The organism is Pseudomonas sp. GXZC (genome assembly GCF_026967615.1).
GTDB classification, from domain to species: domain Bacteria; phylum Pseudomonadota; class Gammaproteobacteria; order Pseudomonadales; family Pseudomonadaceae; genus Aquipseudomonas; species Aquipseudomonas azotoformans_A.
The window spans coordinates 3,715,046-3,824,489 of the sequence record NZ_CP114115.1 but is presented as its reverse complement, the minus strand read 5'-3'; the positions used below and the strand labels follow the sequence as shown (position 1 = coordinate 3,824,489).

The following is a 109,444-nucleotide window of genomic DNA, read 5'->3' as shown; positions in this document are numbered from 1 at the left end:
AGTGTGGTCATGAAGTTGAGTTATCTAACCAAGGCAGCGATGGTTGTGGCGCTGTTGTCGACCCTGTCGGGCTGCTGGATGTTCATGCCACCGGGAGGTGGTGGTGGCGGTGGTCACGGTGGCGGACACGGCCAGGGCGGTGGGCCAGGCGGCGGCCCGCGCTAACGGGCAGATGTGAGAGGCAAGCCATGCGCAATGGCTTGCCTCTTTTTTTGCCGGGAGAATTCCCAGGCAAAGAAAAGCCCGCGTGGGGAGCGCGGGCTAAAAAGGATGTTCATTAGGAGCTGGAGTCACCCTAGGCGCCCGCCTGTGAAAGCTTTGTGAAAACCGTGGCAAAAAAGTGTATGCCTCAATCGCACCTTGGCTGTACGGGGCGAGGCGGCGCATTACCCTCTACTGTCGCTGGCATACCTCTGCGTTTGGATGCTGCATCATGTTCATGTCTACCAGCCTGTTATCAGCCTTCGTGCTGTTCGCTTTCGTGTCCTCGATCACGCCAGGACCCAATAACACCATGTTGCTCGCTTCGGGCGTGAACTTCGGGTTCCGCCGGTCGATGCCCCATGCGCTGGGGATCAGCATCGGCTTCATGCTGCTGGTGATTGCGGTCGGCCTGGGGCTGGGCGAGGTGTTCAAGGTGTTTCCGTGGGCCTATACGGTGCTGCGCTACGTGGGCGCGGCCTATCTGCTGTACCTGGCGTGGAAGATTGCAACGGCGGGCGGCATGTCCGACAACCCTGATGAGCAGGGCAAGCCGATGACCTTCCTCGGCGCGGCGGCGTTCCAGTGGGTGAACCCCAAGGCCTGGATCATGGCGCTGGGGGCGATCACTACCTATACGCCGGCCGAAGGTTATGTCACCAATGTGCTGGTGATTGCGCTGGTGTTTGCCGTGGTCAACCTGCCGAGCGTCTGTGTGTGGGTCGGATGCGGCAGCGGCTTGCGCAATGTGTTGCGTGAGCCGCGCTGGTTGCGGCTGTTCAACGGGTCGATGGCGGCGTTGCTGGTGCTGTCGTTGTACCCGATGCTGTTCGCCGGCTGACTGTCAGACCGGCGAGATGGTCGCCAGCAGGCCGATGCCGATGGTCAACACCAAAAAGCCGAACAGGAAAAGTGCCATCTTGGTCATAAGGCCTCCAGAGGGAAGGGAGTAGGGATGGCGCTATTGTCCGCCCAGGCGGCGTTTCGATACAGACGCAGATAGCAAAGAAAAAACCGTATCAGATGCGACTGGCCCTGTTTAGCCGGGGGCTTTGCTCGCTTGTGGTTTTTTCAAGATCAGGGCTTGAGACAGCCAACGCATTTGCCCCTAAGATGACGCCCATTGCATCAACAATAAGAGTGGGCAAACCCTCGATGGAAAGACGTCAATTCAGCGACGGCATGAAAGGCAAGAACCTGCGCTACCTCAACGAAACCTCGCAGCCGGCGGCGGTCACCCGCGTCGGCTTCCTGTTGCTCGAACACTTCTCACTGCCGGCCTTCACCCAGACCCTCGACACGTTCGTCACCGCCAACCTGCTGCGTCCCGATCTGTTTTCCGCGCGTACGTTCGGCTGTGACGATGGCGAAGTCATCAGCGACCTTGGCCTGGTGATCCGCCCGGATGCACGCCTGGACGTGGCAGCGCTGCAAGACCTGGAACTGCTGGTGATCTGCGGCGGTTTTCGCACGGAACTCAAGGCCAGCGAAGACTTCATCCACCTGCTGCGCACCGCCGCCGAACAGGGCACCACCCTCGCGGGGCTATGGAACGGCGCCTGGTTCCTCGGCCGTGCCGGTCTGTTGCAAGGCTATCGTTGTGCCATCCACCCGGAACATCGTCCGGCACTGGCAGAAGTGTCCAAGGCCACCCACGTCACCAGCGAACCCTACGTGATCGACCGCGACCGCCTGACGGCCTCAAGTCCGTCCGGTGCCTTCCACATGGCGCTGGACTGGATCAAGGGCCTGCATGACAAGGCACTGGTCGAAGGGATCGAAGACATCCTGGCCTTTGAAGAATCCCGCTATCGGCGCATCAAACCCACCGAAAACGTCAGCGTCAGCGCGCCCCTGCGTGAAGTGGTGAAGCTGATGGACGCCAACCTGGAAGAGCCCCTGGAGCTGGACCAACTCGCCGTCTACGCTGGCCGGTCCCGGCGCCAGTTGGAGCGCTTGTTCAAGGAACAGCTGGGCACCACGCCGCAGCGCTACTACATGGAACTGCGCGTGACCGAAGCGCGGCGGCTGTTGCAGCACACCGAGCTTTCACAGGTGGAGGTGCTGGTGGCGTGTGGGTTTGTGTCGCCAAGTCATTTCAGCAAGTGTTACAGCTCGTATTTCGGCTATCGGCCCTCGAAAGAGAAGCGGTTGGTCAAGTGAGGTGTGGCTGACTCATCAACTGGGGAGCATGCATCTACCTGTGGTGAGCAGGCTTGCCCTGCGCCGGGCGGCGAAGCGGCCCCACTGCAGGCACCGCAGTTCTTCAGTCGGAAATCGGCCGTCTGGGTTTAAGGCTGCTTCGCAGCCCAGCGCAGGGCAAGCCTGCTCACTACAGAGCGCTCAGAATCGGTCCAGGCGATAGGGTGCCACTGATGGCGCTTGCCCCCCACGCGCTAACTCACCAACCCATTCCGCCGTCACCGCCGCCTGCGTCAACCCCAAATGCTGATGCCCAAACGCGAGCATCACCTTCCCATCACACACCCGGTCAATCACGGGCAGTGAATCCGGCAACGACGGCCGAAACCCCATCCACGGCGTTGCACCTTCTGCACTCAGGTCCTCGCGAAACAACCCCTGGCTCAACCGATGCAACTGCCAGGCACGTTGCATATTCGCCGGGCGATCGAGGCCGGCGAATTCCACCGTGCCGGCCAGGCGCAGGCCGTCGGTCATGGGGGTCATGATGAATTTGCGTTCCAGGGACGTGACGGCAAACGGCAGACGATGGTGTTCATGGGGCAGCATCAGGTGGTAGCCGCGCTCTGTGTCCAGCGGGACTTTTTTGCCGGTCAGGGCCGCGGTCAGTTTGGCCGAGTGGGCGCCGCAGGCAATCAGCACCTGGCGCGTGGTCAGCGGCCCCTGGTCAGTGGTGAGTGAAACGCCCTGTGCGTCGACGCGGCCATCCAGCACGTGGCGTTTAAGAAACTGCACGCCGCTTGCCTTGGCCGCACGTACCAGTTCGCAGACCACGTGGTAGGGATCCAGGAAGTGCCCGGTGCCGGGAAAAAACAGCCCGCCCTGAATGTTGTCGCTCAACTGCGGTGCAGCCTGGCGTATGGCATCGCCGGACCAGAACGCCACCGGCACCTGCTGCTGTTGCATGCGCTGCTGCAAGGCATTGAGCGCTTCCCGTGATTCCGTACGCTCAAATACCAGCAGCGAACCATCCTCACGCAACAACTCCGGCTGCCCGATGCTGTGCAGCAGGCGCTGCCACGCACCCAGGCTACCTTCATTGAGCGTACGGATACCCGCGACCGTGCGCTGATAACGCGCCGGGCGCAGGTTCAGCAGCAAGCGCACGAACCAGGGCAGGGCGTGCGGCAGGTATTTCCAATCCAGGCGCAGCGGGCCCATGGGGTCCAGCAGCATACCGGGCAAGCGCTTGAGGATCGACAGGTCGGCAATGGGGAACACCTGTTCGGTCGCCAAGTGTCCGGCGTTGCCATAGGACGCGCCCATGCCGGGTTCCTGCGGGTCGACTACCCGCACTTGCTGGCCCTGACGCGCCAGTTGCAACGCACAGGCGACGCCAATGATGCCAGCGCCGACCACGACGATATCCGCATCGGACATGGCCTACGCCTCCCTCTGGCCATCGAGCAGGCGCCGCAGCAGCAACGGGTTGCCGTGCTGGAGTGCAGCAGGCAACAACGCATCGGGGAAGTCCTGATAACACACCGGTCGCAAAAACCGTTGGATCGCCGCCGTGCCCACCGAGGTGCTGCGCGAGTCTGACGTGGCGGGGAAGGGGCCGCCATGCACCATGGCATCACAGACCTCGACACCTGTCGGCCAACCGTTGACTAGCAGGCGACCGGCCTTGCGTTCTAGCACCGGCAGCAGGGCCTTGGCGCTTGGCAGATCGTCGTCATCCATCTGCAGGGTAGCGGTCAGTTGGCCTTCCAAGTGTTCGGAAACCTGATGCATCTCTTCGTTATTGGCGCATACGACGATCAATGAGGCTGCGCCGAAAACTTCGGCTTGCAGGTGTTCATTGGCTAAAAAATCCTTGGCCTGAGTCACGAACAGGTGGGCTTGGCCTCTGTTGGGGCCTTCTGCTGGCAACCCTTTTGCCGCCACCTTGACGTGTTCTGTCAGTGCGGCCACGCCTGCATCGAAGGCGCTGAAAATGCCGGGGGTCAGCATGGTCTGCGCTGCACAGTCGGGCAGCATTTCACTGGCCGTGCCGATAAAACGATCCAGCGCGGGCCCTTGTACGGCGATCACCAAACCTGGGTTGGTGCAAAACTGCCCGGCCCCTTGGGTCAGCGACGCCACAAAGCCTTTCGCCAACGCTTCACCGCGTGTGGTGAGTGCGGCTGGGAACAGGTACACCGGATTGATCGAACTCATCTCCGCATACACCGGAATCGGCTCGGGCCGGGCCTGCGCCGCTTGGACCAATGCCACGCCACCGCTGCGCGAGCCGGTAAAACCAACCGCCTTGATGCGCGGATCGGTGACCAACGCAATCCCCACCTCGCGTCCCGAACCGTACAACAGCGAAAACACGCCTTCGGGCAAGCCACAAGCCTTGACTGCCTGCGCCACCGCCCGGCCCACCAGTTCACTGGTGCCAGGATGCGCGCCGTGGGCCTTCACCACCACCGGGCAACCGGCGGCCAGCGCGGAGGCGGTGTCGCCACCGGCTACGGAAAAGGCCAGAGGGAAATTGCTCGCACCGAACACGGCCACCGGGCCCAGCGCGATATGGCGCTGGCGCAGGTCTGGACGAGGCAGTGGCTGACGCTGCGGCTGTGCAGGGTCCACCCGCACATCCAGCCATTCCCCGGCGCGTACGGTGCGGGCGAAGGTGCGCAGTTGGCCGCAGGTGCGCCCGCGTTCGCCTTGGATGCGCGCGTGGGGCAGGCCGGTTTCGGCAACGGCGCGTTCGATCAGCTCATCACCCAGGGCTTCGATCTGCGTGGCGATGGTCTCAAGGAAGGTGGCACGCGCCTCCAGCGAGGTTTCGCGGTATCCATCAAACGCAGCCCACGCCAAGGCACACGCCTGGGCCACCTGTTCGCCGTCGCCGCCTGGATAGGCCGGTTCCATGGGGGTATCGGTGGCGGGATTGATCGCCCGGATCGCCTCTCGGTTTCCGGAAATAAGTTGCTGACCGATCAGCAGTTTGCCCGTCAGAGTCATGGGATTGTCCTGGTGGAAAAGGGGTTGGCCGCTGCGAGAACCGCAGCGGCGCAAGGGCGTCAGGCGACGTTCTGTTCCGCCGACCAGTTGGCATACCACTGACGGAACAGTGCGTACTGGTTCTCGGCATAACGGCGCTGGGCGTCGCTGAGCACATCCGTTTCATTGAAGTGCAGGGCGTAGCCTGTATCACCGTTGAGCACCATCAAGTGCTTGTAATACAGCACCAGGTCGCAGCCTTCATCGAAGGACGACAGCACCGCCAGCGCGGCTTCCAGCTCACGGGCCTGGCGACGGGCCTTGGCATCGCCCTTGGCGGCTTTTTTGCTCAAGGCCACCAGTTGCAGCACTTCCCGAGGCAGCGCGTTGCCGATGCCGGTGATGGCGCCGGTGGCGTTGCAGTTGACGAAGCCGTGCACCACCTGGGTGTCCACGCCGACCATCAAGGTCACGTTATCGTCCTGGGAGGTGATGTGTTCGGCGGCGTAGCGCAGGTCCGCACCGCCGCCGAACTCCTTGAAGCCGATCAGGTTCGGGTGTTCGCGGCGCAGTTCGAAGAACAGGTCTGCGCGGGTGGCGAAGCCGTAGTAGGGGCTGTTGTAGATCACCGCCGGCAGGTTTGGCGCGGCCTTGAGGATGGCCGAGAAATGCGCCTTTTGCGCGGTGGCGGAGGCGCCACGGGACAGCACGCGCGGAATCACCATCAGGCCATGGGCGCCGACCTTGGCGGCGTGGGCGGCATGGGCCACGGCTTCACGGCTGTTGACCGCACCGGTGCCGACGATGGTCGGTACACCGGCGGCCACCAGGCGTGCGACGCCTTCCTGGCGTTCGGCCTCGGTGAGCAACGGCCAGTCGCCCATGGAGCCGCAGTACACCACGGCGCTCATGCCGATATCGATCAACTCGCGGCCCTTGGCGACCAGGGCGTCGAAGTCCGGCTTGCGCTCGGCGGTGCACGGGGTCATCAGGGCGGGGATGCAGCCGGTGAAGATGTTGTCGCTCATTGTTCTAACTCCTTGGAACGTTCAGTACAAACAGGGAAGGGCTTAGATGCCCCAGGCAAACGGGTCGCGCTCGTCGATCAGCAAGGTGCTGTCGGCGGTCATGTAGGCGCTGCCGGTGATGAAGGGCCGCACGCGCTCGCCGTCCCATTCATAGCGGCCTTCGAATTGGCTGCCGGTGATGCTGGCTTGGGTCCAGATTTCACCGGGCTTGAGTTTTTCATCGGCGGCCAGGCAGGCCAGCTTGGCGCTGGTGCCGGTGCCGCAGGGTGAGCGGTCGTAGGCCTTGCCGGGGCACATCACGAAGTTGCGGCTGTCGGCAAGGTCGTCATCGGCGAACAGTTCGATGTGGTCGATCAGCGCGCCATCCGCACCGTGAATGCCTTGATCCTCCAGGGCCTTGAGCATCGCCCAGGTGTAATCGGTAAGCGCATCCACGTTGTCCATCTGCAAGCGTTGGCCATGGTCCGACACCAGGAAAAACCAGTTGCCGCCCCAGGCGATATCGCCGTAGACCGCGCCATGCCCTGGCACCTCCACTGGCACCTGTTTGCGCAGGCGGTAGGCGGGCACATTGCACAGCGTCACGCTGCCGTCTGTGTGCAGCGTGGCCTCCACTGGACCGACAGGGGTGTCGATGGCGTGCACGCCGGGCTGGATGCGCCCCAAGTGGTGCAGCGACGCGACCAGGCCGATGGTGCCGTGGCCGCACATGCCGAGGTAACCGGCGTTGTTGAAGAAGATCACGCCGCAGATCGCGCCTGGCGTGACGGGCTCGCAATACAGTGCGCCGACCAGTACGTCATTGCCGCGTGGCTCCAGCAGGCAGGCACGGCGCCAGTGATCATGCTCGGTGCGCAGGTTGTGCAATTGATCGGCAATCGTGGCGCCGCTCAGCGCCGGGAAACCGCTCATGACCAGGCGCGTCGGTTCGCCGCCGGTGTGGGAGTCGATCACATGCAGTCGCTTCATAAAAGGCTCCTGAATCAGTAGGTCGCGGGTGTCAGCGGCGGGTGAGGTTCGTCGACCGCTTCGCTTTCATCGGCTTCATGTTCCAGCCGTACCAGATGAGCCGGCACGCCAGTGGCGGCGCCCCAGTAGTAAATGCCGAGTGCGCAAGCGGCGACGACAATCGTGTCGAGCGGGTGGCTGATCACGCCGATGCCACCAAAACTGCCGAGCTTGGACAGCAGGATGGTCACCGCGTAAAAGCCAATCAGCCAGGCAGACGAGCGCACTTGTTGTTTGATATTGAGGTGCGCAGTCGGCACCCAGCGTGCGCACAGCAGGTACACCACAAACATCAGGATCTGCAGGCCGAGCAGCCAGGACACCGTGCCCCAGCCAGACCAGTACACGATCAGCGCGGCGATGATGAACGACAACGGACCCAGCACCGCCATGCCCTTGACCCGGAACGGCCGCGCCATCTGCGGGGCATTGCGACGTAGCGCGGCAACAGTCACTGGGGCCACGGCGTAGCTGAGGATCAGCGCCGCAGACACCACATTGATCAGTGCTTCCCAGGACGGAAACGGCAGGGTCCAGAACACCGACAAACCAAAGGTCAGCCACAGCGCCGGACGTGGAATGCCGGACTTCTCATCGATACGCGTAAAAATCTTGAAGAACGTGCCGGTCTGCGCCCAGCCATACACCACGCGAGGGGTGGCGTTCATGTAGATATTGCCGCAGCCACTGGGTGAGATCACGGCGTCGGCCACCACCAGGTAGGCCAACCAACCCACGCCCAGCGCCAGGGCGATATCCCGATAAGGCAGCGCCAGCTCCTTGCTGATCCCGGCCCAGCCATTGGCGAGCATTTCCGTGGGCACACCACCGAGGAAGGCGGTTTGCAGCAGCACGTAGATGGCGGTCGACAACAGCACCGAAAGGATCAAGGCAATTGGAATCGTGCGTTGCGGGTTCTTCACTTCACTGGCCACCGAGATGATAGGCGTCAGGCCCAGGTAGGCAAAAATCACCCCACCGGCCGACACCGCCATCTCGATGCCCGACAGCCCGAACGGCGCGAAACCCTGCACCTGGAAGTTCGCCGGTTTGAAGAAGGTGAACAGCACACCGATCACCAGCAACGGCACGATGAACTTGAATACGCTGACCAGGTTATTGGCGATGGCGAAGGTCTTCACGCTGCGGTAATTGAGCACGAAGAACAGGCACAGCAGGGCGAATTGCACCAGCCAGCCGAGGGTGGTCGGGTCACTGGAACCGGCCTTGGTCAGCTCCGGAAACCATGCCGCCGCATACTGCCGCGAGGCGACCACTTCAATGGCCACCAGGCTGGAAAACGCGATCAGCGTGATGAAACCCATCAGGTAGCCCAACAGCGGGCCGTGGGAATAAACCGGGTAGCGCACCACGCCGCCAGCGCGGGGCAATGCGGCGCCGAGTTCGCAGTACACAATGCCCAGCAGCAGCACCGCGAAACCGCCGATGAGCCAGGAAATAATGCCCGCTGGGCCAGCGATTGCAGATACGTGACTGGCTGCGAACAACCAGCCCGAACCAAAGATGGCGCCCAACCCGATAAAGGTCAGGTCCATCAGGGAAAGCTGTTTCTTGAACTTGCCTTGAGCTGACATAGCGTCGCCTTCTTGTGAGTTATTGGATAGGCATGCAGTGGCCATACAGTGAACTCATGAAGGGCGGCGCGATTGATGTTTTTTGCCGGCATCGATGACGAAATCAGCACAGTTTTAGTGGCTCGACAGGGCGCTGGGCATCGGGCAATCTGCTAGCCGTCCAGGCAAACAACGGGGATCAACCGTCATGCTGCAGAACGCGTTTGCGACCCTTTGCCAAGGGAGCAACCCCCAAGACATCGAACAGTTATTGGGCAGTGTCGCGCAGCTATTGCCGATGCTGGACGTGATCCCCAATGCCGCGATTTTCATCAAGGACACCCAGGCCCGCTATGTGCTCGCCAACCGCACCCTGGTGCAGCGCTGCGGCCTCAAGCAACTGCAACCGCTGCTGGGCAAGACCAGTGCCGAAGTCTTCCCCGCGCAGTTGGGGCCGGGCTACACCGAACAGGACCGGCGCGTGCTGGAGCAGGGTTTTGTGCTGGAAGATCAGCTGGAACTGCACTTGTACGGCACCCGCGAACCCGGCTGGTGCCTGACCCACAAATGGCCGCTGTACAACCACACAGGCGCGATCATCGGCCTGGCCGGTATCTCGGTCGACCTGCAAACCGCAAGCGAAAGCCACCCGGCGTACCAGCGCCTGGCGGCCGTGGACGCCCATATCCGCGCACACTTCAACCGCCGCGTGACCCTGGGTGAACTGACCCGGATCGCCGGCATTTCAGTGGCGCAATTGGAGCGCTACTGCAAGCGGGTGTTCCACCTCACGCCACGGCAGATGATCCAGAAGGTACGGCTGGAGCAGGCGCACCGGCTGTTGCACACCGACCTGCCGATCACCGAAGTGGCGCTGCAATGCGGGTACACCGACCACAGTGCGTTTACCCGCCAGTTCAAGGCGTCGACGGGGTTTACGCCGAGGCAGTATCGGCAGTTGGAGTAGTCGCCCACATCGCAATGCAACGAATGGCCTCGGTTGTGGCTCCTATGCTTACGAGCAACCTTTGGACGACAACAGGGATCAGGCATATGACGGCGGCTGAAAACAACCATGTGAACTGGCTGGTGGAACAATCGATGCTGCACGCGGCACGCCAGCGCGCCAAGCTCTATTCGGGCCAGGGCCGGTTGTGGCAGCAGCCGTACGCGCAGACGCGGCCCCGTGATGCTTCGGCTCTGTCGTCCGTGTGGTTTACCGCCTACCCGGCCTCGATTGTGACCCGTGAGGGCGGCACGGTGTTGGAGGCGTTGGGGGATGAGGCGCTGTGGCAGGCGTTGTCGAAGATCGGCATCCAGGGCATCCACAATGGCCCACTGAAGAAGTCCGGCGGCCTGAAGGGCACGCAGCACACACCGACCATCGACGGCAATTTCGACCGCATCAGCTTCGAGATCGACCCGGAGTTGGGCACCGAGGCGCAGTTACAGGCGTTGACGCGCATGGCGGCGGCGCACAATGCGGTGATCATCGACGATGTGATCCCGTCCCACACCGGCAAGGGCGCGGATTTCCGCCTGGCCGAGATGGCCTACGAGGACTATCCCGGCCTGTACCACATGGTCGAAATCCGCGAGGAGGACTGGGCGCTGCTGCCCGACGTCGCTGAGGGCCGTGACGCGCAAAACCTCAGCCCCGTCCAGGTCGATGCGTTGCGTGACAAACACTACATCGTCGGCCAGTTGCAGCGGGTGATCTTCTTCGAGCCCGGCGTCAAGGAAACCGACTGGAGCGCGACAGACGTGGTGCTCGGTGTGGATGGCAAACCGCGTCGCTGGGTGTACCTGCATTATTTCAAGGAAGGCCAGCCATCGCTGAACTGGCTGGACCCGACCTTTGCCGCACAGCAAATGATCATCGGTGACGCACTGCACGCCATCGACGTGATGGGCGCGAAGATCCTGCGCCTGGACGCCAACGGTTTTCTGGGTGTGGAGCGCAAGCTCGACGGCACGGCCTGGTCCGAGAGCCATCCGCTGTCGATCACCGGCAACCAGTTGCTCGGCGGCGCGATTCGCAAGGCCGGCGGTTTCAGTTTCCAGGAGTTGAACCTCACCGTGGATGACATCGCTTCCATGTCCCATGGTGGCGCCGACCTGTCCTATGACTTCATCACGCGCCCGGCGTACCAGCATGCACTGCTGATGGGCGATGCCGAGTTCCTGCGCCTGATGTTGCGTGAGATGCACCGCCAGGGTATTGATCCGGGTTCGCTGATCCATGCGTTGCAGAACCACGATGAGCTGACCCTGGAACTGGTGCACTTCTGGACCTTGCACGCCCATGACACCTTCCTGTACCAGGGCCAGACCTTTCCCGGCAATATCCTGCGCGAGCACATTCGCGAGCAGATGTACGAGCGCCTGGCCGGTGAGCATGCGCCGTATAACCTCAAGTTTGTGACCAATGGCGTGTCGTGCACCACGGCCAGCATCATCACGGCGGCGCTGGGCATTCGTGATCTGGAGGCGATCACCGAAGCTGACATCCGGCAGATCCGCCAGATCCATTTGCTGCTGGTGATGTACAACGCCATGCAGCCTGGGGTGTTTGCCTTGTCGGGTTGGGACTTGGTGGGCGCGCTGCCGCTGGCGGCCGAAGAGGTCGGGCACTTGATGCAGGATGGCGACACCCGTTGGATTCATCGCGGCGCGTATGATCTGGTGGATTTGAACCCGGACGCAGCGCTTTCGGCTGGCCACATGCCACGCTCGAAAAGCCTTTACGGCAGCTTGAACAGCCAGTTGCAGGACCCCGAATCCTTTGCTTCGCAACTGCAGAAAATCCTCGCGGTGCGCCGCGCCTATGACATCGCCGCCAGCCGCCAGATTCTGGTGCCGGAGGTTGAAAACTCGGCGCTTCTGGTAATGGTGCATGAATTGCCGGCCGGCAAAGGCACGCAAATCACTGCACTGAATTTTGGTGCGACGCCGATCACTGAAACCCTGCATCTCTCGGATATTGCTGCCGGGATGGTAGTGGACATCATCAATGAGCGTGTGGAAGGCGACCTGACGGCGGAGGGGGAATTCACCATTACCCTGGATGCGTATGAGGGGTTGGCGTTGCGTGTGGTAAGTAGTTCACCACAGTAACTTTACCCACCATAAAGATCGCAACTTGTTTCGGAGTTTCCTTACGTTGCCTGCATAAAGTCGCATGTTAGTGTCCTGCTCACTACTTGCCTCTTACGCGTATGGCGACTCAAAGGAACAGGAATGCGATCTCCGTCGGTATCCAGTGAAGAACATTCAACTGCACAACTTCCGCGTGCAGGGTTAGTGGTCAGTCTCGCCACTCGGCAAGAAGAAATACGTGAGGTGCAACGCCTGCGTTATCGTGTCTTTACTGAAACTTTTAAATTGTCTGAACTTGCAAACCCTGAGGCGTTGAATACTGACGAGTTTGACGACTACTGCGACCACTTACTGGTCCGCGACGCCAAGACTTCAGCCGTGGTGGGCACCTACCGCCTGATGGGCCCGGCCGCTGCACAGCGCATGGGGCACTACTACTCGGAGAGGGAGTTTGATCTCAGTGGGCTGGCGTCGTTGCGCGCCAGGACCGTTGAAGCCGGGCATGCCTGTGTCCACCCCGAATACCGCAGCGGCAGTGTGATCATGCTGTTGTGGTCAGGCCTTGCGAGGTACATGGAGAGCCAGGGCTGCGACCATTTGATGGGCTGCGCGAGCGTGAGCCTGTCCGATGGTGGCCATGATGCGGCGGCGTTGTATCGAGGTTTTACCGCAGAAAATCGAGCGCCCGCCGACTATCGCGTAACGCCCCATATCCCTTTTCCCCTGGAAGCGTTCGAGCCCGGACATGTGCCGCGCGTACCCCCCTTGCTCAAAGGTTATTTGCGCAGTGGTGGCTGGGTCTGTGGTGCACCGGCCTGGGATAAGGAATTCAATGTCGCGGACTTTTTTATGTTATTGCCGCTGTCGAAGTTGGACAGTCGTTATGCGCGACATTACTTGAAGCCTAAACAGTCATAAGGGTTTGTTTATTATGTTTCTAAGTGAAGAAAGAGATACCGCTTTAGCCTATATTCCTGAGCTGGTGCCTGTTCTTGAAACGGCCTCACTGATTGAACTAGAACGTGGCGAGTCCAAACAACTGGCCACATTGTTTAAAACAGTTGGCGCGCCAGGGCTTTCCATCTCCAAGGCACTTGGAGGTGGAGGGATCAGCGCAGTCAACCTGGCCCAGGTACACACCTGGGTTGGCGCCCATTGCCCTTCATTGGCCGTGATGATGACCATGCACCATCACACGGTGGCCGGCATGATGGCGGCGAGTCGCTTCTTTCCCGATATCCAGGGAATGCTCGGCGTGGTCGCTCGCGACAACCTGTTGGTCGCCTCGGGTTTTGCCGAGGGGCGGGCGCACGCCAATATCCTGGAGTCCACGCTGTCCGTAGAAAAAACAGCCGATGGTTATCGAGTGAGCGGCAGCAAAAAGCCCTGCACGATGACCCATCACTTTGACGCGATCACCTTTGGCGTCAACTACGTCGACCCGCAAGGGCAGACCCATATCGGCATTGGCCTGGGGTTGGCGGGTGACCCGAATATCCAGCGGAAAAAGTTCTGGTCGGTGCCGCATTTACAAGCAGCCGACAGCCATGAAGTGATCTTCGACAAGCTGTTGGTGCCAGAGGCGATGATGTATTTCAGCAAGGCCGTGGATAACCAGTTGGACGATGTGCACCAGGGCACGGGTGAGCACTTGTTTGCGATCTGGTTCCAGTTGCTTGCGTCGGCGTCCTACCTGGGCATGGCGTCTGCGTTGGCGTCGAGGGCATTGGCGTGCAAAAAAGGCTCGCAGGATGATCGCGCAATGCTGCTGATTGATCTGCAGGGCGCCACGATGGCGATACGCGGCCTGGCGGTTGCAATCGACCAGAACCGGTTCCTGCGCGCAGACCTGGCACGCGCGCAAGCCACGCGGTTTGCCGTGCAAGAGGCGATCAACCGCATCAGTACCCGCGCCTTCGAAATCCTCGGTGGCATGGCGTTCATGTCCTCCGAGGAAGTCGCTTACCTGTTGGTGGCCACGCGGGTACTGGCGTTTCACCCCACTTCACGGCTCGCCAGTGTGCCGTTCCTGTGTGAGCAGCTCAGTTAATAGAGTTGCGGCACGATGAGTTCCGGTGGCGTCGGGCTACGGGAGTAGTCCTCCTGCCGCACGCGCTGCGGCAGTTCGATCACCGGCAGCTCGACTTCTTCATATGGCATCTGCCCGAGCAGGTGGTGGATGCAGTTGAGCCGGGCTTTTTTCTTGTCATCCGCCTGCACCACCCACCACGGCGCTTCGGCGATGTGGGTGCGTTCGAGCATGATTTCCTTGGCCTTGGTATAGGCCTCCCAGCGCCGACGCGACTCCAGGTCCATGGGGCTGAGCTTCCATTGCTTGAGCGGGTCGTGAATACGGCTAAGAAAGCGCAGGTGCTGTTCCTGGTCGGAAATGGAAAACCAATACTTGATCAACTGAATGCCGGAACGGGCGAGCATGCGCTCGAACTCCGGCACGGTGCGGAAGAACTCTTCGTACTGGTCCGCGTTGCAGAACCCCATGACCTGCTCGACGCCAGCGCGGTTGTACCAGCTGCGGTCGAACAGCACGATTTCGCCGGCGGCCGGCAGGTGTGAAACGTAGCGCTGGAAGTACCATTGAGTCTGTTCACGGTCATTCGGCGCGGGCAGGGCGGCCACTCGGCAGACCCTCGGGTTCAAGCGCTGGGTGATGCGTTTGATCACACCGCCTTTGCCGGCAGCATCGCGGCCTTCGAACAGGATCACCACCTTGTGACCGGTCTTGACCACCCAACTCTGCAATTTCACCAGTTCGCCCTGCAGGCGGAACAGTTCGCTGAAGTAGATCCTGCGCGCGGCTTTTTCGGCGCTTTCACCGACGTGCTCGTCAAACAGCGCGTTGAGGTCGTGCCCATCTTCGGATAATTCCAGTTCCAGCTCTTCGTCACTGTGATCCGGCAATTCACGATGGATGCGCTGCATCAAGGCATCTTCTATTGAGGACATGGGCGGAACTCGCGTGGTGGGGGATGGCAAAGTCTTAGTCGCATTTTGTTACTAACCAATGACATCAAATACCGTGATTGCGGTGGGAGAGGGGGACAACCAGGCGTTTTGCCACTCCACGTTCATAAAACCGTAACAAGAATGTTGCAGAGTTCCCGAGCCCGTAATTCACAAGGATTTTCCTGAATGAAACGTCTGATGAAGTCTGCTGCACTCGCCGTTGCGGTTTCTCTCAGTGCCACCTCGGTGTTTGCTGCCGAGAGCATCCGCCTCACCGGTTCCGGTGCGAGTTTCCCAGCCCCGATCTACCTCACCTGGTTCAAGGATTTCAGCAAGAAAACCGAGGGTGTCACCGTTGATTACCAATCCAAAGGTAGCGGTGCGGGTGTACAGGACTTCCTGAACAAAACCGTCGACTTCGCCGCCAGCGACTCGGCCATGAAAGACGAAGACATCGCCAAGGTGGCTGAAGGCGCGCAACTGCTGCCGATGACCGCGGGTGAAATCGTGTTGGCGTTCAACCTGCCGGGCAATCCTAAAGAACTCAAATTGCCACGCGATGTGTACTCCAACATCTTCCTGGGCAAGATCACCAAGTGGAACGATCCCAAGATCGCCGCCGCCAACCCAGGCCTGAAACTGCCTGACATGCCGATCACTGTTGTCGTGCGTGCAGACTCCAGCGGCACCACCGCGGTGTTCACCAAGCACTTGGCCGCGATCAACCCTGAGTTCCAGAAAGACCTGGGCGAAGGCAACACCGTCAACTGGCCAGCCAGCGACAAGTTCATCAAATCGCCGAAAAACGACGGTGTGACCGCCACTGTGCGTCAGACCCCAGGCGCGATTGGCTACATCGAATACGGCTTCGCCAAACTGGCCAAGGTTGACTTTGCCCAGCTGCAGAACAAGGCCGGCAAATACGTTGTACCTAACGCCGAAAGCGGCGCCGAAGCCCTGGCGGCGGTGAAAATGCCGGAAAGCCTGGTGGCCTGGCTGCCGGATCCGGATGGTGCCAAGTCCTACCCGATCACTTCCTACACCTGGATGATCTTCCGCAAGGACAACGGCAACCCAGCCAAAGCCAAGGCCATGCGTGAAATGGTCGAGTACAGCCTGACCGAAGGTCAGAAAATCGCCGACTCGATGGGCTACATCCCACTGCCTCCATCGGTTGTCGATCAAGTTCGCAAAGCTTCCGCCAACATCCAGTAAGGCCGCCAGGCCGCTCTCGGTATGGGTTATCAGCCATGCCGGGAGCGTTTCCCCCTTGTTCCGGAAATAGCCAATGAACACACCTTTTGTCGTACCGGTTAACCCGGATTCTGCGTGCCAGCCACCTTCTACGAAGGATTTCCTGGTTGACCGCACCTTCCGTGCACTTGCACGCATAGGCGTAGTGCTGGTGCTGGCGCTGGTTTTCGCGCTGGTCTTCGAAGTAGGGCGCAAGGCACTTCCCGGCATGGAAAAGCACGGTTTTGATGTGCTGTTCGGCAGTGTCTGGGACGTTAACCAAGGCAAGTACGGCATTCTGCCAGCTATTTGGGGCACGCTTTACAGCGCCCTTATCGCGTTGCTGATCGCAGGCTTTTTCGGCGTCAGCATGGCGATTTTTCTCACCCAGGATTTCCTGCCGGCAAAACTCGCGGCGGTGTTTCGCACCATCGTTGAATTGCTCGCCGCCATCCCCAGCGTGGTCTACGGCCTCTGGGGCATTTATGTAGTGATTCCGGCCATCCGCCCGCTGACCGCGTGGCTGAACACTGAACTGGGCTGGATTCCGTTTTTCGGCACGTCCCTCAGCGGGCCGGGCCTGCTGCCAGCGGCGCTGGTGCTGGCAATCATGATTTTGCCAACCATTGCCGCCGTGTCTCAGGACGCCCTCACCGGTGTGCCGATGAAAACCAAGCAAGCCGCCTATGGCATGGGCACCACTCACTGGGAAGCGATTCTCAAAGTGATGGTGCCCTCTGCCGCGACCGGCATCTTCGGTTCGCTGGTACTCGGCCTGGGTCGCGCCTTGGGTGAAACCATGGCCCTGGCCATGTTGGTGGGTAACGCGAACAACATCTCGCTTTCGTTGTTTGCACCGGCCAACACCCTGGCCGCCTTGTTGGCGCTGAACTTCCCCGAAGCCGGCCCGAACGAGATCGAAGTGTTGATGTACGCCGCACTGGTCCTGATGTTTATCACCCTGCTGGTGAACATCATCGGTTCGATGATCATGGTCTACGCCCAGCGGGGTACCAAGTAATGACTGATCTCTCTACGCCCATCACCGCCATGCCGAGCCTGCAGCGCCGGTTCGAAGGCCGTGCCTTGCGCAGCCTGGTGCTGACCACCCTGGTGTGGTTCGGCGCGTTGTTGGCCAGCGTGCCGCTGATTTCCGTGCTCTACATGCTGATCACCCGCGGTGGCGCACGCCTGAGCCTGGAAGTGTTCACTGAACTGCCGCCCACCGGTTTCGAGACCGGCGGTGGCTTCGGTAACGCCATGGCCGGTACGTTCGTGATGGTCGGTATCGCGGCCGCCATCGCCGTGCCGGTCGGCATCCTGGCTGCGGTTTTCCTTGCTGAACTGGGTCCGGACAGCAAATTGGCCAACGCTTCGCGCTTTGCCGCCAAGATGCTCACCGGTTTGCCATCGATCCTGGCGGGTGTGTTTGCCTACGCCCTGGTGGTGATGACGACCGGGACTTACTCGGCTCCAGCAGGTGGCGTGGCGTTGGCCGTACTGATGCTGCCGATCGTGGTGCTGACGGCTGAAGAGTCGATGAAGATGGTGCCCAAGATCATGAAGGACGCGGCCTACGGCATGGGCTGCACCCGTTCGCAGGTGATCTGGAAAATCGTCTTGCCTACCGGCATGCCCGCGATCCTGACCGGCGTGATGCTCGCAGTCGCACGTGCTGCCGGCGAAACCGCACCGCTGTTGTTCACCGCGCTGTTCAGTAACTACTGGATCTACCACGACGGCAGCCTGGCGGTCATGAATCCGACGGCGTCCCTGGCCGTGTTGATTTACAACTTCTCCGGCATGCCTTTCGACAACCAGCTTGAGCTCGCCTGGGCGGCCTCGTTGGTGCTGGTAATGATCGTGCTGGTCGTGAATATCGTGAGCCGTATTTTCGGCAAGCCCAAGTACTAAGAACGGGAGCACCTGAATTTTGAACGTCTCAACTGCGCAAAAAGCCGCTCCGTTTGTCACCCAGGCGCCTGTGGTCATGGACTGCAAGCTGGACAAGATTTTTTACGGCAACTTCATGGCGGTGCGTGATAGCCATGTGCCAATCGAGAAAAACAAGATTACCGGCTTCATCGGCCCGTCCGGCTGCGGCAAATCGACTGTGCTGCGTAGCCTCAACCGCATGAACGACCTGGTGAAAGGCTTCCGCTTCGAAGGCCACGTGCATTTCCTCGGCCAGGACGTGTACGGCAAGGGCGTTGATCCCGTCGTCGTACGCCGTTACATCGGCATGGTGTTCCAGCAGCCGAACCCGTTTTCGATGAGCATCTTTGACAACGTGGCCTTTGGCCTGCGCCTGAATCGCTACAAAGGCGACTTGGGTGATCGCGTCAAGCACGCCCTGCAAGGCGCCGCGTTGTGGGATGAGGTCAAGGACAAGCTCAAGGTCAGCGGCCTGTCGCTCTCCGGCGGTCAGCAACAACGTCTGTGTATCGCCCGCGCCATTGCCACCGAGCCGGAAGTGCTGTTGTTGGACGAACCTTGCTCGGCGCTCGACCCCATCGCCACCCGTCGTGTCGAAGAGCTGATGGTCGAGTTGAAAAAGGATTACACCATCGCGCTGGTCACCCACAACATGCAGCAGGCGATCCGTGTGGCCGATACCACCGCGTTTTTCTCGGTAGATATCTCCCAGGGCACCCGCACCGGTTATCTGGTGGAAATGGGCGCCACCGCGCAGATCTTCGAAAACCCGCGTGAGCAAATGACCGGGGACTACATCAGCGGCAAATTCAGCTGACCCATGCATCGTTTTTCAGGATTGCCAATGACTGCAACACGTCGTCTTGATCTGGCCGCGATTGAACGCGCCCTGCGCAAGGTACAGGGCCGTTTTGCCCAGCTTAGCCAGGACTTTACCGAGCCACGCGACCCGCTGACAGACGAAGTGCTGCAGAATGTGCTTGAAGGTTATGCCCTGATTGACGACTATGTTGCGCGCGGTGTCGACCTGTTCGACCTCCAGCAACTGAACCTGATGCTGGAGATCAATGCCACGGTGCTCTGTGGCAAAGACCCGGTGCGCCGGCAGGAATACGCGCAACACCTGGCGGCGACCGAAGTGCACTTTTTCAACAATGTCGAAGGTGGCATCAAGGATTTGTATAACTGGTATTGCAAGCACCATAACGAATCCGTATGGAAGCGAGCAGCCGGTGTCTACGTGCGGGTCCTGAGCAAGCCGCAGTTGTTCATTGAAGGCAATCACCGCAGTGGGTCGCTGATCGTCAGCTATCTGCTGATGCGTGAGGGGTTGCCACCGTTTGTGCTGACGCTGGACAACGCCGAGGGCTATTTCAACCCGTCCTCGGTGATACGCAACTCCGCGAAGCATGGCGTAATGGCGTTGTACGAATTGCCCAAGATCAAGAAAAAATACGCAGCGTTCCTGGAAGATAACGCTCCAGATCCAACCGAGTTTTTCCTGAGCGACACACCAGCGCCCGCCCACCAGGGGGGCCAATGATGGGAAGGTACCCAGTGCTCGACACGATCAAGCGTGTGTTCATCAAGCGTCAGCGAGTCCGTATTTCGTTCGACATCGACGACACACTGGCCTGTCAGCTGCACCACAGTGCAACCGAGCACAGCCGCTTGCCGGCGTGCGTGCACCGTTGGTTGGGTGAACCGCTGCGTAGGGGCACCCGCTCCCTGACCCGTGAACTGCGTCGCCAGGGCTGCAGCGTCTGGGTCTACACCTCCTCAGGCCGCACGCCATCCTACATCCGCCGTTGGTTGTTGCTGTATGGCATCCATGTCGATGGCGTGGTCAACAGTGTGCGACATAGCCAGGCCCTGACCGACCGTGGGCTGACGAGCACCCCGTCAAAATTCCCACCGGCTTTCGATATCGACTTGCATGTCGATGATTCCGAAGGCGTGCAGCTTGAAGGTTTCGACCACGGGTTTCGCGTGGTGGTGGTTGACCCGGAAGACGAGCAATGGGCGCAACGTGTGCTGGAGGCTGTGGCACAGGTTCAGGTACAACTGGCGCGGCAACAACCGCAGCGGCACAAGCTGCCCGTTCGGACTTATCCAGGGTTGACGTTGAACGGATGAAACAAAAGGGGCGACTGATTGATCAGTCGCCCCTTTTGTTTATTGGGTGGTCAACGCCCCAAGAAACTCGGTATGCCGCAACACCTTCGAAAACATCGACAGCGTGAAGTTTTCAGCCGCTTTTTGCTGTTCGTCGGTGAACGTCGCCGTGCAGTCGGCAAGCGTCACCACGTTATAACCCTTCTCGTAACCTGATCGAACGGTGCCTTCGACGCAGCAGTTGGTCAGAAATCCCGCCACTACCAGGTTCTGAATGCCGTTATTGCGCAGTACCAGGTCCAGGCCGGTGGTGGCAAAGCCATCCAGTCCGCGCTTGCCTTCCACGAGGATATCGCCGGTTTCACGGCTGATGGCCTCGGTAATCTCGGCGCCCCAGCTGCCGGAAAGAAAAGCAGCGCCGTCGGCAACGCCCTTCAAGATTCCATAATCACGCGTCGTCAGTTCCGGGTAGCCCTCAGCAAACTGGATCGGCAGGTGAATGATCTTCACGCCCAGCGCGCGTGCCTGTTGCACGGTCGTTGCGGTATTGGGCAGCATGTCGGATTGGTGCATGACGTCTTTGACGGCGTCATGAAACACGCCACCGGCGGTGGTGAAATCGTTCTGGAACTCGATCAGGACAAGAGCGGTGGCGTTTGGATTCATGATGAGGCTCCGAGAGGTGTCACTGGATTGATCCTTCAGAGTATATTCACTGAATTAACCCCCACAAGGACAGTGCAATGACCCGCTATTTCAAACATCCAGAGAGTGACCAGGTCGAAGAAGTCGATGCGTTCCAGGTGTTGGCTGTATTGTTTCTCGGCCCGCTCTACCTGCTCTTCGCAGGCCTTTGGCGTCATTTGCTGATCTGGGCTGCGGCATTAGGGCTGGGTTTTTTTGCAAGCCCGCCCTGGGCGGCGATTCCCATTGCCGGGCTGCCCATCATCTACTGCTTCCTGATCCGTAAAATCGTCGCCGCTGAATATGTGAAGAAGGGCTGGGTTGAAGTGCCCGACCCGGCGCTGGCGCTCAAGAAACCAGCGCCAGCGGCAGAAACTGTCGTCGAGTAGTTACCGGGAGGCAGGTTTCACCGGCCGACATCGCCCAAATCGCTATTCAAAGTGGCAATGGCCTGGGCCAATTGCATGTCAGACATCAGCGGCGCGCTATAACTTGACCGGTAGAAGCGCGACGCCTGCTCAAACTGCGCGCCACGGATCTCACCCTCTGAGCCGATAAACGCAAGCGCATCACTTTTGGATGACTTGAACAGGTCGGGAATGGCAGAGGTTAAGGCGGTGGCGCCTGAGACAAGCACAAAGGGCGCAACCGAAGTGATCATGAGCGCGGCTTGAAAGGGGTTGTTGTTTTCAGCGGCGGCGACTGGATTGCCGAGCAATGCCAGTGCGGCGATTGCCACTCTTCTCCATGAGTCCATTCTGCGGTGCATCCATTGCGTTGGGAGTGCGCCACGATAACAGAGTAGGGGGCTCATCGCGTTGGATGAGTTTGCGGGCTTTCCTTCAGATGCTTGCCTAGCTCACTGATCTAGCAAGCTTTTTTGGCGGCTTCCTGAGGTAAGAAAGCCGCCCTTCGACCTTGCATCAAAGCGACTGGATCTATATATTCCCAACCCTGCAACACGCGCTGCCGCCCGAATGGCGAAACTGGTAGACGCATGGGACTTAAAATCCCCCGCTCGTAAGGGCGTCCCGGTTCGATTCCGGGTTCGGGCACCATCATTTGGTTTCACGACATCCCAGGAGGTCGCTGAAGCCCGCAAAGAACCTGCCTTGTGCAGGTTTTTTTGTGGCCGGCTTTTTTACCCGGAATTACGTCTGCCCCCTCGCAGACCAAGCCGATACGGCGACAATGTCTTTTTGAACAGGTGCTTAGCGGTGACTTCAAGAAGTGGCCGAGGCCTGTACGAAAAAGCACTCAAGAAATCAGGACGCTTCAGACGCTGACTTTGCTTCCAAATGACCTCTGCCGAGTTGTTAAATCTTGGGCTCCAGATAGGTAAATGAGGGTGCTGCTCATGAGTGAAGATCTGCTCAAATCATTCTCTAAAGAGGTCATGCAAAACGGGCCGGAGTCGACCCTGCCTTGTAACTTGAGCGACCAGTGGCTGGAGGTGTTATCCGCGCAGATGGAGGATTTTTTCGAAAATGATTCAGATGAGTGCCTGTCACTCCCCTTGATGGCCGTACTTCACATCCTGTTCGCGAAAAATGAAGGGGAGGCGATTTCTGAAACTCACGACAGGCTTTTTGATCATCTTTGCAACTATCGGATAGAGCTGGGGTTGGAAGAGATCAGGCGCAAAACCCATGTGAGTGTAGAGCCCGCCAATTTGGAAAGCATATTAACCAATCGCAGCGTGGCCTTTAAGCAATCGGCAAACTGATTACACTGAAGTACAAATGAAGTGCCTGCCCCTGTATTTATTCATCCGGTACAACCTCCTAGAGTTCTTCCCATTCGCCGCTCTGTCATCCCGGCAGGGCGCGAATTGGAGAATTACTGATGCCCTTGTTCAATACCATCGAATGGCGCAATAACCTGTTGGAGTCCCTATCGTGACTCGCCCTGTCAGCATCGACTTCGTGTCGGATGTGATGTGCCCTTGGTGTGCGCTCGGCGCTGTAGCGCTGCAACAGGCCATCGCGAACCTGGCGGGCGAAGTTGCCGTGGAGCTGACCTTCAAACCCTTCGAGCTGAACCCGGACATGCCGCCTGAGGGCGAAAACGCTGTCGAACACATGATGCGTAAATATGGCCGCACCTTGGCCGAAGTCGCCGCGCGTAATGTCATGGTGATCGACCGCGGTAACGCCTTGGGCTTCACGTTCGACTTGGCGAAGCGTACGCACTTCTACAACTCCTTTGACGCCCACCGTCTGTTGTATTGGTCGGTGGCGCAGGGTCGCCAAGTTGCACTGAAGCACATTCTGTTCAAGGCGCATTTCAGTGATGGGGAGAATATCAGCAGCCACGACACCTTAGTGCGTCTTGCCGGTGAAGCGGGGCTCTCCACGGCACGCGCTCAAGGGGTGCTGGACAGTGGGGAGTTCGCCGTTGAAGTCCGTGAGCTTGAAGATTTTTACCGCAGGCGCGGGATCAACGCTGTCCCGGCCATGGTGCTGAATGGGCGTCACCTGGTGGCTGGCTCACAGTCCGTCGAGGAATACGAACAAGCCATCAGGCAAGTAGCGGTTGCGCCGTGATTACACGAACGGCTGACCGCTGAACCCGCGTGGCAAACGCTGCAAACCAGGCAAGTCGGTAAGACGCTGCGTCCACGCGCTGCGCCAGTCAACGTGGGTCTGAGTCTTGGCTTTTCGATTGGCGCGGCGGGCGGCGTTGCGCTGGGTGCGGCGCGCCTCTTTATAGGCATCGGTATTGCGACAGGTACGGCATTTGACCCGGTTCAGCTCGGTGCTGGAGGGGAGGTTGGTGCCGTGGTGGCCACAGGCCAAGTGACCTGCAACCTTGAAGTGAATGACCATGTCAGCGTCTCCTTCTTGGGGGTACGCACATCGGTAGACTCACAATGCGCGCGGGGAGGGCGGGGCTGTAAAACCTCGACACCTAGGGTTACGACCCCAACGCTGAGACAGCGTTCGGTTTTCGCCCAGGGCCTGTTCAAGCCTGGCACCTGAAGCTAACCTGCCAGGCCACCCATCAAGAATAAGGAAGCAATGATGAGCGTCGAGACCCTGCCATACGAGGGCAGTTGCCGTTGTGAGCGTGTGCGCTTCAGCGTGAGTGCCGCCCCGGTGATCACCATGGCCTGCCATTGCACCGGCTGCCAGAAGATGTCTTCGAGTGCGTTCTCCCTGAGCGCATTGATTCCCGCCAGCGGTTTCACGGTCATCCAGGGCTGCCCGGTGATCGGCGGTATGCAGGGCGTGGATCGCCACTATTTCTGCCCCCATTGCATGAGCTGGCTGTTCACCCGGCCCCACGGCATCGATGAGTTCGTCAACGTGCGCGCCGCCTTGCTGGATAACGCCAGCGGTTACGTGCCTTTCATGGAGACCTGGACTCGCGAGAAGCTGCCTTGGGCCTCCACTCCGGCGGTGGAAAGCTTTGCGCAGCTGCCCGAGCCTCAGGAATTTCCACGCTTGATGCAGGCCTACGCCGAGTTCAGTCGATCAGCGCCAGCAAGTCCGTAGTGCCCACATCCAAGCCTGCCTGGGTCAGCAAGGTCGTGGCCTGGCCCCGGTGGTGGGTTTGGTGATTGAAGAAGTGTACGAGCAAGCTGAAGAAGTCCTTATCGGCCGTGACGCCGCGCATGTTGCTGTAATGCAGGCGATGGTCCAGATCGGTCTCCTGCACAGTGTGGCTCCAGTCGACGATCAACTGATCCAGCCAGGTGCGATGGGCTGCCAGCTGGCGTATATCCGCGAAGGCCAGATGCTTGAGATCAGCAGGCGTAGCAACAGCCTGCATCGGAACCAGTGCTGAAAAGCCTGCTGGATGCTGCGCAAAACGCTTGAGCCAGACGGTATCGCCCAGCACCAGGTGGTTCAGGGTGCCGAGGATCGAGCCGAAAAACGCCTGTCGGTCCATCGCCAATTCCGCGTCCGTCAATGTCAGGGCAGCGTCATAGAGCTTGCGGTTCATCCACTGGTTGTAATTCGCCATCAGTGCGATGTGCTCAGTCCGGTTCACTTGGGTTTTCTCTCGAAGTCGCGATAGCGTCATGATAGGCCGGGACCGCCCGGCGGTCATGGTGTTCCGGCAAGGCCGGGCTATGGTTGATAGACGCCAACACTGCGCCCTCGGAGGGTGACACCATGAACACCAGCGATTTACTCGAACAACTCCTGCGCGCCGGGCAAGGCGGCAGTGCGTCATCCGGCGGACTGGGCGGACTGGGTGGACTGCTGGGTGGGTTACTGAAGGGCACCGGCACAGGCAATGCATCAGCCGGTGGCGGTCTGGGTGGTTTATTGGGAGGGCTGGGTGGCATGTTGGGTGGCGCCACGGGCACTCGTCCCGCTCAAGGGCGTTCCGGCGGGATGAACTACGCTGCGTTGGCCTCACTCGGTATGGCGGCATTCCAGGCCTACCAAGCCTGGCAACGCGAGCAGGCCACTGCGCCGCAGCAAGCCTTCCAGACAGTAGACCAGCTCGACGGCCCCGCAGCCGAAGCCCACAGCCATGCGGTACTGCGTGCCTTGATTGCCGCCGCGAAAGCCGATGGCCGCATTGATGACAAAGAAAAGGAGCTGATTTCCAGTGAGTTGGGCCGCCATACCGACGACCCGCAACTGCAACAGTGGCTCGACGCCGAAGTCGCCAAGCCCCTGGATGCCGCGGATTTCGCCGAGTTCGCCAGTGATCCGGCCATGGCGGCCGAGGTATACCTGGCCAGTGTGATGTTGGTGGACGATCAGCAGGACGCCGAACGTAATTACCTGGATGACCTGGCGGGGCAGTTGCACATCGACCCGCAATTGCAACTGCACCTGGAACAACAAGCCAAGGCCTAGAATCGCAGCGTGGCACCGGTGGTGAGCCATTGCGCGCGCTCACCGATCAGGCTGCGCCCGACCACCAGGTCCACGTCGACAAACTCGCCGAAATGAAGCCTCGGCCCGGCCTGCCATGCCTGATCGCCGCCATCCTGGCCGTAACGCTCGGCGACCAGCGTCAGTGAGTGTGCCACTTGGTACTCAAGGCCGGTGCCCCAGGTCAGGCGGTGTTTTTGGTCGCCGTCGTTGTAGATGTGGGACCAACCGGCATTCACGCTCATGCGCAGTGGCTCCAGTGGCTGCCATGTCAACGGGATATTGAAGTCGGTGCCATCAAAGCCGTGCCGACGACCGTGTGCAAAGTGCGCACCGGCTGACACGGCCATTTCCAGCCCCAGATCTTCCCGCGACCATACTTGCGCCTTGAGCTGTGGGTTCACTTGGGTTTCGCCCTTGTCTGCGCTGGTAGCGCGGGACAGGGCTGCGCCCCATTGCACCGAAGGCAGCGCGGCGAAGGTGCAGGCAGGCGACAGCGTTTCAGTGTGAGTGCTGCCATCGTGGCGGTTGGCGGTGTGCCAGGCGTCCACATTGCATTCGCCCGGCGCATTGATCGCGCCGTCATCGACCACGTACGAACCACCGGCCGCATTGGCCTTGGACAGCAAGGCAATCGCCAACAGGATGCCCAGGGTCAGCCCGATAAAGATCAGGTTACGTTGCAACGCGCGACGCTTGGCCGGTGGCAGCAGCAATAGAGTATGACGCGCACCTCGGTAGTGACGCGCACGGTATTTGGCGAACCCGTCCTGGCGTTGAGGGGTGTGTTTTTTGTGCATGATGCACCTCGCATGAATTCAGCTTTCTACGGTCAGCACCGAAATGCCGCTGGCTTTGGCCTGGCAGACCAGCTCAGAGGTGTCGTCCCCGCCGGGCAGGGCGATGACTACATCTGGGCGGCTGTCGGTCAGCATGAAATGGTTGCGCTGGCGTTCCGCCTGCTTGCCGTGGCGTTGCCAGTTGGGCGGGTAGCGCACCACGTCGATGCCCAGTTCCCGTGCCCACTCCTCGACGTCGCTGCCGAGGAATTGGTTGCCGCCGTGGATCAATACCTGCACCGGGCGCAGGCGGTGGTAAGCGTCCAGCACTTGGCGGGACATTTTGGTGTCGGCGTAATGACGACCTGCACAGATCAAGACGCGCATAAGGTTATTCCTTGTGTTGCACGGTGGCGGCCGGGCGACCGCCACCGTTTAAACGGCGGGGGAGATCAGTACCACTGCTTGAAGCGGCGGATGTAGATCGTCTTCATCAGTTGGGCCACGCAGCAGTAGCTGAGCAGGGTGCCCACCAGCCATGGGAAGTACGCCAGTGGCAGTGGTTGCAGGCCGACCAGGGTGCCCAGTGGCGAGAACGGCACGTAGATCCCCAGCACGATCACCACACAGGTCATCATCAACACCGGCCAGGCGGCGGTGCTCTGGAAGAACGGGATCTTACGGGTCCGTAGCATGTGCACGACCAGGGTTTGCGAGAGCAGCCCCTCGATGAACCAGCCGGACTGGAACAGGGTCTGCACTTCCACACTGTTGGCCGCGAACACGAACCACATCAGCGCAAAGGTGGTGATGTCGAAGATCGACGAGGTCGGCCCGATCCAGATCATGAACCGGCCGATGTTCTTCGCATCCCACTTACGCGGCTTGGCCAGGTACTCCTTGTCCATCTTGTCCCACGGCAAAGCCAGCTGGGAGATGTCGTACATCAGGTTCTGCAGCAACAGGTGAATCGACAGCATCGGCAGGAACGGAATGAACGCACTGGCCACCAGCACCGAGAACACGTTGCCGAAGTTGGAGCTGGCGGTCATGTTCAGGTATTTCATGATATTGCCGAAGGTTTCGCGGCCCTTGAGCACGCCTTCTTCCAGCACCATCAGGCTCTTTTCCAGCAGGATGATGTCGGCCGATTCCTTGGCGATATCGGTGGCCGTGTCGACCGAGATACCCACGTCGGCGTCGCGCAGTGCCGGTGCATCGTTGATCCCATCACCCAGGAAACCCACAGTGTGGCCGTTGGCTTGCAGCGCCTTGAGCACGCGTGACTTCTGCAGCGGTGTCAGCTTGGCGAACACGGTGCGTTCTTCCACACGGCGCAGCAGCGTGGCGTCGTCCATGGCTTCGATTTCAGCCCCCAGCAGCGGCTGGCCTGGATCGAGACCGACCTGGCGGCAGATCTTGCTGGTGACCACGGCGTTGTCGCCGGTCAGTACCTTGATCGCCACGCCGATCTGTTGCAGTGCCGCAATCGCAGGGCCGGCAGTTTCCTTCGGTGGATCAAGGAAGGTCAGGAAGCCCTGGATCACCAGGTTGCGCTCATCGGCAGTGGTGTACTGCTGACGTGCCATGGATTTAGGAATGTGGCGGGTGGCGACCACCAGCACACGGAACCCGTCTTCGTTGTAGTCGTTGGCAATCGCCAGCAGTTCTTCACGGCGACGATCATCCAGCGGCACGGCGGCGCCGGCCTCCATGACGTGAGTGGAAATGCTCAGCATCTCTTCCACAGCGCCTTTACACACCAGCAATTGGTCGTCGGCGGCATCCTTGACCACGATCGACAGGCGACGGCGCACGAAGTCGAATGGCAATTCATCGACCTTGCTGTAGGCGAACGGTTTCTTGAACTTCGGGTTCTGCTCCGAGAACTCCACCACCGCCTGGTCCATCAGGTTCTTCATGCCGCTCTGGTGATGGCTGTTGAGCCAGGCCAGGGACAGCACCGCATCATCACGCTGGCCAAAGGCGTTGACGTGATGTTCGAGGATGATCTTGTCCTGGGTCAGGGTGCCGGTCTTGTCGGTGCACAGTACGTCCATCGAACCAAAGTTCTGGATTGCGTTGAGGCGCTTGACCACCACTTTGCGCTTGGCCATGGCAGTGGCGCCCTTGGCCAGGTTGGCGCTGACGATCATCGGCAGCATTTCCGGGGTGAGGCCGACGGCCACCGCCAGGGCAAACAGGAAGGCATCGCCCCAGTCACCCTTGGAGAAGCCGTTGAGCAGGAACACAATCGGCACCATCACCAGCATGAAACGGATCAGCAACCAGCTGACGCTGTTTACCCCACGGTCGAACGCGGTTTGCACCCGCGAACCAACAATTGCCTTGGCCAGGGAGCCAAAGTAGGTGCGCGGCCCGGTGGCGACTACCACCGCTTTGGCGCGACCACTGACCACGTTAGTGCCCATGAAGCAGATGTTTGGCAGGTCCAGCAGGTTGCCCTGGTCGGCCACCACCGGTCCGGCGGATTTCTGCGTGACATTACCCAGGGTGTCGTACTTTTCCACCGGCAAGGCTTCGCCGGTGAGCACCGCCTGGCTGATGAACAGGTCGCGGGATTCGATCAGGCGGATGTCCGCCGGGATCATGTCGCCGGCCGACAGCTGCACGATATCGCCGGCTACCAGTTCGCGCATCGGCACTTCGCGCAGGGTCGGTTGCGAACCGACTTGCTCACGGCGCAACACGGTGGCCGTGGTGCGTACCATGGCTTTCAGGGCTTCGGCAGATTTGGCCGAACGGTGTTCCTGCCAGAAACGCAGCAGGCTGCTGAGCAGCACCATGGTCATGATGATGATGACTTTGGTCGGATCGGCGTCTTCGCCTTCCTGCATCGGCAGCCAGCAGTCGGTGAAGAGGCTGATGCCGCCCAGGGTCAACAACACATAAATGAACGGGTTGTTCAGTGCGTGCAGGAACTGGACGATGGCGTGAGGCGGTTTGTCGTGGGCGACTTCGTTGTAGCCTTCGCGTTGCAGGCGAGCGGAGGCGTCCAGTTCGGTCAAGCCGTCCTGGGTGGCACGTACGTTCGCCAGGGTGGCCGACAGGCCGTTGTGGGCTTCGCGGGCGGCACGCATCGACAGTTTGGTGTCGGCGTCGGTGCCATTCTTTTTGTGCAGAGGCGGGTTTTTTACGGCGCTCATTGTCTGTACTCCTGTCGCCAATTTTCGACAAAACATACCCGGTACTTACCTGAAGACAGGCGAGCGAAAGCATGCCGAGTCGCTAACTTCGCGATCGGTTTAAATAAGGTATTCACATAACTTCTATATCGCCCGCTTACAGCGCGTTAGTTAACTAGCGCGCAGCGGGCTACTACTGGACGTATTCATAAAGAACTCCAGAACATGGATCAGGAAGTTGCTGTTTCCAGCCGGGTCAGGCGGCGCGAGCGCTCACATAAAGACCGAGCATCAAGCTGGCCTGTGCCAGGCTGGAAACCTTGGGTCTCTGCGGGTCTTGAGGGTCGGCGTGATCCCAGTGCTGCACCAGTTGGCCGCTTTCCGGGCAGATACGCCAATGCGCCAGCGGGTAGGCCGGGCGCACTTGAGGGGAGGGTGCAGCAAACGCTGAGCGGGTAGGGGAAAAGCCTACGGGCTCGCGGCACAGTTTGGCGCGCAGGGCGGCCGCTAGTGTGCGTACATCAGGCAAAACAAGGGCTTGGAAGGTCATAACACACCTCGGGACCGGACAGGCGACCGGCGAGGCAGTTACGGTGGAGCATCGAGCTCTAGCGCAGCTTACCGGACCGGGGAGGCGAGTCCTGTCATATTCTGGGTTTGGCGCCCGATGCCCGCGTAAGCGGTGCTCGGACAGCGACTAGATACTGTGTCCATTGGCTTCTTTTGTGAGGTTTAAAAAAGGCCCCAGTTGCAGGCACGGGCAATCTACTCACGACGCCGCAGGATGTCAACGCTTAATGTATTAATTCATTACAAGTTCAGAGTTTGTTCAGACAGAAGGCCTGTTTCAGTTCTTTCGGTACTTACACTTACTCAGAGTTTCGAGTGTGAGGGTATCTATTCTCCGCGAAGGAGATGAGCGGGCTTGCCTGTATCCCCCTGGGGGGGATACGATCAGTGCGCCGAAGAAGGAGCCTCTCAATGAGCGAACATGCCCACCAAACCCACGAAGCTATCGTCAAACGCCTCAAGCGTGCCGAAGGTCATTTGCGCAGCATCACCAGCATGATCGAGGCCCAACGCCCCTGTGTGGATATCGCCCAACAATTGCACGCGGTGGAGAAAGCCATCTGCCAGGCCAAGCGCACGCTGATCCAGGATCACATCGATCATTGCCTGGAAGGCAGCGTGACCCTTGATGGCCAGGCCTCGTTGGCTGAACTCAAGCAACTGACCAAATACCTGTAGGCCACGAGGGGAGATTCCCATGTTCGATGTGCTCAGCAACAAGACGTACCGGCGCCTGTTCTTCGCCCAGATTATTGCGTTGATTGGCACCGGCTTGACGACAGTGGCCCTCGGGCTGTTGGCGTTCGACCTGGCAGGTGACCAGGCCGGCACCGTGCTGGGCACGGCGCTGGCGATCAAGATGGCGGCCTATATCGGCGTGGCGCCGGTCGCGGCGGCGTTTGCCGAACGGCTACCGCGTCGGGCGATGCTGGTGAGCCTGGACCTGATCCGCGCGCTGGTCGCCCTGGCGTTGCCGTTTGTCACGGAGGTCTGGCAGATCTATCTGCTGATTTTTGTCCTGCAGTCAGCCTCGGCGGCCTTTACGCCGACTTTTCAAGCGACCATTCCCGAGATCCTCCCCGACGAGGCGCAGTACACCAAGGCGCTGTCCCTCGCGCGCCTGGCGTACGACATGGAAAGCATGATCAGCCCGATACTCGCGGCGATGTTACTGAGCATCATCAGTTTCCACAGCTTGTTTGCCGGGACGTCAGTGGGCTTTTTGATCTCGGCGCTGCTGGTGTCTTCGGTGCTTTTGCCACAGGCCAGGGCGGCGGTGCGGCGGGGTATTTATGATCGCACCACCCGTGGCCTGCGGATTTTCCTGGCGACTCCGCGGCTGCGCGGTTTGCTCGCGCTCAACCTGGCGGTGGCGGCCGCGAGTGCGATGGTCATCGTCAACAGTGTGGTGCTGGTGCAATCGGGGTTTGGCTTGCCGCAACGCTTTACGGCGTTTGCACTGGCCGCGTTTGGGGCGGGTTCGATAATGGCGGCGCTGGTGTTGCCGAGGGTGCTGGCGCGGCTCAGTGATCGCACCGCGATGATTTCAGGCGGCGGCGTGCTGATCATGGGGCTCAGCGTGGGTGTCTACTTGTCGGATTACCGGCAAATGCTGTTGCTCTGGTGGGTACTGGGCCTGGGTTATTCCCTGGTGCAGACCCCGGGCGGACGCCTGTTGCGTCGCTCCGCCCATGCCGAAGACCGGCCGGCGTTGTTTGCCGCGCAATTTGCGTTGTCGCATATCTGCTGGCTGCTGACTTACCCGTTGGCCGGTTGGCTCAGTGCCAACTTCGGCATGTCGCAGACATTTGCCAGCCTGGCGTTTGTGGCGACCTTGGCACTGATCGCCTGCGCCAGCCTCTGGCGGCCAGACCATGAGCAACCCGCCGTGGTCCATGAACACCCTGAGCTGCCCGCCGGCCATCCGCATTTGGCGCACCCTAAGGCGGGAGTGCACGGGCATGCCTATGTCATCGATGACCTGCACCGTCGCTGGCCGGCTTGATCAAATGCCTTGCGCGGCCAATATCGCCAGATAGATCAGCACCAGCCCACAGGCGGCATAACTGATGCGCTGCCAGGTGGGCGAGGCGTTCTGGCGCAACAGGTTGACCAGCCCCGCGAGCAGAAAGCACGACAACACCGACGCGAGCATGAAGCCGGCAAAGAACATTAGCGTCTGCCCGTGGCTGGGCGTGGTGCCGACGATGCCCGACAACGCGCTGCCCAGCGCGCCCCAGTAGACAATGTTCTTCGGGTTGGCCAGGGAGATCGCTGCTCCGGTGGCCAGTGCATTTTGTCGAGTGCTGGCCGGTGCGTCATCTGACTGCGGCAGGTGCCAGGCGTCGATCAGGCTGCGAATGCCGAGCCAGGCCAGGTACACCGCACAGACCACCGTCAGCGGCACGCGCACGGCATCATGTTGGATCAGCAAAGCGATGCCGGTCAGGCCGATCACTGCCCACACCGCGTCGCCCACCAGTGAGCCAAACTGCACCAGCAGGGCCGGTGTGAAACCATGCAGCAAGCCACGGCGCAGGGTTTCCGCCAGCACCGCGCCGGGCGAGAGGCAGAACACAAAACCGAATACCAGTGCATAAAAGAAGATGGTCAGCATGCCCGCGTCCTTTCAGGAAAGTGCGTGAGCATACGCTGGCAGACGGGCTCAAATCGACCGTTGATTGACGCGCTGCGAGAGTTCGTCGGCGCTTTCCTTGCGCTCCGAATAGCGGTCCACCAGGTCCGGGCGTTCGCGTAGTAGCAAGGTGAACTTCACCAGTTCCTCCATTACATCGACCACGCGGTCGTACAAGGCAGAAGGCTTCATGCGGTCCTGATCGTCGAACTCCATGAAGGCCTTGGGCACCGAGGACTGATTGGGGATGGTGAACATGCGCATCCAGCGCCCCAGCACGCGCAACTGATTAACCGTGTTGAACGACTGGGAGCCGCCGGACACCTGCATCACCGCCAGGGTTTTACCTTGGGTCGGGCGCACCGCGCCAAGGGCCAGCGGCACCCAGTCGAGCTGTGCCTTGAACACCGCTGACATTGAACCGTGGCGCTCGGGCGAGCACCACACCTGGCCTTCGGACCACTGCATCAGTTCCAGCAGCTCTTGTACCTTGGGGTGATCGCTGGGGGCGTCATCCGGCAGTGGTAAACCGCTGGGGTTGAAGATGCGCGTTTGCGCGCCGAAGTGCTGCAACAGGCGCGCGGCTTCTTCCACCAGCAAGCGGCTGAACGAGCGCTCCCGGGTCGATCCGTAGAGCAGCAGGATGCGCGGCGGTTGAGCCGCGCCGTGCGCGTTTGACGGGAACAGCGACAGGTCCAGGTTGGGCAGGGTGGTCATGGGGCCTCCGATTACAGCTCGGCAATTCGAGCGAGTTCTGCCTTGAGTTCAGTTGGGCTGAGTTCGGCAAACGGCAGGATAAAAAACGCCCGGCAGCGAGTGGCAATGGTCTTCAGCGTGGCGTCGAATGCCGCCTGCACGTTCGCGTCGTCACCCTGCACATCCGAAGGGTCTTCCAACCCCCAGTGCGCCTTCACCGCCGGCCCGAAATACACCGGGCACGCTTCGCCGGCCGCCTTGTCGCACACGGTAATCACCACGTCCGGCGGGCTGTCTTCGAACGCGTCGTTGCCCTTGCTGTACAAGCCGTCGGTGCTGATGCCGGCGGCCTGCAAGGTGCTCAGGCTGCGCGGCAGGACCTGGCCCTTGGGAAAGCTGCCGGAGCTGATCGCCTCGAAACCTTCCGGCGCCAGGTGATTGAACATCGCTTCGGACAAGATGCTGCGGCAGCTGTTGGCGGTACACATGAACAGGACTTTCATCGTTAGATACTCAGTCGCAAGGCAAGGGCGGCGAGGGTGATCAACAGCACCGGCAAGGTCAGCACAATGCCGACCTTGAAGTAGTAGCCCCAGGTGATGGTGATGCCTTTGCGCGCCAGGATGTGCAGCCACAGCAAGGTAGCGAGGCTGCCGATAGGGGTGATTTTCGGGCCCAGGTCGCTGCCGATCACGTTGGCGTAGATCATCGCGTCCTTGACCACGCCCGCGGCATGGCTGGACTCGATGGACAGCGCGCCGATCAACACCGTCGGCAGGTTGTTCATCACCGATGACAGCAGTGCCGTCAGCACGCCGGTGCCCATGGCCGCGCCCCACACGCCGTAAGTGGCGAAGGTGTCGAGCCAGGTGGCCAGGTAGGTGGTGAGGCCGGCGTTACGCAAACCGTAGACCACCAGGTACATGCCGAGGGAAAAGATCACGATCTGCCACGGTGCTTCTTTGAGCACTTTACGCGTGGAGATCTTGTGGCCCTTGGCGGCGATCACCAGCAGGAGCACTGCACACACGGCGGAAATCGCGCTGATCGGAATGCCCAGTGGTTCCAGGGCAAAGCAGCCTACCAGCAGGATGCCGAGCACCCACCAGCCGGCGCGGAAAGTCGCGCGGTCGTGGATGGCACTGGCAGGGTCTGCGAGGTCGGCGGGGTCGTAGGTCTGCGGGATATCACGGCGGAAGAACCACAGCAGCACCGCCAGCGTGGCCGCAACGCTGACGAAGTTCACTGGGACCATCACGGCGGCGTATTCGTTGAAGCCGATCTTGAAGTAATCCGCCGAGACGATATTCACCAGGTTCGACACCACCAGCGGCAGGCTCGCCGTGTCGGCGATAAAACCTGCGCCCATGACGAACGCCAGGGTGGCCGCCGGAGAAAAGCGCAGCGCCAGCAGCATCGACATTACGATGGGCGTGAGGATCAGTGCCGCGCCGTCGTTGGCGAACAGCGCCGAGACCAAGGCGCCGAGCAGCACCATATAGGCAAACAAGCGTCGGCCACGTCCACGTCCCCAGCGTGCGACGTGGAGTGCGGTCCAGGCGAAGAAGCCGGCTTCGTCAAGCAACAGGCTGATGATGATCAGCGCGACAAAGGTCCCCGTGGCATTCCAGATGATGTGCCACACCACCGGAATGTCAGCCAGGCTGATCACGCCGCAGGCCAGGGCCAGGATCGCGCCCATCGTGGCGCTCCAGCCAACGCCCAAACCCTTGGGTTGCCAGATGACCAGGACGATGGTGAAGATAAAAATGGTAATTGCGACAAGCATGAATAAAGGCTCCGATGGCTCAGCAGCAGGTGCTGGCCCGTTGTGGTCTGTCGCCCATTGCATCCAGACGCTGTGCGTCGCTGTGCAACCATGGCTGGTTGGCTTGTAGGGTGGTGTGCAGCACCTGCGTTACCCACTCGGGCAACGCGGGGTTGATGCGGTAGTAGATCCATTGACCCTGACGACGGTCCTGCAGCAACCCGCAACTGCGCAGTTGCGCCAGGTGCCGGGAGATTTTCGGCTGGCTGTCGTCCAAGGCATGGATCAGTTCGCACACGCAAAGTTCGCCTTCACGCAGGATCAGTAACGTCAGGCGTGCGCGGGTGGCATCGGCCAGGCATTTGAAGAGGGTGGGCGGGGAGAGGGAGTCCGACATGGCCAAGGCCTTTGTATATATGGTTATCCGAATATACGTATTTCCATATGTATCCGTCAAACCCTGTTTCAATTGATATGGATCAAATGCCTTGAAATCCGCCACAAGTGTTTGAAATTAAAATGAAACACGAATGTCCTAAAGTGCCTGCCCATTGCTGATGAAGGAAGACCCCGCGTGACCCGTGCCACTCGCAACCTGCGCAAGACCCTCGATTCCGTCGCGGAAAATAACGAAACCGCTGCGTTCGACCTGATGCGCGCCGTCGAAAAACTCGGCGATGAAGTGCTGCGCCAGCGTCTGCTCAATACCATTCACAGGCTCAACCAGGATGCCTATGAGTTGCGCGAAGCGCGTGATTCGGTGGAGCAGGTGTCGGTCAGGCTCGCCTGAGCAAGATCGTTCAAGACAAGCTCGTTGTTGCGCTGGCATGCTTGTCGACTGTCTGTCGATGAGCCGTTTCCATGCCTACTGCCTTACCTCATTACGCCTTCGCTCGTGGCGCCATTGCCGTTATTCCCTTGTCCCTGGCCTGCGCGCCTTGGGGCCTGCTGGCCGGTTCCATGGCCATCGATGCGCAATTCAGCCCGTTGGAAGCCCAGGGCTTATCCGCCATCGTGTTTGCCGGTGCGGCGCAACTGGTTGCCATTGGGATGGTCAAGAGTGGCGCCAGCCTGATTTCCATCGTGCTGACCACCTTGCTGCTGACCTCCCAGCATCTGCTGTATGGCATGCACCTGCGGCCAATCCTTTCTCCCCTCAAGACCCGCTGGCGTATCAGCCTGGGCTTTCTGTTGACTGACGAATTCTTCGCACTGGTCAACCACTACGACCGCGAGACCTTTAACCGTTGGTATGCGCTGGGCGTCGGGCTGACGTTCTACATCGCCTGGAACCTGTTCACCCTGGCGGGCATTGTGCTCGGCAAAAGCATCCCCGGCCTTGATCAACTGGGGCTGGAGTTTTCCATTGCCGCCACCTTCATCGCGTTGATCACGCCGGTGGTGCGGGATATTCCCACGGTGGTCTGCGTGGCGGTTTCACTGCTGTTTTCGGTGTGGTTGAGCTTCCTGCACTGGGAATCGGCGGTGGTGGTGTCCGGCCTGTTGGGCATGAGCGCGGGTTACGCCTGCAAGCGATTGGGAGTAGGGCAGCCATGATCTTCCTGATGATTGTGATAATGGGCCTGGCGGTCTTTCTCAACCGTTACCTGTTTATCGAGCCGCGCCTGCCGGTGCGCCTCAACCGTGGCGCGCGGGAGTTTCTTGGGTTTGCCGTGCCCGGCATGCTCACGGCGATTTGCGGGCCGATCATTTTCCTGGCGGACCATCATCTGAATCTCAATCCGGCCAACCCCTACCTGTTGGCGGGTATCAGCGCAGTGGCGTTGATGTTCTGGACGCGAAATGTGCTGGTCACGGTGTTGCTGAGCATGGCGTTGTTTTATCTGTTCCGCTGGTTGCTCTAAAACCCAGGCGAAAAAAAGCCCGCGGGAGAGCGGGCCGAAGGGAGACTTCTAAAAATGAGCGTCGCCACTATAGGCGGCGCCTGCTCTCTTTACAGTGAAACAAAGTTCATACAGCCGTCAGTAGAGCCTGTGGCAATGGTACAGTCGCGTTTTTTTCCAACGGAGCAATGGCATGCACAAGGTGGTAATTGGCGCACTGGTATTGGCGGCCCTGGCCGGTTGCGCGGGCTCGAAGATGAAAGAAGCGCGCGCAGGCACGCCCTACAAGACCCTGGCTTCGGACAAGGCCACCCTGGTTGTTGCCGAATGCGTGCAGTTCGGCTGGCAGGACGAAAGCGTGTTCGGCGTTGATGCCGGCGGCTTCAAGGAACCGATCGCGGCGGGCGGCTACACCGTCTACACCACCGCTGGCGATTACTTCGTCGACGTGCAAAGCGCGGGTGCCGGCTCCTCCATCAAGTACTACGCCGCAGAAGACAATATGCCCGCCAAGCGTCGTTTGGCTGCACTCGCGACCTGCCTGTAATCCATTGCCTTAGTCGATTTAGGAAATGCCTGGCACGACAGCCGCGAAGCATTAGCTTATTATTCACCCGCTCGCCCGACATGATGGCTCTTTACCAGTACACGGACGTCGAGGCCTAAACGTCGGGCGAGCATCCCTCTTTTTCTTCAACGCGGCATGTAACCCAGGTGCCAGCGACGGGGAATCTTCAGTGACACCAACCCCAACAACCCCGCCAGCACGCCGCTGACCATCAGCGCCTTCAAGCCCATCTGCTGCTCCAGCAATGCGCCAATCACCGCGCCCACGAACATGCCGGTCCATGGGATCAACTGCACGCGCCAGCCCGTGCGTCGTTCTCCGAGCAACCAGCGTCCCAGCCCACGACCAAAGCGTGACAGCGCGCCAGTGACGTAGGTCAGCCCTACGGGGAGTCCGTTGACCTCTTCCACAGTCGCATTGAGCATGCCCATCGCAATGATTGCCGCCAGCAGCGCGGGCAGCGTGTCAGCGAAAGGCAGCCATGCCGCCCCGCACAACAAGGCCGCAATACACAACAGCAACGGCAAGGCGTGGCGGCGGCTCATTCGACTGACCACCACGCCCAAGGTATTGCCAACCACAAATGTTGCTACTAGCAACAACAGCCGCCCGGTCAGCCCAAGATCACCCGCGCTGATCGCCACCGCCAGGCGCGTGGTGTTGCCGCTCATGAATGAAACGAAGTCGCCGCTCGCCATGAAGCCGATGGCATCGGTCATCCCCGCCAGTACTGAAAGACTGGCCACCAGCATCAGCCCGACCCGGCCACGCCAACGCTGTCGGTGGGCGAGTGCAGCATTGGCGTAAGGCTTGCGAGGCGATGGCAGCATAGGGTCGGGTTCCTCGGTGAGATTATCCGGCCACTACCGTATGACGCTTTATGCGCGCGTGCAATGACCTCAGACAGGCTCCAGCGACCAACCTGTGTCGTGCCAATCCAGGAAATGGGTGGGCTTGATCGATTGGAGGAACGTCGCGTCATGGGACACCACCAGCATTGCCCCGTTGAAACCTTGCAGCGCTTGCTCGAAAGCCATCACCGACTCCAGGTCCAAATGGTTGGTCGGTTCGTCCAGTAACAGCAGTTGCGCCGGCACTTCGCGCCACAAGGCGATCGCCATCGCGGCTTTCAAGCGTTCGCCGCCGCTGAGTTGCCCGGTGGGTTGGGTCACACGCAAGGCATCCAGTTGCAGCAACGCCAGGCGCGTGCGCAATTCGGCTGCGGCTAGGGGCGTGTCGAGCAGGTTGAGCTGTTCAACGATGGAGCGTTGATCGTCCAGCAACGCAAGGTGTTGATCGATGTAGGCGCAGGGAAGAGGCAGGCTGCATTCGCCCGCGACGACCTGCCATTGACCGGCCAGTACCTTCAGCAACGTGGACTTGCCGCAGCCGTTGGGCCCACGCACCGCGACGCGCACCGGACCTGCAAGATGCACATTCAGACAGGTCGACGGCAGCCACGGTAACTGTGCGTCCACCAACGACAGCACCTGTCGCCCGTTGGGCACCGCTGAGGCGGGCAATGCCAACAAGGTCGGCGTTTCATCTTCGACCCGTTCATAAGCCTGGCGCACCTGGGCATCCAGTTCGTGTTTATGTTGCCAATGCGCGCTACGCACGGTGCTGACGATCTCGGTGGCGGCACCTTTCCAGCGCGCCTTGGTGAAGCGGTCGACGTTGGCGGTTTCTGCATGCTTGCGTGAGCGCGCGGCGTTGCGCTGCAGGCTGTCGTGGTCTTTTTGCAGCCGCCGCCGTTCGCGACTGCGCTCCAGGCGTGCATGGTCGAGCGCGGCGCTGGCGGCCTGTTGTTCGGCATCACGCTGCAGCCGATAGGCATCGTAGTTGCCGCCATAGACGTTTACGCCGAGGGGCGACAGTTCAATGATGCGCGCCATGGCGTTGAGCAATTGCCGATCATGGCTGACCACCACCAGGCCACCCCGCCAAGCGTCGAGCACACGCAGCAGCCAGGCGCGACCATCGCTGTCGAGGTGGTTGGTGGGCTCATCGAGCACCAGTAACGACGGCGCGGCCAGCAGCGCACCGATGATCGCGACCCTGGCCAACTGGCCGCCGCTGAGTTGGTCGGCAGGGGTATCAAAGGATAGCTGCGCCAGCCCCGCGCCATCCAGGGCGCTGCGCAAACGCTCGGCCAGGTCCCAACGGTCGTCGATCAATTCCAGGTCTTCGATCCGTGCGGCGCCTCGAACCATGCGTTCAAGGGCGGCCAATATCACGGCGGTGCCGGTGAGATCGGCGACCGTCTCCCCTGGCGCAACCGTGATGCTCTGTGCCACGTAGATCACTCGGCCAGGACCATTCAGCGATCCGGAGGAGGGTGGCAGCAGCCCCGCGATCAACCGGGCGAGAATGCTTTTGCCCCGACCATTGCGCCCCACAATACCGGTGGGTGTGTGATCGATGGACAGGGTCAGGTCATCCAGCAAGGTCTCGCCATTGGCGAACTGGAAACTCAGGTGTTGCAGGGAAACAAGGACGGGCAGCCGGTTGACGTCAGTCATCAGCACCTCCAAAAAAATGTCGGACAGGCCAACAAGCGCGCCAGGCGGCTCGTTGCAGATACATTTTGGAAGGCTTAGTGGTTCACGTCGGCGGTCGTCCTGCGGATCAGAAGGGAGGCAAAGCCTAACCCGTCTTGGCTTTTTTCGGCAAGTGCGCCGCCAGTTGCTCAAGAAACATCGCCAAGGCCACTTCTTCGGCCTTGAGCCCTTTGCGGATGCGCGGCTTGGGCAGCTTGGAGAGTTCGCCGAGGCTGAAATGCTCCAGCACGGCAGGGTGGATGTAGCACTTGCGGCACACCGCCGGGGTGTTGCCAAGCTGTTTGGCGACATCCTTGACCATCGACACAACATGTCTTTTGGCATCGGACTCAGGCTGCCACTCCAACTCCCGCAACACGGCCAGCGCCATGGCAGTGCCGGCCCAGGTGCGGTAGTCCTTGGCGGTGAAATCGGCGCCGGTGAGGCTGTGCAGGTAGTCATTCACGTCGTGGGAGCTGACGGTGTGCCGCTCGCCGTCTTCATCGAGGTACTGGAACAGGTTCTGGCCCGGCAATTCCAGGCAGCGTTTGACCACGGTTGCCAGTCGCCGGTCTTTAACGCTGATTTGGTGCTCGACGCCGCTCTTGCCGCGAAACTGGAACTTGATTTCGCTGCCTTTGACATCCACGTGGCGGGTGCGCAGGGTGGTCAATCCATAGGACTTGTTGTCGCGGGCGTACTGGGTATTACCGACGCGGATCAGCGTAGCGTCGAGCAGCGTTACCACGGTGGCCAGCACCTTTTCGCGGGTAAATCCGGGTTCGGCGATTTGCGCTTCCAGCTGCTTGCGCAGCTTGGGAAGAGCATTGCCGAATTCTTGCAGCCGCGAATACTTGTCGGTGTCCCGCACTTCGCGCCAGCGCGGGTGATAACGGTATTGCTTGCGTCCACGGGCGTCGCGGCCGGTGGCCTGCAGGTGGCCGCGCGGGTCGGCGCAGATCCACACGTCAGTGTAAGCCGGCGGGACGGCGAGGGCGTTCAGGCGCTTGATCTCGTCGGCGTCGTGGATGCGCTCACCCTTGGGGTCGAAATACTGGAACTTGCCCCGCAGCGTCTTGCGGCGGATGCCGGGCTGGGTGTCGTCAACGTAATGCAGGTCGCGGGGTAGCGCAGAGTCGGACATGAGGCGGGTTCCTTGGCAACAAATCAGGCCGGTATGTCTGATGGACCGCAGCGGTGTGCGGTCGTGCCAAAAGGTTGCTTACGCCAACACCGCAACGGCCTTGATCTGCGCCCAGAGACTCTGGCCGGGGTGCAGTTGCAGTTGGTCGCGGGAGAACCGCGTGATGCGCGCCAGCAACGGCGTCCCACCCGCGTCCAGTCGCACCAGCACGTGGGCGTTATTGTCCGCCGAAATCTCCTGGGTAACCGTCACCGGCAAGCGGTTGAGGATGCTGCTGTGCTCCTCCGCTTGCAGGCTGAGGCTCACATCCCGCGCTTGCACCTTGATACGCAACGCTTTGCCCACGGCCAGCGGTGCATGGGCCACACGCATGTGTAAGGCGCTGGCAGGCAGTTGCAGGGTGAGCAACTGATAGTGATCGTCGTAGGCGCTGACCGCGCCGTTGATCACCACCCCGGCATCGTCTCCCAGCGCCAGGGGCAGGTCGAGCCGCGCCAGGGTTTCGCCGATGGGGCCGCTGGCCAGGGCCTTGCCGTCGCTGAGCAAGACGATGTGGTCGGCCAGGCGCGCCACTTCATCCTGGGCATGGCTGACGTACAGCACCGGGATATCCAGTTCATCGTGCAGGCGTTCGAGGTACGGCAGGATCTCGCTTTTGCGCTGGCTGTCGAGGGCTGCCAGGGGTTCGTCCATCAACAACAGACTGGGGCTGGTCAGCAAGGCGCGGGCGATGCCGATGCGCTGGCGCTCACCGCCGGAAAGGTGCTGGGGATGGCGATCAAGCAGGTGGCCGATGCCCAGCAACTCGGTGGCATGGGCCATATCCACACGGCGCTGCTGACGGGGAATACGCTTGAGGCCGAACTCCAGGTTGGCCCGCACCGACAGATGAGGGAACAGGCTGGCCTCCTGAAACACGTAGCCCAGCGCGCGTTTATGCGGCGGTACGAACAACCCGTTGCGACTGTCTTGCCAGACTTCATCATTGATCTGGATAAAACCGTCTTCGGCGCGCTCCAGCCCGGCGATGCAACGCAGGCACGTGGTCTTGCCGGAACCGGAATGCCCATACAGCGCCGTCACACCGCGACCGGGCAAATGCAAGTCCACATCCAGGGCAAAGCCCGAGTACTCAAGTTTCAGGCGTACATCAATCATCGACATCAACTCCAGCCCACCTTGGTTTTACGGCTGGAATACAGCGCCAGCAACACCAGGAACGCGAACACCACCATCGAGCCGGCCAGCCAATGGGCCTGAGCATATTCCATGGCTTCCACATGGTCGTAGATCTGCACGGACACCACGCGGGTCTTGTCCGGGATGTTGCCGCCGATCATCAGCACCACGCCGAATTCACCGACGGTGTGCGCAAAACCCAGGATAGAGGCGGTGATAAACCCTGGTCGCGCCAGGGGTAAAATGACCGTGAAGAACGTGTCCCAAGGATTGGCCCGCAAGGTCGCGGCCACTTCCAGCGGGCGTGTGCCGATGGCGGAGAAGGCGTTTTGCAACGGCTGCACCACAAACGGCATGGAATAGATCACCGAGCCAATGACCAGCCCGGCGAAGCTGAAGGTGAGGGTGCCCAGGCCGAGCCATTGGGTGAACTGGCCGAAGTAGCCATTGGGGCCCATGGTCAACAGCAGGTAGAAACCGATCACCGTCGGTGGCAACACCAACGGCAGAGCGACGATGGCGCCAATGGGGCCGCGCCACCAGGAGCGGGTGCGCGACAACCACAGGGCAATCGGAGTGCCGATGACCAGCAGGATCACGGTAGTCAGTGACGCCAGTTTAATGGTCAACCAGATAGCGGAAAAATCGGCACTCGATAACGGCATTTACTTGGCCAGCTCGTAACCATAGGACTTGATGACAGCAGCGGCTTTAGGTCCCTTGAGGTAGTCAACCAGTGCCTTGGCAGCAGCACTGTCCTTGCCCTTGTTGAGGATCACTGCGTCTTGTTTGATCGGGTCGTGCATGGCCGCGGGAACGATCCACGCTGAACCGCTGGTGACTTTGCCGTCTTTGTAGATCTGCGACAAGGCCACAAAGCCCAGCTCGGCGTTGCCGGTGGACACGAACTGGTAGGCCTGGGTGATGTTCTGGCCTTCGACGATCTTGTCTTTGACCTTCTCGGTCAGCCCTTCCTTGGCCAGTACTTGGGTAGCGGCGAGGCCGTATGGCGCGGCTTTCGGGTTGGCGATCGACAGGTGCTTGAACTCGTTTTTCTTCAACACTTCACCTTTGGCGTCGACGTAACCTTCCTTGGCCGACCACAGCGCCAGGGTGCCGACGGCGTAGGTGAAGCGCGAGCCTTTGACGGTGTCGCCTTCGGTTTCGAGCTTTTGCGGGGTGGTGTCGTCGGCGCTCAGGAACACTTCGAACGGCGCGCCATTCTTGATCTGGGTGTAGAACTGGCCGGTGGCACCGTAGGCTGCGACCAGTTTGTGGCCGGTGTCTTTTTCGAAGTCGGCGGCAATCGCCTGGATCGGTGCGGTGAAGTTGGCGGCGACGGCCACCTGGACTTCATCGGCGTGGGCTGAACCGAAGGCGAGGGCAGCGACCAGGATGGCCAGGCGTGAGGCGTGAATCGTCATGAAGCAGCTCCTTTGAGGGTGTACGGCTTGTTATAGGTAGAAGGGTTAACCGCTATGTATGGGAATATATAGCGGTTGGCCATTGCCGGTACAGTGCAAAGTTGCCACAGGTTCTATGGGTTGAGTTTGGCCAGCGCCTGCTGCGCCAGCTCACGCGTCAACTCATAGGTGGTGGTGTCTTTGCCCAGGCGCAGTGCCTGGCCAGACCACAGGTTACTGAAACCTGCTTCATCCTTGGCCTTGAGCGGTATCAACGCGCCGCCGGAGGTGGGGAAGGCCGGAGCTGCTGGGTTGATTGCGCCCAACTCACGCATCACACGGTTGACGATGCCCCGTGCCGGGCGACCGGTAAACAGGTTGGTCAGTGCGGTTTCGCTGGCCTGGGCATGGCGCAGTGCGTGGTGGTGCGAAGGGGTGACATTGGCTTCAGGCGTAAACAGGTAAGCCGTACCGATTTGCACCGCCGAGGCGCCCAGGGCAAAGGCCGCGACAATTCCGCGTGCGTCACCGATGCCCCCGGCGGCAATCACCGGCACGCTGACGGCGTCGACCACTTGCGGCAGCAGGGCGAACAGGCCGATCTGGGTATTGAGGTCGTCGGTGAGAAACAAGCCACGATGGCCGCCCGCTTCACTGCCCATGGCGATAATTGCGTCGCAGCCGTGCTGCTCCAGCCAGATCGCTTCCTCCACGGTGGTGGCCGAGGAAAACACCTTCGCACCTGTGGCTTTTACCCGGTCCAGCAGGGCTTTTTCCGGCAGGCCGAAGTGAAAGCTGACGACTTCGGGACAGCATTCCTCGATGACTTGGCAAGCCGCTTCGTTAAACGGTTCGCGGTTGGACACAGGCGTCGGCGCTTCAAAATCGGCACCCAATTCGCGGTAGTAGGGTTCCAGCAAATCCTTCCAGCGCCGATCACGCGCAGCGTCGGGGGCTGGCGGTTGGTGGCAGAAGAAGTTGACGTTGATCGGGCGCGGGCTGGCCTTACGGATGGCGGCCAGGGCTTCGCGCAATTGCGCGAGGCTCAGTGCAGCCGCCGGCAATGAGCCCAGCGCCCCGGCTTTACTGGCCTCGATGACCATGGCCGTGGTCGTACCCACGGCCATGGGCGCCTGGATGATGGGCAGTTCGATCCCCAGCAGGTCGATAATGCGGGTGTCTGGCCAGGTGCTCATGGGATGTCTCTCCAGCGTTAGTGAGGCTTTACGCTGTTTTAACAGGGCCCATGTGCCCCGGCCACTCTGTTTTATTCACTGGACGAACGGCACGTTTCGTGGTGTGCCATCAGTTGATGGCGTCGCCCAGTACCGCGTGTATCCGTTCGGCGATTTGGGCTGCGTGGGTTTCCAGGGCGAAGTGCCCGGTGTCGAGCAGTTCCACCACGGCGTTTGGGTTGTCGGTTTTATAAGCGTGAGCACCCGGCGGGATGAAGAACGGATCGTTCCGGCCCCAGATCACCAGTGTCGGCACGTGTTTGGCCCTGAAGAAGGCCTGGAACGCCGGGTACAGCGTCAGGTTGTTGCGGTAGTCGAGGAACAGGTCCAACTGGATCTCGTCATTGCCGGGGCGCTGCATGAGCAGTACGTCGAGCATGTAGGACTCCGGCGCAACCCGTTCGGGCTGATGGACACCGTGCAGGTATTGGTAGCGCGTGCCTTCCAGGCTGATGACCGCGTTGCGGATCACCTCGCGGTTGGCCTGGCTGGGTTCGGCCCAATAGGCGCGAATCGGTGCCCAGGCGTCCCCCAGGCCTTCGAGGTAGGCGTTACCGTTTTGCGAAACCAGCGCGCTGACCCGTTCAGGGTGTGCCACTGCCAGGCGCAGACCTACGGGTGCGCCGTAGTCGAAGACGTACAACGCGTAACGCGTCAATTCCAGCGCGTCGACAAAATGCCCGACGGTGATCGCCAGGTTATCGAAGCTGTAGTGGTAGTCGCGTTCGGCCGGTACCTCGGTAAAACCGAATCCCGGCAAATCCGGAGCGATTACCCGAAAGCGCGTGGCGAGCAACGGGATCAGGTCACGGTACATATGCGACGAACTGGGGAAGCCATGCAGCAGCAACATGACCGGCGCCGAGGGGTCGCCGGCTTCGCGGTAGAACATGCTTACGCCGTCGGCATCGACATGGCGGTAGTGAACGACGGAGTTTGGAGTGGTCATGATGAAGGCGCCTTTGTAACTTGATTGGATGGATATACGGGTTACCTTTTTCAAAATCTGCGCTCAAACAAGTAACCTGTCAAACTATTTATAGGGGTTTCAATTTTATCGTGTGTAACTATCCGTGCGCTTAGATAGCGGTTACTATGTCGACGCCTATAAGAGGAATGACCATGACTATCCCAGCCCCCCTTGAGCCTTATGTCCTCGCCGATGACCCGGTGCTGGACATGCTCAACACGCGCGCCAATGTGGACGCGCAACCCCACGACTTCTGGCAGTCCGATGCCGATGTCGAGCGTTGGCTGGTGCGCCTGGAGTGGGTGAAGGAAGGGCAGGTGCCTGCGTTTGAACCGGGCGCATTGCTCCGGGTGGGCCGGGAACTGCGCGAGGTAATCCGTGTATTGCTGAAGTCGCGCAAGGAGGGAACGCGGGGCGATCCCGCCGCGCTGAATGGCTTTTTGCGCAAGGCCGTCAGCCATCCGCAGTTGGCTTGGCCGGCGTCGGGTGAGTTACGCGTTGAGCGTCAGCGCAAGCTGCAAACCCCGGAGCAATTTTTCTCGATGATTGCTGAAGCCGCAGCGCGTTTGCTGGTGGACGGGGATTTCAACCTGATCCGCACCTGCGAACATCCCGAATGCGTGTTGTGGTTCTACGACCGCACCAAGGCCCATAAACGTCGTTGGTGCAGCATGGCGCTGTGTGGCAACCGTCATAAGGTCGCCGAGTTTCGCAAGCGCAAGCTGGGTTAAGCCTTGTTTTCCCGCTCCAGCAACTGCTGTTTGCGTTCCACACCCCAGCGGTAGCCTGAAAGCTCGCCATTACTGCGCACCACCCGGTGACAGGGGATCGCCACCGCGATGCTGTTCGCGCCACAGGCCTGAGCCACCGCACGGAATGACTTCGGCGCGCCGATTCGCTCGGCAATCTGCGCGTAGCTAGCCGTGCTTCCCGCTGGAATTTCGCGCAAGGCTTGCCACACCCGCTCCTGAAATGCGGTGCCGCGCAAGTCCAACGGCAGGTCCAGGCCGAGCGCAGGCGCTTCGATAAAGCCCACGACCTGCGCGACCAACTGCTCGAAGCGCTGGTCGGCGCCTACCAGTTCCGCCTTGGGAAATTGATCCTGAAGATCGCGTACCAGCTTGTCAGGGTCGTCCCCCAACAGAATCGCGCACACGCCACGCGCACTTTGTGCCACCAGAATCGCCCCCAGCGAGCACTGCCCGACGGCAAACAGGATCGCCGAGTTAGTCCCTCCGGCTTTGTAGTCGCTGGGTTTCATGCCAAGCAGTTGGTCAGCCGACTCATAAAAGCGGCTGTTGGAGTTGAAGCCTGCGTCATATAAGGCATCGGTCACCGAGTGCGAGCCTTTGAGCCCATCGCGTACCTTGCGCGAACGGTGCGCAGTGGCATAGCCCTTGGGGGTCAGGCCGGTGACGGCTTTGAACACACGATGAAAATGAAACGGACTCAGGTTGGCTTGCGTGGCCAGCGCATGCAGGCTGGGCGCAGTGTCGGCCTGTTCGATATGCCGGCACGCGTCCGCCACCAGTTGCGCGTGGTGCGCAACCAACTGGGTCTGGTCTGCGCTCACGCGTTTGCTGGGGCGATACCCGGCGGCCTCGGCCTGCGCGGGGGTGTCGAAGAACTCGATGTTTTCAGGGCGTGGCAAGCGTGAAACGCTGCTGGCGCGGCAGTACACACCGGTGGTTTTAACACCGTAGACGAACAACGTGTCGGCCTTGGGGTCTCGGGCGAGGATGGCCGCCCAGCGGGGGTCTTGTTCGTTGGTCATGCTCGGTACTCTTGACGGATTCCATTCAGACTAATCGCGCCATGCACACCTGGCACTCTGAAGCTTGCGGTCAAATCAGCCGGCGGTGCGAAACGTGAGGTTGATGCGTTGTGGGCCCATGACCGGGTGCACGCCTTCCTTGATCGGCATCACCCCATGGAAACGCAGGCGATCCACGCCGCCCCACACCACCACGTCGCCATGGAACAGCGAGACTTTGCGGGTTTTGTCACTGCGCTCATGTCCGCCAAACAGGAAAATCGCCGGCAAGCCGAGTGACACGGATACAACCGGTTCGCTATAGCGACGTTCGTTTTTGTCCTGGTGCAGGGACATTTTGGCACCGGGTACATAGCGGTTGATCAGGCAGGCGTCGGGGGCAAAGTCGGGAAAGCCGGCCTCTGCCGCCGCCTGCACCGCCAATTGACGCAAAACGTCTGGCATCTGCGGCCATGGCTGTTGGCTACGTGGGTCAAGCGGTGAGTAGCGGTAGCCGGAGGTGTCGGTGGTCCAGCCCAGGTCGCCGCAACTGCTCAATGCCGCCGACATGGTAAAGCCGCCGGGTGTGACCATTTGCCGGAACGGTGATTGAGCCAGTACCCGTCGCAGTTCTGGCAGAACGTGCTCAATCCAAGGTAGGGCATAGCCCCGTAATACGTAGGACTGCTCGCCAATTTGCTCGCGCCCTGGGGGTTGCTGCAGGGCGTCGTCGGCAAACAGGTCAGCGGTGGGGCCGGGCATCGGCTTACAGCGCCTTGCTCACATTGATGTCGGTGATTTCATCACTGGCATCGTGAATTTTCGCCAGGGCTTGTTTAGCTTCTTCCACGCTGTTGGTCTGCAGTTGGGCGAACTCAAAACGGCGTTCGCCGTTGAGCTTGTACTTGATCACGTATTTTGTGGTGGTGTTCACGGCTATTTCCTGTGAAATGAGCGGATCAGCTCAGCTTGGTGCTGGTACGACGCACGATGCGGATCTTGTGGGACAGCGCGGGTTTGCGGGTCACGCTGATGGCGCGGCGCGTGACGACGTCCAGGGTGATGTTCCAGAACCCGGTGCTCGGTGCGGTGATTTTGGCGGGGAACTTATCGAAGGCACCGCCGTGATAGGTATGACGGCCGCCATTCTTGAAACTACGAAAATTCGCGTCGCTCATCAGACGAATATTACAAGTCTGCGAGCATTCGATGACGACAATGTCGCCCTCGTTGAGGTGCTCACGCTGGTGGATGAATTTCATGGGTGGGGGCTCCAGAAGGGCTTTTTCTGAAAAATCAGAACGATACGTAGGTTAAGATGGAGTTTATCAGCCCCAGCGCGTTTATTATCGGCCCGTCTTCAATGACGTCGACAATTTAAAACAGTTATTTACCGAGTTATCAGGGATAAATCCTACGTGGGCGGGAGAAAATTACCATCCCCGCTGTCGTAGGGTCTTTATCGGAGGTTTTTGTATGAAGTGGAGTGTGTTGGTTCTGGCCCTGGCGATTGGTGGGTGTGCTTCGGTTGCAGATATCAAGCAGACCCCTCCGACCTTGGCCGTCATTTCCGGGAAGAAGCCCCAGGAATACGCTGCGTGTGTGGTGAGAAAACTGTCGACTACACGCCGGCCGCCGCAGATAGAGCCGCATAAGGATGGCGGTGTGCAGGTGATTGTGCCGCAGAAGTTTTCCGCCGACCCTTCAGCGATCTTCGAGATCGATGAGCGCTCCAGCGGTAGCAGCATCAAGCTCTACGAGAGCATGTCCAATGTGCCGATCCGTCCGGGTGATGTGAAGAAGGCGGGCGAGGACTGCATTTCCGGCTGATCTGGCCTCTTCAACCCAGCGACTTCCCATCCGATAAAAAAGCCTGGCCGCGTAAGCGTAATGCCGGGTTTTTTTACGCTGTGTTTTTGGAGTTGTCGCGACGGGGTCATTCCCCTACCATTTGTAGGCTTATGCCGTAAGCGTCTAAGCATATAACTATAAAATGGAGCCGTGATGATGTCTCTGGAACGAGTACTGATGGGCAGTGCGCTGATGCTGTTATTGGGCAATGCCCACGCGCTGGAGGGGAGAAACATCTTTGCCGAGGGCGGTTCGCAGCCGGGCGCCATGCCCTGTGTCGCCTGTCATGGTGCCGATGGCGCGGGGATGGCCGCAGCTGGCTTTCCCCGATTAGCGGGATTGCCCGCGACGTATGTGCGCAAACAGCTGGAAGACTTTAAAAGTGGCAGTCGTTCCAATCCCGTGATGCAACCGTTGGCGAATGCGCTCACGAACGCTGAAATCGAGGCGGTCAGCCAGGCGCTGGCGGCAATGCTGGGGCCTGTCCCCAAGGCGGTCTATCGCAGCGAAATGCCGCTCAATGCTGCCCAAAAGCTCGCACAACAGGGCGCCTGGGAGCGGCAGATTCCGGCGTGCGCCAGTTGCCATGGCCCAGCAGGGACAGGCGTCGGCGACGCGTTCCCACCCCTGGCCGGTCAACCCGCCGCTTACCTGGCCGCGCAGTTGACGGCTTGGCAAAACGGCACCCGCCACAATGATCCGAATGACTTGATGGGGCACATCGCCAAGTCCCTTACGGCAGAAGAAGTGCAGGGCGTGGCCCAGTATTTCGCCTCGCTGAAACTGGAGGCCAAGCCATGAACCCGTTGATATTGGCCTTGGGCCTACTGGGTCTACCCTCGGCCCACGCCGCCACGATCGCCATGGAAGACCAGTCGCAGTTGCAACCTGCCAGCCACGCTGCTGCCAGCCCATTCCAGCCTCCTCAAGAAAGCGAACTGCCTGACAATGCCTACGGCAAGCTGGTGAAAGAGGGTTACGCGCTGTTCGTGGATACCAAACGTCTGGCGCCGAACTATGTCGGTAACGGACTCAACTGCAGCAACTGCCACCTGGACCAGGGCCGCCTCGCCAACTCGGCGCCCTTGTGGGCTGCCTACCCGATGTACCCGGCCTATCGGAAGAAAAACGACAAGGTCAACACCTTTGCCGAGCGATTGCAGGGCTGTTTCCAGTTCAGCATGAATGGCGGCACGCCTCCGGCCGCAGATAGTCCCGAGATCACCGCGCTCTCGGTTTACGCTTATTGGTTGGCGAGCAAGGCGCCACTGGGTGTTGAATTGCCGGGGCGCGGCTATCCGGACGTTGCGCAACCGGCCAAGGGTTACGACTTGAGGCAGGGCGCCCAGGTTTATGAAGGGCAATGCGCTGTCTGCCATGGCGCCGAAGGGCAGGGCCAAAAGGTCGGCGACAGCTATGTGATGCCGCCGTTGTGGGGTGAGGACTCCTACAATTGGGGCGCCGGCATGCACCGCATCAATACGGCGGCGTCCTTCATCAAGCACAACATGCCGCTGGGCAAGGGCGGTAGTTTGAGTGACCAGCAGGCCTGGGACGTGGCCGCCTATGTCAACAGTCATGAACGGCCGCAGGATCCGCGCCTGGTTGACGGTTCCGTGGAGAAAACCCGGCTCAAGTTCCACGCCAATGACGGCGTCAATCTCTACGGCCAAACCGTAGAAGGCGTGCTGATCGGGCAGGGCATCCGTTAAACTGTTACCCGATCAATGCAAAAATGCCGCGCAAACCCTCGGTTTGTGCGGCATTTGTCTTTTTGGGAAGTTATTCATGAAGCGTGAACACGTCAGGGCTCGCCAGGCCGAAGGCCAGATATCGGCGACGCACATCATCCAGAATCCGGCCGACTTGGGCGAGTGGATCGTATTTTTCAAGAAAAGCGGCGGCCGCAGTTTTTTCCTGGTGGACGATCAGGACGAAGTCGAGTCGTTCCAGCGGCTGGATGACTTGGTGGAGACCATCCGGGGGCTGGGTATCAAGTTTGCCGATATTCAGCTGTAAGCCTGAGGCTTACTTGCACACGACGACCACACTGCGGCTTTTGAAGTTGCCCACGTCCTTGCCCAGGGTCTTGTCACTTTCCTGGAGCGACGGCGTGCCTTCGGTGCCGACGATGCGGTAGCCGGTGCCGGCACATGAGGCGTCGGCCTTTTCGTAGCAACTGGCCCAGGAATTGGCCTCGCCGGAACAGTCGATGGTCAGGCCTTGCTCACCGTTTTTCAGGTAGACGTCAGACGTGGTGGTGCACCCGGCGAGCGCCAGGACTGCAGTCAGTGCCAGAAACTTGTTCATAGGGGTTCATCGTCGAGGGTGTGGGAGGGGACGCTGACACGGTCGTGGGGCGTTGGCGCAGGATTATAGCGAAATGCCACCTGGTGCGCAGTCACAGAAATACACTTCGCAACTGCGCGCTCTTGCCCTCAGCGGTTTTTCTGTGTCACGGAACTCCCATCACGAGTACGCCGCTCCCAGTCACAGGCCCCGCGGCAGGCAGCGAGCCCGGTCGCTGAACCAGGGAAAACGTCACGTCATCCCCTCCGACACTGTTGGTGATCTGGGTCAGGAACCTGCCGTTCACAGCCACCGCAGACCCCGCCCGGACCATCGCTGTGCCGACATTCGGGTTGGTCATCAGCAGCAGGCGGTTGTCGAACGACGTCGCGATGCCTTTATAGGTAATGGTGATCGGTGTGGTGATCCCCGCATTCGGGCAGGAGTAGGTGAGCCTGCGGTCGCTGCGGATAGGCGTTGTCAGCGGGTCTGTACCGATTTGTCGTTGGTGGACGTTGCCAAAGTTGACCTCAATGGGGTTGTTATTGTTGATCGTGCAGGTTGAGGGAGAGATGGAGAAATTGTTGGCGGCCCTGTATACGAGCGAAAGACCTGCCCTACCTGAGTCATAATTGTTTGTCTGGCTCAAGCGCAACGTGCCAAGGATGTCATTTATGACGACGTTGATCGGGTTCGCCGGATCGTTGCGATTCAGGATGTAAGGCGTCACGTTGACGGCAACACCGATGGCGTTATTGGGCATGGTTGCAATTCGAATGTTAGTCGGTACCGGGGTGTTGTAGTACCCCCCGTTTATTCTTAAACCCGTACCCTGGTTGACAAACTTAGGGCCGGGTGTCCAGGCTGGCCCGGCGAGGACCGATGTTGACCAGTAGTCTTCGTAATGGGATGGCCAACCCGGATAAGGCGTGAATCGGCACTCCAATCTCACACCTTCTAGCAGGATACGGCTTGTGTCCGAGCCGAGCTGGACGGTTACGGGAACCTCTAGGGGCAGCGTGCCGCCAGTGTCCACTTGTTGCCACGGGCCGCCATTGACCCGGCACTGGGCAGCGTTCACATTTGTTGTAATACCCACCAAGGCAAGCAGCACCATGGCGCCATAAAGTCGTTTCATGTTGATCTCTCGTTGCCTCTCTACTGGAATTACCCAGGAGAGATTTGAGGTTTGTCTGGGACTGTTACGGATAGTCCAGCGTGAAAGTCGAGGTCACCGTGTACCGGCCGTGTCCAATGGTTTGATCCCTGATCGCATCCGGTTCGCCCTGCACATAGGCTTTGAGCTCAATGACGTTGCTGCCAGTGCTTAACACCTGTTTGTCGCTGACGGTATTCACGGGGAAAGGCTTGTTGTCCGGTGTCTCTATGCCAAGGCCGATTCCCGTTGCGCCGCTGCCACCGTCCAGTGCGAACAACCCCGGCAGCTTCACGTTTTCCGTGCCACCGAGCAGGATGGTGACCGTGTCGCCAATCGTGGTGTCGCAGTTCTCCAGGTGCACCTTGAAAGTCTTCGCTCGAGTGCGGGTATTGATGTAGAGGTGCTTGCTGGTGACGTCCCAGAGTTCTAGGGTGATTGCGTCGTCGCCCGGGCGGATCGTGCAGGCCTCTTCAACCAGGTTGCCCTTGAAGCGAAGGTTGTCCGCAGCATCCGCGTTGGGCGTCAGTCCGAAGCTCAGCAGTAACGCCAGCCAGGCGCATGCCCCTCGTTTATGATCCATTTCATGTCGCATCGACGTGGCTCCTACTCGTATTCAGCCAACAGCGTGGCCACTGCTGAAAACGGTGCGGGGGGCAGGGTTGCGCCCGGTTGTTTGATGGGCACCACTTCCAATCTCGGCGGAGACGAGAGGACGATGTCCATTGGCGTATTGAGTGGAAACGGCACGTTGTTCTGGAAGAGCCGAATCCCCAGCGCCGATACGTTGGTTTGCACCGCCGCGCCATCAAATGCCGTCGGCGTGCCGTTGACACTCAACTTCAGCGCCCAGGGCAGGGTGGCTGCGCCACAGTTGATGGTGTAAGGCACCACTTTGCGGTACTTCACGCCGTCTACGCGCTTTACGCCCACATCGCCAAAGTCGACTTCAATCGTGTTGCCTGCATCAATGGTGCAAGGCGGTGGTTCATTCAGAGTTCCGCTGAACGTCAGGTTCGCCATCGCGCCACCGCAAAGGCCCAGGGAGCACAAGGCGAGCAACGCTCGCTGCTGCCAACCAGTCATTGATTATTCCTCTTCATTGATAATCGACCACCAGGGTGGCGGCCGCATCAAAGGCCCCTCCGGTCAAGGTGCTGCCCGCGCGTTTGACCGGCACCGCCTGTACCACCGGAAAGTTCGGGTGGGTAAAGTTCACGGGGGTATTGAGTGGCCAGTCAGCGCCATTCACGAACAGCTTTACCCCCAGGTCCGGTTTGCGCGTCATCAGCACACGATTGTCAAACGCAGCGGCCGTGCCCTTGAGTTCCAGCTTCATCGCGTTGCTGACAGGTGAATTGCAGGTGACGGTGTAAGGCACCCCCCGACGATAATTGACGCCGTCAACCCGTGAGGTTTGAAGGTCATTGCCAAAAGGCACATCAAGCGTGCTGCCACCGTTAATCACACAGGGTGGCGGCGCGATTATCACCGCACGGATAGTCAGGCTGGTCTCGGCCTGCACACCCTGGCTGACGGCCCAAAGCAGGCCACCACTGATAAGAACGGCCCATGGGCCGGTTGGCTTAGCCATTGTCACGCCCTTACTCATAGTTGAGCTTGAAATCCACCACGGCCCGGAACGCCCCGCTGGTCAGCGGTGCGGCGGTGCGTGTGGGCTGAACGGTCCACGTCTGGGTGTTACTGCCCAGTGGCAAAAACAGCGGTTCGCCTCTTGATCCCAGCTGTACATCGCGTCCCAGGGTGTCGGCCAGGCGCAGGCCCATTCCTGTTATGCCCTGCACTTTGACGAGCCTTGGGTCATCGGCATCGGCGGGGGCAACAAACATGACCGACAGCACTGGTTGAAAGGCGCTCCACGTCAGGTTGCCCGTTCGTTCGCTGCGGATGCTTCCTGCGGTGCGCTGGCAATCGGCAAAACGCAATTGGAATGCCACAGGCCTTGCTTGATCGCCGGGGCGTTGCAGCTGGCTGGCGGATACGGCGCCAAGGTCGATGGTTTGATGCAGTGAGTTCATCTCCAGCGCGCAGGGAATTTCATGCATGCTCCCGGAAATGTTCAGCATCCCGTTCATGCCCTCGACGTCCTCGGCCTGCGCGACCCATGGCGCGACCAATAACAGCCCGCCCAAGCCCTTCACAATGTGCCACTTCATGGTGTTCTCCAGCGGCTGGTGCTACTGATTGGATGGGGAGGCTTGTGCATTCACCGTGCAGGTGTTGCCACTGCAGGTGAAGGCCATGAGTGGGCGTCCGCCGTAATCATTCACGTAGGCCAGATGCGGGGTGGTGCCGAGCGCCTTGGCGGTGACGCCCAGGGTCAACTTGCCTTTTGGTGGGACCATCAGTGGCTCGAAGCCCGACACGGTCTTGCCGTCCTTGGTGCTGCGCGCATCCACCAGCGTCACGTAGTAAGGCGTCGGGTTATTCACCTGATAACGCTCGCCATCGCGCGTGAGGGTGAGCTTTTCCTGCCAGGGGGTGGACAAGTCCTGCTGGCTGGGCGCAATGGCTTGCGGCCGGTAGAACAGTTTGATCCGGGTCTGCAGGGCAATTTGCAGAGTGTTGGCTTTATCGCTGCGTGGCGGGATTTCCCGCAAATTGAAGTAGTAGACCGTCTCTCGGTCCTGGGGCAACGCCTTGGCCGCCGGCAACGCCTGAACCTTCACCTGGCTTTGTTTGCCGGGCTCCACGCGCTGAACCGGTGGCAGCACGATCAAGGGGCTGGAGATTTTTTCGCCAGCTTCGTCTTCGATCCAGCCTTGGGCCAGATACGGCAACTGGGTGTTGTTATTGGTGATGCTTACGCTGGTGGCGTCTTTGCCACCATCAAAAATCACTCGGGTACGATCCAGGCCAATCGCGGCGTTGGTGCTCTGGCTCAAGCCAAGAACCAGTAGCGCGCAGGTCTGGATAAGGCGCGTATTCAGCTTCATGAGGATGTTTTCTCCGTATTGGTACGCTTCCCGGTCAACGTTTCTTGCTCGGGCAGGGATTGATCATGAGCTACCATTCGGCAACCCAGTTGCAGGGCATCAGTCAAGGCATCAGCGGGTAACACGACAGGGAGCGTGAGCGTGCATCGCTCTGCACCTCCCCAACTGACGGTCATCTGAGCGCCAGGCTGGATGCCGCTCAGGTAGACGTTGCCGCCGTCATTCACAATGCCGGTGTCTTGCTGTTTGAGGTTCTTCACCGTCGCACCGAACGGCGGTGCACTGCCGTCCGGCAGACGCAGCACCGCCATGGCTTTTTCGCCGGCAATCACAGGCAAGGATCGATAGCCGATGGCGCCTTCGGTCAGTGTGAGTTGCGTGACGGATTGGGTGGCTTCGACATTGCTGGGCAAACTTTCCAGGTCGACACTGGCCGCCATCCGCTGATAGCTGCCAATGTCGGAAATGACCGCTTTGCCAAAGGCGTTACTGCGTGTCGGTGCGCCGTAACCGCGCACCGGCACATCGGCTACGCCGCCGGTGTCGACCATCAGCCGAGTGCCACCCATGCTGTTGGCCCGATGCAGGGCTGCCCCTTGGGGAGTAAGCGTAGCGCCGCCACGCGCAGACACACTCAGGGTGCTGTAGCCGTCCCTTTGCTGACTGGCCGCAAGATCGATGTCCGCCTGGTCACCGATATGATTCAGGTAACCACTGACAGATTTGTCACTGGCACTGAGTTGGTAGCCGTTACGTTCATCCAGGCGATCGCTGTAGCGCGTTGAAAAACCGTTATCGCCACGGGTCCTATCGGCATCCATCGACAACGTACCGGTCCGCCCCAACGGTAGGCTGACGGTCAACGCAACGCCGTTATCTTTGTAGTTGTAGTCCAGGGTCCGGTGTATGTTCAGGGACAGGCTCATGTTTTTGACTGTCCCAAGATTAAAGTAACGCGATACCGCCAAGTTCCAACGTTGCGTGGCCGCGCGTTCCCAATAAGTCTGTTTGTTGTAACTCAAGTAAACGGTGGTGCCCAAATCGCGGAATTGCTTATTGATCGTCGCGGTATACAAGGCTTTACTGCCACCAATAGGCTTCCAACTTTCTGTGTATTCGTCGTACCTGTAGCGCCCGGCGAGTTCACCGTTCCTGCCGTAATGACGCGCATCGAGGTATTCGCTCATGCTCAAGTAGTTCTGTTCAGAAAACCGATAGCCAGCAAAGGTTATTTGGCTGTCGTACTGCTCGAAGTGCTTCGAATATTGCAGGCGGTAGGATTTGCCCGACAGTGTGTCATTCCAGACATTGGCCTGGGCCTGGGTTGCATCCAGCGAGAGGGCGCCGAATGACAACAAGTCACGACCTACCCCAACCGACAACGCGCGGTAGTTGTTATCGGTAATTGCGCCGCCAAACAGCGACCAACCATTGCTGACGCCCCATGAGAACTCCCCGGTAGTGAAGAAGTCGCCATCCGCGCCATATTGAAGATTGGACGGTCGTCCCGCCGCGACCTTGTAACGCATGTGACCAGGGCGAGTCAGGTAAGGTACGCCTGCGGTATTGACCTCTGAGGTATGGACCGAGCCATCCTGTTCTTCTACCCGCACGTCGAGCTTGCCGCTCACCGCGTCATTCAGGTCCTGGATACGAAAAGGTCCTGCGGCCACCAAGGTTTCGTACAGCACACGGCCCTGCTGGCTGATGATGACCCTTGCATTGGTCTTGGCGACGCCAACCACTTCAGGTGCATAACCGCGCAGATTCGGCGGCAGCTGACTTTGATCGGAGTTGAGCGCGGCGCCGGTAAAACGGAAGCTGTCGAACAGGTCCGAATACAGGTAGTTTTCTCCCAGTACCAGACGTGCCTTCAGCGATGGAATAGCGCGATACGCATAGTAACGACTCCATTCCAGCCGCGAACGCCTAGCCGACGCCTCGCGGTCCTGGTCGACCCGGCCCTGCCAATCCGCCCTCAGGCGCCAAGCGCCGGCGTTGGCTCCCAACGTGCCGTTACCGCTGACGTCGTTGCGGGTGCGGTCATTCCTCTGGTGGCTGGTTTGTGCCGTCATGTTGTAGTCGAGCAGCAGCCCAGGGATCCCTTCATCCCAACGCGAAGGCGGGTCCCAGTTGATCGCGCTGTACTCAAGGTAAGCCTGAGGGAGGTTGATGTTCAGCGTGCCGGTGGCCAGGTCACCCCTTACTTCCATACCGGGCAGCGCCCGGATATCCAGGCAGTCCCCGCCTTTCCACCAAGTCAACTCAGTGGCGCCGGATTCCTTCAGGCCCAATTGCTCCACGATAGCGGGAGATAAGCAGGCTTCACTGCCTTTTGGATCGTCATCGGGAGGGTAAAACGCGACTGATTGTTCGGGCAGCGGCTGGTTGTTTAGTTGCACCACCATTGAATAAGTGCCGGGCAGAATAAAACCGCTGCGGGCAAATTGGGACAAGTCGATATTAGTGCGATCATTCAGGTCCAGAACATCAGTATTAAACTCAATATCCCCGGCACCCAAGGCCGAGCCTGCTACGGATATCAATCCACCGAACAGTGTAGGGCGGAGCGTATGTTTGATCTTCGACGCATTCAACATGAAAGCAACCCATCAATGTTCAGAAGTATTCCAACTTGAACCGTACGGCGGCACGGTGATCCCCAGGCATCAGTTGCAATCCGTTACCGACCAGGCGGACCGTGTAGTGAAGGGTCATGTCGCCTTCATTCAGGGGTACCAGCGGCATCGGCTCACCTGGAACACTCTCCTGGCCAAGCGAATCCCAGATATGAAATGCGACCCCCTGGGAAAGCCCAGCGGCGGCGAATGAGCGGCCTTGACGGTCGCTGGCCCCGTCAAACGTCACGCGCAGATGCTCTCAGTCGGGCAGCGTTAACCCAGGGCGCAGAGGGTCCGGACGAGTCAATGAACAATTGACCAGGCGCAGTTGGAAGGGATGCGGCTCGCCGATCGTGTTGCGCAAAAGCCGGCCAATAGGTTCGGGTGGCATTTCGATGGACTGGTCGGCACTCGCCAACTCCAGCCCGCACGCCGAGTCAATGACCTCTCCACCCAGCGTGACTACTCCATCGCCCTGACCAGATGTCTTCGCGACAACGCCGAGGCTGACGACCGCCAACGAAGAGGTAATTGCGAGGCTTATTAATGTTTTCACCGTTATCTCCCATCAGTTCCCCCGCCACGTTGGTGGCGGGGGGGAAATGCTTACTGATAAGCCAGGGTGAAATTGGTGGTCGCACTGAAATCGCCAGGCACGACGTTGCCCGTCGCTGCACCTTGAACGTAGGCCCCGAACTCCAACGTGTTATCACCAGCGACGATGGCCTGAGGGTTGGTAGGTACACCCAATTCAACGAGTTTGCTGCCGTGGGTCATCATGATGCCGATGTTGCCCGCGCCACCCACGGTGCCGATTGCACCCGGAACAACGGACGATGGCGCAGCCGTGAAGGTGGTGGTTACGGTGTTGTCGGTCAGGCCGGTGAGATCGCAACCTTCCAGCTCGATCAATACGCGGCGCGCTTCGGACTTACCTCCCGTTTGCAATTGATGCTTTGCGATTGCGCCCAGGTGAACGGACTGATCGACAGAGTCTGGCTTGATAGAACAAGCACCTGAGTGGACCGATCCTAAGAAGGTGATAGTGCCATCCGCGGCTTGCGCGACGGACATCGACCCCATCAGCAGCCCGATAGACAACAGTGCAGTTTTGATTTCAGTTTTCATCAGCTAAGACCCATCTATATTAATGAACGTCATAAAGAAACCCCGCAGGCAGGTGTGCACCTACCGTTCATTACTGATATGTAAAGCACGCAGGGAACTTGGTTCGACGCCGACCAAGTTGCAGTGAGGAGGAATTTGAATTTTCCAACTATTTGCATTGCAGGTTTTAGCGGCGTTCGAACTCAGGCAATTATTGGGCTTGCAGGGACAAAAGTAAGTCGCCTGATTCGGCTAGTTGCGTAGCCCGGTTATGTCGGGATGTGTAAGAGGGATATGGCATTTTGCCAAAAATCAATAATTAGCTGTAAGAGATGGACTACTTTTATTAAAGGGAAGGGTGTTTTGATCGTTATGATTTCTGTAAGAATAGAATTACAGAGATTAATGATGCAAACATCGATAGATGTCGCCGTGTAACGGCCACGGCGCGGTTTCAGCGGGGCGCCGCCCACAAAAAAGCCCCGGTGAACGGGGCTTGATGGCAGCGCAGCGGAACTTACTTGGTTTTCGGTCGTTTGCTCGACGCGTGGCCTGCTTCGTCCACAAACACTTCGGCCACGGCGATCGCCTGGCTCTCGGTGGGGAAGACCCCGGCGACGCTGTCACCGTGGAAGTTGATCAGGTGCCAACCGTCCGCTCGCTTCGTGATCAAGTAGCCGTTTACGCCTTTTGGTTCTGACATCTAGCAATCTCGTGGTGTGATTCAAGGGCGTAATGATAGCGCCAAATGCGGCAGGTGCGCGCAGGTTATTCTAGGTCAGTGTCCTGGGTGCAAAAGCGTGCTAAAAAGGGTGCAGCCCTTTGAAATCCTGAGGTGCAGGCAGTTTTTGCCGTGCCGGTGTGGAGGCTCTTCGCGAGACCAGCGGAACTTACGCCGACATTTTTTCTCTATGATGACATCGCAACGCCAGCAGGACCCATTGTAAGGTGGCTGCGGCCTGATTAGACTGCGCCGAATTCCGTACGCACAGCCCTTTGTAAGGACCCATATGATCAAGAAATGCTTGTTCCCAGCAGCCGGTTACGGCACTCGCTTCTTGCCAGCGACCAAGGCCATGCCCAAAGAGATGCTGCCGGTGGTGAACAAGCCACTGATTCAGTACGGCGTCGAAGAGGCACTGGATGCCGGTCTGAACGAAATCTCCATCGTGACCGGCCGTGGTAAGCGCGCGCTGGAAGACCACTTTGACATCAGCTATGAGCTGGAAAACCAGATCAAGGGCACCGACAAGGAAAAATACCTGGTCGGCATCCGCAAGCTGCTGGACGAGTGCTCGTTCTCCTACACTCGCCAGACCCAGATGAAAGGCCTCGGCCACGCGATCCTGACTGGCCGCCCGCTGATCGGTGACGAACCGTTCGCCGTGGTGCTGGCGGATGACCTGTGCGTCAACCTGGAAGGCAAGGGTGTTCTGGAGCAGATGGTTGATCTGTACAAGAAATACCGTTGCACCATCGTGGCAGTCCAGGAAGTGGACCCACAGGAAACCAACAAATACGGCGTAATCGCGGGCGACGAAATCGGCGATGGTCTGATCCGCGTACGTGACATGGTTGAAAAGCCAGCACCGGAAGATGCCCCGTCGAACCTGGCGATCATCGGCCGTTACATCCTGACCCCGGACATCTTCAAGCTGATCGAAGAAACCGAGCCAGGCAAGGGCGGCGAAATCCAGATCACCGACGCGCTGTTGAAGCAAGCCAAAGATGGTTGCGTCATTGCCTACAAGTTCAAGGGCCAGCGTTTCGACTGCGGTGGCGCTGAAGGCTACATCGAAGCGACCAACTTCTGCTATGAGCACTTCTACAAGACTGGCAAGGCTTACTGATTAACGCTGTAAGCAGCCTGTTCCAAAAAAGCCACCTTCGGGTGGCTTTTTCGTTTTTCAGCCCCATGTAAATCGGTATGCTGGTTGCCTGCCGAGGAGAGTGAAATGGCTTACGATTTTGACCTGTATGTGATTGGCGCCGGTTCCGGCGGTGTTCGTGCGGCGCGTTTTGCCGCAGGCTTTGGTGCCAAAGTGGCCGTGGCGGAAAGCCGCTACCTGGGTGGCACCTGCGTCAACGTCGGCTGCGTGCCGAAAAAGCTGTTGGTGTATGGCGCACACTTTGCCGAGGATTTTGAGCAGGCCAGCGGGTTTGGTTGGTCTCTGGGCGAGGCGAATTTTGATTGGGCCACCCTGATCGCCAATAAAGATCGCGAGATCAATCGCCTCAATGGCATCTACCGCAACCTGCTGGTCAATAGTGGTGTGACCCTGCATGAAGGGCATGCGCGCCTGGTGGATGCGCATCAAGTCGAGATCAATGGCGAGCGCTTTAGCGCCAAGCACATCCTCATCGCGACGGGGGGCTGGCCGCAGATTCCGGAGATTCCAGGGCGTGAACATGCCATTGGCTCCAATGAGGCGTTCTTCCTCAAGGAATTACCAAAGCGTGTACTGGTGGTCGGTGGTGGCTATATTGCCGTCGAGTTCGCAGGGATTTTCCATGGCTTGGGCGCACAGGCAACCCTGCTGTATCGCGGTGACCTGTTCCTGCGTGGCTTCGACGGTTCGGTGCGTACACATCTGAAAGAAGAGCTGACCAAGCGTGGCCTCGACCTGCAATTCAATGCCGATATCGAGCGTATCGACAAGCAAGCCGATGGCAGCCTCAAAGCCACGCTAAAAGACGGTCGCGTGCTGGACGCGGACTGTGTGTTCTACGCCACGGGTCGCCGCCCGATGCTGGACAACCTTGGGTTGGAAAACACCGGCGTGAAGCTCGATAAGCGTGGTTTCGTCGAAGTGGACGATCTGTACCAGACCGCCGAATCGTCAATCCTGGCCATCGGCGACGTGATCGGGCGCGTTCAACTGACACCTGTTGCGTTGGCCGAAGGCATGGCCGTGGCGCGTCGGCTGTTCAAGCCTGAGCAATATCGTCCGGTGGATTACGCCATGATCCCGACGGCGGTGTTCAGCCTGCCCAACATCGGCACGGTTGGCCTGACTGAAGAAGAGGCGAAAGAGAAGGGCCATAAAGTGCAGATCTTCGAAAGCCGTTTCCGGCCAATGAAGCTGACCCTGACCGAGTGCCAGGAAAAAACCCTGATGAAGCTGGTGGTCGACGCCGACACCGACCAGGTGCTGGGTTGCCACATGGTCGGGCCGGATGCCGGCGAGATCGTCCAGGGCCTGGCGATCGCGCTCAAGGCGGGCGCGACCAAGCAGCATTTCGACGACACCGTCGGCGTGCACCCTACGGCGGCGGAAGAGTTCGTCACCATGCGCACGCCTGTGGCGGGCTGATCAGCGCTCGGGCGTTGCCTCTGGCGCCGTCGCAACGGCGGCCGCCAGGCGCAATGCCTCGATACTGGCCTGGGCTTTGACCAGTTCCAACTCCAGGGTTTTGTTGGAGTGCTGGTGTTCGGTCAACGCTTCCTGGCGTGACTGACTTTCCAGCAGGGCAACGCGCAGGCGCTCCTGAAGCAGGGTGCGCTCGCTGTCAATCAGGCTCACCTGTTCGCTCTGCTTGAGCTGCTGGGCCTGGTCTTTGCGGGATTGTTCCTGCAGCGCCGTCAACTCTTTCGATGTCACCCGATGTTCGATCAGCAGTCGCTCGTTGTCACGATGCAGTTGGGTGATTTCATCCTGACGCACCATGGCGCTCCGCTGGGCCTGGCGCAATTCTGCCTGTACCTGCTGCAATTGGCCTTCGTGACGGCGCTGTTCCTGCTCACGCTGCTCCTTGATCGCATTACGGTAATGCTCCAAGGCGTCCCTTGCGTGCAGGTGCTTTTCTTCCAGCGAGCGGATCTGCTCGTCCTTGTCGTTGATCCGTAGCTCGTAATCACTGCACGCCTGGCTCAGCCCGGCGTTACGGGTTTGTTCGGTCTGCAGGCTGGTGCTGGTGGTTTGCAGGGCCGCGCTTTCTTCTGCCAGGGCGGCGGCCTGGATATCAAACTGTTGCTTGAGTTGACCATGGGTTTCCTCAAGGGCTTCCAGTTGGGCGAGCAGGGCGGCTTTCTGTTGCTCGAACTGCGCCAGGGCCTGGTCGATAGGCTCCTGAGCTTTCTCCTTCAAGCGTTGCGCCAGGCGCGCCACCAGTTCGCCAAGCTCGTCGTCGATGGGTGCCTCGGTAATGGTGACTCGGGTTTCGCTCTCATCCAGCTCCTTCAGATAGCGATGAATCGTGGTTTTCGAGCCGGTATTGCCCATTTCGATGCGTACAGCGTCGATGCTGGGGTTTTCGCCTCGGGCGAGGATCGCCAGGCGTGCCGTTTGAACTACTGCTTTATTAATGCCGCCGCGAGCCATGGGGTCTCCGTCGATTTCGTAATGTGGTACGTAGTATGTATATACGTACTATATCATGAATAAAATATCGTTTGAAATCATGATTTAACAGATGGGATATTGGCGTATTATCCCGTGTCATGCGGGTTGGACCCGCGAAAGCCACCGCCAGCAGTACGAATAGGCCTTTAATGAGCGATTTGGATCGTTACCTCAACGCCGCCACCCGCGATAACACGCGGCGCAGTTACCGTGCCGCCATCGAGCATTTCGAAGTGAGCTGGGGAGGGTTCCTGCCCGCGACCAGCGACAGCGTGGCGCGTTATCTGGTGGCACATGCCGGCGTCTTGGCGGTCAACACGCTGAAGTTACGGCTTTCGGCACTGGCGCAGTGGCATACGAGCCAGGGCTTTCCCGATCCGACCAAGGCGCCGGTGGTGCGCAAAGTGCTCAAGGGCATTCGCGCCGTGCATCCGGTGCGGGAGAAGCAAGCCGAGCCGCTGCAACTCAAACACCTTGAACAGGTGGTGGCCTCCCTTGAGAGCGAGGCGAAAGAGGCGGCCCACGACTTGCCTCGGCTACTGCGCGCCAAGCGCGACACTGCGCTGATCCTGCTGGGCTTCTGGCGCGGCTTTCGCAGCGATGAGCTGTGTCGGCTCGAGATCGAGCATGTGCAAGCGACGCCCGGTGCCGGGATCAGCCTGTATCTGCCGCGCAGCAAAAGCGACCGTGACAACCTCGGCAAGACCTATCACACACCGGCGTTGCTGCGCCTGTGCCCGGTGCAGGCCTATAGCGAATGGCTCAGCGCCTCGGCATTGGTGCGTGGCCCGGTGTTTCGCGGCATTGATCGCTGGGGCAACCTGGGGGAGGAGGAGTTGCACCCCAACAGCGTGATCCCGTTGCTGCGCCAGGCGCTGGAGCGCGCCGGCATCCCCGCCGAGCACTACACCAGTCACTCGCTGCGCCGTGGGTTTGCCACGTGGGCTCACCGCAGCGGCTGGGATTTGAAGTCATTGATGAGTTACGTCGGCTGGAGCGACATGAAATCCGCCATGCGCTATGTTGAAGCGACGCCCTTTCTTGGCATGACCCTGGCGACGCAACCGCTGCTTTGAGATTTCTTCTATTAATACAGTCACCTGATAGGGAAAACCAATCGTCAGCATCAGGTTTGCCAATGAGCCATCGGTCGAGAGAGTGGGTAGGATTCACCTCATCAACTTACTAAGCCCTTCTACAAACCTGACGGAGAGTCAACGATGCCTATCATCAACAGCCAAGTAAAACCGTTCAAAGCTACCGCCTACAAAAACGGCAACTTCGTCGATGTGTCCGACGCCGACCTGAAAGGCAAGTGGTCCGTTGTGTTCTTCTACCCAGCCGACTTCACCTTCGTTTGCCCAACCGAGCTGGAAGACCTGGCCGACAACTACGCCGAATTCCAGAAGCTGGGCGTCGAGATCTACAGCGTTTCCACCGACACCCACTTCGCCCACGCTGCTTGGCACAACACTTCGCCAGCCATCGGCAAGATCCAGTACACCATGATCGGCGACCCAACCCTGACCATCTCCCGCAACTTCGACGTACTGATCGAAGAAGCTGGCCTGGCAGATCGCGGTACTTTCGTGATCAACCCAGAAGGTCAGATCAAGATCGTTGAACTGAACGACGGCGGTGTTGGCCGTGACGCTTCCGAACTGCTGCGCAAAATCAAGGCCGCTCAATACGTTGCTGCCCACCCAGGTGAAGTATGCCCAGCCAAGTGGAAAGAAGGCGAAGCCACCCTGGCTCCATCCCTGGACCTGGTCGGCAAGATCTAAGTCTGTGAAGTCTCAAGGGCGGTATTCCGCACTGAAGTAAGCTGCATCCGCCCCCAAAAACGCCCGGGCGAGATTCGCTCGGGCGTTTTTTTGTCTGCAATAAACCGAAATTTATAGGAAATCGCCCGTATGTTGGACGCCAATCTTAAAGCTCAGTTGAAGTCATACCTGGAACGGGTCACCCAGCCGATCGAGATCGTCGCCTCCCTCGATGACGGCGCGAAATCCCAGGAAATGCATGCCCTTTTGCAGGATGTTGTCAGCCTCACCACGCTGATTACCCTGAAAACCGATGGTGATGATGCGCGTAAGCCGTCGTTTTCCATCAATCGCCCGGGTGCCGAGATCAGCCTGCGTTTCGCCGGCATCCCGATGGGCCATGAATTCACTTCGTTGGTGCTGGCCCTGCTGCAAGTCGGTGGCCACCCGTCGAAGGCCAGTGTCGAAGTCATTGAACAGATCCGCGCCCTCAAAGGCGAGTTCAGCTTCGAGACTTACTTCTCGCTGTCCTGCCAGAACTGCCCGGACGTGGTCCAGGCGCTGAACCTGATGGCCGTGCTCAACCCGAACATCCGCCACGTCGCCATCGACGGCGCGCTGTTCCAGGCTGAAGTCGACGAGCGCCAGATCATGGCGGTACCGAGTGTTTACTTGAACGGTGTGAACTTCGGTCAGGGCCGTATGGGCCTGGAAGAGATTCTTGCCAAGCTCGACACCAGTGGCATTGAAAAAGCCGCCGAGAAAATCAGCGCCAAAGACGCCTTTGATGTACTTGTCGTCGGCGGCGGCCCAGCCGGTTCTGCGGCCGCGATCTACGCTGCACGTAAAGGCATCCGTACCGGCGTTGCTGCCGAGCGTTTTGGCGGCCAAGTGCTGGACACCATGTCCATCGAGAACTTCATCTCGGTACAAGAGACCGAAGGGCCGAAACTGGCCAGCGCGCTCGAAGCCCACGTGCGTCAATACGACGTAGACATCATGAACCTGCAGCGCGCCAGCAGCCTGGTGCCTGCGAAAAACGCCGGCGACCTGCACGAAATCCGTTTTGAAAGCGGTGCGACCCTGAAGTCCAAGACCGTGATCCTGGCCACCGGCGCCCGCTGGCGCGAAATGGGTGTGCCGGGCGAGCAGGAATACAAGGCTAAAGGCGTGTGCTTCTGCCCACACTGCGACGGTCCGCTGTTCAAGGGCAAGCGTGTGGCGGTGATCGGCGGTGGTAACTCCGGCGTTGAGGCGGCCATCGACCTGGCCGGTATCGTCAGCCACGTGACCTTGCTTGAGTTCGACAGCAAATTGCGCGCCGACGCCGTGCTGCAACGCAAGCTCTACAGCCTGCCGAACGTTGACGTGATCACCAGTGCGTTGACCAGCGAAGTGAAAGGCGATGGCCAGAAAGTCACCGGCCTGGCGTACAAGGATCGTGACAGCGGCGAGTTCAAGACCATCGACCTGGAAGGGATCTTTGTACAGATCGGTTTGCTGCCCAACACCGATTGGCTCAAAGGCACCGTGGAACTGACGCCGCGCGGCGAGATTATCGTCGATGCGCGGGGTGAGACTTCACTGCCAGGCGTATTCGCCGCCGGCGACGTGACGACGGTGCCGTACAAGCAGATCGTGATTGCAGTGGGCGAGGGCGCCAAGGCTTCGCTGAGTGCTTTCGATCACTTGATCCGGACTTCCGCCCCGGCGTAAATCCGCAGACCGAAATGAAAAACCCCATGAGTGATCATGGGGTTTTTTCGTTACAGCGGTGCGGGCTGGATAATCTCGACCCAGTAAGCGTCCGGGTCCTTGATGAAGGCCAGGCTCTTCATGCGGCCATCGCTCAGGCGCTTCTGGAAGTCGCAGCCCAGGGCTTCAAAACGCTCACAGGCAGCGACGATATCCGGCACCGAGATGCAGATATGGCCAAAACCACGCGGGTCGGTATTGCCATTGTGGTAGGCAAAGTCGGCGTCGTTTTCGGTGCCGTGGTTGTGGGTCAGCTCCAGGATGCCTGGGATCGACTTCATCCACTGGGTGCGCTCGGCGGCGTCGGCAGGGATCTGGGATTTGTCTACCAGGGCGAGGAAGTACAGGCTGAATTCGGCTTCCGGGAAGTCGCGCTTTTCAACCAGGGAAAAACCCAGGACGCGGGTGTAGAAGTCCAGCGACTTGGTGATGTCCTTGACCCGCAGCATGGTGTGGTTGAACACGAAGTTCGTGGTGGCGGTGTCCGGTTGGGCGGTAACGCCCGGGAAAGTGTTCAGTTCGTGCAGGCTCATGGGCCCTCCAGAAAAAATGGGGCAAACGCAGCTCTGAAATGTGAGCGGTTCCTTGGCTTGCGGCTGGCATCCGTGCAGCCGGTCCATGATACGCAAGGCTCGCCCCAGGCGCCAAATGAAAAAGCCCATTCAGGCCTTGCGACACAGGGGCGGCGGGGCTCAAACTTTGTCGCTTGAACCTTGGGTATTTTTGCAATGATCGCATTTCGTAAACCGCTGTTGAGCGCTGTGTGTTTGCTGGTCGGCAGTTCCTGCGTACTGGCGGCGGCCCCCGAAATTCATTGGCCCAGTGGCTGGCAGGTCGAAGAGGTGGTACCGGATGATGAAGCACCTGCCAAACCCCAGGCGGTGTCGCGCCAGCGTGCAATCAAGAATGATGAAAATGGCACGACCTTGATGGTAATGGAGTTAACTGGTACACCGATTGAAGCGGGGCATAAGGTTAATCTTCAAGGTGTATTGCTGGAGATGCGCAAGTCCATCCAGAAAGATTTTGCCCAGGGCGGTTATCAAAGTGTGTGCAGCAAGATGCACCCTACAACATTGAGCCGTCTTGAGGCGTTGGAAACTACTTGTGTGATAACCGAAAATGGACGTCACGTGCTTTCGCAAACATTGGTGGGCGCGGTTGATGCCGATAAGGCCTATGTTTTTTCATACGCAGGGCAGGCCGAGGCGTACGAAGCAAGCAAGGATGAGGTCAGTTCGGTGCGCGATAGCCTGAAACTTTAAGTGTGTAATGCCTGTCGATTCTGAACATAATGAAACGTTATTTAAGTTCGGTTTCGAACCGCAGAATTAAAAAAGCCCCGCATAAGCGGGGCTCTTTGTTAGTGCCGTGCAATCAGCCGCGAAGCCAGGAATCTACAGTGGCTGCACCGTACTGTTCTTTCCAGGCCTTGAGGCCGCGGTGGTTGCCGCCTTTGGTTTCGATCAGCTCACCAGTGTGCGGGTTCTGGTAAACCTTGACTACGCGTGCGCGGCGCTGTTTTGGTGCGCTGACGGCAGCAGCACTGGACTTGCCCGGGTTTGGATCAAGGATGGAAATGATGTCGCGCAGGCCTTTGCCGTAGGTCTTCATCAGGCCCTGGAGCTTTTCTTCGAATTCGATTTCTTTCTTCAGGCCGGCGTCGTTCTTCAGGGATTCCAGCTGGGCAAGCTGCTCTTGAAGGGCTTTTTCGGCTGCGCGAAATTCGGCGAGTCTGGACAAAATAGGTACTCCAATAGTGTGTTTGGCTGATATCAACTGCAGACAAAGCTATAAGCCAAGCGCTTTAAGGCGACTCAAGAAAGAAGCCGTCCCGCGAGTTCTGCACAGGCTGGAAAAATTGTAGTAGTTAATTTGCTACGAGTAAATCATGTCTTTTGTCTAAATAACATTATTTCAGAGCAGGTAGTGCATGGCTATTCAATGGCTGGCCAGTGATTTAATAAATTCATCGCACGGCAAAGGCTTTCCAAACAGGTAACCCTGCAGGAAATCCACGCCTTGAGCGGCCAGGTAATCGGACTGTTCAGGCGTTTCCACACCTTCTGCAACAATGCCCAAATCGAGTTTGCCGGACAGTTCAATGATGCTGTCGAGAATATGCCGCGAGAGTGCATCGGCACCGATCATGGCGACAAAACTCTGGTCGATCTTCAAGTAGTCGACATTGAAGTTACGCAAATAGCCCAGGCTGGAGTGGCCGGTGCCGAAGTCATCAATAGCGATCATTACCCCCAGTTGATGCAGGGCGTCGAACAGCTGGCGGGTAATGTCAGTGGGCACGATCAGCTCGCGCTCGGTCAACTCCAGCACCAACGTCACCTGGCCCACAGCAAAGGCGGCCAGAAACTCACGGCAGTCGTCCACCAAGGCCAAATCCTGGCAATGGCGTGCGGTGATATTCACACCGATATGAAACCCAGGGCTGAAACGCGCCGCATGAGGCGCCAGTTGCGCGGCGGTCTGGCGCAGCAGGGCGCGGGTCATCGGTACGATCAGGCCCGAATGCTCGGCCAGGGGGATAAACAGGTCAGGGCGTACCAGGCCTTCTTTAGGGTGTTGCCAGCGCATCAGTACTTCGCAGCCGGCCCACTCACGAGTATCGCCTCGTACCACCGGTTGGAAATACGGAATGAATTCATTGGCGCCCAATGCCCGCTGCAATTCGTGAGTCGGTGCCGATGAGCGCTTTTGCAGCCAGTGCGCCAAAAGCCCTGCTAGGACGCCAAAAAACACGGTCAGGCTGAACATTGCCGGGTATCGGGCCTGCATGTAGCGCCACACTTCACCGGCCGGCATGCCTGCGTCGACGCTGTAGTGATAGCGTGCGGACGCCAAGTGATGGTGGGCCACTGCGAACGCTGGCACCGCAGTGTCATGCACCTTGCCATCAGCCCCGAGCCAATTCGGCCCCACTTGCAGCACCAGATGGGCGTATCGGCTGATCAGGCGCAGGGCGTTGGTCAGGTGGTAACCATCAATCGACGCAAAAGCTGCCTTGTCGCCGTCGACCAATCGGTAGACCAGTAGCGCGGTATCCGGTGTCACTGGGTTGCCGTTCATCAGCCATAACCGGCCATCAACATAATCATCCGGGTTGACCGGCAATTCATAGTTGCTGCCGAACAACGAGCTGCAATAGATGTTTTTTTGCCAGGACAAGGTGGTCGCACGCACAAACGGGCGCCGCGTGACTTGTTCGCGCAGGGCCAGTTGTGCGCCGTTATCACAGGGTAGCCCCGCCAGTGGCAGCAAGGCCTTGGCGGCGAGGGCGGTATTGTCGAGCATCAGGTCGAATTGGCGCACTGCCTCCTGGGCGGTCTGGGCCGTGCTTTGTTGCAAGGTACGTTCGGCTTGCCAGTGCAGGATCAGGACGCCAAGCGCAATCGGCAGCAGCGCACTCAGCGAGGTGATCAAGTAGCGAGTGGCGCGTTTTCGCGGGCCGTTGACGGTCAGGGGCATGGAGTGAACGGCCTGTTACAGGGGTCAGATTGAGTCGATGATAGATGGCTCGACTGAAATAAGCTCGCGCGCCTAGCCATTTGGCCAGTATGCGCCGCTATAGCTCCAGGCCTTGGGCAATACGAATAAAGGCGAGTGCGGCAGGAGAAGATTGGCGCCGGTCGAGCACGGCGAGGCCAACTTGACGCGGCACACGGGGAGATAATGCGCGCTGTATGTACCGAGGATCGCGCCCAACCGGCAATGAGGCCTGTGCCACCACGCTGACCGCATCACCCCGGCTGACGGTCTCCAGGGTGCTCAGCAATTGCGAACAGCGATAACGCACCTTCGGGGTCAGTCGCGCCTGGTTGAACAGGCGCATCACCAATTCAGTGGAGCCGGCCTCGGTCAGCGCGAAAGGATCGTTGCACAAATCCTTGAGGCTCACGTGTTCACGGGCAGCCAGCTTATGCTCGGCCGGCAGCAGTGCGACCATCTGGTCCTCGAACAGCGGGAAGGTGTCGAAGCGTTCCTGGTCCAGCACCACAAAGCCAATATCAATCCTACGTTCGTCGAGCCATTGGATGACTTGCCTGTCGGGTCCTTCGTCCACGTGGACTTCAATGCCCGGATACTCCAGGCGGAATCGGTTGAGGATCTTTGGCAGCAAGTAGGTCGAAGAGGTGGGGCCGAATGAGCCGATTCGCAGCGTCCCGCGTTTCATGCCGCGGGCGTCCGCCGCTTCCTGTTGCAGCGTGTTGGCCAGCCCCAGCATCGCCCGTGCACGCCCCAGCAACTGTGTGCCGATGTCGCTGAGTTCGACCTGAGCCTGATGGCGCCTGAACAGCGCCACCCCCAGTTCCTGTTCCAGGCCTTTGATGGCGTGAGAGACCGCTGATTGGCTGATGCCGAGGCGGTGCGCGGCGCTGGTAAAGCCTTGCAGCTCGGCAACGAGTGAGAAGATTTCGAGTTGAGTCAGGGTCATGAGTAATCACTCATTTTACGATGACACCGTATTACCAGAAGAATGCAGGCAATCTCAAGCCATCAGAGCCCTGTCCCGTGCATTCAAGTTCAGATCGCATCACTTATATGAAGCTGGCCGCCGTCACCATGATCTGGGGCGGCACCTTTGTGGCCGGTCGCTACCTGAGCGGGACGCTCGACCCTTTGCTGGCGGCCAGCCTGCGGTTTGCGCTGGCCAGCCTGGCGTTGCTGGTATTTCTGGGCTTGGCACGCATCCCGTTGGTCCGGCCAAACCCTCGGCAGCTACTGCAACTGGCGATGCTGGGCTTCTTCGGCATCTTTTTCTACAACCTGTGTTTCTTCTACGGGTTGCAGTTCATCAACGCGTCGCGCGCTTCATTGATCGTGGCGCTGAACCCGGCCGTGATCGGCCTGGCGTCCTGTTGGTTGTTCAAGGAGCGCCTCGGTGTCGGCAAAATCGCAGGGATCGTGCTGTGTCTGGCGGGGGCCGCCGTGGTTATCGTCAGTCGCAACCCCCAGGTATTTAACGACGCAACCAGCACTTGGCGTGGGGATGTGCTGATCTTCGGGTGTGTCGCGGGGTGGGGCATCTACTCATTGTTTTCCCGTGGTTTGAATCAGAGTCTGGGGCCGCTGCAGACGGTTACGTGGTCGATACTGCTGGGCACGCTCATGCTGACCGTCACCACACTGGTCATGGGGCGCTTTACGCTGGAGGCGATGGGCAACGTGCATCTCGCGCAAGGGCTGAGCCTGATGTACCTCGGCGTGCTGGGTTCGGCGCTGGCCTATATTGGCTATTACGATGGCATCCGGCGTATCGGCGCGACGCGCTCCGGCGTCTTCATCGCGCTGAATCCGCTGACAGCGGTGATCTGTGGCGCCTTGCTGCTGGATGAACAGTTGACCCTTTCCATGCTGAGCGGCGGTGCGCTGATCCTGCTGGGCATCTACCTGTGCAACAAACCCCTTGCACGCGCCAGGGCAATGGGGATTTGATAAGAGTACGGACAAACCTGGTTACGCTGTGTAGAATCGATTTACGCATACAAGAATATGGACTTGCGCTCACGCAAGCCTAAGCCGTCAGAGACTGATGACCCCATGAAGCTACTCGGCTCCCCCCTCATCTTTGGTGACTTCCTCGCCCGCAGCGTGCGAGGCCTTTCCTGTGCGCCACCCTGCAACCTCATCCTTGCTCGCCACTAATACTGTGTCTATTACAAGAATGATGAGGTGCCACCATGGCAGATCTATACGAAAACCCAATGGGCCTGATGGGCTTTGAATTTATCGAATTCGCGTCGCCGACGCCGGGTACCCTGGAGCCGATCTTCGAGATCATGGGCTTTACCAAAGTCGCGACCCACCGCTCCAAGAACGTGCACCTGTACCGCCAGGGCGAGATCAACCTGATCCTCAACAACGAGCCCAACAGCATCGCCTCCTACTTTGCGGCCGAACATGGCCCATCGGTGTGCGGCATGGCGTTCCGCGTCAAGGACTCGCAAAAAGCCTATAACCGCGCCCTGGAACTCGGTGCCCAACCGATCCATATCGACACCGGCCCGATGGAGTTGAACCTGCCGGCGATCAAAGGCATCGGTGGTGCGCCGCTGTACCTGATCGACCGTTTTGGCGAAGGCAGCTCGATCTATGACATCGACTTCGTGTACCTCGAAGGGGTGGAGCGCAACCCGGTCGGTGCAAACCTCAAGGTCATCGACCACCTGACCCACAACGTTTATCGCGGTCGCATGGCCTATTGGGCCAACTTCTACGAAAAACTGTTCAACTTCCGTGAAGCGCGCTACTTCGACATCAAGGGCGAATACACCGGCCTGACCTCCAAGGCCATGAGTGCGCCGGACGGCATGATCCGCATCCCGCTCAACGAAGAGTCGTCCAAGGGCGCGGGGCAGATCGAAGAGTTCCTGATGCAGTTCAACGGCGAAGGCATCCAGCACGTGGCGTTCCTCACCGACGACCTGGTCAAGACCTGGGACGCGTTGAAGAAGATCGGCATGCGCTTCATGACCGCACCGCCGGACACCTATTACGAAATGCTCGAAGGCCGCCTGCCGAACCACGGCGAGCCGGTGGATCAATTGCAGGCACGCGGGATTCTGCTGGACGGTTCTTCGGTGGAAGGCGACAAGCGCCTGCTGTTGCAGATCTTCTCGGAAACCCTGATGGGCCCGGTGTTCTTCGAATTCATCCAGCGCAAGGGCGATGATGGGTTTGGCGAGGGCAACTTCAAGGCGCTGTTCGAGTCCATCGAACGCGACCAGGTGCGTCGTGGTGTATTGACCGCCGACTAAGCGTAGAAAAGCCCGGCCGAGGGTGACCCCGGCCGGGCTTTTTATTGGCTGCGCATCAGGCTTTGCGTTGGCGCACCAAGTGTTTGAAGCCTTCAAACACCAGCACCATCACCGCCAGCCAGATCGGGATGTAGGTGAACCATTCGCCACCCTTGATCCCTTCCCCCAGGATCAATGCCACGCCCAGCAGCAGCACGGGCTCCACATAACTGAGCAACCCAAACAGACTGAACGCCAGTAGCCGGCTGGCGATGATGTAGCTCACCAGCGCCGAGGCACTGATCAGCCCCAGCATCGGGATCAGCGCATACAGTTTCGGGTGGGCATCCATGACCGCAAAGCCTTGCTCGCCACTCTGCACAAACCACCAGGCCACCGGCAGCATCAGCGCCATATCCAGCCAAAGCCCGCCCAGATGGTCGGTCTTGAGGTATTTGCGCACGATGAAGTAAACCGGATAACCAATGATCACCACCAGCGTTGCCCAGGAGAATCCACCGGCCTGGTACAACTCGTTGAGTACACCGAGGGCGGCAAAAAACACGGCGATCCGTTGCAGATAGGACAGCTGTTCACCCCACACCAGGCGCCCGGTCAGCACCATGGTCAGCGGCAACAGGAAGTAACCCACCGACACATCCAGGCTGCGCCCATTCAGCGGCGCCCACATAAACAGCCACAATTGCACGCCCAACAACGCGGAAGACAACAACACACCCGCAATCAAACGAGGCTTGGCCGCCAACAACTGTACCAACTCCCACACGCGCCGCCATTCGCCGCTGACGATCATGAAGATTGTCATGCACGGTACGGTCAGCAACATGCGCCAGCCGAAAATTTCCAGCCCGCTCAAGGGCGTGAGCAATGATGTGAAGTAATACATCACGGCAAACAGCACCGAGGCCAAGACCGATAAAACAACACCTTTAGACACACTGTCCTCGCGAAAAACCATTGATACAAAAGAGGGGGGATTTCAGGAGGGGATTATGGAGCTTTTTGGCGGGAGAAGGTTGCGCTGTTTTGGGGCGTTTTTCAGAGGGCTTATCGCGGAGTACCGGTTCAGATCAAACCTTGTGGCGAGGGAGCTTGCTCCCGCTGGACTGCGCAGCAGTCCCAGTCTTTCAAAAAGCCGGGGCCGCTACGCGACCCAGCGGGAGCAAGCTCCCTCGCCACACCAGTTTTTCAGGCTTAAAGGTGCGCCACACGCCCCGAAACAAAATGCCCGACATCATTGAACCCCGGCGTGGACGAATGCCCCGGCGTCACCAGCGAATCGATAAACGCCTCATCCTCGGCGCTGATCTTCACCTCCAGCGCGCCGATATAGGCGTCCCACTGCGCCTCGGTACGCGGCCCGACAATCGCCGAACTGACCGCCGAGTTGTTCAATACCCAGGCAATCGCAAACTCAACAATCCCGACGCCACGTCCTTGGGTGTACTGCTGGATCTGCTGGGCGATGCGCAGCGATTCCACACGCCATTCGGTTTCCAGGATGCGTTTGTCCTGGCGCGCCGCGCGGCTGCCGGCCTCGGGGGTAACGTCCGGGGCGTATTTACCGCTGAGCACGCCGCGGGCCAGTGGGCTGTAAGGCACCACGCCGAGGCCGTAGGCGGCTGCCGCGGTAATCTGCTCCACTTCGGCCTGGCGGTTGACGATGTTATAAAGCGGTTGGCTGATCACCGGCTTGTCGACGCCCAGGCGCTCCGCCACACGAATCACCTCGGCAATACGCCAGCCACGATAATTGGACAGGCCCCAATAACGGATCTTGCCCTGGCGGATCAGATCGCCAATCGCCGACACCGTCACTTCCAGCGGCGTGTTGTGGTCCTCGCGGTGCAGGTAGTAGATATCCAGGTAGTCGGTGTCGAGGCGTGTCAGGCTGGCTTCCAACGCGTTGAAAATACGCTTGCGGCTCAAGCCGCTGCGGTTGGGCAAGCCGTCCGCCGGGCCGATGCCGACCTTGGACGCCACCACCCAATCCTGGCGATTGCGCACAATGGCTTCGCCGACGATTTCCTCGGAGCGACCGCCGGTGTAGACGTCCGCCGTGTCGATAAAATTGATGCCCTGGTCCCAGGCCTTGTCGATGATGCGCAGCGAGTCCTCGGTGTTGGTCTGTTCGCCAAACATCATGGTGCCCAGGGTCAAGGCGCTGACCTTCAACCCGGACTGGCCCAATGTGCGGTAAATCATGGATAACTCCTCAAGGCGGGAAATGTAACCTTGCAATACCAGACTCAGCCGCTCTGGGACAAGCCCCGCGCGTGTTTCTTCATGTACCCAGCAACGCCTGGCAACGTGCCTGTAGAAATCGATGAAGCACCTTCACCCGTTCCGACACCTGCAGGCGGTGAGGGCACATCAGGTTGAACGGGGCAGGCTCGCCTTGCCAATCCTCAAACAGCGGCACCAGTCGACCGGCAGCGATATCGCCGATCACGTCGAGCCTCGCCTTGTAGGCGATGCCATGCCCGCCAAGCGCCCAACGGCGGACGATTTCTCCGTCGTTGCTGAGGAAATCCCCTGAGACTTCCACCTCCTGTAGCTGATCACCTTGGCGAAACCGCCACGTCTTGCTCACCTGGCCCTGGCGCATGTAACGCAGCGTACTGTGCGCGGACAATTCCATGGGCTCGCGCGGTGTGCCGTGGCGTGCAAGGTAGGCGGGGCTGGCGCAGGCGACGCGGTGGTGATCAGGGGCAATCGGCAACGCAACCAGGCTGGAGTCCTGGGGCACGCCAAAGCGCAGGGCGATGTCCACGGTTTCGCGGAACAGGTCGGCATTGCTGTCGTTGAGCATCAATTGCAGGCGGATGTTCGGGTGCTCGGCCTTGAACTCGTCCAGCCAGCCCAGCACCACATTGCGCCCGAAATCCGACGGCGCGGCCAGTTGCAGCAACCCACTCAAGCCCAGGCTTTGCTGTTTGAGCGCTTGTTCGCCTTCAGATAACGCCGCCAGTGCCACGCGCACGCTGTCGAGGTAGCGCCGACCTTCCTCGGTCAGGCGCATGCTGCGCGTGGAGCGTGCCAGCAAGCGAATACCCAGGCGGGTTTCCAGGCGCTTGAGGGCGATGCTCGCTGCCGCCGGCGTCAAGCCCAGGCCACGGGCGGCGGAGGACAAGCTACCGGTATCGGCGGTGCGCACGAAGACTTCAAGATCGAGGATCGAACTCATTTGTAAAAATCCTTTAAAGATCTTGTCGTTTTACCGGGATTTTTCGCCGATTGCCAAGCTGGGAAGATAAACACTCACTTTCTCAATCAGGAATCTCTTCCATGACTTCTTCCCTCAATGGCAAAACCGTCATCGTGATCGGCGGCAGCAGCGGCATCGGTGCCGCCGTGGCCAAGGCTGCTGCCGCGCGGGGTGCGCAGGTGGTGTTGGCCGGGCGGCGCCTGGTGCCCGGCGTCGAAAACGGCTTGCGCAGCGAGCCGGTTGACGTCACTGATGCGGCTTCCCTGCAACGTCTGTTCGAAACGGTGGGGCGCTTTGATCACCTGGTCTACACCTCGGGGCCAAGCGTGCGCGCCAAGACCTTGATCGAAACCGATCTGAGTGAAGCCCAGGAGAACTTCAACGTGAAACTGTGGGGCTCACTGCGGGCCATCCAGTTGGCACTGCCATTTTTGAGCGAGCACGGCAGCATCAGCCTGACCTCCGGGCAATTGGGGCGTAAATCCGTGGCGGGGCAATTCATCAAGACCGGTATCAACGCTGCGACCGAAGCGCTGGTCAAGCAGTTGGCCAAGGAACTGGCGCCACGCCGGGTCAATGCGATCAGTCCGGGGGTGATTGATACGCCGGCGTATGCCGGGCTTGCAGAAGATCAGCGCTTGGCGATGTTTGCCAAGGCCGGTAGTGCGCTGCCGGTGGGGCGAGTGGGGCAGGCGGAGGAGGTTGCGACGGGGTATGTACTGGCCATGGAAAATGGCTTTATGACCGGCGCCGTCATTGATATCGACGGCGGCGGTCTGCTCTGATGGCTGGAGCGTTTTAAGCCTTCAGGGTGCGCGTCATTCGTAGCGCCAACACACTACCGGCCACGATCACCGCCGCCAGCAGGTACAACGCCACGTCTGTGGACCCGGTGGCATCCTTCACGAAGCCGACGATGTACGGGCTGAGGAAGCCGGCCATCTGGCCCATGGAGTTGATCAACGCCAGGCCACCTGCCGCCGCGCCCGCACTGAGCATGGCGGTAGGCACTGGCCAGAACATCGGCAGGCCGGTGAGCGCCCCCATGGTGGCGATGGTCAGGCCGAGGATTGCAATGGCCGGTGTGGTCGCGAAGTTCACTGCGATCACCAGGCCGACAGCGCCCATCAGCATCGGTACCACCAAGTGCCAGCGACGCTCCTTGCGCAAGTCGGCGGAGCGGCCCACCAGCAACATGAAGACTGCCGCCAGCAGGTAAGGGATCGCACTCAGCCAGCCGATCACCAGGTTGTCGCTGAATCCCAGGTTCTTGATGATCGACGGCAGCCAGAAGTTGATGGCGTACACGCCGCTCTGGATGCAGAAGTAGATCAGGCCGAACGCCCAGATGGCAGGGTTCTTGAACACCTCAGCGAGGGAATCGGTGGTGGTCTTCGGCTTGTTCGCCAGGTCGGTCGCCTGATCGGCTTCCAGTACTGCGCGTTCGTGGGGCTTGAGCCACTTGGCGTTGGCAAAGCTGTCGCTGAGCAGGAAGTAGGCGAGGGCGCCCAGCACGACGGTCGGAATACCTTGCAGCAGGAACATCCACTGCCAGCCCGCGAGGCCGCCTTGGCCAGCGGCGAAGTGGTTGAGGATCCAGCCGGAGAACGGGCTGCCGAGCAGACCGGAAACCGGGATCGCCGACATGAACAGCGCCATGATCCGCCCACGGCGGAAGGTCGGGAACCACTGCGAGAGGTACAGCACCACGCCGGGGAAGAAGCCCGCTTCGGCGGCACCGGTGAACAGGCGCAAAGTGTAGAAGTGTGTCGGCGTGGTGACGAACAGCAGGCAGGTGGACAGCGTGCCCCAGACGATCATCATCAACGCAATCCAGCGCCGTGGACCGAACTTGGTCAACGCCAGGTTGCTCGGTACGCCACACAGCACGTAGCCGATGAAGAAGATCCCGGCACCGAGGCCGTATACGGTTTCGCTGAATTTCAACGCATCGAGCATCTGCAACTTGGCAAAGCCAACGTTTACCCGGTCGAGGTAGTTGAACAGATAGCAGATGAAAATGAAGGGGATCAGGCGCAGGGTAATGCGCTTGTAGATGGCGTTTTTATCGTCATCGGTGGCCAGTGGGGTCGTGGCGCTCTGTGACATGGCAGTCTCTCTTTATTATGATTTTTCGCGATGCGAGGGTAACGTTGATCGCCCACTGAGTCTCGGCCACCTGGCAGGCTGCTGTCTTTGTGCTTGCGCACAGTGAAGCCGGCTTTGCGCTGTGCCTATGAACAACCCATCGCTTTCAAGGAATTTAGCCCCATGTTCGAGCTGGATCATGACCTGGCGCAGGATATCGTCGATCGGACCATGGCGATCCTGCCCTACAACGTCAACGTCATGGACAGCCAAGGCCTGATTCTCGGAAGCGGCGAGCCCGAGCGCATCAACACCCGCCATGAAGGCGCACAACTGGTGCTCGCCAATGGTCGCGTAGTGGAAATCGACGGCCAGACCGCCAAGCACCTCAAGGGCGTGCAACCGGGCATCAACCTGCCGTTGCTGCACGACGGGCGCCTGATCGGCGTGCTTGGCATCACCGGCGAACCCGAAGGCCTGCGTACCTACGCCGAACTGGTGCGCATGACCGCAGAAATGCTGGTCAGTCATCGCCACCAGCAGGCCGAGCAACAATGGCGGCGCCAACGCTGTGATGATCTGCTGGCCTTGCTGTTGGCGGAAGCTGGCGATTCGCCGCGCTTGGTGGACGAAGCCCAGCAACTGGGGCTCAAGCCGCAACTGGCGCGCACGCCGTACCTGTTTGAACTGGGCGCAGGACAATCGGCGGAAGCCCTGAGTGCCTGGCTGACCTCGCGTTATCCGGACAGCTGGTGTGTCAGCTCGGCACAATACTCATTGCTGTGGTGCCGGCCAGCGGCAGTGCCGGTCGACAACCCGCGCTTGCTGGAAAAACTCGAAGGCCTCGGTTGGAACATCCTGCGTGTCGCCGTGGGCGGGCAAGCGGATGGTCTGGCCGGGCTGCGCCGTTGCTATCGACGCGTGGGTGATCTGCTCGCCTATGGCCGTGATGTACTGCCGCAGTCGCGCCTGTTGACCCTCAATCGCTATCGCTTGCCCGTGATGCTCTGGCGCCATCGCAATGACGACGCGCTCGACGAACTGCTCAACCCCCTGCGTAAAGTGCTGGCCAAGGACAGCAATGGTCAACTGCAAGCCACATTGCGCAGTTGGTGCGAACACGACGGGCAAAGCCAGGCCTGTGCCGATGCCCTGGGTATTCACCGCAACAGCCTGCGTTACCGCATGGAACGGATTGCCGAACTCAGTGGCGTCGACCCCCTGACCCTGGACGGCATGCTCGCGCTCTACCTGGGCGTACAGCTGCTGCCCCAGGCTTTGTCGGAATGAACAACAAAGCGCCGCCGTACTTGTGCATCGGACCGGCGTCTTCAGCTGTGGCAACTGGCAGCATGGGCGTTATAAAAACCGGAGAAAGCCCATGAAAATCATCATCGCCCCCGACTCGTTCAAGGACAGCCTGAGTGCAGAAGGCGTCGCCCAGGCCATCGCGGCCGGGTTGGCCCAGGTCTGGCCGGATGCGCAATTGATCCAGTGCCCGATGGCGGATGGTGGTGAAGGTACGGTGGATTCGGTGCTGGCCGCCTGTAATGGCGAGTTGCGCCACCACAGCGTACTCGGCCCGTTGGGGGTCGCAGTTGAAGCGCATTGGGGCTGGTTGGCCGACAGCCACACCGCAATCATCGAAATGGCTGAAGCCAGCGGTTTGCAACTGGTCCCAACGGGCCAGCGCGACGCCTGCAAAACCACCACCTATGGCACCGGCGAACTGATCCGCGCCGCCCTGGATGCCGGCGCCCAACGCATCATCCTGGCGATTGGCGGCAGCGCCACCAACGACGGTGGCGCGGGGGCGATGCAGGCGCTCGGCGTGCAGCTGTTCGATGCCGAACACCAGGCACTCCCGCCCGGAGGCCTGGCCTTGGCCCGCCTGGCACAGATCAACCTCGAAAACCTCGACCCGCGCCTGGCCCAGGTACGCTTTGAAATCGCCGCCGACGTCAACAACCCGCTGTGCGGCCCCCACGGCGCCTCAGCGATTTTTGGCCCGCAAAAGGGCGCGAACCCCGAGCAAGTCCAACAGCTGGACGCTGCACTGGGCCACTTCGCCGACCACTGCGCCAAGGTCCTGCCCAACGATGTACGCGACGAACCTGGCAGTGGCGCTGCGGGTGGTCTGGGCTTCGCCGCAAAGGCCTTCCTGGGCGCGCAGTTCCGCGCGGGTGTCGACGTGGTGGCAGAGTTGGTCGGCCTGGACGAAGCCGTACGTGGCGCCGACCTGGTGATCACCGGCGAAGGCCGCTTCGACGCCCAGACCCTGCGCGGAAAAACCCCGTTCGGCGTGGCACGCATTGCCCAACAACACAACGTACCGGTGATCGTGATTGCCGGCACCTTGGGTGATGGCTACGAACAGATGTACGCCCACGGCGTAGACGCCGCCTTCGCCTTGCCTTGCGGCCCGATGAGCCTGGAACAGGCGTGCAGCGAGGCACCGCGTTTATTGCAGGAGCGGGCGGCGGATATTGCGCGGGTATGGCGCGTGGCAACACGGCGCTGACGTAAAACCCCAGGCATGGGACAATCCGCGCCTTTTCGACACGGAGAGTCCCTATGCTGCGCCCCGCACTCCTGGCTCTGTTTCTGACAGGCGCCACCGCCCCAGCCTTCGCTCAACCCCCTACCGAAACGGTCCCGCTGCTGCGGGAGATCAAGCAGTGGGTCACCGGTTGCGACAACCTGCGCAATTGCCACGCTCTCAGTGCACCCAGTGGCGTCGATGAAGAGGATTACAGCTCGCTGACCTTGCACCTCTGGCACCAGGCCGGTCCTCAAGGGTATCTGCGTTTGCGTTTTGATCATCGAGGCGAGGAGGTGGACCTGTCTGATTTGCTGCTGGATGGCAAGCCGCTGGGCCTGGAACTGACGCAGGACTTGCACGTCGAGCTGGATGACCAGGGCGGCGACCCCGATGTGCAGTCCTTCGGGGTGATCGAGGACGCGGCCGCGCGGCGCTGGTTGCAGCGCTTGCGCAATGGCCAGCGCTTGCAGTTACCGGGCGACGAGGCGGCCCATGTGTCGCTCAGCGGCCTGAGTGCTGCGTTGCTGTTGATGGATGCCGTGCAGGGCCGTGTGGACAACGTGACGGCCCTGGCACGGCCCGGAAAGGGCGCCGCCAGTGAGGTTGCGCCACGCGTGCCGGCGCCGGTGCTGCGCAAGTTTACAGTGGCGCCGCCGCTGACTGCCCAGGAGCAGACGGGTCTGGTGGCCGCTGCCTTGCAGGCCGTGAAGCCTGAGGAAGGTGAGCCCGAGGCAACAGTTGGCGCGCTGACGGCGCAACAGGCCATGACGGTGACGCGTTACGACTGTGCGGCCTATAACTGCGAGTTCGATGTGAGCAGCCGTGAGCGCCAGGCGCCTTACAAGGAAACGCCAATGGACCTGCAACCGCTGCCCCTGGAAGACGCTGCGCTGCAAGGCTCGGTCGGGTATGACGAAGCGTCCGGGACCCTGAGTTATTTCTACAAGCAGCGTGGGATCGGTGATTGCGGCGGCGGGGCTTCCTGGGTGTTCGATGGCAAGCGTTTCCAGCTCAGCGAGTTCCACAGAATGCCGCGTTGCACCGGGGTCGGTTACGGTGATTGGCCAGCGTTGTGGACGACCATGCCAGCACCCTAGCCATCGGGCCCACAGCGCCTCTACACTGGCCGGCCACTTGTTTTTCAAAGGATGAAACACAATGCACACACCTGAACCCCATATCGTGATCCAGCGCTTCACCGAGGCCCACCTCGCGGGCGTCGCTGCGCTCTATAACGAACCGGCCGTGTGCCGTCAGGTGCTGCAAATGCCTTTCCAGTCGGTCGAGGCGTGGCGTAATAAACTGGTCCAGGACAACGAACGGCGCCTGCAACTGGTGGCCGTGCACGGTGGTGAAGTGATCGGCCAGCTTGGCCTGGAACAGTACCTGCGGGTACGCCAGGCCCATGTCGGTTCATTCGGCATGGGCGTGGCCACGGCGTGGCAGGGCAAAGGGGTTGGCTCGCGCCTGCTGACGGCCGCGCTGGACGTGGCCGACAACTGGATGAACCTGCGCCGGGTGGAACTCACGGTGTACGCCGACAACGAAGCGGCACAGAGGCTGTACCGCAAGTTCGGCTTTGAGGTCGAAGGCGTGTTGCGCGATTACGCCCTGCGTGACGGCCAGTTTGTCGACACCGTCAGCATGGCGCGCCTGCGCCAGTCGGCTTAGCCCAGGGCAAACGCCACCGCAGCCTGCGCATGCAGCTCGGTGGTGTCCAGCAGCGGCAGGTCGCTGTGCTCGGGCTTGATCAACAGACTGATTTCCGTGCAACCGAGGATGATCGCCTGGGCGCCGCGTGCGGCCAGGGACTCGATCACCGCTTGGTAGACCTTGCGTGACGCATCGCTGATCACGCCGACACACAACTCCTCATAGATAATCCGGTGCACGGCTTGGCGCTCGTCCGCCTCGGGCACCAGCACGGTCAGGCCCTGGGCCGCCAGGCGCGATTTGAGGAAGTCCTGCTCCATGGTAAACGCGGTGCCGAGCAGGCCGACAGTCAGCGTGCCGGCTTCCACGGCCGCTGCACCTGCAGCATCGGCGATGTGCAGGAACGGAATTGACACCGCCGCTTCAATGCGCGGCGCTACCAAATGCATGGTGTTGGTACACAGCACCACACACTCGGCGCCACCGGCTTGCAGACGGCGCGCGGCATCTTCGAGGATCAGCGCGGTGTCATCCCAGCGGCCGGCGTGCTGGGCCTGTTCCACCGGACCGAAGTCCACGCTGTACATCAACAGTTGCGCCGAGCGCAGCGGGCCAAGCTGGTCGCGCACGCGCTGGTTGATGATGCGGTAATACTCGGCGCTGGACTCCCAGCTCATGCCGCCGATAAGGCCGATGGTGCGCATGCGATGCTCCTGACAACGAAAGTCGCTTCACCTTACCCATCGGCCGGGGATTAGTCATACGCAGTTGGCCGCGAAATGACCGGTGCAGTTTCACATGTCCAGGTTGATCCACCCCGGCTTCGCTTCCTCCGGCGCCACCGCGTTGATCCGCTTGCCGGTCGCCTGCTCCACGCGCCGAGCTACTTCCGGGTCATCGGCAAAGGGCATCAGGCTGGCGTCGTCCAGGCTTTTGTCCGACTGGCCGCGCAGGCAATACTCCACCGCGCCGTACAGGCACACCACCATCAGCAGGCCCCACACCTCAGGCGATCCGCGCATCGAGCTGCGCCATTTTCACGTCCGCGACTCGTACCGTGCGCCAGGTGTTGTAGGCCATCAGCACCATCCCCGTAAGAAAGAACACGCCCCCGGCAAACCGCACCACAAACCCCGGATGGCTGGCCTGCAAGGCTTCGACAAACGAATAAGTGAGAGTGCCGTCATCGTTGACCGCCCGCCACATCAGGCCTTGGGTGATGCCGTTGACCCACATCGACGCGATGTACAGCACGGTGCCGATAGTCGCGAGCCAGAAGTGCAGGTTGATCAGCGGCACACTGTGCATCTGCTCGCGCCCGAACACTTTGGGGATCATGTGGTACAGCGAGCCAAAGGTGATCATCGCCACCCATCCCAGGGCCCCGGCGTGTACGTGACCGATGGTCCAGTCGGTGTAGTGGGACAGGGCGTTGACGGTCTTGATCGCCATCATCGGCCCCTCGAACGTCGACATGCCGTAGAACGCCAGGGACAGCACCAGGAACCGCAGGATCGGATCGGTGCGCAACTTATGCCAGGCGCCGGACAAGGTCATCATGCCATTGATCATCCCGCCCCAGCTCGGTGCCAGCAGAATCAGCGACATGGCCATGCCCAATGACTGCGCCCAATCCGGCAGGGCGGTGTAGTGCAGGTGATGCGGGCCAGCCCAGATATACAGGGTGATCAACGCCCAGAAGTGCACGATGGACAGGCGATAGGAGTACACCGGGCGTCCGACTTGTTTCGGCACGAAGTAATACATCATCCCCAAAAAACCGGTGGTCAGGAAAAACCCTACGGCGTTGTGCCCGTACCACCACTGCACCATCGCATCGGTGGCCCCGGAATACACCGGGTACGACTTGAACCAATCCACCGGGATCGCCAAGTGGTTGACCACGTGCAACATGGCGATCACCAGGATAAAGGCGCCGAAAAACCAGTTGCCCACGTAAATATGTTGGGTTTTGCGTCGCACCACGGTGGTGAAAAACACAATGGCATAGGCCACCCACACCACGGCCATCCACACCGCGCCGGAGAACTCGATTTCGGCGTATTCCTTGGTGGTGGTGTAGCCCAGCGGCAAGCTGATCAGCATGGTCACGATCACTGACTGCCAGCCCCAGAAGGTAAAAGCTGCCAGCTTGTCGGAAAACAAGCGCACCTGGCAGGTGCGCTGTACCGCGTAGTAGCTGGCGGCAAACTGCGCGCTGCCGGCAAAACCGAAGATCACCAGGCTGGTGTGTAAGGGCCGCAAACGGCCAAAGGTGGTCCAGGGCAGGTCCAGGTTCATTTCCGGCCACACCAATTGCGAGGCGATCCACACGCCCATGGCCATGCCCACCACACCCCAGACGATAGTGGCGATAACAAATTGGCGGACGACTTTATAGTTATAGGCCTGCCCGATTGTTGCTGTGCTCATGCTCAGTCCTCCCACGGTTCCAAGTGGCGGCACTGTAGGAAGCGTGGGCAAAACAAAACAGGCTCAGAAAAACCTCATTGTTGCGGATCAGTTTTAAGCCGTACGTTGAGCGACTGCATCTGCCATGATCAGGCTTCGCAACCTGGCTCACCCAAGGAAATCCGCAATGGACGATGTACAGCAACTGGGCGAGATGCTTCGTCATTACGCCGACAGCGAAGCGCATAAAAAACAGCAATTCGATGTGCAGTCTGCCCGTTGGACGCAAAAGCTCGATGAGTTGTTTGGTCAGATCGAGCAGTGGCTTGCGCCGGTAAAGATGGTCGGCTTGCTGGAGGTGCATCGTGAAGCCTATGTCGCCAGCGGGCCCAGCGTGCCGGTGGAGGCATCGACCTTCAAGACCGAGAAACTGACCGTGAATATCACCGGCAAACCGGTGGAATTCGTGCCGGACGTGATGGGTGTGGGCGGGTTGATCTCCGTGTCGGTCATGGGCTTGACCGCTGCGCGGCACGGCAGCGTTTCGCTGGTGCTGCCGGCGGACAAAAACGATTGGCTGTGGAAGAAGACCAATGGCCTGAAAGACCCGGACACCTTTGGCTTCGACGCGAATTTCCTGGCCTCGCAGTTGCAGAGCCTGATTCCACGCGAACGCGTCTGAACTGTCGGTTGTGGGCAAGTTTATTTAAGCGCTGGATCACCAGGGTTGAGCTTTTTCCAACGTTGCATTACTACCTGCGCCTTAGGTTCCTGACCGTTTTCCAGGTAGTACTGGATCAACGACAGCCGCGCATTACGGTGATACGGCTGGCGCTTGAGCAGGTTTTCCAGTTGCTGGCAGGCTTCGTCGACACGGCCGCTGTCATGCAACGCCACCGCCAGCACAAAGGTGAACTGACCGTTGGCAGGCTCCAGGCGGGCGGCGTTGCGCAGGTGGGGCATGGCTTTTGCCGTCTCGCCCGAGCGAATCAGCATCAAGCCTTGGGTGTGCTGTAACAGTGCGGCGTCTGGGTGCCGGGCCAACTCATCAGCAATCAGGCCGCGTGCTTCTGGCGTACGGCCGTTGGCTTCCAGCCACTGCGCCAGGGTGACCAGCGCCGGGAAGAAATCCGGATCGCGCAGCAGCGCCGTACGCAATTGCGCTTCCACTTTGTCGCCACGGCCGCTGGCCTGGTAGAGCATCGCCAGGTTGAGGTTGGCTTCGGCGCGTTCGAGCAGGCTTGATTGCACCTGTTCATATTCAGTAATGGCGCTGTCCCAGGCGGGGCCCTGGCCGGGCACGCTCAACAGGTCCCGCGCGGCAATGATCCGCACGGCGCGCACGGGATCCCTGAGCAAGGGCGCGTACAGGGTGACGCGTTCCGCTGGCGGCAGCAGGGCGCTGACGGCACGCACGGCACTTTCCCGCACTTGCGGGGCAGGGTGGAGGAGGTCCTTGGTCGCCAGTGTCAACGCCTGTTCACTGGGATAGTTGGGCAGTTCGACCAACAGCGTCGCGCGTTGGACGGCCGGTAGATTGTTGCGAGCCAGTTGGTCATACAACGCCTGGGCCGCACCGGTTTGACCGCCGCGAATCAACACCATGCTCTCGGCGTAAGTCGGTGCTTTCAGCACGTCCCGTGCCCCGGCCGGGATGCTGAAGCTGTGGTCGTGGCGCAAGTCGTTGCCCATATAGACCTTGCCTGGCATATGGCAGTCAACGCAGAGCGAGCCCGATTTACCGGTGTGTTCAGGGGAGTCGTAGTTTTTGGCCTGTAGCCCACGCCCATCCACTGTGGTGATCGAAGTTTTGCCGGCCGTGTTATGGCATTGCAGGCACACCGCATTGCCCGGCGCCTTCAGTTCATTGCTGTGGGGGTTGTGGCAGTTGCTGCAACGCACGCCTTTCTCGGCCATTTTGCTTTGGGCGAAGGAGCCGTGCTCAAACACCTCATCCTTGATCTTGCCGTCCAGGGCATACAGTTCACGGGTCAGCACGCTGGGCAGGTAGTCGTCCATCAGGCGTTTGCCCACGGTATAGCCATCGCCCAGGGGCGCACGGCGTGCATGGCAGCGGGCGCAGGTTTCCAGTTCGACGGTGGCGTCCTTGTCTTTGAGGTCCACGGCAAAGCCTGCGTGCAGCAGGTCGCCTTTTTTCGCGGCCCATTGCAGGTGGTTGGACGCCGGGCCATGGCACGCCTGGCAGCCGACACCGAGGCTGTTCCATTGGCTGTCGAAGGTGTTGTTCTGTGCATCGAAATTACGTTTGTAGCCGGTGGTGTGGCATTCCACGCACATGAAGTTGGCGTTCTGGCTGGGTTTGCTCCAGTGCAGCGGGTTCTTGAAGTTAACGCCCTGGCCGGGATACAGGTGAAACCAGCGATTCTGTTGGGTATCCCAAGCCACGCCGAGGGCTTGCAGGCGACCGCCGCCGACGTCGATCAGGTATTGCTGTAACGGTGCGATGCCAAAGGTGTAGGCCACCTTGAAATCGGCCACCTTGCCGTCGCTGCCTGGTGTGTTGACCCAGAACTCATCGCCTCGGCGGAAGAACCGCGTGGTCTCACCTTCGCCGGTAAAGCTCGCATCGTTGAAGTCCGCCGGCACGGTCTGCGGCGTGGCCAATTGCATCGCCAGTTGGTGGTGCGAGCCTTGCCAATCCTTGGCCTGGGCCTGGTGGCAGCCCTGGCACTGCTGCTCATCGACCTGGGTGGCCGGGGGCATGACCACCGGCTTGGCGGCCACCACCGGCGCCGGCAACCGAGGCGTACTGGCCTGCAGGAAGAACCAGATCCCGGTCATGGCCAACAACAGCAGCACAATCAAAACGGGGAACAGATAACGGCGGGGTGATTCACGGTGGGGCGCGGCGTGTTGTTTTTTGGGCTTGGGCATTCCGACTTCCGTTGTCTTGATGCGTGGACGCTCTATTGGCGCGCTTAAGCTCTGTGCAGCTTTGACGCTGGGGGCAGGTCTGTCAAACAGGCCGCGCAAATGAGGTTAATTCCCCAGGATTGGCTATACCTACAGCTCACTGTTTCGATGATGATCGCCAGGGAGTTCAATGATGAAACTAAGGCTAATGATCAGCACGCTGTGTGTGGCGTCGGTCGCCATGGCAGGTTGTGCCAGCAAGGTCACTTCACCGGATGAGTACTCCGGCTTTCTCTCCGACTACAGCCAACTCAAGGAAGCCAAGTCGCCTTCGGGAGCCGAGGTGATGCGTTGGGTCGATCCCAAGCTGGACCTCAGCCGCTACCACGCGGTGTTCGTCGAGCCGACCCAGTTCTACCCCAAGCCCCAGGCCACGGCGAAAATCCCGGAAAGCACCCTGAACGGCATCAACACCTATTACAACCAGGCGCTCAAGCGTGAACTGGAAAAATCCTTGCCGCTGGCCAATGCGCCTGGGCCGGGTGTGATCGTCGTGCGGGCGGCGATCACCGCCGTGAGCAGCAAGACCGAAGGCCTCGCCCCGTATGAATACATCCCCGTAGCGCTGGTCGTCGCGACGGTCAGCACCGCGTCCGGCCATCGTGACCAGGAAACCACCTTGGGCACCGAGGCGCAGTTCCTCGACGGCGCTAACGGCAAGGTGATCGCTCAGGTGGTGCGAAAAGGCACTGGCAAGCCGCTGGCCAATGAGTCCCAGGTAATGAAGGCCGACGATGTGAAAAGCGTGATCGACGGCTGGGCGTCGGACTTGCATCAGTCATACGTCAAGCTCAAACACTAGAAAGTCCTTAAGGGGTGAGGGCCTACGCGCCCTCACCACCGCTTCACTGACCGCCAAACCAACGGAAATAGGGATTGGCGCCGTCCCCGCGCATGACCTCTCGCATATCCCGCCCCCAGGCATCCCGGTCGCCGTCGTAGGCATGCAGGCTGGCGCGGTAGAACTGCATCAGGCGTTGCTGCTCGGCAGCCAGTGTGCGAGCGAAAGTCTCATCCGCATGGATCAGCGGCACGGGCACGCGCAGATCGAGCAAGGCCGGCAGCACGCGGGTGATTTCCTTGCTGCGCACCCACGGCGCGTACTCGATGCGCGGTTGATCGTCGGTGACCGGCAACGTATCCCCGGCAAATCGTTCAAGGCCCTGGCGATCAGTGACCCAGGTTGCCAGCAGAGTCGCCGCCGAATCGATACCTACGTCCGCCAGGGCGCTGCGCACGCCCTGATCTTCAAATCGGTGGCGTATGCGTTGTACATCCAGGGTGATCGGCTCCAGGGAGCCCACCAGCAGCATCTCATGGAACTCGCTGGTCCACAGCGACGCGTACGGGAACACGTTGAGGAAGCTGCGCACCAAGGCGCGGGAGTCGTCGATGTTTTGCGTCGGCAGCGGCAGCCATTGGGCGAGCAAGCCGTTTTTCTCGAGGCGCGTGGCCGCTAATTGGTAGAAGTCCTGAGAATACAGGTTTACCACGCCGGCAGCGGAGGGTGGCGGGGGTTCCAGGGTGATCAGGTCGTAGGCTTGCGGGTTGCGCAGCAGTTCCTGGCGACCGTCGCGCAAGCGCAAGTCGATGCCTGGATCGCTGGCGGCATTGAAGTTGCCTTTGAACAAGGGGGCGGCTTGCACCACCGCTGGCAGGAGTTCAGCGACCACCCGATGTTCCAGGCCTGGATAGCGCAATAGCGCACCCGCCGTGATGCCGGTGCCGAAGCCGATCACCAGTGCAGACTTGGGCTCGGCGTTGTGGATCAGCAGCGGCAACAGCGCCTGGACCCGCATATAACGCAGCGACGGCATGGCGTCGCCCGTGTTGGAGACGCCCTGGATATACAGCCGCTGAAACGCCCGCGCTCCTTGGCCCTGGGTAACGACTGCCACCGTCGCGCCACGGCCTTCCTGGTAAAACGCCAGGCTGGCGTTGCGTGCACCAGGCAGCAATTTGGCCAGGCGATCCATTGGGGTCAGCAGTGTGACCGCCAGCGACACCAACGCCAGTGCAATCACCGCTTGCCGCCGACCTTTTTTAACACCCTGGCCACGGCGTACCGCCAGATACCCCACGACGCCAGCCACCACCGCCAACACGCCCAAGGTCCGTACCAACCCCAGCCACGGGATCAACACGAACCCGCACAGCATCACCCCGATAATCCCGCCCAAGGTGTTGAAGGCCACCACCGCGCCGACGTCACGGCCGACATGCCGATTGCCCACACTCAAGCGCAACGCCACGGGAAACGCCGCGCCCAACAGCAACGTTGGCACAAACACGATGCACAGTGCCGCCACCGCAAAACGTGCGCTCATGCCCGGCAGTTCGCTTGCGCCCAGGCCCAGCACCATTGCTTCAGCCTGGGTTTGCAGCAGTACCAGCCAGCGCCCCAACAGGGCGATTTCCAGCAGCGCCACCAAGCCTGCGCCCGCAATCAGCAGGCCGAATACGCCCCAGGGATCGCGAAGACGTTCTACACGACCTGACATCAACTGGCTGCCGATGAACAGCCCGGTGAGGTAGGTGGCAAGTACCACGGCGAATGCATACGTGCGGGTACTCATGAATTGCACGATGGACTGCGACCACACCACTTCATAACCGAGGGCGACGCCACCGGCGATGGCGTACAGCACCAATGCCAGTCGCGCCGGTTGCGTGGGGCGCGGCTGTGCGATTTCAACAGGTGCTTGATGACGCACCGCTAACACTGCCCCCACCGCAGCAAGCAGATTCAGCATCGCCGCCATCATCGCGCTGCCGCGCACGCCCAACTGAGCGATCAATACAAACGCCGCGAGCAACGTCCCGACAATCGCCCCGGCGGTGTTGGCCGCGTAGAGGCGCCCACCCGCCTGGCTCAAACCCTTGGCGTCGATACCCAACGAGCGCACCAGTACCGGCAACGTGCCGCCCATCAACACCGCTGGCAGCCCGACCAGGGCAAACGGCAATGCCCACGCCAGCAGGCCAATGCGTTGTTCCAACCAGGCAAACGGTTCGGCCGCCACGGCTAGGGCCAGCGTCGCGCCGACCCCGAGCAGGGCAACCAATAATTCCAGACCTGCATACAACAACAGCGGCCGCGCGAAGCGGTCCGCCAACCGTCCGAACAGCCACCCCCCCACTGCCAGCCCGGTAAAAAACGCGCTGATGCCAGCGGTAATTGCATACACCTCGACGCCCACCACCAGGGACAGTTGCTTGATCCATAGCACCTGATACACCAACGCCGCGCCGCCGGAGAGGAACAGGAGGAGGGCGGGGATCAGGATCGAGAGGGTTGCGGTGGTTTCAATGGGCTTGCTGGCGGTGCGTGACAACATTGCGATGAACCTTCTATCAACCCTAAAGAAGGCCGCCCGAGTGGGCGGCCTTGGATCACTATGGCGCAGGTTGCGCTTTCATTTTCTCGGCAATCTTCGCATCCACGCCCGCTCGAATCTGGTCGATACTGAAGCTGGCCGGTTTCTGGCTGGGCGGGTACTCGACAAACGTTTCGAGGAACTTGGCCGATTTGGTCACCGCCACCGCGACCAGATAGACGTTTTTGGTGCTCCAGTCGTAATACTGATCGGAGACCACGTCAGCCCGTTCATAGGGGTCCATGCGCAGGTTGAGGATCTTCGGCACCCGCAGGCACACGAACGGCTCGCTCCACACCTTGAACCCACCCGGTGCCCGCTGTTCGCAATACACTGCCTTCCAGTTGCCAAAACGTGCGGACACCAAGACCCCGTCATCGTTGAAGTAGTAGAACTCGTCGCGCGCGCCCTTCGGTTCCTGGCCGGTCAGGTAGGGCAGTTGGTTGAACCCATCCAGATGCACCTTGAAGTTGCTGCCTCCGGTCACGGGCGCCCAGCCTTTGAGCAGTTTGTTTTTCACGTCACTGTCACCGGCTGCGGCCAACAGCGTGGGGAACCAGTCCATGCCCGAGAACATCTCGTTGGAGACCTCGGCGGGCTTGATCTTGCCCGGCCAACGAATCATCGCCGGCACTCGATAGGCACCTTCCCAGTTGGAGTTCTTCTCGTTACGGAATGGCGTCGTCGCCGCGTCCGGCCAAGAGAACTGGTTCGGCCCGTTGTCGGTGGTGTAGACCACGATGGTGTTGTCGGCGATCTTCAGGTCGTCGAGGGTTTGCAGGAGTTTGCCCACGTCACCGTCGTGCTCCACCATGCCGTCCGCGTATTCGTTGCCGGGCATGCCGCTCTGGCCCTTCATCGATTCGCGTACATGGGTGAACAAGTGCATGCGCGTGGTGTTCATCCACACGAAGAACGGTTTGTTGGCTTCGGCTTGTTTCTTGATGAACGCCTGGGCCGCGGCGGTGGTTTCGTCGTCGATGGTTTCCATGCGCTTGGTGGTCAAGGCGCCGGTGTCTTCGATCTTGCCATCGGCGAAGCTGTGGATCACCCCGCGCGGGGAGTTGGCCTTGACGAACTCCGCATCGTCCTTGGGCCAATAGGGACGTTCCGGCTCTTCCTCGGCGTTGAGGTGATAGAGGTTGCCGAAAAACTCGTCGAAACCGTGGTTGGTCGGCAAGTATTCGTCCTTGTCGCCCAGGTGGTTCTTGCCGAATTGCCCGGTGGCATACCCCAGGGATTTAAGCGCCTGGGCAATGGTGATATCGCGTTTTTGCAAACCCACCGATGCACCGGGGGCGCCCACCTTCGACAGGCCCGTGCGCAACGGCGTCTGGCCAGTGATGAAGGACGAACGTCCAGCGGTGCAGCTGTTCTCCGCGTAGTAGTCGGTGAACATCATGCCTTCTTTGGCGATACGGTCGATATTCGGGGTCTTGTAGCCAACCACGCCCATGGAATAGGCGCTGATATTGGTTTGCCCGATGTCATCGCCGAAGATCACCAGGATATTCGGCTTTTCGGCCGCCCAGGCGGATGCCGAGGCGCCGATCACCGAAACCGCCACCAGGGCGAGTTTCGGCAGCCACTTACGTATGCGAGTCATAAGACTTGCTCCTTTTAGGGCTTGAGTCGCATTGCCTGCGACCAACGTTTTTAACAGTCCATCGCGACGTCTTTTCTTATTGCACCTTCACTTGCACAGCTGGATCGAACGGATAGATACGGCCCCAGTCGCTTGCCATATCCACCACGGTCCACTGCTGTTGCTTGGCCAGGTCCAGTGCCTTGTCCAGGCGCCCCACCTGAGAATTGCGGTCGTAGGCCCATTCGCGCTGGGCGTCGGTGTGGTGCACCAGGCCCATCAAGCGTTTGCCAGGGCCGGCGGCGGTCCATTGCAGCATTTGCAGGTCGCCGTCGGAGTTGCCGAAGGCCAGGATCGGCCGACGCCCGATGATGGCGTCGATGCTTTCCGGCTTGCCTGGGCCGTCATCGTTGTGTGCCAGCTTGGCGGTGCGCAGCACCTGCGGCTTGCCGTCCTTGAGCTGGAATTGGGTGACGAAGTTGGAGCCGATCACCTGCTCAGGCGGCACGCCATACACCTCTTCGGCGAAGGCGCGCATGAAGGCGGTATCGCCCCCGGAGACGATGTAAGTCTTGAATTGCTGGCTGCGCAGGTAGTCGAGCATTTCCAGCATGGGCTGGTAGATCATCTGGTCGAACGGCTTGCCGGTCTTGGGGTGACGGGCCTGCTTGAGCCAGTTCTTGGCATTGTCGATGAAGGCTTCGGTAGTGACCCCGGTGTGGGTGGCGCCGATGATTTTCAACAAGCCGTCCATGCCGGCAGCGGCAAGGGCCTTGTGGTCGCCTTCGAGCACGGCCTGGAACGGCTGGGTGGTTTTCCATTCCGGATGCTGCGGCGCCAGGCGCTTGACCTCGTCGAAGGCGAACAGCACTTCGAAGTACGCCGGATGCTCGGTCCACAGCGTGCCGTCATTGTCGAACACGGCGATGCGTTCGGCGGGCTTCACGTAGTCCTTGGAGCCTTCGGCGGTCACCGCCTGGACGAACTCGATGATCTGCTTTTTGTTCGGGCCTTCGTTCCATGACGGCAGCGGATCGGCCGCCAGGGCAGGCAGGCTCAGGAGGAGGAGAAGGGGCAGGGCAGAACGCAGCGACGTCATGGGAAGTCCTTTTCGTGACGAGGGTTCAGTGGAACCAAGCGTAGTTGACGACAGGCCCAGCGCAATGCTGGCCATGCCTTTCGCCACAATGACCGCAGGCGGGGCCATAGGGCACGGATCAGATAAGCCGCCAGCACCAGCACGACGATGGCCGCCATCCATCCCAGCAAATGCCGCGACAGCTGCCAGCGTGCGTGCTGCCCGAGCGCCTTGAGGTCGTCGGTGACGGAAAAGGTCGGCGTGTAGGCGCTGGTAGCCTGGGCCTTGAATGTCAGCGCGGGTAACTGCGCGATTTGCAGGCGATGGTTGCGGCTGTCCCACCATTTCAGCTGGAGGGCGGGCAGGGTGTAATGGCCGCCTTTTTCCACGCGATACACCAAGTGATCGATGCGTTGGCCACCGGTGACAGTGCCGCGTCCGTCATCCAGGTTGCTGATGGCAGGCGCCTGCGGGTATCGGCGAAGCCCGCTGATTTCAGCCGCAGCAGGTGGCGGCAGCGACAGTCCTGGCGTGTTGTCGGCTTGAAGGGTCACTGTACGCGTTACGCTGTCGCCAACCTTGAGGTCACCGGCCGCAAGTGTCTGGCTCAGCCGTAAGCCGCTGGCGACCAGCACAGGTTCACCGGGCGCAAACCCCGGTGGCTGAGTGGCCTCAAAGGTCAGCGGCGCACTCTGCGCACTCAGCGGAGCGCTGGCCTGGCCCGGTTGGGCACTGACCGTCAGCGCGGGCACGCTGAAGTGTTGCGCCGTCGCCGGCGTGATCAGGTAGGCGTAGCGCATCCCGTAGAAGGTTTGCCCGTCGATCACCTGTGTGGTGTGTTCTGCCTCGCCCCCCGGTTGCTGTACGCGCGCGCCCGCCAGTTTCAGGTCCGGCAATGTCGCGGCGGCGGTGAACCAGGTGTCGGTCAGCACATCCACCTGCACCTGCAACTGCTCGCCCACGACCACTGAAGCGCCGGGGATCAGCTGCGCATTCACCCGCAACTGCGGTTCGGCCGCCCATAACGGCCCCGACACCAACAGCAACACGCCCCAGTAGCGCTTCATGGCCGCGCCTCCTGGTCTTGCAAGCTGAATTTGCGGCGCAGAAAGTTGGCCGGCGACGTGGTCAGGTTCTGCAACCACAGGGCGTCATTATTCGCCTGTTGGGTCTGAATCGCTTTGCTCTGCCCCTTGCCCGGCGCTTTGTCGAACTTGATCTCATCCGGCTTGACCTGCGGCGTGTTGTTCGCCGCGCTTTCGGTGTCTGTTTTCAGGGCAAGCGCCAGGGCCAGGTTGGCCGTGGCTTCAGGGAAGTCGGGTTGCAACCGCAAGGCTTGTTGATAGGCCGCGATGGCGTCATCGAACTTGAAGCGACGCACATGGATATTGCCCAGATAGAACGCTGCTTGCGCGGTGTTCATGGTAGCGAAGGTGGTTTGGGCCAGGTCGTAATCGGCGGCGTTGTAGGCGGCGATGCCTTTCCAGTAAGGGTCGACGAACAACGCGGCGGCCTGCGGGTAATGATGGTGCTCGAAGGCCCAGCGGCCTTGCTGATCGGGCGTCATGAACGGATTGGCCTCGGCTTGCGTCGGCGGCAGCAGCAGGCCGAGCAGCGCCACTGCCGTCCAGTTCAGGCTCCAGCCCTTGCGCACACTCAACAACGCCAACAGCAGTAACGGCCAGCACAGCCAATAGCCGGCGTCTTTCCATTGCAACAGGCGTTGCTGCTCGTCGACGTTCTGGAAGTGCTGCTGGGCGTGCAGTTCGATCCAGTCCAGATCATCGTCATTCAGGGTCAGGCTGCCCAGCGGTGCCTTCAGGGCCGAGGCCAATGGCTTGAGCGTAGGACTGCTGCCAAGGGCCAGGATCAGGATTTGCGGCGCATTGTCCTTGAGGGCGGGCAGTTGGGCGACATCGGCGCCATCCGTCACCAGTAGCAAGGTGCCGGGCGATTGCTGCAACAGGCGCTTGGCCTGTTCGATCACGCCAGCCACATCCTTGCCGGACTTGCTGATCAAGTCGGTGCCCAATGCCTGAATGAAGGTATCGAGCAAGGCTGGATCATCGGTGGGCGGTAACACCAGATAGGCGCTGCCGGCGTAGACCAGCAACGCGGTGCGCGCGCCTTTGCGGCGCTCGACCAGGTCATGCAGCTTGTGTTTGGCGGCGGTGAGGCGCGTGGGCGGCACATCGGCAGTGTCCATGGACGCTGACAGGTCCACGGCGATGATCAGCGGTGCGCGGTTCTCAAGGAAATCCGGGCGGTCCTGCTGCCAGGTCGGTCCCGCAGCGGCGAAGGCACCGACGACCAGCAGCGCACTCACTAAGTGCACCGGGCGCAGGCGATGGGGGGCGGTCGGCGTGAGCAGTAAATGCGGCAACAGGTGCGGGGCGATCGTGCCGCGCAGGCGGCGCTGCAGATCACGACTGCGCTGCCACACCCACGGCAGCAGTACACCCAATGGCGCCAATAACAGCCAGGCAGGACGCAGAAAGTGGAAGTCACTGAAGTCCATCAGCACGCTCCCGTTTCCATCGATGCGGCCACATTGCGGCGATCAGGTGATACACCACCAACACGATCAGCGCGGCACACAGCGGCCACCAGAACAGGTCGCGCTTGGGCTGATGGCTGAGGGTTTTCACCTGATGCGGTGTGATCTTGTCGAGCGTGGCGTAGACCTGATCCAGACTGTCGCGGTCTTCGGCACGGAAATAACGCCCACCCGTGGCGCTGGCAATGTCTTGCAAGGCGTTGAGGTTGACCTTGGCTTCGCCGCTGGCCTGCGGGTCGCCGATGCCGATGGTGTGGATGATCACGCCCTTGGCAGCAGCCATTTCGGCGGCGTGGTCCGGGGTGATGGCGCTGCTGGTGTCATTGCCATCGGTGAGCAGGATCAGCACTTTTTCCGGTTCATGGGCCTGGTCCAGCAGCTTGAGGCCAAGGCCAATGGCGTCGCCGATGGCGGTGTTCGGCCCGGCCATGCCGATGCCGCTGTCGTCCAATAACAGCGATAGGCTGGCATGGTCGAGGGTCAAGGGGGCCTGGGGGTAGGCGCCGCTGCCGAACAGGATCAGGCCGATACGGTCGTCCTTGCGCTGCTGGATAAAGCCATGCACCACCTGTTTGACGGCGGCCAGGCGGTCGATCTTGTGGCCGTTGGCGTCGGTAAAGTCCTCGGTTTCCATGGATTGGGAGATATCGATGGCCAGCATCAGGTCGCGCACCGGTTGTTGGCGTTCGATGGGTTTTTCCACCCAGACCGGCCGGGCGACCGCCAGCACCAGCAACGCCCACACCAGCAGATTGAGCAGCAACTGGCTGCGATGACTCCGGGCGCTGCGGGTAGACGCTACACCGACCGCCTGGCGCATGCCGCCGAAAAACGGCACGCGCACCGCACTGCGCGCTTCGCGATACACCGGCAGGTAGCGGTAGGCCAACCACGGCAGCGGCAGCATCAATAGCAGCCAGGGATAGTCAAGCTGCCACATGGTGTTGCTCCACCCAGGCCTTGCACTGGGCCAGCAGTTGCGGGTCCTGCGGCGCAGGGCCGTAGGCCAGCTGGGCCAGCCGTTGAGCGAGGTCGTCGGGAATCGGACCTCTGGCGTGGCGTTGCAGGAAGGCTTGCCACTCGGCGCCATGCAAGGTCGGGATACGTTGCTGTTCTTCCACAGGAAGCGGCATCGACAGCGCGACGCGCTTGAGCAGTTCGGGCAGCTCGCGCAGGTCTTCCAAGGTGTCCAGCCGCACCAGCGCTTCACGCCGGTAGGCATCACGCCGCCAGCGCAACCATTTGCGGCCTGCCAGCACCAGCAACGCCAGCACCACAACGCCCAGCAACACGCCCCAGCCCCAGGTCTGCGGCCAGTAACTGACCGGCGCAGGCAAGCTCAACTCCGTGAGTTGCTCGATGCTTGGCACGTGACGGCTCACCGACGTTTCCCCAGTTCACTGCGCAACTGATCGGCGGCGGGCAGGGCGGTGCTGATCATCAGCAGTGGTACTTGGCTGCGGCGCAGCAGGTTAGCGACATCCTTCAAGCGTCCGCCGAGAAAATCCCCCAGGGGTTGGCGCACCTGGCGCTGGTCCACCGCCAGTTCCACCTGCAACTGGCCTTGGGTGACCCGCAGCTGTCCACGGCTGGGCACGTTGAGTGCCAACGGGTCATACACCTGCAACGCGATCACGTCGTTGTGCGCTGACAGTTGCTGCATCAGTTGCAAAGTACGCGGGCCGGCGCCGGCAAAATCGCTGACCAGGCAGATCAGGTGATCGTGGCCCGCCACGGCCAGGCACTGCTGCAATACTTTGTCCAACTGGCCGTCGCCTTCATGGTCAGGGTTATTCGCCGTCAACGCCGCATTTTGCTGAGCGATGTGACTGCACAAGGCTTCCACGCGTTTGCGGCTGCGCAAGGGCGCCACACTGTCGACACGCTGGTCGTTGAACACCAGGCCGCCGACCCGATCCCCGGCGTTGAACACCATCCACGCCGCCAGCGCGCCCAACTCTGCGGCGACGGCGGACTTGAAGCTGCGCACCGAGCCGAAAAACATCGACATGCGCTGGTCCACCACGATCAGCGCCGGGCGGTCGCGCTCTTCGGTAAAGGTGCGCACCACCGGTTTGCCGGTGCGCAGCGAGGCACGCCAGTCCAGGTGGCGCAGGTCGTCGCCCGGTTGGTAACGGCGCAGCTCATCGAAATTCAGGCCTCGGCCGCGCAGGCGTGACGCATGGTTGCCCGCCAGGATGCTGCCTTGGGGCTGACGCGCGACAAAGCTCAGGTCGCGGGCCTGGAATTGCAAGGCCATCAATTGCGCCAGGCTGACGTAGACAAACCCGTCGGCGTTCATGCGGGAATCGCTACTTTGCTGAGCAGCCGGTCAAGCACCTGATCAGCCGTCACGCCATCCGCCACCGCGTCATAGCTCAATTGCAGGCGATGGCGCAGCACCGGATGGGCGACGGCCTGCACGTTGTCCGGCGTGACAAAGGCCTGGCCTTGCAACCAGGCATCGGCCCGCGCGCAGCGGTCCAGGCCAATGCCGCCACGGGGGCTGGCGCCGAGGCTGATCCAGCGCGCCAGGTCGGCGTCGTAGTCGGCGGGGTGGCGGGTGGCGTTGATCAGGTCAATCAGATAGCGGTCGATGGCCGGCGACACCTGGATCGCGCTGACTTCCTGGCGTGCGGCAAAAATCACCTCCTGCGCCAAGGTAAAGCCTTGGACCGCCTGGGTAACTGACGCCTGTTCTTCTTCGCGCAACAGGCGCAACACCTGGCTTTCGTTGGCGGCGCTGGGGTAGTCCAGCAACAGCTTCATCACAAAGCGGTCCATCTGGGCTTCCGGCAGTGGGTAAGTGCCTTCCTGCTCGATGGGGTTTTGCGTGGCCACCACGATAAACAGCTGCGGCAGCGGGTGACTGGCGCCGGCCACGGTGATTTGTCGTTCTTCCATGGCTTCCAGCAACGCCGCCTGGACCTTGGCCGGTGCGCGGTTGATTTCATCGGCGAGGATCAGGTTGCCGAACAGTGGGCCGGGCTGGAAGCGGATCTGGTTCTGGCCGTCGACCTGATGCAGTACTTCGGCGCCGGTGATGTCCGAGGGCAGCAGGTCCGGGGTGAACTGGATGCGACTCATCTTGGCGTCGAGGTGCCGGGCCAGGGCCTTGACCGTGCGAGTCTTGGCCAGCCCCGGCAGGCTCTCCAGCAACAGGTGGCCGTTGGCGAGCAGGCCGAGCAGGATCTGGCGGATCACCTGGTCCTGGCCGAGCACGCTTTCGGCCATGCTGGCTTGCAAGGCGTTCAAATCGTTGAGTGCGGTCATGCCTTTCCTCCTTGAAGGGCATGAAGACGCACGCCCTTCGTTCCATGAAAGTCGGCCTGAATCTGGGGGGTACGTGCCCGCGGGCACGTGGTATTACTTGAGCGGGGTCAAGGGTGGCAGTTTCCATTGACCATTACCGACCTCAGGCTTGGGCAGGTAAATGCGCAATACCGCGTAGAACGGGCCCGGTGGGGCCGGCAACCAGTTGCTCTGTTCGGCTTTCGGTGGCTCGTGGTGCTGCAGGGCCAAAGTCAGGCCGCCATCGGCATCACGCTTGAGGCTGGACAGCATCCGCGAGTTGATCAGGTAGCGTTTCTTATGGTTGGGCACCAGCAGTTTGGTCTTGCCGTCGTACATGGTCAGCGACCAGAAGGCATCGGCCGGTGGCAACTGGTCCTTGGCGAAATGCACCGTATAGCTGTGGCGTGCGCCGTTGGCGGGTTTTCCCTCGCTGTCGACGAAATAGCCCAAGTAGGCGGCCTCATCGGTGGAGTTGCCGAAAATGCCCATGTCGGCACCGGCGTAGCGGTACAGGTAGTTGTTTTTCAGGCGATCCCGGCTGCCGAACAGGTCACCGCTGCTGACTTGGTGGGTGTCGACCTTGTCTTTTTTGAACGCCGCAAACTCAGCGCGCGCATCGGAGATGCCGTCTTCCAGGGCTTTGCGTTGTTCGGCGGTCAAGTCCTTGAGCTTGAACGGCGCACCGGGGGCGATACCGATCTTGGCGAAACGCGCCAGCAGGTCTTTTTCGCTGTCCTGGGGCGCGGCGAAGGTCAGCATGAAGTTCAGGTAGCGGAACAGCTGCGGGCCTTCAGTCATGGACGCCATTGGCTTGGGCCATTCGATCTTTGGCGCCTTGGCCGGCGCGGCCTGCTTCACATAACTGCTCAGCGCCTGGACTTTGTAGCCGCTCTGGATCTGCTTGACCTTGCCCAGGTCTTTGTCGTCGAACAGCTGCGTGCGGTACAGGGCATAGGCGATATTGCTTTCGCTGTAGACGACGCGGTCGACATTCACCGGCTGCTGACCCTTCCAGTCCGGGCCGGCGATCATGTAGTGACCGCCGTTGTTGCCGGTACTGCGGGTGCCCAGGTAAGCGAAGTTCTGCGTGTACAGGTCGATCAACTGCACCGAGTAGTAGCGGTTGTCCTCGATCTTGGGCAGGGTCAGCACCAGCGGTTCGCGGCGCAGGTCCATCCAGACGAACGAGTAGGGCGTGTCGGAGTTGGGGGTGACGAACGCCGTGTCCTTGGGGGTGAACACTTGCGCGGTGTTGCCGATCTGGTTGAAGGGCGCCTTGAAGTTGGCACCGCCCTTGTCAACGGCCTGGGTGTAGAGCGTCTTGTACATTTCCACCACCGGAAAGCCATACAGATAGGCTTCCTTGGCAATCGCCCGGGCCTCGCTCGGAGTGGCCGTGAAGTCGGCCCAGGCGCCGGTACTCATGAGTATCGAGAGGCTCGCCAACAGCAGGCGCGTCGGTTTTCCAATCATGTTGTTGCGTCCTTCCAGAGATCTTTTTTGAGGGCGTGGGATGAAACCGCCGAGTTAACCGGTTTATTTGCCGAACGTCACGTTAATCCCTGCGAACAAGGTGAACTGGGGCAAGCCGTCACCTTTGCGCGCTACCGTCCACTGTGGCTCGACAAAGGCATTGACGATGTTGCTCCCGGCTTTCCAGGCCTTGCCCGCGCCAAACCCGATGGGAATGTAGTGGGTGTCGTTCTTCAAATCGAAGGTCCAGGTGCCCGTGGAACGCAGGTACCAGCCTTTCGGCAGGTTATGAATGATAAACGGCTGGAAAGTTGCACTCTCGACGTGCGGGCGGTCGCGATCGCCGGCAAATGAGCTTTGGTATTGCACCAGCGCGCCCAATAATCCCCTGGGCGAAGCGTCGATGGCGATTGCCGCCAGGCCGGCCTGCCATTTGCCGGTGCCCAGTTCGTCATGTTCGGCGGTGGGGGCGGTGATTTGCGGACCAATGCCCAGCTGCACGCCGTCGGTCTTGAGCAGGAAGATATCGAACAGGTTCAGGTCGCCAATGCCTGTGCTGTAGCCGGTATGTGGATCGGGGCGGGTGCTGAGGGGGAGTGTGGCGCGCAGCAGTTGCGGCACGCCGATGAAATCTGACGGTGCAATCGGCAGGGTGCCGCGCAACAACAGGTCGTTGGTGTGGGCGTTGCTGTCGTACAGGCGTGGCGTGTAGTAGTCCTGCAGGTTGGCGCCTGGCGCGAGGTTCAGGGGGTTATTGCTCTTGTTGGCCGTCTCGGCGTTATCCGCCAAAGCTGGCAGTACGAAAACAGCCAGCATCAATGCCGACGCGTACGGTGACCCGAACATGTGCGCTCCCCCATACCTGGGTGACTATCCCTTCTGATTAATACCTGTAGGGCATGTCGGTTGAAGCTAGCAGCTAAATCCAGGCGCGCTAGCCATCCAAACGAATTAGTTGCGTAGGGCGGGATGTTTCAGACGTGTGCAAAAGGCCGCAAATGGCCGCCCTGGCTGGGCGGCCATGCACAAAAGAGGGGTCAGGCGGTGGGCAGCATCGATTTGACTTTGTCGCGTAATTGATCGATCGAGAACGGTTTGGCGATCACCTGCATGCCGGCAGGCACGTCGATATTCTCGGCATAACCGCTGGCGAACAGGATGGGCAGTGCAGGGCGCAACTCGCGCACTTTGGTTGCCAGTTGCTTGCCGTCCATGTCCGGCAGGCCGACGTCGGTCATCATCAGGTCGATCACCTGCGCGGCGTTTTGCACCACTGCCAGCGCTTCTTCAGCGTCGGCAGCCTCCAAGACATTGAATTCCAACTCCTCCAGGACATCGACGATCAGCATGCGCACGATGGCATCGTCTTCGACGACAAGGATGGTGGAGGTGACTGCGGACATAATATGGAATTCCCAAAAAAGGCGAGGTTTACACGCGGCCGTTCTGACAGGCCTCTTCCTTGAGTAAGCGCGCACTCATGACAAGTTCCCGCGGGCCGTAAAAACAATGCGATAGAAAAGATCAGGGAGAATAGCCTGTTCTTTTGTAGGAATCAGTACAAAACCGTTCCAGAAAAATGGTCTTGGATGCCACTTTGGGGCAAACTCCCGGTTTTTCCACACTTGGCCAAGGCATGCCCATGACCCCTGCGTCGTCCGTCGATGAAAAGAGCTTTCGTAACCTCCTGAGCCGAAACGTCGCACTGCCCCTGGGTGTAGGCGTACTCAGTGCGGTGTTTTTCGTCTGCCTGATCACCTACCTGTTGACGGTGATCCAGTGGGTCGAACACACCGACCGGGTGATCAATAACCTCAATGAGTCGTCCAAGCTGACGGTGGACCTTGAGACCGGCATGCGCGGTTTCCTGATCACCGGTGACGAGCATTTCCTCGACCCTTACGAAGTGGCCAAGCCGCGAATCATTGCCGATTTGCGTAATTTGCAGGAGCTGGTGGCCGACAATCCGCAGCAAGTGGATCGTCTAAAGCGCCTGGAAGCCCTGCAAATCGAGTGGAACAAATACGCCCAGTCGATGATTGATATGCAGCGTGAGAGCGGTGACTACCGCAGCGCAGTCAAGGCGGGGCGTGGCAAGCGCCTGACGGACGAGATCCGCAAGGAATACGACGACGCGGTGGCGATGGAACAGCAGTTCCGCATCACCCGCAATGAGGAAGTCACCCGCACCACCGTGATCAGCGTCACCCTGTACCTGGCATTTGTGCTCGGCCTGAGTGGTTTTCTGGCATACATCGGCCGTAAGAATTTAATTTCATTATCAGAGAGTTACAGCGCAAACCTCGCGTCACAGCAGAAGATTGCACGGCGCCTGGAGCAACAGGCCTGGTTGCGTAACGGCCAGACTGAACTGGCGGAACAAGTGCTCGGCCAGCTCACGCTGAACATGCTGGGCCGCAACATCCTGCAATTCTTTGCCCAGTACATGGGCTCAGCCGTCGCCGCGCTGTACGTGCGTGAAGAGCACGGCGGGCTCAAACGTGTCGCCACTTATGGTTTCTCCCGCGAGCAGGAGCAGAAGGAACAGTCGATCTACAGCGACGAGGGCATCGTTGGGCAAGCAGCCCAGCTGGATCGCCTGATTCGCCTGGACGATGTGCCGGTGGACTACTTCAAGGTCAGCTCCGGCCTGGGCGAAGGTTCGACCCGCAGCGTGCTGGTGATGCCGACCAGTGACGATGACCGCGTCAACGGTGTGATCGAACTGGGCTTCCTGCGTCCTCTGGAAGAACGTGACGTCGAGCTGCTGGAGCTGATCGCCGGGAATATCGGCACATCCATCGAAGCCGCCCGTTATCGCCAGCGCCTGCAGGAAGTGCTGGCCGAGACTCAGCAGCTCAACGAAGAGCTGCAAGTGCAGCAAGAAGAACTCAAGACCGCCAACGAAGAACTCGAAGAACAGTCGCGCATCCTCAAGGAATCCCAGGCCCACCTGGAAACCCAACAGGCCGAGCTGGAGCAGACCAACGAGCAGTTGGCCGAACAGACCGAAACCCTGGCCCAGCAACGCGACGCCATGGACCGCAAGAACGCTGAACTCAGCCAGGCGCAGCTCGAACTGGAAGACCGTGCCGACGAGTTGCAACGTTCCAGCAAGTACAAGTCCGAATTCCTCGCCAACATGTCCCACGAGCTGCGCACACCGCTGAACAGCTCGCTGATCCTGGCCAAATTGCTGGCGGAGAACCCCCAGGAAAACCTCAGCGCCGAACAGGTCAAGTTTGCCGAGTCGATCTATTCCGCCGGCAATGACCTGCTCAACCTGATCAACGACATCCTGGATATTTCCAAGGTCGAGGCCGGCAAGCTGGAAATGCGTCCGGAAAACTCCAGCGTGGCACGCCTGGTCGATGGCCTGCGCGGCATGTTCGAACCACTGGCGGCCGATCGCAAGCTGGGCTTCCAGGTGGAAGTGCAGGAAGGCGCGCCGGGCATGCTGTTCACCGATCGCCAGCGCCTGGAGCAGATCCTCAAGAACTTGTTGTCCAACGCGGTCAAGTTCACCGAACAGGGCGACGTCAGCCTGTCGGTGTCCCGTGCACCGGGGGAGGGCATTGCCTTTACCGTGCGCGATTCCGGCATTGGTATCGCGCCGGACCAGCAGGAAAGCATCTTCGAAGCCTTCCGCCAGGCGGATGGCACCACCAACCGTCGCTACGGCGGCACGGGCCTCGGCCTGTCGATTTCCCGCGACCTGGCGACCCTGCTGGGAGGCTATATCAGCGTGACCAGCGAGCCAGGCAAAGGCAGTATTTTCACGCTGGTCCTGCCGGAACAGTATGTCGAGCGCGAAGAAGACGCTGCCCCCATTGAGCAACCGCGCCAAGTTGTGGTGGCGCCTGCGCCGACGCCCGTGAAGGTGTCGCCATTGCCGGTGGCCGACACCCAGCAGATCCCGCGCTTTGCCGACGACCGCGACAAGGCACCCTTCACCACGCGCTGCATCCTGGTAGTGGAAGACGAGCCCAACTTCGCCCGCATCCTCTTCGACCTGGCCCACGAGCTGGGCTACAACTGCCTGGTGGCCCACGGCGCGGACGAAGGCTACAGCCTGGCCGAAGAATACGTCCCCGACGCGATCCTGCTGGACATGCGCCTGCCGGACCATTCCGGGCTGACGGTGCTGCAACGCCTGAAAGAACACGCCAACACCCGGCATATCCCGGTGCATGTGATTTCCGTGGAAGACCGCGTCGAAGCGGCCATGCACATGGGCGCCATTGGTTATGCCGTCAAACCGACCACCCGCGAAGAACTCAAGGACGTGTTTGCGCGCCTGGAAGCCAAGCTGACCCAGAAGGTCAAGCGCGTGCTGCTGGTGGAAGACGATGACCTGCAGCGCGACAGCATTGCCCGCCTGATCGGCGACGATGACATCGAGATCACCGACGTCGGCTACGCCCAGGCCGCCTTGGACCTGCTGCGCACGAATATCTACGACTGCATGATCATCGACCTCAAGCTGCCGGACATGCTCGGCAACGAGCTGCTCAAGCGCATGGCGACTGAAGATATCTGCTCGTTCCCGCCGGTGATCGTCTACACCGGGCGCAACCTGACCCGCGATGAAGAGGCCGAGCTGCGCAAGTATTCGCGCTCGATCATCATCAAGGGCGCCCGCTCGCCAGAGCGCCTGCTGGATGAAGTCACACTCTTTCTGCACAAAGTCGAATCCCAGCTGTCCCATGACCGCCAGAAGATGCTCAAGACCGCGCGCAGCCGCGACAAGGTCTTCGAGGGGCGTAAAATCCTGCTGGTGGACGACGATGTACGCAACATCTTCGCCCTGACCAGCGCCCTGGAGCACAAAGGCGCCGTGGTGGTGATCGGGCGTAACGGCCGTGAAGCCATCGACAAACTCAATGAAGTCGACGATATCGACCTGGTGTTGATGGACGTGATGATGCCGGAAATGGACGGTTACGAGGCCACTGCCTTGATCCGCCAGGACCCGCGTTGGAAGAAGCTGCCGATCATTGCGGTGACGGCCAAGGCCATGAAGGACGATCAGGAACGCTGCCTGGCAGCGGGCTCCAATGATTACCTGGCCAAGCCGATCGATCTTGACCGTCTGTTCTCACTGATTCGCGTCTGGTTGCCAAAGATGGAACGCATTTAAGTGGAGCGAAGTTTTTTGGAAAAAAGCAGCGATATTGAGCTGCGCCTGTTGATCGAGGCGATTTACCTCAAGTACAGCTACGACTTCCGGGATTACTCCGGGGCGTCGGTGAAGCGGCGCGTGGCCCATGCCTTGCGCCAGTTCGACTGCGCGACCATCTCCGCCTTGCAGGAGCGTGTGCTGCATGACCCGGCGGCGTTCATGCAGTTGCTGCAGTTCTTGACGATTCCAGTGAGTGAGATGTTTCGCGACCCGTCGCATTTTCTGGCAATCCGCCAGGAAGTGGTGCCGCTGCTCAAGACCTATCCGTCGATCAAAATCTGGATCGCCGGCTGTAGCACGGGGGAGGAGGTGTACTCCATGGCGATCCTGCTGCGCGAGGAGGGTTTGCTGGAGCGTACGATCATCTACGCCACCGACATCAACCCGGCGTCGCTGGACAAGGCCAAGCAGGGCATCTTTTCCCTGGAGAACGTACGTGCCTACACCGCCAACTATCAGCAGGCCGGTGGGCAACGTTCATTTGCCGACTACTACACCGCGGCTTACGATTACGCGATCTTCGATAAAACGCTGCGAGAGAATGTCACCTTTGCCGATCACAGCTTGGCGACCGACAGTGTATTCTCAGAGACTCAATTAATTTCTTGTCGTAACGTGCTGATTTATTTCAATAAAAAATTGCAGGATCGCGCGTTCGGATTGTTCCATGAGTCGCTGTGCCATCGCGGCTTCCTGGTGCTGGGCAGCAAGGAAACCCTGGATTTCTCCGCCTACGGCAAACAGTTCGAACCCTTGGTCAAACAGGAACGGATCTACCGCAAACTATGAATCAAGCGGCTGCCAGCCCGGCATCGGTCCGGGGCATAGAAGCGATCGTCATCGGCGCCTCCGCCGGTGGCGTGGAGGCGTTGCTGACGATATTTGCCGAGCTGCCTGCCGATTTCGGCTTGCCGATCATCACCGTACTGCACTTGCCGGATGAGCGTCGCAGCCAATTGGCCGAAGTCTTCGACCGCCGCGTCGCCATGCCCGTGGTGGAGGCCCGTGACAAGGAAGTGATCAAGCCGGGCACCCTGTATTTTGCCGGCCCTGGCTATCACCTGTCGGTGGAGCATGACCGCAGCCTGTCCTTGAGCCAGGAAGACCGTGTGCACCATTCGCGGCCGGCGATTGATTTCCTCTTCGAGTCCGCCGCCGATGCCTATGGCACGGGCCTGCTGGCCATTCTGTTGACCGGCGCCAACCATGACGGCGCGCGCGGCCTGGCCCACGTCAAGCAACACGGTGGAACCACTGTGGTGCAAGAGCCCACAGAAGCACGCGTTGCCGTCATGCCCCGCGCAGCCTTGGCGCTGCACACACCCGACCACATTCTGACGCTGAGCCACATTGGCTCATTGCTGGCTTCCCTGGAATATTCCCCATGTTAAGTACTGTCCA

The 109,444-nt window shown here is 60.2% G+C and carries 114 protein-coding genes, 1 tRNA gene and 1 pseudogene (1 of these 116 only partly in view); 49 read left to right on the top strand and 67 right to left on the bottom strand.

The window, feature by feature from the left end:
* Window positions 1–9 precede the first annotated feature (9 nt).
* The 3 genes from OZ428_RS17780 (at window position 10) to OZ428_RS17770 (ending at window position 2,364) form a co-directional block, all read left to right on the top strand.
* Entirely contained in the window at window positions 10–165 is a 156-nt protein-coding gene (locus tag OZ428_RS17780) for a hypothetical protein (RefSeq protein WP_269130707.1), read from the top strand.
* Window positions 166–433: 268 nt separating this feature from the next.
* Complete coding sequence (locus OZ428_RS17775; RefSeq protein ID WP_269130706.1) at window positions 434–1,042, top strand: LysE family translocator; 609 nt, start codon at window positions 434–436, stop codon at window positions 1,040–1,042.
* A gap of 341 nt (window positions 1,043–1,383) precedes the next feature.
* Window positions 1,384–2,364: a GlxA family transcriptional regulator gene (locus tag OZ428_RS17770; protein WP_269134196.1), complete on the top strand. Its 981-nt coding sequence runs from the start codon at window positions 1,384–1,386 to the stop codon at window positions 2,362–2,364.
* Window positions 2,365–2,544: 180 nt separating this feature from the next.
* Here OZ428_RS17770 and OZ428_RS17765 read toward each other — a convergent pair whose 3' ends face one another.
* Genes OZ428_RS17765 through OZ428_RS17745 form a run of 5 tightly spaced genes read right to left on the bottom strand, consistent with a single transcriptional unit; the run spans window position 2,545 to window position 8,968 of the window.
* Window positions 2,545–3,783: an NAD(P)/FAD-dependent oxidoreductase gene (locus OZ428_RS17765; protein WP_269130705.1), complete on the bottom strand. Its 1,239-nt coding sequence runs from the start codon at window positions 3,781–3,783 to the stop codon at window positions 2,545–2,547.
* A gap of 3 nt (window positions 3,784–3,786) precedes the next feature.
* Complete coding sequence (locus OZ428_RS17760) at window positions 3,787–5,358, bottom strand: aldehyde dehydrogenase (NADP(+)) (protein WP_269130704.1); 1,572 nt, start codon at window positions 5,356–5,358, stop codon at window positions 3,787–3,789.
* Window positions 5,359–5,417: 59 nt separating this feature from the next.
* Entirely contained in the window at window positions 5,418–6,365 is a 948-nt protein-coding gene (locus tag OZ428_RS17755) for a dihydrodipicolinate synthase family protein (RefSeq protein WP_177074979.1), read from the bottom strand.
* A gap of 42 nt (window positions 6,366–6,407) precedes the next feature.
* Window positions 6,408–7,334 carry a 4-hydroxyproline epimerase gene (locus OZ428_RS17750; RefSeq protein WP_269130703.1) on the bottom strand — a complete coding sequence of 309 codons (927 nt, stop codon included), beginning with the start codon at window positions 7,332–7,334 and terminating at the stop codon, window positions 6,408–6,410.
* A gap of 14 nt (window positions 7,335–7,348) precedes the next feature.
* Window positions 7,349–8,968: an APC family permease gene (locus OZ428_RS17745; RefSeq protein WP_269130702.1), complete on the bottom strand. Its 1,620-nt coding sequence runs from the start codon at window positions 8,966–8,968 to the stop codon at window positions 7,349–7,351.
* Between the two features lie 187 nt (window positions 8,969–9,155).
* On the opposite strand from OZ428_RS17745, the gene OZ428_RS17740 reads away from it, so the two are divergent.
* The 4 genes from OZ428_RS17740 to OZ428_RS17725 all read left to right on the top strand — a co-directional run bounded on the left by OZ428_RS17740 (window position 9,156) and on the right by OZ428_RS17725 (window position 14,096).
* Window positions 9,156–9,914 carry an AraC family transcriptional regulator gene (locus tag OZ428_RS17740; RefSeq protein ID WP_269130701.1) on the top strand — a complete coding sequence of 253 codons (759 nt, stop codon included), beginning with the start codon at window positions 9,156–9,158 and terminating at the stop codon, window positions 9,912–9,914.
* An 86-nt stretch (window positions 9,915–10,000) separates the two neighbouring features.
* Entirely contained in the window at window positions 10,001–12,064 is a 2,064-nt protein-coding gene (gene treS / locus OZ428_RS17735; RefSeq protein WP_269130700.1) for a maltose alpha-D-glucosyltransferase, read from the top strand.
* Window positions 12,065–12,187: 123 nt separating this feature from the next.
* Entirely contained in the window at window positions 12,188–12,964 is a 777-nt protein-coding gene (locus OZ428_RS17730; protein ID WP_269130699.1) for a GNAT family N-acetyltransferase, read from the top strand.
* Window positions 12,965–13,229: 265 nt separating this feature from the next.
* Complete coding sequence (locus tag OZ428_RS17725) at window positions 13,230–14,096, top strand: hypothetical protein (protein ID WP_269130698.1); 867 nt, start codon at window positions 13,230–13,232, stop codon at window positions 14,094–14,096.
* Here OZ428_RS17725 and ppk2 read toward each other — a convergent pair.
* On the bottom strand, window positions 14,093–15,010 hold the full coding sequence (gene ppk2 / locus OZ428_RS17720) for a polyphosphate kinase 2 (protein WP_269130697.1): 918 nt from the start codon (window positions 15,008–15,010) through the stop codon (window positions 14,093–14,095). The two genes, OZ428_RS17725 and ppk2, sit on opposite strands and share 4 nt — an antisense overlap.
* 186 nt (window positions 15,011–15,196) lie before the next feature.
* On the opposite strand from ppk2, the gene pstS reads away from it, so the two are divergent.
* The 6 genes from pstS (at window position 15,197) to OZ428_RS17690 (ending at window position 20,314) form a co-directional block, all read left to right on the top strand.
* The gene (gene pstS, locus OZ428_RS17715) at window positions 15,197–16,225 is read left to right on the top strand and encodes a phosphate ABC transporter substrate-binding protein PstS (protein WP_016978033.1); all 1,029 of its coding nucleotides are present in this window, start codon (window positions 15,197–15,199) and stop codon (window positions 16,223–16,225) included.
* A gap of 73 nt (window positions 16,226–16,298) precedes the next feature.
* Entirely contained in the window at window positions 16,299–17,264 is a 966-nt protein-coding gene (gene pstC / locus OZ428_RS17710) for a phosphate ABC transporter permease subunit PstC (RefSeq protein WP_016978032.1), read from the top strand.
* Window positions 17,264–18,157 carry a phosphate ABC transporter permease PstA gene (gene pstA / locus OZ428_RS17705; RefSeq protein ID WP_033902991.1) on the top strand — a complete coding sequence of 298 codons (894 nt, stop codon included), beginning with the start codon at window positions 17,264–17,266 and terminating at the stop codon, window positions 18,155–18,157. The genes pstC and pstA overlap by 1 nt, the downstream gene beginning before the upstream one ends.
* Window positions 18,158–18,233: 76 nt before the next feature.
* Complete coding sequence (gene pstB / locus OZ428_RS17700; protein ID WP_033902990.1) at window positions 18,234–18,995, top strand: phosphate ABC transporter ATP-binding protein PstB; 762 nt, start codon at window positions 18,234–18,236, stop codon at window positions 18,993–18,995.
* 27 nt (window positions 18,996–19,022) lie between these two features.
* Window positions 19,023–19,721 carry a hypothetical protein gene (locus tag OZ428_RS17695; RefSeq protein ID WP_033902989.1) on the top strand — a complete coding sequence of 233 codons (699 nt, stop codon included), beginning with the start codon at window positions 19,023–19,025 and terminating at the stop codon, window positions 19,719–19,721.
* Complete coding sequence (locus OZ428_RS17690; protein WP_269134195.1) at window positions 19,721–20,314, top strand: hypothetical protein; 594 nt, start codon at window positions 19,721–19,723, stop codon at window positions 20,312–20,314. The genes OZ428_RS17695 and OZ428_RS17690 overlap by 1 nt, the downstream gene beginning before the upstream one ends.
* A gap of 39 nt (window positions 20,315–20,353) precedes the next feature.
* Here the strand turns inward: OZ428_RS17690 and OZ428_RS17685 are convergent, their stop codons facing one another.
* A complete protein-coding gene (locus OZ428_RS17685) occupies window positions 20,354–20,959 on the bottom strand; it encodes a cysteine hydrolase (RefSeq protein WP_269130696.1) in 606 nt (201 codons plus the stop codon).
* A gap of 77 nt (window positions 20,960–21,036) precedes the next feature.
* Between OZ428_RS17685 and OZ428_RS17680 the strand changes: the two genes are divergently transcribed.
* Window positions 21,037–21,366 (top strand): hypothetical protein, encoded by a 330-nt coding sequence (locus OZ428_RS17680; protein WP_269130695.1) that lies wholly within the window; start codon window positions 21,037–21,039, stop codon window positions 21,364–21,366.
* A gap of 17 nt (window positions 21,367–21,383) precedes the next feature.
* Here OZ428_RS17680 and OZ428_RS17675 read toward each other — a convergent pair whose 3' ends face one another.
* Window positions 21,384–21,734, bottom strand: a complete 351-nt coding sequence (locus OZ428_RS17675) for a DUF2388 domain-containing protein (RefSeq protein ID WP_269130694.1) — start codon at window positions 21,732–21,734, stop codon at window positions 21,384–21,386.
* A gap of 214 nt (window positions 21,735–21,948) precedes the next feature.
* On the opposite strand from OZ428_RS17675, the gene OZ428_RS17670 reads away from it, so the two are divergent.
* The 3 genes from OZ428_RS17670 to OZ428_RS17660 all read left to right on the top strand — a co-directional run bounded on the left by OZ428_RS17670 (window position 21,949) and on the right by OZ428_RS17660 (window position 23,523).
* Window positions 21,949–22,035 (top strand) — tRNA-Leu (locus OZ428_RS17670).
* Window positions 22,036–22,334: 299 nt separating this feature from the next.
* Window positions 22,335–22,703 carry a hypothetical protein gene (locus OZ428_RS17665; RefSeq protein WP_269130693.1) on the top strand — a complete coding sequence of 123 codons (369 nt, stop codon included), beginning with the start codon at window positions 22,335–22,337 and terminating at the stop codon, window positions 22,701–22,703.
* A 172-nt stretch (window positions 22,704–22,875) separates the two neighbouring features.
* Window positions 22,876–23,523, top strand: coding sequence for a DsbA family oxidoreductase (locus OZ428_RS17660; protein WP_269130692.1), 648 nt, complete (start codon window positions 22,876–22,878; stop codon window positions 23,521–23,523).
* Here OZ428_RS17660 and OZ428_RS17655 read toward each other — a convergent pair whose 3' ends face one another.
* On the bottom strand, window positions 23,524–23,805 hold the full coding sequence (locus OZ428_RS17655) for a hypothetical protein (RefSeq protein WP_028616250.1): 282 nt from the start codon (window positions 23,803–23,805) through the stop codon (window positions 23,524–23,526).
* A 195-nt stretch (window positions 23,806–24,000) separates the two neighbouring features.
* Between OZ428_RS17655 and OZ428_RS17650 the strand changes: the two genes are divergently transcribed.
* Entirely contained in the window at window positions 24,001–24,474 is a 474-nt protein-coding gene (locus tag OZ428_RS17650) for a GFA family protein (RefSeq protein ID WP_269130691.1), read from the top strand.
* Here OZ428_RS17650 and OZ428_RS17645 read toward each other — a convergent pair.
* Window positions 24,446–24,973 carry a DinB family protein gene (locus OZ428_RS17645; protein ID WP_269130690.1) on the bottom strand — a complete coding sequence of 176 codons (528 nt, stop codon included), beginning with the start codon at window positions 24,971–24,973 and terminating at the stop codon, window positions 24,446–24,448. The genes OZ428_RS17650 and OZ428_RS17645 overlap by 29 nt on opposite strands.
* A gap of 125 nt (window positions 24,974–25,098) precedes the next feature.
* Here OZ428_RS17645 and OZ428_RS17640 point away from each other — a divergent pair, with 125 nt between their 5' ends.
* Window positions 25,099–25,797 (top strand): tellurite resistance TerB family protein, encoded by a 699-nt coding sequence (locus OZ428_RS17640; protein ID WP_269130689.1) that lies wholly within the window; start codon window positions 25,099–25,101, stop codon window positions 25,795–25,797.
* Here OZ428_RS17640 and OZ428_RS17635 read toward each other — a convergent pair.
* From OZ428_RS17635 to OZ428_RS17620, 4 genes are all read right to left on the bottom strand, one after another.
* Window positions 25,794–26,615, bottom strand: coding sequence for a hypothetical protein (locus OZ428_RS17635; RefSeq protein ID WP_269130688.1), 822 nt, complete (start codon window positions 26,613–26,615; stop codon window positions 25,794–25,796). The genes OZ428_RS17640 and OZ428_RS17635 overlap by 4 nt on opposite strands.
* An 18-nt stretch (window positions 26,616–26,633) precedes the next feature.
* Window positions 26,634–26,981: a DUF2493 domain-containing protein gene (locus OZ428_RS17630; protein ID WP_025999705.1), complete on the bottom strand. Its 348-nt coding sequence runs from the start codon at window positions 26,979–26,981 to the stop codon at window positions 26,634–26,636.
* 65 nt (window positions 26,982–27,046) lie between these two features.
* Window positions 27,047–29,761: a magnesium-translocating P-type ATPase gene (mgtA, locus tag OZ428_RS17625; protein ID WP_269130687.1), complete on the bottom strand. Its 2,715-nt coding sequence runs from the start codon at window positions 29,759–29,761 to the stop codon at window positions 27,047–27,049.
* A gap of 235 nt (window positions 29,762–29,996) precedes the next feature.
* Window positions 29,997–30,290: a hypothetical protein gene (locus OZ428_RS17620; RefSeq protein WP_016975784.1), complete on the bottom strand. Its 294-nt coding sequence runs from the start codon at window positions 30,288–30,290 to the stop codon at window positions 29,997–29,999.
* Between the two features lie 431 nt (window positions 30,291–30,721).
* On the opposite strand from OZ428_RS17620, the gene OZ428_RS17615 reads away from it, so the two are divergent.
* Complete coding sequence (locus tag OZ428_RS17615; RefSeq protein ID WP_068933064.1) at window positions 30,722–30,988, top strand: metal-sensing transcriptional repressor; 267 nt, start codon at window positions 30,722–30,724, stop codon at window positions 30,986–30,988.
* Between the two features lie 19 nt (window positions 30,989–31,007).
* Window positions 31,008–32,315 carry an MFS transporter gene (locus OZ428_RS17610; RefSeq protein ID WP_269130686.1) on the top strand — a complete coding sequence of 436 codons (1,308 nt, stop codon included), beginning with the start codon at window positions 31,008–31,010 and terminating at the stop codon, window positions 32,313–32,315.
* On the opposite strand, the gene OZ428_RS17605 is transcribed toward OZ428_RS17610, so the two are convergent.
* The 5 genes from OZ428_RS17605 to OZ428_RS17585 are packed head-to-tail and all read right to left on the bottom strand — an operon-like array spanning window position 32,316 to window position 35,806.
* Window positions 32,316–32,927: a LysE family transporter gene (locus tag OZ428_RS17605; RefSeq protein ID WP_269130685.1), complete on the bottom strand. Its 612-nt coding sequence runs from the start codon at window positions 32,925–32,927 to the stop codon at window positions 32,316–32,318. It abuts the gene before it with no gap.
* A gap of 48 nt (window positions 32,928–32,975) precedes the next feature.
* Window positions 32,976–33,662 (bottom strand): arsenical resistance protein ArsH, encoded by a 687-nt coding sequence (arsH, locus tag OZ428_RS17600; RefSeq protein ID WP_269130684.1) that lies wholly within the window; start codon window positions 33,660–33,662, stop codon window positions 32,976–32,978.
* Window positions 33,663–33,673: 11 nt separating this feature from the next.
* A complete protein-coding gene (locus OZ428_RS17595; RefSeq protein ID WP_269130683.1) occupies window positions 33,674–34,144 on the bottom strand; it encodes an arsenate reductase ArsC in 471 nt (156 codons plus the stop codon).
* A 2-nt stretch (window positions 34,145–34,146) separates the two neighbouring features.
* On the bottom strand, window positions 34,147–35,430 hold the full coding sequence (locus OZ428_RS17590) for an arsenic transporter (protein ID WP_269130682.1): 1,284 nt from the start codon (window positions 35,428–35,430) through the stop codon (window positions 34,147–34,149).
* A gap of 19 nt (window positions 35,431–35,449) precedes the next feature.
* A complete protein-coding gene (locus OZ428_RS17585; RefSeq protein ID WP_033902961.1) occupies window positions 35,450–35,806 on the bottom strand; it encodes a metalloregulator ArsR/SmtB family transcription factor in 357 nt (118 codons plus the stop codon).
* A 177-nt stretch (window positions 35,807–35,983) separates the two neighbouring features.
* Between OZ428_RS17585 and OZ428_RS17580 the strand changes: the two genes are divergently transcribed.
* The 4 genes from OZ428_RS17580 (at window position 35,984) to OZ428_RS17565 (ending at window position 37,800) form a co-directional block, all read left to right on the top strand.
* Complete coding sequence (locus OZ428_RS17580) at window positions 35,984–36,199, top strand: hypothetical protein (RefSeq protein ID WP_005788169.1); 216 nt, start codon at window positions 35,984–35,986, stop codon at window positions 36,197–36,199.
* Between the two features lie 71 nt (window positions 36,200–36,270).
* Complete coding sequence (locus OZ428_RS17575; protein ID WP_269130681.1) at window positions 36,271–36,966, top strand: AzlC family ABC transporter permease; 696 nt, start codon at window positions 36,271–36,273, stop codon at window positions 36,964–36,966.
* Window positions 36,963–37,274, top strand: a complete 312-nt coding sequence (locus OZ428_RS17570; RefSeq protein ID WP_269130680.1) for an AzlD domain-containing protein — start codon at window positions 36,963–36,965, stop codon at window positions 37,272–37,274. The genes OZ428_RS17575 and OZ428_RS17570 overlap by 4 nt, the downstream gene beginning before the upstream one ends.
* Window positions 37,275–37,446: 172 nt before the next feature.
* The gene (locus tag OZ428_RS17565; RefSeq protein ID WP_061437008.1) at window positions 37,447–37,800 is read left to right on the top strand and encodes a hypothetical protein; all 354 of its coding nucleotides are present in this window, start codon (window positions 37,447–37,449) and stop codon (window positions 37,798–37,800) included.
* Window positions 37,801–37,946: 146 nt separating this feature from the next.
* Here OZ428_RS17565 and OZ428_RS17560 read toward each other — a convergent pair whose 3' ends face one another.
* From OZ428_RS17560 to OZ428_RS17525, 8 genes are all read right to left on the bottom strand, one after another.
* Complete coding sequence (locus tag OZ428_RS17560) at window positions 37,947–38,651, bottom strand: YoaK family protein (protein WP_269130679.1); 705 nt, start codon at window positions 38,649–38,651, stop codon at window positions 37,947–37,949.
* A 69-nt stretch (window positions 38,652–38,720) separates the two neighbouring features.
* A complete protein-coding gene (locus tag OZ428_RS17555) occupies window positions 38,721–40,343 on the bottom strand; it encodes an ABC-F family ATP-binding cassette domain-containing protein (protein ID WP_269130678.1) in 1,623 nt (540 codons plus the stop codon).
* Window positions 40,344–40,467: 124 nt separating this feature from the next.
* On the bottom strand, window positions 40,468–41,505 hold the full coding sequence (locus OZ428_RS17550; protein ID WP_269130677.1) for a DNA topoisomerase IB: 1,038 nt from the start codon (window positions 41,503–41,505) through the stop codon (window positions 40,468–40,470).
* Between the two features lie 78 nt (window positions 41,506–41,583).
* Entirely contained in the window at window positions 41,584–42,663 is a 1,080-nt protein-coding gene (modC, locus tag OZ428_RS17545; protein ID WP_269130676.1) for a molybdenum ABC transporter ATP-binding protein, read from the bottom strand.
* A gap of 5 nt (window positions 42,664–42,668) precedes the next feature.
* The gene (modB, locus tag OZ428_RS17540; protein ID WP_269130675.1) at window positions 42,669–43,349 is read right to left on the bottom strand and encodes a molybdate ABC transporter permease subunit; all 681 of its coding nucleotides are present in this window, start codon (window positions 43,347–43,349) and stop codon (window positions 42,669–42,671) included.
* The gene (modA, locus tag OZ428_RS17535; protein ID WP_016974799.1) at window positions 43,350–44,108 is read right to left on the bottom strand and encodes a molybdate ABC transporter substrate-binding protein; all 759 of its coding nucleotides are present in this window, start codon (window positions 44,106–44,108) and stop codon (window positions 43,350–43,352) included.
* Window positions 44,109–44,221: 113 nt separating this feature from the next.
* Entirely contained in the window at window positions 44,222–45,283 is a 1,062-nt protein-coding gene (locus OZ428_RS17530; RefSeq protein WP_269130674.1) for an NAD(P)H-dependent flavin oxidoreductase, read from the bottom strand.
* A 109-nt stretch (window positions 45,284–45,392) separates the two neighbouring features.
* On the bottom strand, window positions 45,393–46,271 hold the full coding sequence (locus OZ428_RS17525) for an alpha/beta fold hydrolase (protein ID WP_269130673.1): 879 nt from the start codon (window positions 46,269–46,271) through the stop codon (window positions 45,393–45,395).
* A 167-nt stretch (window positions 46,272–46,438) separates the two neighbouring features.
* On the opposite strand from OZ428_RS17525, the gene OZ428_RS17520 reads away from it, so the two are divergent.
* Entirely contained in the window at window positions 46,439–47,023 is a 585-nt protein-coding gene (locus OZ428_RS17520) for a CGNR zinc finger domain-containing protein (RefSeq protein ID WP_269130672.1), read from the top strand.
* On the opposite strand, the gene ada is transcribed toward OZ428_RS17520, so the two are convergent.
* From ada to OZ428_RS17500, 4 genes are all read right to left on the bottom strand, one after another.
* Entirely contained in the window at window positions 47,020–48,066 is a 1,047-nt protein-coding gene (gene ada, locus OZ428_RS17515) for a bifunctional DNA-binding transcriptional regulator/O6-methylguanine-DNA methyltransferase Ada (RefSeq protein ID WP_269130671.1), read from the bottom strand. The genes OZ428_RS17520 and ada overlap by 4 nt on opposite strands.
* Before the next feature lie 75 nt (window positions 48,067–48,141).
* Window positions 48,142–48,807, bottom strand: coding sequence for a DNA oxidative demethylase AlkB (gene alkB, locus OZ428_RS17510; RefSeq protein ID WP_269130670.1), 666 nt, complete (start codon window positions 48,805–48,807; stop codon window positions 48,142–48,144).
* A gap of 4 nt (window positions 48,808–48,811) precedes the next feature.
* Window positions 48,812–48,979, bottom strand: a complete 168-nt coding sequence (locus OZ428_RS17505; RefSeq protein WP_016974793.1) for a hypothetical protein — start codon at window positions 48,977–48,979, stop codon at window positions 48,812–48,814.
* Window positions 48,980–49,004: 25 nt separating this feature from the next.
* Window positions 49,005–49,307 carry a DUF1883 domain-containing protein gene (locus OZ428_RS17500; RefSeq protein ID WP_003173824.1) on the bottom strand — a complete coding sequence of 101 codons (303 nt, stop codon included), beginning with the start codon at window positions 49,305–49,307 and terminating at the stop codon, window positions 49,005–49,007.
* Window positions 49,308–49,521: 214 nt separating this feature from the next.
* Between OZ428_RS17500 and OZ428_RS17495 the strand changes: the two genes are divergently transcribed.
* The 4 genes from OZ428_RS17495 (at window position 49,522) to OZ428_RS17480 (ending at window position 51,915) form a co-directional block, all read left to right on the top strand.
* Window positions 49,522–49,875: a hypothetical protein gene (locus OZ428_RS17495; protein ID WP_269130669.1), complete on the top strand. Its 354-nt coding sequence runs from the start codon at window positions 49,522–49,524 to the stop codon at window positions 49,873–49,875.
* A gap of 174 nt (window positions 49,876–50,049) precedes the next feature.
* Window positions 50,050–50,697, top strand: coding sequence for a c-type cytochrome (locus OZ428_RS17490; RefSeq protein WP_269130668.1), 648 nt, complete (start codon window positions 50,050–50,052; stop codon window positions 50,695–50,697).
* A complete protein-coding gene (locus tag OZ428_RS17485; protein WP_269130667.1) occupies window positions 50,694–51,608 on the top strand; it encodes a c-type cytochrome in 915 nt (304 codons plus the stop codon). The genes OZ428_RS17490 and OZ428_RS17485 overlap by 4 nt, the downstream gene beginning before the upstream one ends.
* A 76-nt stretch (window positions 51,609–51,684) precedes the next feature.
* The gene (locus OZ428_RS17480; protein ID WP_038850956.1) at window positions 51,685–51,915 is read left to right on the top strand and encodes a hypothetical protein; all 231 of its coding nucleotides are present in this window, start codon (window positions 51,685–51,687) and stop codon (window positions 51,913–51,915) included.
* A gap of 9 nt (window positions 51,916–51,924) precedes the next feature.
* Here OZ428_RS17480 and OZ428_RS17475 read toward each other — a convergent pair whose 3' ends face one another.
* The 11 genes and pseudogenes from OZ428_RS17475 to OZ428_RS17425 all read right to left on the bottom strand — a co-directional run bounded on the left by OZ428_RS17475 (window position 51,925) and on the right by OZ428_RS17425 (window position 60,729).
* Window positions 51,925–52,206: a hypothetical protein gene (locus OZ428_RS17475; protein WP_033902944.1), complete on the bottom strand. Its 282-nt coding sequence runs from the start codon at window positions 52,204–52,206 to the stop codon at window positions 51,925–51,927.
* Window positions 52,207–52,351: 145 nt separating this feature from the next.
* Window positions 52,352–53,323: a fimbrial protein gene (locus OZ428_RS17470; RefSeq protein WP_269130666.1), complete on the bottom strand. Its 972-nt coding sequence runs from the start codon at window positions 53,321–53,323 to the stop codon at window positions 52,352–52,354.
* A gap of 64 nt (window positions 53,324–53,387) precedes the next feature.
* Window positions 53,388–53,936 (bottom strand): fimbrial protein, encoded by a 549-nt coding sequence (locus OZ428_RS17465; protein ID WP_269130665.1) that lies wholly within the window; start codon window positions 53,934–53,936, stop codon window positions 53,388–53,390.
* A gap of 11 nt (window positions 53,937–53,947) precedes the next feature.
* On the bottom strand, window positions 53,948–54,427 hold the full coding sequence (locus tag OZ428_RS17460) for a fimbrial protein (protein WP_269130664.1): 480 nt from the start codon (window positions 54,425–54,427) through the stop codon (window positions 53,948–53,950).
* A gap of 13 nt (window positions 54,428–54,440) precedes the next feature.
* Window positions 54,441–54,935 carry a fimbrial protein gene (locus OZ428_RS17455; protein WP_269130663.1) on the bottom strand — a complete coding sequence of 165 codons (495 nt, stop codon included), beginning with the start codon at window positions 54,933–54,935 and terminating at the stop codon, window positions 54,441–54,443.
* Between the two features lie 10 nt (window positions 54,936–54,945).
* A complete protein-coding gene (locus OZ428_RS17450) occupies window positions 54,946–55,518 on the bottom strand; it encodes a fimbrial protein (RefSeq protein ID WP_269130662.1) in 573 nt (190 codons plus the stop codon).
* 21 nt (window positions 55,519–55,539) lie between these two features.
* Window positions 55,540–56,298 carry a fimbria/pilus periplasmic chaperone gene (locus OZ428_RS17445; RefSeq protein WP_269130661.1) on the bottom strand — a complete coding sequence of 253 codons (759 nt, stop codon included), beginning with the start codon at window positions 56,296–56,298 and terminating at the stop codon, window positions 55,540–55,542.
* The gene (locus OZ428_RS17440) at window positions 56,295–58,898 is read right to left on the bottom strand and encodes an outer membrane usher protein (RefSeq protein WP_269130660.1); all 2,604 of its coding nucleotides are present in this window, start codon (window positions 58,896–58,898) and stop codon (window positions 56,295–56,297) included. Before OZ428_RS17440 ends, OZ428_RS17445 begins: the two co-directional genes overlap by 4 nt.
* Before the next feature lie 19 nt (window positions 58,899–58,917).
* A pseudogene (locus OZ428_RS17435) lies at window positions 58,918–59,475 on the bottom strand (fimbrial protein).
* 50 nt (window positions 59,476–59,525) lie between these two features.
* Window positions 59,526–60,047: a fimbrial protein gene (locus OZ428_RS17430; protein ID WP_269130659.1), complete on the bottom strand. Its 522-nt coding sequence runs from the start codon at window positions 60,045–60,047 to the stop codon at window positions 59,526–59,528.
* A gap of 496 nt (window positions 60,048–60,543) precedes the next feature.
* Window positions 60,544–60,729 (bottom strand): hypothetical protein, encoded by a 186-nt coding sequence (locus OZ428_RS17425; protein WP_033902935.1) that lies wholly within the window; start codon window positions 60,727–60,729, stop codon window positions 60,544–60,546.
* A gap of 307 nt (window positions 60,730–61,036) precedes the next feature.
* On the opposite strand from OZ428_RS17425, the gene galU reads away from it, so the two are divergent.
* Together galU and gorA are read left to right on the top strand one after the other, a co-directional pair.
* Complete coding sequence (galU, locus tag OZ428_RS17420) at window positions 61,037–61,876, top strand: UTP--glucose-1-phosphate uridylyltransferase GalU (RefSeq protein ID WP_028616217.1); 840 nt, start codon at window positions 61,037–61,039, stop codon at window positions 61,874–61,876.
* Window positions 61,877–61,981: 105 nt separating this feature from the next.
* Window positions 61,982–63,340, top strand: coding sequence for a glutathione-disulfide reductase (gene gorA / locus OZ428_RS17415; RefSeq protein WP_269130658.1), 1,359 nt, complete (start codon window positions 61,982–61,984; stop codon window positions 63,338–63,340).
* Here the strand turns inward: gorA and OZ428_RS17410 are convergent, their stop codons facing one another.
* The gene (locus OZ428_RS17410; RefSeq protein ID WP_269130657.1) at window positions 63,341–64,348 is read right to left on the bottom strand and encodes a DNA-binding protein; all 1,008 of its coding nucleotides are present in this window, start codon (window positions 64,346–64,348) and stop codon (window positions 63,341–63,343) included. It lies immediately after the preceding gene.
* Window positions 64,349–64,518: 170 nt separating this feature from the next.
* On the opposite strand from OZ428_RS17410, the gene OZ428_RS17405 reads away from it, so the two are divergent.
* The 3 genes from OZ428_RS17405 to ahpF all read left to right on the top strand — a co-directional run bounded on the left by OZ428_RS17405 (window position 64,519) and on the right by ahpF (window position 67,848).
* Complete coding sequence (locus tag OZ428_RS17405) at window positions 64,519–65,445, top strand: site-specific integrase (protein ID WP_269130656.1); 927 nt, start codon at window positions 64,519–64,521, stop codon at window positions 65,443–65,445.
* Between the two features lie 144 nt (window positions 65,446–65,589).
* A complete protein-coding gene (gene ahpC / locus OZ428_RS17400) occupies window positions 65,590–66,153 on the top strand; it encodes an alkyl hydroperoxide reductase subunit C (RefSeq protein ID WP_010210361.1) in 564 nt (187 codons plus the stop codon).
* Between the two features lie 129 nt (window positions 66,154–66,282).
* Window positions 66,283–67,848, top strand: coding sequence for an alkyl hydroperoxide reductase subunit F (gene ahpF / locus OZ428_RS17395; RefSeq protein ID WP_269130655.1), 1,566 nt, complete (start codon window positions 66,283–66,285; stop codon window positions 67,846–67,848).
* Window positions 67,849–67,898: 50 nt separating this feature from the next.
* On the opposite strand, the gene gloA is transcribed toward ahpF, so the two are convergent.
* Window positions 67,899–68,420, bottom strand: coding sequence for a lactoylglutathione lyase (gloA, locus tag OZ428_RS17390; protein WP_016974784.1), 522 nt, complete (start codon window positions 68,418–68,420; stop codon window positions 67,899–67,901).
* A 195-nt stretch (window positions 68,421–68,615) separates the two neighbouring features.
* On the opposite strand from gloA, the gene OZ428_RS17385 reads away from it, so the two are divergent.
* Window positions 68,616–69,152 (top strand): DUF4946 domain-containing protein, encoded by a 537-nt coding sequence (locus OZ428_RS17385; RefSeq protein WP_269130654.1) that lies wholly within the window; start codon window positions 68,616–68,618, stop codon window positions 69,150–69,152.
* Window positions 69,153–69,264: 112 nt separating this feature from the next.
* On the opposite strand, the gene OZ428_RS17380 is transcribed toward OZ428_RS17385, so the two are convergent.
* From OZ428_RS17380 to OZ428_RS17370, 3 genes are all read right to left on the bottom strand, one after another.
* A complete protein-coding gene (locus tag OZ428_RS17380) occupies window positions 69,265–69,630 on the bottom strand; it encodes a histone-like nucleoid-structuring protein, MvaT/MvaU family (protein ID WP_038850932.1) in 366 nt (121 codons plus the stop codon).
* 198 nt (window positions 69,631–69,828) lie between these two features.
* Complete coding sequence (locus OZ428_RS17375; protein WP_269130653.1) at window positions 69,829–71,370, bottom strand: EAL domain-containing protein; 1,542 nt, start codon at window positions 71,368–71,370, stop codon at window positions 69,829–69,831.
* Window positions 71,371–71,467: 97 nt separating this feature from the next.
* On the bottom strand, window positions 71,468–72,337 hold the full coding sequence (locus tag OZ428_RS17370) for a LysR family transcriptional regulator (protein WP_269130651.1): 870 nt from the start codon (window positions 72,335–72,337) through the stop codon (window positions 71,468–71,470).
* A 77-nt stretch (window positions 72,338–72,414) separates the two neighbouring features.
* Here OZ428_RS17370 and OZ428_RS17365 point away from each other — a divergent pair, with 77 nt between their 5' ends.
* Both OZ428_RS17365 and hppD read left to right on the top strand, forming a co-directional pair.
* Window positions 72,415–73,338, top strand: coding sequence for a DMT family transporter (locus tag OZ428_RS17365; RefSeq protein ID WP_269130650.1), 924 nt, complete (start codon window positions 72,415–72,417; stop codon window positions 73,336–73,338).
* Between the two features lie 245 nt (window positions 73,339–73,583).
* Entirely contained in the window at window positions 73,584–74,660 is a 1,077-nt protein-coding gene (gene hppD / locus OZ428_RS17360; protein WP_269130649.1) for a 4-hydroxyphenylpyruvate dioxygenase, read from the top strand.
* 55 nt (window positions 74,661–74,715) lie between these two features.
* On the opposite strand, the gene rarD is transcribed toward hppD, so the two are convergent.
* The 3 genes from rarD to OZ428_RS17345 all read right to left on the bottom strand — a co-directional run bounded on the left by rarD (window position 74,716) and on the right by OZ428_RS17345 (window position 77,847).
* Complete coding sequence (gene rarD / locus OZ428_RS17355) at window positions 74,716–75,597, bottom strand: EamA family transporter RarD (RefSeq protein ID WP_038851006.1); 882 nt, start codon at window positions 75,595–75,597, stop codon at window positions 74,716–74,718.
* A 257-nt stretch (window positions 75,598–75,854) separates the two neighbouring features.
* Window positions 75,855–76,865, bottom strand: coding sequence for an aldo/keto reductase (locus tag OZ428_RS17350; protein ID WP_033902924.1), 1,011 nt, complete (start codon window positions 76,863–76,865; stop codon window positions 75,855–75,857).
* Window positions 76,866–76,944: 79 nt separating this feature from the next.
* On the bottom strand, window positions 76,945–77,847 hold the full coding sequence (locus tag OZ428_RS17345) for a LysR family transcriptional regulator (RefSeq protein ID WP_269130648.1): 903 nt from the start codon (window positions 77,845–77,847) through the stop codon (window positions 76,945–76,947).
* A 101-nt stretch (window positions 77,848–77,948) separates the two neighbouring features.
* Here OZ428_RS17345 and OZ428_RS17340 point away from each other — a divergent pair, with 101 nt between their 5' ends.
* On the top strand, window positions 77,949–78,653 hold the full coding sequence (locus OZ428_RS17340) for an SDR family oxidoreductase (protein WP_269130647.1): 705 nt from the start codon (window positions 77,949–77,951) through the stop codon (window positions 78,651–78,653).
* A gap of 13 nt (window positions 78,654–78,666) precedes the next feature.
* On the opposite strand, the gene OZ428_RS17335 is transcribed toward OZ428_RS17340, so the two are convergent.
* On the bottom strand, window positions 78,667–79,977 hold the full coding sequence (locus tag OZ428_RS17335) for an MFS transporter (RefSeq protein ID WP_016974773.1): 1,311 nt from the start codon (window positions 79,975–79,977) through the stop codon (window positions 78,667–78,669).
* A gap of 162 nt (window positions 79,978–80,139) precedes the next feature.
* On the opposite strand from OZ428_RS17335, the gene OZ428_RS17330 reads away from it, so the two are divergent.
* The 4 genes from OZ428_RS17330 (at window position 80,140) to OZ428_RS17315 (ending at window position 84,169) form a co-directional block, all read left to right on the top strand.
* Window positions 80,140–81,246, top strand: coding sequence for a sugar diacid recognition domain-containing protein (locus OZ428_RS17330; RefSeq protein WP_269130646.1), 1,107 nt, complete (start codon window positions 80,140–80,142; stop codon window positions 81,244–81,246).
* Between the two features lie 91 nt (window positions 81,247–81,337).
* Window positions 81,338–82,477, top strand: a complete 1,140-nt coding sequence (locus OZ428_RS17325; RefSeq protein WP_269130645.1) for a glycerate kinase — start codon at window positions 81,338–81,340, stop codon at window positions 82,475–82,477.
* Window positions 82,478–82,530: 53 nt separating this feature from the next.
* Complete coding sequence (locus tag OZ428_RS17320) at window positions 82,531–83,595, top strand: DUF1176 domain-containing protein (protein WP_269130644.1); 1,065 nt, start codon at window positions 82,531–82,533, stop codon at window positions 83,593–83,595.
* Between the two features lie 61 nt (window positions 83,596–83,656).
* Window positions 83,657–84,169, top strand: a complete 513-nt coding sequence (locus OZ428_RS17315) for a GNAT family N-acetyltransferase (RefSeq protein ID WP_269130642.1) — start codon at window positions 83,657–83,659, stop codon at window positions 84,167–84,169.
* Here OZ428_RS17315 and OZ428_RS17310 read toward each other — a convergent pair.
* From OZ428_RS17310 to ccoN, 3 genes are all read right to left on the bottom strand, one after another.
* Complete coding sequence (locus tag OZ428_RS17310; protein WP_033902917.1) at window positions 84,166–84,855, bottom strand: aspartate/glutamate racemase family protein; 690 nt, start codon at window positions 84,853–84,855, stop codon at window positions 84,166–84,168. The two genes, OZ428_RS17315 and OZ428_RS17310, sit on opposite strands and share 4 nt — an antisense overlap.
* Window positions 84,856–84,945: 90 nt before the next feature.
* Window positions 84,946–85,173, bottom strand: coding sequence for a cbb3-type cytochrome c oxidase subunit 3 (locus tag OZ428_RS17305; RefSeq protein WP_442964803.1), 228 nt, complete (start codon window positions 85,171–85,173; stop codon window positions 84,946–84,948).
* Entirely contained in the window at window positions 85,157–86,584 is a 1,428-nt protein-coding gene (ccoN, locus tag OZ428_RS17300) for a cytochrome-c oxidase, cbb3-type subunit I (protein WP_269130641.1), read from the bottom strand. Before ccoN ends, OZ428_RS17305 begins: the two co-directional genes overlap by 17 nt.
* A 166-nt stretch (window positions 86,585–86,750) precedes the next feature.
* Between ccoN and OZ428_RS17295 the strand changes: the two genes are divergently transcribed.
* Entirely contained in the window at window positions 86,751–87,245 is a 495-nt protein-coding gene (locus OZ428_RS17295) for a hypothetical protein (protein ID WP_269130640.1), read from the top strand.
* A 20-nt stretch (window positions 87,246–87,265) separates the two neighbouring features.
* On the opposite strand, the gene OZ428_RS17290 is transcribed toward OZ428_RS17295, so the two are convergent.
* Window positions 87,266–89,458 (bottom strand): tetratricopeptide repeat protein, encoded by a 2,193-nt coding sequence (locus OZ428_RS17290; protein WP_269130639.1) that lies wholly within the window; start codon window positions 89,456–89,458, stop codon window positions 87,266–87,268.
* Window positions 89,459–89,630: 172 nt separating this feature from the next.
* Here OZ428_RS17290 and OZ428_RS17285 point away from each other — a divergent pair, with 172 nt between their 5' ends.
* Window positions 89,631–90,299 carry a DUF3313 domain-containing protein gene (locus tag OZ428_RS17285; RefSeq protein ID WP_033902912.1) on the top strand — a complete coding sequence of 223 codons (669 nt, stop codon included), beginning with the start codon at window positions 89,631–89,633 and terminating at the stop codon, window positions 90,297–90,299.
* A 43-nt stretch (window positions 90,300–90,342) separates the two neighbouring features.
* On the opposite strand, the gene OZ428_RS17280 is transcribed toward OZ428_RS17285, so the two are convergent.
* The 12 genes from OZ428_RS17280 to OZ428_RS17225 form a co-directional block, all read right to left on the bottom strand.
* A complete protein-coding gene (locus OZ428_RS17280) occupies window positions 90,343–92,835 on the bottom strand; it encodes a fused MFS/spermidine synthase (protein WP_269130638.1) in 2,493 nt (830 codons plus the stop codon).
* A 58-nt stretch (window positions 92,836–92,893) separates the two neighbouring features.
* Window positions 92,894–94,480 (bottom strand): arylsulfatase, encoded by a 1,587-nt coding sequence (locus OZ428_RS17275; RefSeq protein WP_269130637.1) that lies wholly within the window; start codon window positions 94,478–94,480, stop codon window positions 92,894–92,896.
* A gap of 76 nt (window positions 94,481–94,556) precedes the next feature.
* On the bottom strand, window positions 94,557–95,558 hold the full coding sequence (locus tag OZ428_RS17270; protein ID WP_269130636.1) for an HAD family hydrolase: 1,002 nt from the start codon (window positions 95,556–95,558) through the stop codon (window positions 94,557–94,559).
* The gene (locus OZ428_RS17265) at window positions 95,555–96,604 is read right to left on the bottom strand and encodes a hypothetical protein (RefSeq protein WP_269130635.1); all 1,050 of its coding nucleotides are present in this window, start codon (window positions 96,602–96,604) and stop codon (window positions 95,555–95,557) included. Before OZ428_RS17265 ends, OZ428_RS17270 begins: the two co-directional genes overlap by 4 nt.
* Window positions 96,601–98,055, bottom strand: a complete 1,455-nt coding sequence (locus OZ428_RS17260; protein WP_269130634.1) for a vWA domain-containing protein — start codon at window positions 98,053–98,055, stop codon at window positions 96,601–96,603. The genes OZ428_RS17265 and OZ428_RS17260 overlap by 4 nt, the downstream gene beginning before the upstream one ends.
* Entirely contained in the window at window positions 98,042–99,034 is a 993-nt protein-coding gene (locus tag OZ428_RS17255) for a vWA domain-containing protein (protein ID WP_269130633.1), read from the bottom strand. The genes OZ428_RS17260 and OZ428_RS17255 overlap by 14 nt, the downstream gene beginning before the upstream one ends.
* Window positions 99,021–99,476, bottom strand: coding sequence for a DUF4381 domain-containing protein (locus OZ428_RS17250; protein ID WP_269130632.1), 456 nt, complete (start codon window positions 99,474–99,476; stop codon window positions 99,021–99,023). The genes OZ428_RS17255 and OZ428_RS17250 overlap by 14 nt, the downstream gene beginning before the upstream one ends.
* Window positions 99,473–100,396, bottom strand: coding sequence for a DUF58 domain-containing protein (locus OZ428_RS17245; RefSeq protein WP_269130631.1), 924 nt, complete (start codon window positions 100,394–100,396; stop codon window positions 99,473–99,475). Before OZ428_RS17245 ends, OZ428_RS17250 begins: the two co-directional genes overlap by 4 nt.
* On the bottom strand, window positions 100,393–101,367 hold the full coding sequence (locus tag OZ428_RS17240) for an AAA family ATPase (protein WP_178954727.1): 975 nt from the start codon (window positions 101,365–101,367) through the stop codon (window positions 100,393–100,395). Before OZ428_RS17240 ends, OZ428_RS17245 begins: the two co-directional genes overlap by 4 nt.
* Before the next feature lie 93 nt (window positions 101,368–101,460).
* Window positions 101,461–102,861, bottom strand: coding sequence for a DUF1254 domain-containing protein (locus tag OZ428_RS17235; RefSeq protein ID WP_269130630.1), 1,401 nt, complete (start codon window positions 102,859–102,861; stop codon window positions 101,461–101,463).
* Window positions 102,862–102,924: 63 nt separating this feature from the next.
* On the bottom strand, window positions 102,925–103,707 hold the full coding sequence (locus tag OZ428_RS17230) for a hypothetical protein (protein ID WP_269130629.1): 783 nt from the start codon (window positions 103,705–103,707) through the stop codon (window positions 102,925–102,927).
* Between the two features lie 191 nt (window positions 103,708–103,898).
* Entirely contained in the window at window positions 103,899–104,264 is a 366-nt protein-coding gene (locus OZ428_RS17225; RefSeq protein ID WP_269130628.1) for a response regulator, read from the bottom strand.
* A 239-nt stretch (window positions 104,265–104,503) separates the two neighbouring features.
* Between OZ428_RS17225 and OZ428_RS17220 the strand changes: the two genes are divergently transcribed.
* The 4 genes in view from OZ428_RS17220 to OZ428_RS17205 are tightly spaced (each overlapping or abutting the next) and all read left to right on the top strand, a layout consistent with a single transcriptional unit that may run on beyond the window.
* A complete protein-coding gene (locus tag OZ428_RS17220) occupies window positions 104,504–108,001 on the top strand; it encodes a response regulator (RefSeq protein WP_269130627.1) in 3,498 nt (1,165 codons plus the stop codon).
* On the top strand, window positions 108,002–108,832 hold the full coding sequence (locus OZ428_RS17215) for a CheR family methyltransferase (RefSeq protein WP_012724198.1): 831 nt from the start codon (window positions 108,002–108,004) through the stop codon (window positions 108,830–108,832).
* Complete coding sequence (locus tag OZ428_RS17210; RefSeq protein ID WP_033902898.1) at window positions 108,829–109,434, top strand: chemotaxis protein CheB; 606 nt, start codon at window positions 108,829–108,831, stop codon at window positions 109,432–109,434. Before OZ428_RS17215 ends, OZ428_RS17210 begins: the two co-directional genes overlap by 4 nt.
* A protein-coding gene (locus OZ428_RS17205) for a hybrid sensor histidine kinase/response regulator (RefSeq protein WP_269130626.1) crosses the window boundary here: on the top strand, window positions 109,428–109,444 show its 5' portion. The gene runs 1,177 nt beyond the window's last position; the window shows 17 of its 1,194 coding nt (coding positions 1–17); the start codon lies at window positions 109,428–109,430; the stop codon falls past the right edge of the window. The genes OZ428_RS17210 and OZ428_RS17205 overlap by 7 nt, the downstream gene beginning before the upstream one ends.

What these genes read in the sequence shown, in the direction of transcription:
- OZ428_RS17780 (WP_269130707.1), top strand. Translation starts at nt 10, where the DNA reads ATGAAGTTGAGTTATCTAACCAAGGCAGCGATGGTTGTGGCGCTGTTG.
- OZ428_RS17775 (WP_269130706.1), top strand. Translation starts at nt 434, where the DNA reads ATGTTCATGTCTACCAGCCTGTTATCAGCCTTCGTGCTGTTCGCTTTC.
- OZ428_RS17770 (WP_269134196.1), top strand. Translation starts at nt 1,384, where the DNA reads ATGAAAGGCAAGAACCTGCGCTACCTCAACGAAACCTCGCAGCCGGCG.
- OZ428_RS17765 (WP_269130705.1), bottom strand. Translation starts at nt 3,783, where the DNA reads ATGTCCGATGCGGATATCGTCGTGGTCGGCGCTGGCATCATTGGCGTC.
- OZ428_RS17760 (WP_269130704.1), bottom strand. Translation starts at nt 5,358, where the DNA reads ATGACTCTGACGGGCAAACTGCTGATCGGTCAGCAACTTATTTCCGGA.
- OZ428_RS17755 (WP_177074979.1), bottom strand. Translation starts at nt 6,365, where the DNA reads ATGAGCGACAACATCTTCACCGGCTGCATCCCCGCCCTGATGACCCCG.
- OZ428_RS17750 (WP_269130703.1), bottom strand. Translation starts at nt 7,334, where the DNA reads ATGAAGCGACTGCATGTGATCGACTCCCACACCGGCGGCGAACCGACG.
- OZ428_RS17745 (WP_269130702.1), bottom strand. Translation starts at nt 8,968, where the DNA reads ATGTCAGCTCAAGGCAAGTTCAAGAAACAGCTTTCCCTGATGGACCTG.
- OZ428_RS17740 (WP_269130701.1), top strand. Translation starts at nt 9,156, where the DNA reads ATGCTGCAGAACGCGTTTGCGACCCTTTGCCAAGGGAGCAACCCCCAA.
- treS (WP_269130700.1), top strand. Translation starts at nt 10,001, where the DNA reads ATGACGGCGGCTGAAAACAACCATGTGAACTGGCTGGTGGAACAATCG.
- OZ428_RS17730 (WP_269130699.1), top strand. Translation starts at nt 12,188, where the DNA reads ATGCGATCTCCGTCGGTATCCAGTGAAGAACATTCAACTGCACAACTT.
- OZ428_RS17725 (WP_269130698.1), top strand. Translation starts at nt 13,230, where the DNA reads ATGCACCATCACACGGTGGCCGGCATGATGGCGGCGAGTCGCTTCTTT.
- ppk2 (WP_269130697.1), bottom strand. Translation starts at nt 15,010, where the DNA reads ATGTCCTCAATAGAAGATGCCTTGATGCAGCGCATCCATCGTGAATTG.
- pstS (WP_016978033.1), top strand. Translation starts at nt 15,197, where the DNA reads ATGAAACGTCTGATGAAGTCTGCTGCACTCGCCGTTGCGGTTTCTCTC.
- pstC (WP_016978032.1), top strand. Translation starts at nt 16,299, where the DNA reads ATGAACACACCTTTTGTCGTACCGGTTAACCCGGATTCTGCGTGCCAG.
- pstA (WP_033902991.1), top strand. Translation starts at nt 17,264, where the DNA reads ATGACTGATCTCTCTACGCCCATCACCGCCATGCCGAGCCTGCAGCGC.
- pstB (WP_033902990.1), top strand. Translation starts at nt 18,234, where the DNA reads ATGGACTGCAAGCTGGACAAGATTTTTTACGGCAACTTCATGGCGGTG.
- OZ428_RS17695 (WP_033902989.1), top strand. Translation starts at nt 19,023, where the DNA reads ATGACTGCAACACGTCGTCTTGATCTGGCCGCGATTGAACGCGCCCTG.
- OZ428_RS17690 (WP_269134195.1), top strand. Translation starts at nt 19,721, where the DNA reads ATGGGAAGGTACCCAGTGCTCGACACGATCAAGCGTGTGTTCATCAAG.
- OZ428_RS17685 (WP_269130696.1), bottom strand. Translation starts at nt 20,959, where the DNA reads ATGAATCCAAACGCCACCGCTCTTGTCCTGATCGAGTTCCAGAACGAT.
- OZ428_RS17680 (WP_269130695.1), top strand. Translation starts at nt 21,037, where the DNA reads ATGACCCGCTATTTCAAACATCCAGAGAGTGACCAGGTCGAAGAAGTC.
- OZ428_RS17675 (WP_269130694.1), bottom strand. Translation starts at nt 21,734, where the DNA reads ATGGACTCATGGAGAAGAGTGGCAATCGCCGCACTGGCATTGCTCGGC.
- OZ428_RS17665 (WP_269130693.1), top strand. Translation starts at nt 22,335, where the DNA reads ATGAGTGAAGATCTGCTCAAATCATTCTCTAAAGAGGTCATGCAAAAC.
- OZ428_RS17655 (WP_028616250.1), bottom strand. Translation starts at nt 23,805, where the DNA reads ATGGTCATTCACTTCAAGGTTGCAGGTCACTTGGCCTGTGGCCACCAC.
- OZ428_RS17650 (WP_269130691.1), top strand. Translation starts at nt 24,001, where the DNA reads ATGAGCGTCGAGACCCTGCCATACGAGGGCAGTTGCCGTTGTGAGCGT.
- OZ428_RS17640 (WP_269130689.1), top strand. Translation starts at nt 25,099, where the DNA reads ATGAACACCAGCGATTTACTCGAACAACTCCTGCGCGCCGGGCAAGGC.
- OZ428_RS17635 (WP_269130688.1), bottom strand. Translation starts at nt 26,615, where the DNA reads ATGCACAAAAAACACACCCCTCAACGCCAGGACGGGTTCGCCAAATAC.
- OZ428_RS17630 (WP_025999705.1), bottom strand. Translation starts at nt 26,981, where the DNA reads ATGCGCGTCTTGATCTGTGCAGGTCGTCATTACGCCGACACCAAAATG.
- mgtA (WP_269130687.1), bottom strand. Translation starts at nt 29,761, where the DNA reads ATGAGCGCCGTAAAAAACCCGCCTCTGCACAAAAAGAATGGCACCGAC.
- OZ428_RS17620 (WP_016975784.1), bottom strand. Translation starts at nt 30,290, where the DNA reads ATGACCTTCCAAGCCCTTGTTTTGCCTGATGTACGCACACTAGCGGCC.
- OZ428_RS17615 (WP_068933064.1), top strand. Translation starts at nt 30,722, where the DNA reads ATGAGCGAACATGCCCACCAAACCCACGAAGCTATCGTCAAACGCCTC.
- OZ428_RS17610 (WP_269130686.1), top strand. Translation starts at nt 31,008, where the DNA reads ATGTTCGATGTGCTCAGCAACAAGACGTACCGGCGCCTGTTCTTCGCC.
- OZ428_RS17605 (WP_269130685.1), bottom strand. Translation starts at nt 32,927, where the DNA reads ATGCTGACCATCTTCTTTTATGCACTGGTATTCGGTTTTGTGTTCTGC.
- arsH (WP_269130684.1), bottom strand. Translation starts at nt 33,662, where the DNA reads ATGACCACCCTGCCCAACCTGGACCTGTCGCTGTTCCCGTCAAACGCG.
- OZ428_RS17595 (WP_269130683.1), bottom strand. Translation starts at nt 34,144, where the DNA reads ATGAAAGTCCTGTTCATGTGTACCGCCAACAGCTGCCGCAGCATCTTG.
- OZ428_RS17590 (WP_269130682.1), bottom strand. Translation starts at nt 35,430, where the DNA reads ATGCTTGTCGCAATTACCATTTTTATCTTCACCATCGTCCTGGTCATC.
- OZ428_RS17585 (WP_033902961.1), bottom strand. Translation starts at nt 35,806, where the DNA reads ATGTCGGACTCCCTCTCCCCGCCCACCCTCTTCAAATGCCTGGCCGAT.
- OZ428_RS17575 (WP_269130681.1), top strand. Translation starts at nt 36,271, where the DNA reads ATGCCTACTGCCTTACCTCATTACGCCTTCGCTCGTGGCGCCATTGCC.
- OZ428_RS17570 (WP_269130680.1), top strand. Translation starts at nt 36,963, where the DNA reads ATGATCTTCCTGATGATTGTGATAATGGGCCTGGCGGTCTTTCTCAAC.
- OZ428_RS17565 (WP_061437008.1), top strand. Translation starts at nt 37,447, where the DNA reads ATGCACAAGGTGGTAATTGGCGCACTGGTATTGGCGGCCCTGGCCGGT.
- OZ428_RS17560 (WP_269130679.1), bottom strand. Translation starts at nt 38,651, where the DNA reads ATGCTGCCATCGCCTCGCAAGCCTTACGCCAATGCTGCACTCGCCCAC.
- OZ428_RS17555 (WP_269130678.1), bottom strand. Translation starts at nt 40,343, where the DNA reads ATGACTGACGTCAACCGGCTGCCCGTCCTTGTTTCCCTGCAACACCTG.
- OZ428_RS17550 (WP_269130677.1), bottom strand. Translation starts at nt 41,505, where the DNA reads ATGTCCGACTCTGCGCTACCCCGCGACCTGCATTACGTTGACGACACC.
- modC (WP_269130676.1), bottom strand. Translation starts at nt 42,663, where the DNA reads ATGATTGATGTACGCCTGAAACTTGAGTACTCGGGCTTTGCCCTGGAT.
- modB (WP_269130675.1), bottom strand. Translation starts at nt 43,349, where the DNA reads ATGCCGTTATCGAGTGCCGATTTTTCCGCTATCTGGTTGACCATTAAA.
- modA (WP_016974799.1), bottom strand. Translation starts at nt 44,108, where the DNA reads ATGACGATTCACGCCTCACGCCTGGCCATCCTGGTCGCTGCCCTCGCC.
- OZ428_RS17530 (WP_269130674.1), bottom strand. Translation starts at nt 45,283, where the DNA reads ATGAGCACCTGGCCAGACACCCGCATTATCGACCTGCTGGGGATCGAA.
- OZ428_RS17525 (WP_269130673.1), bottom strand. Translation starts at nt 46,271, where the DNA reads ATGACCACTCCAAACTCCGTCGTTCACTACCGCCATGTCGATGCCGAC.
- OZ428_RS17520 (WP_269130672.1), top strand. Translation starts at nt 46,439, where the DNA reads ATGACCATGACTATCCCAGCCCCCCTTGAGCCTTATGTCCTCGCCGAT.
- ada (WP_269130671.1), bottom strand. Translation starts at nt 48,066, where the DNA reads ATGACCAACGAACAAGACCCCCGCTGGGCGGCCATCCTCGCCCGAGAC.
- alkB (WP_269130670.1), bottom strand. Translation starts at nt 48,807, where the DNA reads ATGCCCGGCCCCACCGCTGACCTGTTTGCCGACGACGCCCTGCAGCAA.
- OZ428_RS17500 (WP_003173824.1), bottom strand. Translation starts at nt 49,307, where the DNA reads ATGAAATTCATCCACCAGCGTGAGCACCTCAACGAGGGCGACATTGTC.
- OZ428_RS17495 (WP_269130669.1), top strand. Translation starts at nt 49,522, where the DNA reads ATGAAGTGGAGTGTGTTGGTTCTGGCCCTGGCGATTGGTGGGTGTGCT.
- OZ428_RS17490 (WP_269130668.1), top strand. Translation starts at nt 50,050, where the DNA reads ATGATGTCTCTGGAACGAGTACTGATGGGCAGTGCGCTGATGCTGTTA.
- OZ428_RS17485 (WP_269130667.1), top strand. Translation starts at nt 50,694, where the DNA reads ATGAACCCGTTGATATTGGCCTTGGGCCTACTGGGTCTACCCTCGGCC.
- OZ428_RS17480 (WP_038850956.1), top strand. Translation starts at nt 51,685, where the DNA reads ATGAAGCGTGAACACGTCAGGGCTCGCCAGGCCGAAGGCCAGATATCG.
- OZ428_RS17475 (WP_033902944.1), bottom strand. Translation starts at nt 52,206, where the DNA reads ATGAACAAGTTTCTGGCACTGACTGCAGTCCTGGCGCTCGCCGGGTGC.
- OZ428_RS17470 (WP_269130666.1), bottom strand. Translation starts at nt 53,323, where the DNA reads ATGAAACGACTTTATGGCGCCATGGTGCTGCTTGCCTTGGTGGGTATT.
- OZ428_RS17465 (WP_269130665.1), bottom strand. Translation starts at nt 53,936, where the DNA reads ATGCGACATGAAATGGATCATAAACGAGGGGCATGCGCCTGGCTGGCG.
- OZ428_RS17460 (WP_269130664.1), bottom strand. Translation starts at nt 54,427, where the DNA reads ATGACTGGTTGGCAGCAGCGAGCGTTGCTCGCCTTGTGCTCCCTGGGC.
- OZ428_RS17455 (WP_269130663.1), bottom strand. Translation starts at nt 54,935, where the DNA reads ATGGCTAAGCCAACCGGCCCATGGGCCGTTCTTATCAGTGGTGGCCTG.
- OZ428_RS17450 (WP_269130662.1), bottom strand. Translation starts at nt 55,518, where the DNA reads ATGAAGTGGCACATTGTGAAGGGCTTGGGCGGGCTGTTATTGGTCGCG.
- OZ428_RS17445 (WP_269130661.1), bottom strand. Translation starts at nt 56,298, where the DNA reads ATGAAGCTGAATACGCGCCTTATCCAGACCTGCGCGCTACTGGTTCTT.
- OZ428_RS17440 (WP_269130660.1), bottom strand. Translation starts at nt 58,898, where the DNA reads ATGTTGAATGCGTCGAAGATCAAACATACGCTCCGCCCTACACTGTTC.
- OZ428_RS17430 (WP_269130659.1), bottom strand. Translation starts at nt 60,047, where the DNA reads ATGAAAACTGAAATCAAAACTGCACTGTTGTCTATCGGGCTGCTGATG.
- OZ428_RS17425 (WP_033902935.1), bottom strand. Translation starts at nt 60,729, where the DNA reads ATGTCAGAACCAAAAGGCGTAAACGGCTACTTGATCACGAAGCGAGCG.
- galU (WP_028616217.1), top strand. Translation starts at nt 61,037, where the DNA reads ATGATCAAGAAATGCTTGTTCCCAGCAGCCGGTTACGGCACTCGCTTC.
- gorA (WP_269130658.1), top strand. Translation starts at nt 61,982, where the DNA reads ATGGCTTACGATTTTGACCTGTATGTGATTGGCGCCGGTTCCGGCGGT.
- OZ428_RS17410 (WP_269130657.1), bottom strand. Translation starts at nt 64,348, where the DNA reads ATGGCTCGCGGCGGCATTAATAAAGCAGTAGTTCAAACGGCACGCCTG.
- OZ428_RS17405 (WP_269130656.1), top strand. Translation starts at nt 64,519, where the DNA reads ATGAGCGATTTGGATCGTTACCTCAACGCCGCCACCCGCGATAACACG.
- ahpC (WP_010210361.1), top strand. Translation starts at nt 65,590, where the DNA reads ATGCCTATCATCAACAGCCAAGTAAAACCGTTCAAAGCTACCGCCTAC.
- ahpF (WP_269130655.1), top strand. Translation starts at nt 66,283, where the DNA reads ATGTTGGACGCCAATCTTAAAGCTCAGTTGAAGTCATACCTGGAACGG.
- gloA (WP_016974784.1), bottom strand. Translation starts at nt 68,420, where the DNA reads ATGAGCCTGCACGAACTGAACACTTTCCCGGGCGTTACCGCCCAACCG.
- OZ428_RS17385 (WP_269130654.1), top strand. Translation starts at nt 68,616, where the DNA reads ATGATCGCATTTCGTAAACCGCTGTTGAGCGCTGTGTGTTTGCTGGTC.
- OZ428_RS17375 (WP_269130653.1), bottom strand. Translation starts at nt 71,370, where the DNA reads ATGCCCCTGACCGTCAACGGCCCGCGAAAACGCGCCACTCGCTACTTG.
- OZ428_RS17370 (WP_269130651.1), bottom strand. Translation starts at nt 72,337, where the DNA reads ATGACCCTGACTCAACTCGAAATCTTCTCACTCGTTGCCGAGCTGCAA.
- hppD (WP_269130649.1), top strand. Translation starts at nt 73,584, where the DNA reads ATGGCAGATCTATACGAAAACCCAATGGGCCTGATGGGCTTTGAATTT.
- OZ428_RS17350 (WP_033902924.1), bottom strand. Translation starts at nt 76,865, where the DNA reads ATGATTTACCGCACATTGGGCCAGTCCGGGTTGAAGGTCAGCGCCTTG.
- OZ428_RS17345 (WP_269130648.1), bottom strand. Translation starts at nt 77,847, where the DNA reads ATGAGTTCGATCCTCGATCTTGAAGTCTTCGTGCGCACCGCCGATACC.
- OZ428_RS17340 (WP_269130647.1), top strand. Translation starts at nt 77,949, where the DNA reads ATGACTTCTTCCCTCAATGGCAAAACCGTCATCGTGATCGGCGGCAGC.
- OZ428_RS17335 (WP_016974773.1), bottom strand. Translation starts at nt 79,977, where the DNA reads ATGTCACAGAGCGCCACGACCCCACTGGCCACCGATGACGATAAAAAC.
- OZ428_RS17330 (WP_269130646.1), top strand. Translation starts at nt 80,140, where the DNA reads ATGTTCGAGCTGGATCATGACCTGGCGCAGGATATCGTCGATCGGACC.
- OZ428_RS17325 (WP_269130645.1), top strand. Translation starts at nt 81,338, where the DNA reads ATGAAAATCATCATCGCCCCCGACTCGTTCAAGGACAGCCTGAGTGCA.
- OZ428_RS17320 (WP_269130644.1), top strand. Translation starts at nt 82,531, where the DNA reads ATGCTGCGCCCCGCACTCCTGGCTCTGTTTCTGACAGGCGCCACCGCC.
- OZ428_RS17315 (WP_269130642.1), top strand. Translation starts at nt 83,657, where the DNA reads ATGCACACACCTGAACCCCATATCGTGATCCAGCGCTTCACCGAGGCC.
- OZ428_RS17310 (WP_033902917.1), bottom strand. Translation starts at nt 84,855, where the DNA reads ATGCGCACCATCGGCCTTATCGGCGGCATGAGCTGGGAGTCCAGCGCC.
- OZ428_RS17305 (WP_442964803.1), bottom strand. Translation starts at nt 85,173, where the DNA reads ATGCGCGGATCGCCTGAGGTGTGGGGCCTGCTGATGGTGGTGTGCCTG.
- ccoN (WP_269130641.1), bottom strand. Translation starts at nt 86,584, where the DNA reads ATGAGCACAGCAACAATCGGGCAGGCCTATAACTATAAAGTCGTCCGC.
- OZ428_RS17295 (WP_269130640.1), top strand. Translation starts at nt 86,751, where the DNA reads ATGGACGATGTACAGCAACTGGGCGAGATGCTTCGTCATTACGCCGAC.
- OZ428_RS17290 (WP_269130639.1), bottom strand. Translation starts at nt 89,458, where the DNA reads ATGCCCAAGCCCAAAAAACAACACGCCGCGCCCCACCGTGAATCACCC.
- OZ428_RS17285 (WP_033902912.1), top strand. Translation starts at nt 89,631, where the DNA reads ATGAAACTAAGGCTAATGATCAGCACGCTGTGTGTGGCGTCGGTCGCC.
- OZ428_RS17280 (WP_269130638.1), bottom strand. Translation starts at nt 92,835, where the DNA reads ATGTTGTCACGCACCGCCAGCAAGCCCATTGAAACCACCGCAACCCTC.
- OZ428_RS17275 (WP_269130637.1), bottom strand. Translation starts at nt 94,480, where the DNA reads ATGACTCGCATACGTAAGTGGCTGCCGAAACTCGCCCTGGTGGCGGTT.
- OZ428_RS17270 (WP_269130636.1), bottom strand. Translation starts at nt 95,558, where the DNA reads ATGACGTCGCTGCGTTCTGCCCTGCCCCTTCTCCTCCTCCTGAGCCTG.
- OZ428_RS17265 (WP_269130635.1), bottom strand. Translation starts at nt 96,604, where the DNA reads ATGAAGCGCTACTGGGGCGTGTTGCTGTTGGTGTCGGGGCCGTTATGG.
- OZ428_RS17260 (WP_269130634.1), bottom strand. Translation starts at nt 98,055, where the DNA reads ATGGACTTCAGTGACTTCCACTTTCTGCGTCCTGCCTGGCTGTTATTG.
- OZ428_RS17255 (WP_269130633.1), bottom strand. Translation starts at nt 99,034, where the DNA reads ATGTGGCAGCTTGACTATCCCTGGCTGCTATTGATGCTGCCGCTGCCG.
- OZ428_RS17245 (WP_269130631.1), bottom strand. Translation starts at nt 100,396, where the DNA reads ATGAACGCCGACGGGTTTGTCTACGTCAGCCTGGCGCAATTGATGGCC.
- OZ428_RS17240 (WP_178954727.1), bottom strand. Translation starts at nt 101,367, where the DNA reads ATGACCGCACTCAACGATTTGAACGCCTTGCAAGCCAGCATGGCCGAA.
- OZ428_RS17235 (WP_269130630.1), bottom strand. Translation starts at nt 102,861, where the DNA reads ATGATTGGAAAACCGACGCGCCTGCTGTTGGCGAGCCTCTCGATACTC.
- OZ428_RS17230 (WP_269130629.1), bottom strand. Translation starts at nt 103,707, where the DNA reads ATGTTCGGGTCACCGTACGCGTCGGCATTGATGCTGGCTGTTTTCGTA.
- OZ428_RS17225 (WP_269130628.1), bottom strand. Translation starts at nt 104,264, where the DNA reads ATGTCCGCAGTCACCTCCACCATCCTTGTCGTCGAAGACGATGCCATC.
- OZ428_RS17220 (WP_269130627.1), top strand. Translation starts at nt 104,504, where the DNA reads ATGACCCCTGCGTCGTCCGTCGATGAAAAGAGCTTTCGTAACCTCCTG.
- OZ428_RS17210 (WP_033902898.1), top strand. Translation starts at nt 108,829, where the DNA reads ATGAATCAAGCGGCTGCCAGCCCGGCATCGGTCCGGGGCATAGAAGCG.